Here is a 112,211-nt window from a genome sequence, read left to right on the forward strand (position 1 = left end):
CCGGTGAGCCGGCCCGATGCGGGTTCGAGCACGATGTTCCCGCGCTGCCGCAGGATCTCGACGTTGTGGACGGTGGCGGCGTGCAACCACATCTCGGTGTGCATCGCCGGCGCGAACATGACGGGACACCGTGCGGTCAGCAGGGTCGCGGTCAACAGGTCGTCGGCGCGGCCGGCGACGGCACGGGCCAGCAGGTCGGCCGTCGCCGGAGCGACGACGACCAGATCGGCCTCCTGGCCGATGCGGACGTGCGGAACCTCGTCGACGTCGGAGAACACCCCGGTGCGAACCGGCTGCCCCGACAATGCCTCGAACGTGGCGGCGCCGACGAAGCGAAGCGCCGACTCGGTGGGGACGACGCGGACGGAATGGCCGGCCTCGGCGAGCCGGCGGACCACCGTGCACGCCTTGTAGGCGGCAATGCCGCCCGCGACGCCTACGACGATCCGTTTCCGCTCGCTCATGTCCACTCTTCGCGCGGGAGGCTCATGGCCGGGCGGAGGGCTTAGCCCTCGCCCTCGGTGTGCTCGAGCAGGTCGCCGTGGATCTCGCGCATCGCGATCGACAGCGGCTTCTCCTGGAGGCCCGGCTCGACGAGGGGACCGACGTATTCGAGGATGCCGTCGCCCAGCTGGTTGTAGTAATCGTTGATCTGGCGCGCGCGCTTGGCGGCGTAGATCACCAGTGCGTACTTGCTCGACGCGCGGGACAGCAACTCGTCGATCGGCGGGTTGGTGATGCCCAGCGGGGTGTCGTAGGCGTTGGCGGCGTCGGAGTCGGTGCTCTCGACAGGGGTTGTCACGAAGTTGTCTCCTGGCGTTTTCGCTTGAGGGCTAGCTAACTGCTCAATGTGGTTACGCCGGATCCGGCGTCTTGCCCGTCAGCAAGGATACCAATTCTGAGCAGGCAAATTCCAATTGCCCGTTGACGACGACCACGTCGAAGTCATTCTGGGCAGCGAGTTCGTCGCGTGCGGTGGCGAGTCGGCGCTCCCTCACCTCGGGACTCTCGGTCCCGCGGCCCACCAATCGGGACTCCAGCGCCTCCCAACTCGGCGGGGCCAGGAACACCGTGGTCGCCTCTGGAAGGGCCGCCTTCACCGACCGTGCCCCGGCCAAGTCCACCTCGATGAGCACGGGGAATCCGGCTCGCGCGGCGGTCTTGACGGGCTCGGCAGGGGTCCCCGAGCGATGCAGACCACGGTGGATCTCGGCCCATTCGAGAAGGGCGCCGTCATCGATGAGCTGCTGAAAGTGCTCCGGGGTGACGAACGTGTAGTCGACACCGTCGACCTCACCGGGTCGGGGCGTCCTGGTGGTCGCCGAGACGCTGAAGTACAGGTCCGGAACGCGTTCACGCAGGCAACGCACCACGGTCGACTTGCCGACCGCGGAGGGACCGGACAGCACGACGATTCGATTCATCGCCACCGCCGCCCGGTCCCTCGCCGGCACTAATCTGCCGTGAAGTCGAACTTTTCCAGCAGGGCCTTGCGCTGACGATCGCCGAGGCCGCGCAGGCGGCGGGTCGGTGCGATCTCGAGTTCGGTCATGATCTCCTGCGCCTTGACCTTGCCAACCTTCGGCAACGCTTCCAGCAACGCGGAAACCTTCATCTTGCCCAAGACCTCATCGCTTTCAGCGTCCTTGAGGACCTGCTTGAGGTTGGTGCCGCCACGCTTGAGTCGATCCTTCAACTCAGCTCGCGCTCGACGTGCGGCAGCAGCCTTCTCCAACGCTGCCGCGCGCTGCTCGTCGGTCAACTGGGGAAGGGCCACGGGTTCCTCCGTCTCTCGCCATCTTCGTACTGGCCATCATTTACTTGTGTCTTGACTGGTAGGAGAACCAGCCAGCGACGACGACCGTACCCACGGGCGCTGACGAAAGCTAACCCCACCCCCCGGATTGTCGGGCCAAAAGCGCAGCGTGTAGGGCACTCGGTGCAAAACGGCCAAGCCGTCGACACGCCCATCGCAGATGGCGGTCGCCGTCGCGTTGTGCCTGTACAGCAGTGGTTTTGGGCGCCGGCGGCCGATCGGTGAGCCCGTCGGGGCGGTGACCGCCGGACCGAGGTGCCGCCGCGCAGCACCCAATTGATGAGAATTTCCCTGGTCATGATGTTTCGGGCGTGTCGGGTGCCTCCCGTGCCACGATCGCCAGATCCCGTCCGTCACTCCAGTGGCATCCGTCACGTATGCCACTCATACGGGAGAAAAAGCTGGCGCACAGCTCGCCTCCATAGCGTGCGACGGACGAGGCCTTTCCTCGCCGTTCACGCATCGAAGGGAAGCTGTCATGCACCTGAGACGAGTCACCGGAGCGTCCGCGGTCGCCCTCGGCGTGGGCCTGTGTGCCCTCACCGCCGGCGCGGGATCAGCGGCTGCACAACCTGGCGGTCCCGCGCCGTGCGGCCCTCAGGGCGCCACCTGTCAGGGACCAGGTGGTGGGCCGGGTGGCCCGCCTCGGCAGCAAGGCGACCGGGGCTGGCAAGGCGACCGGGGCGGACCTGGTGATCGAGGCGGACCCCAGTGGGGACCGCCACCGCCCGATCAGGCCTGGCGCGGTATCGATCAGGGCCGTTACGACCACCAGCCCTTCAACTACAACGACAACTGGGTCCAGCCCCTCTTCAACCCCGACTTCAACAACTGGGGCTTCTGGTTCCTCGGCATCTGGATCCCGCTGTGAGCTGATCCATTCCCCAAGCCCAAAGCGGTCGGTGGTGACCCACCGGCCGCTTCCGCGTTGACGAACGATTCACCTGCCCCGTAACCGTCTGTGAGCGAACCGGTTCCGTTTCGTTGCCGAACGCACAGCCAGCGCCCACTTCGGTCACATGGCCAACCCATCTGCCCCGCTTAGTGTTTCGTTTGTGAGGCGAACTCGCGCCTCACACACGATGAGTGGAGAGACACTGATGACCTTCAAGCGAGCCGCCTATGCGTCGACGCTGGCCGCAGGAGTCGGACTTGCCGGGTTGTTCGGCGTCGGCCTCGGCACGGCAGCAGCAGATCCAGGACAACAGTGCAACGCGCCGAACCAACCGCAGTGCGGACAGAATCAGCATCCGAACGGCAACGGCAACGGCAACGGGCCACGCAACAACAACGGACCGGGCAACGCACCCGTCAACTGGCAGGGCCGCGGCGTCGACCAGGGTCGTCAGGACCACCAGCCGTTCAACTGGAACGGCCAGCAGGTCACGCCGATGGCCGCCGGAAACGGTGCGGGCTGGGGCTTCTGGTTCCTGGGCATGTGGATCCCGCTGTAAGCCGACACCGGACGACGCGGCGGCGGGTCACCGGCACGGTGGCCCGCCGTGTGCGGTCGCGCTAGCCGGCCAGGTAGGCGACGGCGTCGCGCATGCGCTCCCCCGCTGCGCGCACGGCGGCGACGTCGGGACCGGCCCGCAACACCTCACGGGATACCGCCGGTAATAGCGTCCCCGCCGCCGCCCCGCCGAGACCGCGGAGGGCGTCGAGCCGACCGCCTTGCGCGCCCACACCGGGCAGGAGTACCGGCCCGCCGACGTCACTCAGGTCGGGCACGTCGGTGAGGGTGGCACCCACCACGACGCCGACCGAACCCGCTGCCGCAGATCGGTTCTCGTGCGCGACGTCATCGACGATCGACTGTGCGACCGTGCGACCGTCGGACTCGGCGAGTTGCACGCTGGCACCCTCTGGATTGGACGTGGCGGCCAGTACGAAGACTCCGCGGCCGTGCTCTGCTGCCGTGTCGAGCAGCGGCCGAAGCGAGCCGAACCCCAGGTAGGGCGACGCCGTCACGGCGTCGCAGGCCAGCGGCGAGTCACCCGCCCACGCCGCCGCATAGGCGGCCATCGTGGAACCGATGTCACCGCGCTTGGCATCGGCGAGCACCAGGACTCCGGCATCGCGCAGCTCGGCGATGGCCGTCTCCAGCACGGAGTACCCTGCCGCGCCATAACTCTCGAAGAAGGCCACCTGCGGTTTGACGACGGCGAAGCCGGCAAACGCCTCGACGCACACGTCGCAGAACGCACTGAGCCCGTCGACGTCGACCGGCAGCCCCCACGACGTCAGCAGTTCGGGGTGCGGATCGATGCCGAGACACAGTGGCCCACGGGCGGCCATCGCAGCCGCCAAGCGCGCCCCGAATCCGGTCACGTCGACGCGCCGAGCCTGCTGTGCAGCTCCTGCAGCGACATGACGCCGATATCACCGCGGATACCCGCCTCGATGCCCTGCACCGCGGCCGATGCCCCCTGCACCGTGGTGACGCACGGAATGTTCATCGCCACTGCCGCCGAACGGATCTCGTACCCGTCGATGCGGGGACCGGAGTTTCCGTAGGGCGTGTTGATCACCATGTCGACCTCACCGGCCCGGATGGCCTCGACAGCCGACATCGCCGGCCGGTCGGGGCTCGGTTCTTCGAAGTGCTTGCGCACCGTGTCGCAGGGGATCCCGTTGCGCCGCAACATCTCCGCGGTTCCCTCGGTGGCGAGCACGCGGAACCCCAGATCGGCGAGCCGTTTGACGGGGAACACCAGCGAGCGCTTGTCGCGGTTGGCCACCGAGACGAACACCGTTCCCTCGGCGGGCAGTGAGCCGTAGGCCGCGGTCTGGCTCTTCGCGAACGCCGTACCGAAGTCGCGGTCGATGCCCATCACCTCGCCCGTCGACTTCATCTCGGGTCCCAGCAGCGAATCGACCTGCGAGCCGTCCGCCTTGCGGAACCGGTTGAAGGGCAGGACCGCCTCCTTGACCGCGATCGGAGCGTTGGGCGAGACGCTGGCGCCGTCCCCCACCGCGGCGAGGATTCCCTCCTCGCGGAGTTCAGCGATCGTGGCGCCCAACATGATTCGTGCACATGCCTTCGCCAAGGGTACGGCGGTCGCCTTCGACACGAACGGCACGGTACGGCTGGCCCGCGGATTGGCCTCGAGAACGTAGAGCACGTCGTCCTTCAGCGCGTACTGGACGTTGAGCAAGCCGACCACGCCGATACCGTGAGCGATGGCCTCGGTGGCGTGGCGGACCGCCGCGATGTCCTGGCGACCCAGCGTCACCGGCGGTAGGGCGCATGCCGAGTCGCCCGAATGGATCCCGGCCTCCTCGATGTGCTCCATCACGCCGCCGATGTACACCTCCGCGCCATCGCACAGGGCGTCCACGTCGATCTCGATGGCATCCTCGAGGAAGCGGTCGACCAGCACGGGGTGCTCCGGCGAGAGCTGAGTGGCGCGAGTGATGTAGCCGCGCAGGGTCTCATCGTCGTAGACGATCTCCATACCGCGCCCGCCGAGGACGTAGGACGGCCGCACCAGCACCGGATAGCCGATGTCAGCGGCGATGTGCCTGGCCTGCTCGAAGCTCGTCGCCATGCCGAACCGCGGGGCGGGCAACCCGGCGTTGCGCAGCACCTCGCCGAACTCCCCGCGATCCTCGGCCAGATCGATCGCCTTCGGGCTGGTGCCGACGATCGGCACGCCGGCGTCGGCGAGACGCTGAGCCAGGCCGAGCGGGGTCTGTCCGCCCAGTTGGACGATCACCCCCACCACACCGGGACCGCCTTCACCGGAGGCGGATTCGGCGTAGTACACCTCGAGTACGTCCTCGAACGTCAACGGTTCGAAGTACAACCTATCGGCGGTGTCGTAGTCGGTCGACACCGTCTCGGGATTGCAGTTCACCATGACCGTCTCGAAGCCGACCTCACTGAGGGTGGTGGCGGCGTGCACGCAGCTGTAGTCGAACTCGATGCCCTGACCGATGCGGTTGGGTCCCGACCCGAGGATCAGCACCTTGGGCTTCTCGGTCTGGGGGGCGACCTCGGTCTCGGCCTCGGGATCGAACTCGTAGGTGCTGTAGTGATAGGGCGTCTTGGCCTCGAACTCCGCAGCGCAGGTGTCCACGGTCTTGTAGACGGGGTGGATCCCCAGCCGACGCCGCAGCGTCCGAACGCCTTCCTCGCCCGCCAGCTCGGGCCGCAGCGCCGCGATTTGGCGATCGGACAACCCGTTGTGCTTGGCGGTGCGCAGCAGGTCCTCGTCGAGAACGGGCGCACTGCGAAGGTCGGTCCACAGCGCCACCAAGCCGTTGATCTGGTCGACGAACCACGGGTCGACTCCGGAGGCCGCGGCCACCTGTTCGACGGTCGCGCCCTGCCGCAGCGCCTGCTCCATGTCGTACAGGCGGCCATCCGTCGGCGTCCTGAGCTTCGTCAACAGTTCGTCGACCGACAGGTCGGGATCCTCACCGGTCCAGAAGCCGCCGCGGCCCGGGTTCTCCAGCGATCGCATGACCTTGCCGAGTGCCTCGATGAAGTTGCGGCCCAACGACATCGCCTCGCCGACCGACTTCATCGTGGTGGTCAGCGTGGGGTCGGCGCCCGGAAACTTCTCGAACGCGAACCGCGGCGCCTTGACGACCACGTAGTCGAGCGTGGGCTCGAAACAGGCCGGGGTCTCCTTGGTGATGTCGTTGACGATCTCGTCGAGCGTGTAGCCGATCGCGAGCTTGGCGGCGATCTTGGCGATCGGGAACCCGGTGGCCTTCGACGCCAGGGCGCTGGAGCGCGAGACGCGGGGATTCATCTCGATGACGACGAGCCTGCCGTCGGCCGGGTCGACCGCGAATTGGATGTTGCAGCCGCCGGTGTCGACGCCGACCTCGCGCAGGATCGCGATGCCGAGGTCGCGCATCGTCTGGTACTCGCGGTCGGTCAGCGTCATCGCCGGTGCGACGGTGACCGAGTCACCCGTGTGCACGCCCATGGGGTCGAAGTTCTCGATCGAGCAGACCACCACCACGTTGTCGCGGTGGTCGCGCATGAGCTCGAGCTCGAATTCCTTCCACCCGAAGATGGATTCCTCGATCAGCACGTTGGCCGTCGGCGACGCGGCGAGACCGTCGCCGGCCATCCGCTCGACGTCCTCGACGCTGTACGCCATGCCGGAGCCGAGGCCGCCCATCGTGAAGGAGGGGCGAACGACGACGGGCAGGCCGAGCTCCTCGACGGTCTCGCGCACCTCCGCCATCGTGAAGCACACCCGTGACTTCGCCGACTCGCCGCCGACCTTGGCGACGATGTCCTTGAACTTCTGCCGGTCCTCACCGCGCTGGATGGCGTCGAAGTCCGCGCCGATCATCTCGACACCGTGACGGTCGAGGGCGCCGTTCTCGTAGAGCGCCACGGCCGTGTTGAGGGCCGTCTGGCCGCCAAGCGTGGCGAGCAGGGCGTCGATCTTGTTGCCGCGCTCAGCCTGCTGGATGATGACCTTCTCGACGAACGCGGCCGTGATGGGCTCGACGTAGGTGTTGTCGGCGTACTCGGGGTCGGTCATGATGGTCGCCGGATTCGAGTTGACCAGGCTGACCTGCAGGCCTTCGGCGCGCAGCACGCGGCAGGCCTGAGTGCCCGAGTAGTCGAACTCGCAGGCCTGGCCGATGACGATCGGCCCCGACCCAATCACCAGCACGTGCTTGAGATCTTCGCGACGTGGCATTAGCTCTCCCCCCTGCTCCCGCGAGCGTGCGTGTCTGCGGCCGACACGCCGCTCTTGAATCGGAGATCGCGCACGCTCGTTGCGGTCCCGAGGCGGCCGTCGAGATGACGACCGTGCGGATTCTCGGCCTCAATGCCGCGTGTCGCACCGCAGACACGCACGCTCGCGGAGGTGGGCATCAGGCTTCATCCCCGGCCATCAGATCGACGAATTGGTCGAACAGATACTCGGCGTCATGGGGTCCCGCCGCCGACTCGGGGTGATATTGCACCGAGAACGCCCTTCCTTCAAGCAGTTTGACGCCTTCGACGACGCCGTCGTTGGCGCAGGTGTGACTGACGATGGCTCGGCCGAATGGCGTGTCGAACTCCTCGCCCGCCTCGCCCTCGAGCGCGAATCCGTGGTTCTGCGCGGTGATCGCGACGCGGCCCGTGATGTGGTCGATGACCGGCACGTTGATGCCCCGGTGGCCGAAGGTCATCTTGTACGTCGAGCGGCCCAGCGCGCGGCCCAGGATCTGATTGCCGAAACAGATTCCCAGTAGCGGGATTCCCGCCTCCAGCACGTTGCGCGTCACCTCGACGACGTGGTCCGCGGTCGCCGGGTCGCCGGGGCCGTTGCTCAGGAACACCCCGTCCGGCTGCAGCGCGGTCAGCTGCTCGAAGGTGGTGTTCGACGGCACGACATGGGTCCGGATGCCTCGCCGGGCGAAGTTCCGCGGCGTGTTGGTCTTGATGCCCAGATCGATTGCCGCGACCGTGAAGCGTTGCGGTCCATCGGGTTCGACGACGTAGGCCGCGTCGGTGCTCACCTCGCCGGCGAGGTCGGCACCCAACATCGAGCGCTGGCTGCGCACCCGATTCAGCAGTTCGTCGGTATCGGCCAATGCGTCGCCGGAGAAGATGCCCGCCTTCATCGACCCGGCGGTGCGGAGGTGGCGGACGAGGGCGCGGGTGTCGATGCCCGCGATCCCGACGATGCCCTGCCGGACCAGTTCGTCGTCGAGGGTGCCGGTGGCGCGCCAGTTCGAGGCCCGCGGTGACGGGTCGCGCACGGCGTACCCGGCGACCCAGATCTTGTCGTCGCGGCTTTCGCCGTCCTCGCGGTTCCAGCCGGTGTTGCCGATCTGCGGGGCCGTCGCGACGACGATCTGGCCGTGGTAGCTCGGGTCGGTCAGGGTCTCCTGATAGCCCGACATCCCGGTGGAGAACACCGCCTCCCCCAGCGTCTGACCAACGGCGCCGAACGTGGTGCCGGTGAAGGACCGCCCGTCGTCGAGGACGAGAACCGCCTTTGCGCCACTCATGCAGCCTCCTCTACCCAGTTGTCGAGTTCGCGGCGGTCGTCGCCGCGGAACCCGGTGTCGATCTCGGTGCCTGACGGCAACTTCCAGCGGATCGCGAGGATGCCGTCGTGGGTCAATGCCTTCCCGGCGATGCCCCGCTCGCGGCGGATCGCGGTGATCGACTCGTCCGGAATCCAGATCGGTCCGGCACCCGTGCGCTGCACCATGATTCCCTCCGGATAGCGCGTCAACACCGCCTTGCTGCGGAAGCCGAGGTCCCCCACGGCGATGCGGTCCTGCCAGCTCGGAGCGATCGTGCTCCCGACGTACAACCCCTTGGTGGCGGGGACGATCGCAGGTCCCACGGTGTCGGGCAGCGGCGGCAGTGCGCCGATCATCTCCGCCTGTCGCTGAGCCCGGTGCAGCCAGCCCCGCATCATCTGCCGGATGAAGAACGCGATGAGCAGCGCCAGCAGCGCAGCGATGATCAGCAGGGCGATCAGGGTAGGGGTGTTCACGGCGCTGCTCCCCCAGCCGCTTCGCTCCCGCCCGCCGGTGGGCTCTTCCCGTCTCGCGCAGTCACTTTGCCGCGCAACAGGGTCAGCGTCACGACCCCGGGCAGGGTCATCGACTCGTACGGGGTGTTGTCCGACCGGCTGGCCAGGTCGGCTCCGCTCACCGTCCAGGTGGCGTCGGGGTCGACGACCGTCAGGTTGGCGGGCTCGCCCACCTCCAGCGGCCTACCCTGATCGGGAAGTCCGACGATGCTCGCGGGGGCCTCGCTCATCACCCGCGCGACGTCGCGCCACGTCATCGCACCCGGTTGCACCATGGTCTCGACGACGACGGAGAGCGCGGTCTGCAGCCCGAGCATGCCCGGCCGGGCGACCGCGAACTCGCACATCTTCTCGTGCTCGGCGTGCGGAGCGTGATCGGTGGCGACGCAGTCGATCACACCGTCGGCGAGGGCCTGCCGCAACGCCAGGGCGTCGGAGGCCTCGCGCAGCGGCGGGGTGACGCGGTTGCGACCGTCGTAGGACTCGAGTCGCGCGTCGTCGAGCAGCAGGTGATGCGGCGTCACCTCTGCAGTGATCGAAATGCCCTGCGCCTTGGCCCATCTCACCAACTCGACGGTGCCTGCGGTGGAGGCATGACAGATGTGGACGCGCGCTCCGGCGTCACGGGCGAGGATGGCGTCACGCGCGACGATCGACTCCTCGGCCGATCGCGGCCAGCCGGCCAACCCCAGCCGGGCCGCGTTGGGGCCCTCGTGGGCGACTGCGCCGACCGTCAGTCGCGGCTCCTCGGCGTGCTGGGCGATCAAGACGCCCAGGCCGCTAGCGTATTCCAACGCCCGCCGCATGATCAGCGGGTCGTGCACGCAGATGCCGTCGTCCGAGAACATCCGCACCCGGCCCACCCCGGCGGCCATCAGGCCCATCTCGGTGAGTTGAGCGCCCTTCAGACCCACGGTCACCGCACCAACCGGGTGCACGTCGACCAGGCCGACCTGCTGGCCGCGGTGCCAGACGTGGTCGGTGACGACGGGACTGTCGGCGACGGGGTCGGTATTGGCCATCGCGAACACCGCCGTGTAGCCACCCAGAGCTGCTGCCGCCGAACCCGTTTCGATGTCCTCGGCGTACTCCCGGCCCGGCTCGCGGAGATGGGTGTGCAGATCGACGAAGCCGGGCAGCAACACCTGGCCGCGGGCGTCGATCACCTCGGCGTCATCGGGAACGGCCAGATCGGATCCGAGCGCGGCGATCTGCCCGTCGTCGACCAGGACGTCGATGGGGTCACCCTCGCCGTAGCGCAGCACACCCCGAATGAGGACACTCATGCATTCACCTCTGAGCCAGCACCGACGAGAAGATGGAACAGCACCGCCATCCGGACGTGGACGCCATTGGAAACCTGTTGCAGAACCGCCGATTGCGGCGAATCAGCCACCGAGGACGCGATCTCCATGCCGCGCAGCATCGGCCCGGGGTGCAGTACCACCGCGTGGTCGGCGAGCTTCGCCGACCGCTTCTCCGACAGCCCGTAGAGCACCGAGTACTCCCGCGCCGACGGGAAGAAGCCGCCGTTCATCCGCTCGGCTTGCACGCGCAGCATGAGCACCGCGTCGGCGCCCGGCAGTTCGGCGTCGAGGTCATGAGTCACCGTGACCGGCCACGTCTCGACGCCCACGGGCAGCAGGGTGGGCGGCGCGACGAGCACCACCTCGGCGCCCAGGGTGGACAGCAGCAGCACATTGGAGCGCGCCACCCGGCTGTGCAGCACGTCGCCCACGATCACGACCCGCTTGCCCTCGATGGAGCCCAGCCGCTGACGGATGGTCAGCGCGTCGAGCAGCGCCTGCGTCGGATGCTCGTGGGTCCCGTCACCGGCGTTGATCACGCTGGGACCGGAGTCGTTGGCCTCACGCGTCCACTCCGCAAGCTGTTGTGCCGCACCCGAAGCCGGGTGCCGGATGATCAGCGCGTCGGCGCCGGCGGCGCGCAGGGTGAGCGCGGTGTCGCGCAGCGACTCGCCCTTGGCCACCGATGATCCCGACGAGCTGACGTTGATGACGTCGGCACTCATCCACTTGCCCGCGACCTCGAACGACACCCTGGTCCTGGTCGAGTTCTCGTAGAACATCGTGATGACCGTCCGCCCGCGCAGCGTCGGCAGCTTCTTGACCTCTCGGCCTAGGAGGGCCTTGCTGAACCGGTCGGCGTCGTCGAGGATCGCGGTGGCCTCGTCGCGGCTGAGGTCGGCCGCAGAGAGCAGGTGCCGGGTCATGGCAGTCTCCTCTTCGCGCAAGCGCTCATCATCGCACCGGCCCGCCGTGCGAGGCGATCAGCACGCCATCGCGGCCGTCGTCTTCGGTCAACAGCACCTTGATGTTGTCGTTGCGGGAGGTGGGCACGTTCTTGCCGACGTAGTCGGCGCGGAAGGGAAGCTCGCGGTGACCCCGATCGACGAGCGCCGCGAGTTGCACCGCGCGTGGGCGACCGACGTCCCGGAGCGCGTCGAGTGCGGCTCGTACGGTACGCCCGGAATAGAGCACGTCGTCGACGAGAACCACTACCGCGTCATCGATTCCACCCTCGGGGATCGAGGTGTCCTCGAGTGGACGCGGTGGCTTGAAGTTGAGGTCGTCGCGGTACAGAGTGACGTCGAGCGCCCCTGCGGAGACCGGGACCGAGGAGAACTCGGTGATGTTGAGCGCCAGGCGGGCGGCGAGCGTAACCCCGCGGGTCGGAATGCCGAGGAGGATCACGCGGGGCGCATCGACGGCGTCGAGGGCGGTCTTCTCGATGATCTGATGAGCGATGCGGGCGACGGTCCGGCTCACGTCGGCGGCGGACATCAATTCCCGGTCGGGGCTGGGTGCAGCCATATCAACCTGGACCTCCTTCTCCGCCTCTCGGGACGGATCGTTAAAGGACGTCGAACTTCCGCGGCAGCTTAGCACCCGGCGGAATCACCCGAGGCCCCCACTAGGCTGACCCGGTGAAACTCGACGACAACCAGGCGTCCATCCGCGACGCCATCGACGCCGGCTTGCTGGCGGGCGCCGTCACGATGGTGTGGCAGGCGGGCCGGGTGTTGCAGGTCAACGAACTCGGCCACCGTGACGTCCACGCGGGGCTACCGATGCAGCGCGACACCATCTTCCGGATCGCCTCGATGACCAAGCCGGTCACGGTCGCGGCGGCGATGTCGATGGTCGAGGAAGGCGCCTTCGCCCTCGGGGACTCCGTCGCGCAGTGGCTGCCCGAGCTCGCCGACGTCCGGGTGATGGCGGACCCGACGGGACCGCTCGAGACCACGGTGCCCCTGCGACGGCCGATCACGTTCGACGATCTGATGACCCACCGCAGCGGCCTGGCCTACGCGTTCTCGGTCGGGCCGCCCTTGGGCCGGGCGTACGGCACGCTGATGTTCCGACAGGACCAGGACCGCTGGCTCGCCGAACTCGCCCGGCTGCCGCTGGCCCACCAGCCCGGCGATCGGCTGACCTACAGCCACGCGACCGACGTGCTGGGGATCGCGCTGTCCCGGATCGCGGGCGAACCACTGGCCGACGTGCTAGCGACCCGCATCCTGGGACCTCTCGGCATGTCCGACACCGGTTTCAAGGTGAGCCACGAAGGGCGCCGACGAGCCGCCACGATGTACCAGCTCGACGAGACCGGCACCCTGCGGGACGACGTCATGAGCCCGGCGCCGGTGACCCTCCCGACGTTCTGCACCGGCGGGGCCGGCCTCTGGTCGACGGCCGACGACTACCTCGCGTTCGCCCGCATGCTGCTCGGCGAGGGTTCGGTGAATGGCGTCACGGTGCTCTCCGAGGAATCGGTGCGGCTGATGCGGACGGACAGACTGACCGACCAGCAGCGGACCCAACCGTTCCTGGGGATGCCGTTCTGGCGGAGCCGCGGCTTCGGCCTGAACCTGTCCGTCGTCACCGATGCCGCACAGTCGCGTCAGCTATACGGGCCGGGCGGAGTCGGCACGTTCAGTTGGCCCGGGGCGTACGGCACGTGGTGGCAGGCCGATCCCGCCGCGGATCTGATCATGCTGTACCTCATCCAGAACCTGCCCGATCTCAGCCCGGACGCTGCCGCCGCCGCGGTGGCCGGCAACACCTCACTGGCGAAGCTGCAGGCGGCGCAGCCGCGGTTCGTCCGCCGCACGTATCAGGCGCTGGAGTCGTAGCCTCAGCCGCCGAGTTCGGACACCTCGGCATCGAGGATCGCCGCCTGCCTGGCGACGTCGTCGTCGGCTAGGTCACTCCCGGCGCCGGTGCGCTCCAACAGCTCTACGCGTGAGATCACCTCCCACGCACCCCGATGCGCATCATCGTGGAGGGCACTGGGACCGACGACCTCGACCCGGCCCTCGATCAGCACCAGAATGGCGTCCTCGTCGGCGTCGAGCAGCTTGCGTACGTCATCACCTTGAATCGTCATGACCGGGGTGTTCCCTCCCCGAGCACCGCTAAGCAGCAGTTGGCCACCGCGTCCTGCTCGAGTACTGGGTCTGCGGACCGGGCCCCCGACGCCTTCGCGGAAATACGTGGGCGCACAACGGACGACGCACCCGGCGGGTGAACCTCACATCGACCGGGACAACACCCGGCCGAACTGCAGCAGCCGCTGCATTTGAGCCAGGCCGCCGTCGTCGACCGTCTTGGTGAACCGGAAGGACTCGCAGAACAGGTCGGTGTCGACCGCGGACTTCTGCCGTGTCCGCGTCAACAGCTGGGTGTACATCCGCAGGCGGACTTCGGCGAGCCTGCGGGTGCCGTCGTCGAGGACCTCGAACTCGGTGGTGAGGATGTGGTCGGTGATGGTCGACAGCAGAATGGTCCGCGCCGACGCGTTGAGCAGGCGCCGGGGCGCTTCATCTGCCTCGGTCAGCAGTTCGTCGTCCGCCCGCCACATGATGAGACGACGACCGTCGGTGAGCAGGATCTCCTGCCACACGGCCTCGCCCCAGGCGTCCTCGCTGGTGCCGCGGGACATGACGAACGACCTGATCGCGGAGAATTCGACCAGCGCCCGCAGTTGGTCGAGCGCCAGTTCCGGATCCCGCAGGTAGACCCTGGCGGCCTGGTCGAGTGTGCTGTAGGGCGCCCAATCCTGCGGTGCCGCCATCAGGCTCCCTCGGGGGTACTCCGGACGGCGGCCGCGGCGGCGCGGATCTGGGGGGTCACCAGCATCACCTGGCCGAGCACACCGTTGACGAACCCCGGCGAGTCGTCGGTGGACAGGCTCTTGGCCAACTCCACGGCCTCATCGACGGCCACCGGCTCGGGCACGTCGTCGGCGTGCAGCAGCTCCCACACCGCGACCCGAAGCACCGCCCGGTCGACGGCGGGGAGGCGTTCCAGCGTCCAGCCCTGCAGGTGAGCCGAGATCAGGTCGTCGATGTGCGCGGCGTGCTCGGTGACGCCTCGTGCGACGGTCACGGTGTACGGGTTCAGCGTCGACAGCTCGGAGTCGGTCTCCGCCAACGACGTTCGCCCGTCGGCAATCTCGGCGGGGGTCAGCCCGCGGGCCTCCGCCTCGAACAACAGGTCGACGGCACGTTTGCGGGCCTGGTGGCGGCCGCGGTCCCCGCGACGGTCACTCATCCCGTCGCTCCGCTGCGCTTCGCTCGCCCCGGCTCAGGCATTCACGCGACCGAGGTAACTGCCGTCGCGGGAGTCGACCTTGAGCTTGTCACCGGTGTTGATGAACAGCGGCACGTTGATCTGGGCGCCCGTCTCCATGGTGGCCGGCTTGGTGCCTGCGCTGGAGCGGTCGCCCTGCAGACCAGGGTCGGTGTGGGACACGATCAGTTCGACGGTCACCGGCAGTTCCAGGTACAGCGGTGCGCCCTCGCTGAAAGCGACCTGCACCGGCATGCCCTCGAGCAGGTAATTCGCGGCATCTCCGACCAGGGACTCCGGCAGCGGGTGCTGTTCGAAGTCCTGGGCGTCCATGAACACGAAGTCACTACCGTCGCGGTAGAGGTACGTGGTGTCGCGGCGGTCGACGGTCGCGGTCTCGACCTTCACGCCTGCGTTGTACGTCTTGTCCACGACCTTGCCGGACAGCACGTTCTTGAGCTTGGTGCGCACGAACGCCGGACCCTTGCCCGGTTTGACGTGCTGGAACTCGGTGATCTGCCACAGCTGGCCATCGATCTGCAGGACGAGCCCATTCTTGAAGTCGGCGGTCGATGCCACGGGGGTACTACTCCTAGCCTTCTAGAGAATCGCCAGTTCCTTGGGGAACCGGGTCAGCAACTCGGGTGTGGGTGCATCATCACTGCCCACGACCAGCGTGTCCTCGATGCGGACGCCGCCATGGCCGGGCAGATAGACGCCGGGCTCCACGGTCACCGCGGAGCCAGCAAGCAGTGTACCGGCGGACGATGCGCTGATTCCCGGTGCTTCGTGGATCTGCAGGCCGACGCCATGGCCGAGCCCGTGTCCGAAGTTCTCGGCGAAACCCGCGTCCGCGATGTGCTGTCGCGACACGCCGTCCACGCCGGACAGGGACACGCCCGGGGCGAGGGCCTCCCGCCCGAGCCGCTGGGCGGTGGACACCAGGTCGTAGACGTCGCGCTGCCACTGCGCGACGGGCGACAGCACGAACGTCCGGGTCATGTCGGAGTGATAGCCGGCGACGAGCGCACCGAAGTCGATCTTCACGAAGTCACCCGCAGCGAGCACGGCGTCGGTCGGCCGGTGGTGCGGGATGGCCGAGTTGGCCCCCGCGGCCACGATCGTCTCGAACGACACGCCATCGGCGCCGTGGTCGAGCATCCGCGACTCCAGGTCCCGGCCGACCTCCCGCTCCGTCCGACCCGGCCGCAGCCCACCGGCGGCGACCAGGTCCGCGAGCGCGGCATCTGCGGCCTCGCAGGCCAACCTCAGCAGGGCGACCTCACCGGCGTCCTTCACCTCCCGCAGGGCCTCGACGGCACCGGCGGCCCGCACCAGCTCGACGCCGTTCGCCTCCTTCATCAGAAGGGCGTGTCCGTCGACCGTCACTACGTGGCTCTCGAAACCCAGCCGCCGCACCCCGGTGCCGGCCGCCAGTGCCGCCAGATGGGGCGCGCAGGCCCGCTCGATGACGAGCTCCGCGTCCGGTGCCTGCTCCGCGGCCTGCGTCCGGTACCGGCCATCGGTCGCCAACACGGGCTTCTCGTCGTCGACCCGAATCAGCAACGCCGCGTTCGAACCGGTGAATCCAGCCAGATAACGCACGTTGACCAGGTCCGTTACCAGCATTGCATCCAAATCGGCGGCGGCCAGTCTGCGACGCACGCGAGCCCTGCGCTGGGAAATCGTCACAGCGCATGACGGTACTCGCTAGGGTGTGCCCTCATGAGTAAGTGGTTGCTGCGCGGACTGGTGTTCGCTGCGCTGATGGTCGTCGTCCGGCTGCTTCAGGGTGCCCTGATCAACATGATGGAAAGCCAGGCGCTGTACATCAGCATCCTGCTGGTTGCCGTGTTCGCGATCGCGGCCTTCATCTGGGGTGTGATCGACGGCCGCGCCGACGCGAACGCGAACCCCGACCCCGACCGTCGTAGCGACCTGGCGATGACGTGGCTGCTGGCCGGCCTGTTCGCCGGCATCGTCTCCGGCTTCGTCGCGTGGTTCATCTCGCTGTTCTACGAGAACCTCTATGCGCAGGGTCTGCTCAACGAGATCACGACGTTCGCCGCGTTCACGGCGCTGCTGATGTTCGTCTTCGCCATCGCCGGCGTGGCGCTGGGTCGCGGACTCGTCGACCGCAATGCTCCCCCGATCCAGCGGCGCAGCGATGGTGACCGGGCCGACACCGACGTCTTCGCGGCCGTGCACGACGACCGCGGCGACCGCGGCGACCGCGACGAGGGCGTGACGGTTCCGGCGTCGACGGCTGATGCCGGGTCCAGCACGACCACCGAAGCTCTCGAGACCAAGCCCGAGGAACGGCGCTAACCTTCCGTCCCCGGCGCACGGCTTAGACGCGGTCGGACCGCCCCGGGCGGTATCCGAACAGCCGGTCTGGGCTCTTCACCGCTATCGAGGTGGACACGTAGGAGGCGAACCCGAGCCACGCCAGGCGCGGTACGAGGGCCCACGCCGCGCGCCGATCCAGTGCGGCGGTGGCGCGGACGCTGTAAGTGGTCAGCGCGAACCCCGCCATCGTGTTGGCCGCAGCGAGGATCGGGCTGCGCAGACCGAAGAACATTCCGGCAAATGAACTGAAGAGCATCCAGTTGGCGGCCTCGACTTCCAGGGCACGGCGACGGCCGGGAGTCTCCTCCGGCAGGTTCGCGATCCGCAGGTTGCTCACCAGTGTGAGCGTGTTGTTCGCCGCCCACACGGGCGCGAAGACCCACCCCGGAGGTGCGCCGGGCGGGGTGCGCAGCGAGGCGTAGAAGTCTCCGTCTCCGTTGTAGCCCGCCGGAAGTGCGCTGGCGACGTTGGCCACCACTCCGACGGCGGCGGCGTGCCACCACCGGTAGCGCCTTGATTCCTTGGTGCGGACGTCGGTCATCCCAATCTCCTTCGTTACGGGGGTTCGAGCGGACGGAGGCCCGGCGTTGGTAAAACTAGCTCCGTTTCCGAGTGACTCCGTTTCGGATCAGCGTAGATCTAAGATGCGACTATGGCAACAGCCGATCCAGGGAGCCCGCACGATCCCATCGATGACGTCGAGCGCGCCGAACGCAGTCGTATGACGGCACAGGAAACCTCTTGGGCTCTTCGGGAATTCACCCGCGCGGCCGTCGACGTCGACTACCTCATCGCTCGGCGGCTGGATCTTCGACCGATGGACTACACCGCGCTCAATCACATCTTCGGCAATGCCGGGTCATTGAGCCCGCATCACGTGAGCGCCCGACTCGGAATCAGCACCGGATCGGCAAGCGAGCTGCTGGACCGACTCGAGCGGGCCGGGCACATCGAGAGGCATCGCAGCGCCGACGACCGCAGGCGGGTGACACTCGAGCCCACCCCATCGGCCGTCGAGAACGTGCTCTCCACACTTCAGCCGCTCATCGCCGCGCTGGACGATCTGGCGGAGGAATACACCCCGGCGGAACGCGAGGTCATCACCCAGTACCTACGGGGAGCGGTCGGTGTCCTGCGGCAGTACGAACGAGCAGGAGATACCTAGTGCCCGCTGCCCGCCAGGTAGCGCAGCGCCAGCAGATAGCCCTGGACGCCGAGACCGACGATCACGCCCGTAGCCACCCCGCTCAGATACGAGTGGTGCCGAAACTCCTCGCGCGTATGCACATTCGAGATGTGCACCTCGATCAGCGGCGCACTCAGCTCCGCGCACGCATCGCGTAGGGCCACCGACGTGTGGGTCAGCGCGCCGGCGTTGAGCACCACCGGCTCCTTCGCGTCGGCGGCCGCATGGACCCAGTCCAGCAGCTCGGCCTCGCTGTCGGTCTGCCGCACGACGACCGTCACCCCGAGCTCGCCGGCTTCACGTTCGATCATCGCAACGAGATCGTCGTGGGTAGTGCTGCCGTAGACCTCGGGTTGCCGCTTGCCGAGCCTGCCCAGGTTGGGGCCGTTGAAGACGTTGATGGTCATGGGCGGGTCCCGATCTCCGAGTAGGCGGCCGCGAGCAGCGCGGGATCCGGGCCCTCCAGTCTGGCCGGCTTGGCCAGACCCTCGAGGACCACGAAACGCAGCACGCCCGACCGAGTCTTCTTGTCGCCGGCCATGTACTCGAGCAGCTGTGGCAGTGCGTCGGCGTCGTAGGTCGTCGGAAGCCCGAGCGCGGTCAGCACGGTGTGGTGCCGGTCGGCCGTCGCGTCGTCGAGCCGCCCGGCCAGGCGGCCCAGTTCGGCGGCGAACGCCAGTCCCACCGACACCGCGGCACCGTGGCGCCACCGGTAGCGCTCCCGACGCTCGATCGCGTGCGCGAGAGTGTGCCCGTAGTTGAGGATCTCGCGCAATTGCGATTCCTTCTCGTCGGCGGCGACGACCTCGGCCTTGACGACGACCGCTCGCCGGATCAGCTCGGGGAGCACCGAACCAGCGGGATCGAGCGCCGCTTCGGGATCGGCCTCGATCAGGTCGAGGATCACCGGGTCGGCGATGAATCCGGCCTTGACGATCTCCGCCATTCCCGCCACGATCTCGTTGCGTGGCAACGACTCCAGGGTGGCCATGTCGACCAGCACCGCGAGCGGTTGGTGAAAGGCTCCGACGAGGTTCTTGCCCGCTTCGGTGTTGATGCCGGTCTTCCCACCCACCGCTGCGTCGACCATGCCCAGCAGAGTGGTGGGCACGTGCACGACGTCGACGCCACGCAACCACGTCGCGGCGGCGAACCCCGTCACGTCGCTGGCCGCTCCCCCGCCCAAGCTGACGAGGGCATCCTGGCGACCGATGCCGATGCGGCCCAACACATCCCAGATGAAGCCGACGACCGGCAACTCCTTGCCATCTTCGGCATCCGGGATCTCGACGCGATGAGCATCGATACCGCTGTCGGACAATCGCTTTCGGATTGCCTCGGCCGTCTCGTTCAAAACGGGCTGATGCAGGATGGCCACCTTGTGCCGTCCGTCGAGGACGCGGGCGAGATCATCGAGCAACCCGGTCCCGATGATCACCGGGTAGGGCCGGTCGACCAGCACGTCGACGGTCACGGGTTCAGTCATTGCGCGCTTCCGCTTGACGGGCCAGCGCCGCGGGACTCGGCGGCGCTTCGGTGGTGGGTGCCGGGTTGAGGACGGTGGGAAGCCGACGCCACGCGGGTCGACGGCGACGCCGGGCCTGCGGACGGTCGACGGGCGCGCTCTCCAGGCGTTGCACGATGTTGCGCACCACGACACCGGGATTGCGGCGATTGGTGTTGATCCGCACCGTCGCCACCTGCCGATACAGCGGGACGCGCTGCGTCATCAACTCGCGGAACCGCTCACCGGGATCGCCACCGGCCAGCAACGGCCGGGTGGCACCACCGGAGGTGCGTCGAATGCCTTCGGCAGCACTGATTTCCAGGTAGACGACGGTGTGGCCGACCAGTGCCTCACGGACCTCGGGCGTGGTGATGGCACCTCCGCCGAGTGACACGACACCATCGTGTTCGGCGAGGGCCGCCCGCACCACGTCGGCCTCGATCTGGCGGAACTGCGCCTCACCCTCGACGAAGATGTCGGCGATCGAACGCCCCGTGGTCTCGACGATCTTGGCGTCGGTGTCCAGCAGGGGGACGTCGAGGGCCTTGGCCAGGCGGCGCCCGATGGTGGACTTGCCCGATCCGGGCATGCCCACGAGCACTGCCTTGGGGGCCATCAGCCCGACGCCTGCGCAGGATCTCTGGCCGCGATCGAGGCCAGGTAGCCGTCCACGTTGGCCTTGGTCTCCGCGAGCGAGTCACCCCCGAACTTCTCGAGCGCGGCACGGGCGAGGACGAGTGCCACCATCGTCTCGACGACGACACCGGCCGCAGGCACCGCGCAGACGTCCGAGCGCTGGTGGATCGCGACGGCTTCCTCGCCGGTGGTCATGTCCACGGTGGCCAGCGCCCTGGGCACCGTGGAGATCGGCTTCATGGCGGCCCGCACTCGTAGGGACTGCCCGTTGGTCATGCCGCCTTCGAGCCCGCCTGCACGGTTGGTCGAGCGCATCACCCCACCGGGGCCGGGGTAGATCTCGTCGTGGGCGACGCTGCCGCGACGGCGCGCGGTCTCGAAGCCGTCCCCGATCTCGACGCCCTTGATGGCCTGAATGCCCATGACGGCAGCCGCCAACTGGCTGTCGAGCCGACTGTCGCCGCTGGTGAAGGAGCCCAGTCCGATGGGCAGGCCCTCGACGACGACCTCGACGATGCCGCCGAGCGTGTCGCCGTCCTTCTTGGCCGCCTCGATCTCGGCGATCATGGCCGCTTCGGCGTCGGAGTCGAAGGCGCGGACCGGGCTGTCGTCGATCGCGTCGAGATCCGCCGGGCGCGGCGTCGGGCCGTCATAGGGCTTGGACGCCCCGATGGAGATGACGTGCGATAACACCTCGACCCCGAGGGCCTGGCGCAGGAAGGCCTTGGCGATGGTGCCCGCGGCGACCCGCGCGGCGGTCTCACGGGCGCTGGCGCGCTCGAGGACGGGACGGGCGTCGTCGAAGCCGTACTTGAGCATGCCCGCATAGTCGGCATGCCCGGGCCGCGGCCGGGTCAGCGGTGCGTTCCGCGCACCGTCCAGCTCTACGGGGTCGACCGGGTCGGCCGCCATCACGGTTTCCCACTTGGGCCATTCGGAGTTGCCGATCTCGATGGCAATCGGACCACCCAGCGTCACGCCGTGACGCACCCCGGTCAACACGGTGACCGCATCGGCCTCGAACTTCATCCGGGCGCCTCGGCCGTAGCCCAGCCTGCGGCGCTTCAACTGCCCGGCGACGTCGTCGGTCGTGATCTCGAGTCCAGCGACCATGCCCTCGACCATCGCCACCAGGGCGCGGCCGTGGGATTCACCAGCTGTGGTCCATCGCAACACGCGTCCCATCTTCCCATGACGTCCCCGACCTGAGGTAATCCGTCACGCGAGGCTGCGCTGCAGCAGCAATGTGTCGCCGTAGCGCTCGTGCTTGTAGCCCACGCGCTGCAGGCGGCCGGCGTCGGTGAAACCGAAGCGGTGGTGCAACCCGACCGACGCGGGGTCACCCGAATCGGCGATCACGGCGATCACCTCGCGGATGCCCGCCGCGCCACAGGCGTCGAGGAGTGCGGCCAGCAGTTCCGACCCGCAGCCCCGGCCGACCGCCCAGGGTGCGACGTACACCGAATCCTCGACGGTGCGCGAGTACGCGGGCCTCGTCTTCCACGGCGCGCAGTAGGCATATCCGGCGATCGCGCCCTCCCGTTCGACGATGAGGAAGGGCAGCGCGACACCGGTGATCGCCTCGAAGCGCCGCCGCCACTCGTCGGCCTCCGGCGGTTCCGTCTCGAAGGTGGCGACGCTCGTCAGCACGTAGTGGGCGTAGATCTCGGCGATGGCGGCGAGGTCAGCGGGCGTTGTGGGACGTATCGGCATGGTCGGTGCTCCCTCCCGGTGTGACGGTAGGGCTATCCCGCCACCAGGGCGACCGCAGCGATCGCCGACACGCACATCGCCGGGCCGTGCGGCACCGCGCTCGCCCCGGTACCCCGCGCGCGGAGGCCGACGCCCAACAGCGCTGTCAGGAGCGGTGCCGTGATCGCCGCGAGCACCCACGCGTCCACCCCGTAGGCGCCGGTCAGCGCACCGATCCCGAGCGCCAACTTCACGTCGCCCGCACCCATCGCAGCCGGTGAGAGCAGATGGACGACGAGGTAGATCACGGTCAGGGCGGCCGCCCCCACCAGCGCTGCCTGCCCACGACCGGCGAGCGCCGCGACGGTGAGCACGACCACCGCGCCGGGCAATGTCAACGCATTTGGCAAGCGGCGCTGCCGCACGTCGTAGACGGTCAACGCCGTTAGCCACGTCAGCGCGCACGCGCCGGCGACCGCTTCCCCCACGGGGAAAGCCTAGGTCGCCGCCAGGGCGGCGATCATCGCCTCTTTCGGCGCGGGCCGGCCGGTGAACTGCTCGACCTGTGCGTACGCCTGATTCAGCAGCATCTGCAAACCGCTGATGACGCGACCCCCCGCGGCGGCGAAGGACTCCGCGAGCGGGGTGGGCCACGGGTCGTAGATCGCGTCGAGCAGCACCGGCGCGGCGGTGACGCTGTCTGCGTACCGCGCAGCCACGTCGGCCGGGATGGTGTTGACCACGACATCGACGTCGTGCAGCGGTGTGCCCAACTCCACCCAGCCGGTCGTGACACCGCACCGCTCCCCGAGCTCCAGCAGTGGGGCGACCTTCTCACGATTGCGGGCAACGATCGAGATGTCCTGTACCCCAAGCGCGGTGAGCCCGGCAATGGCCGCGGGGGCGGTCCCGCCGGAGCCCAGGACCGCTGCGTGTTCGACTTCGACTCCCCGTAGGGCGCCGGTCACCCCGTCGACGTCAGTGTTGTCGGCGCGCCAGCCGGTCGGCGTGTGCACCAGCGTGTTGGCCGATCCGAGCAGCTCAGCGCGGGGCGTCCGCTCGTCGGCGACCTCCAGCGCGACGAACTTGCCGGGCATCGTGACGGAGAGGCCGACCCACTCGGGACCCAAACTGCCCACCAGCGAAGGCAATTCGTGGGCGTTGCACAGGATGCGCTCGTAGGTCCAGTCCAGCCCGAGCGCGCGGTAGGCCGCCAGGTGCAACTGCGGTGACCGCGAGTGGTTGATCGGCGAACCCAGCACCGCCGCCTTGCGGCTCATCGTGCGCTATCGAGCACACCGTTGAGTCGGGCGAGCTCGATGTTGGCCAGGTGCTGCTGGTACTCGCGGGTGAACAGCGTCGTGCCCTGCATGTCGACGGTCACGAAGTACAACCAGTCTCCCGGCTCGGGATTCTCTGCGGCGGCGAGTGCAGGTTGGCCGGGCGAGCAGATCGGCGTCATCGGAAGCCCTTCGCGCACATAGGTATTCCAGGGCGTGCTCCGACCTCGATCGGCGTCGGTGGTGGCGACTTCCTGTCGGTCGAGCGAGTAGTTGACCGTCGAGTCGAACTCCAAACGCCGATGATCGGGCGCGACCAGCCGGTTGTAGATGACCCTGGCCACCTTCGCGAAGTCCTGCGGCTTCGACTCGCGCTGCACGAGCGAAGCCACCACCAGGATCTGATAGGGCGAGAGGTTCTCCGCGCTCCCGGCCTCGAGCAACCCGTCCTGCTCGTACTGTGCGGCGCTCTCGGAGACCAGGGTGGCGAGGATGTCCTGCGCGGGCGCCGACGGATCGACGTTCCAGGTGCCCGGCGCGATGAGACCTTCGAGGCGCCGGTGGTCCTCGCCAAGAGCCTTCACCGGATCGACCGCCCACGTGGGCACGGCAAGGGCTGCCAGATCGCCGGCGCCCGCCACATTCTCGAGGTCGTCGGCGGTGACGCCGCACTTCTGTTGATCGTCGAGGGTGACGCACGTGGCGTCGGCGACCAGCGAGAAGATGCCCTTCGTGACCGCCGCAGACTTGACGTCGGTGACGTCGTCTAGCTGGCGCCCCTCCGGGATCACCAGGCGGCCGACCCGGTTCTCGGGGTCGGCGAGCCGCGACACCGCGGTGGTCGCCGGTATCTCGGTGCGCACCTTGTAGAACCCGGGCTGAATCTCGGAGATCGCCTTGTTATCCGCCGCCGCGTCGACGAACGCCTGGGACGTGGCCACGACGCCACTGTCCTGCAGGGTCTTGCCGATGGCGGTCGTGGAGTCGCCGTTGCGGACCTGTACGACGACGTCGCTGACCCCGTCACCTTCGTAATCGCTGGGGGTGCTGCCGAACATCCCCTGCCACATCCGCGACCCCAGGAATAGGGCGCCGACGAGGACCACGACCAACGCAAGCACCGAGAAGACCGTGACGTTGCGACGCTTGCGGCGGTTGCGGTTCGCGCGCGCCCGTTCGGTGCGGCTCATCGTCCGGCGTGGCCGTCCGACCGCCTCGGGTTCGGTGCGTCCACGTGCCCAATCGTCAGCCATCGACCGCTCCGTCGTCCTCGGCCAGGGCGACTCGCCGCTGGTCCAGCCAGGTCTGCAGGATGCCGACGGCAGCCGCCTGGTCGATCATCGTCTTCTGTCCCTTCGCCCGGACACCTGCCTCGCGCAGGGACCGTTGAGCGGTCACCGTGGTGAGCCGCTCATCCGACATCCGCACGGGTACCGGTGTGATCTTGGTGGCCAGGGCATCGGCGACGGCGATCGCGTCGAGCGCCGAGGGTCCGGTCCGGTCGGCGAGGGTCCGTGGCAGTCCGACCACTACCTCGACGACTGCGAACTCGGCGGCGAGCTGAGCCAGCCGGCGGATGTGCTTGCCTGCGGCATTGCGCCGATCTCTCGCCACGGTCTCCACGGGGGTGGCCAGGATGCCGTCGGGATCGCTGGTGGCGACACCGATGCGGACGGTGCCGACGTCGACCCCTAGCCGACGACCACGTCCCGGGTCGTCACCGCCCGGCCGGTCCGGTTGACGGTCTACGGTCTCGGCCAATCGGGTCAACTCCGCGCGATCTCGGCGAGCAGCGCCGACAGCGCCGTCTCGATGTTCGACGCCCCGGCGCCCGAGCCCTGCGCGAGATCGGCCTTGCCGCCGCCGCGTCCGTTCACCGCGGCGCCCAGTACCTTGACGAGGTCGTTGGCATTGAAGCCCAGATCCTGCGCGGCGGGGTTGACCGCGACGACGTACGGCACGGCGTCACCCTCACCGTCAGCGATCAGAGCGACCACGCCGGGATCCGATCCGAGCCGGCCCTTGACGTCGCCGACCAGGCTGCGCAGATCGGCGGCCGAGATACCGCCGGCCATGCGCTGTGCCACGACTCGCACCTTACCCACGACCTCCGCGCCTGCGGCGGCGTTGGTGGCCGCAGCCCGCGCGTTGGCCAGCCTGGACCGGTCGAGTTCCTTCTCGGCGGCCTTGAGGCGTTCGACGAGGTTGGCCACCCGCGCGGGCACCTCGTCCGAGCGCACCTTCAGCGACGAGGCCAACCCGGCCATCAGTGCGCGTTCCTTGGCCAGGTACTTGAACGAGTCCAGTCCGACGTAGGCCTCGACGCGGCGCACGCCCGAGCCGACGGAGGACTCGCCCAGGATCGTCACCGGTCCGATCTGCGCCGAGTTGTGCACGTGGGTGCCGCCGCACAGTTCCAGCGAGAACGGCCCGCCGATCTCCACCAGCCGGACGTCCTCGGGGTAGGCCTCGCCGAAGAGTGCCATCGCACCCATGGCCTTCGCCCTCTCGAGTTTGGTGTAGAGGGTGTTCACCGCGTAGTCCGCCTCGACAGCCTCGTTGGTGACCACCTCGATCTGCTCGCGCTGCTCGTCGGTCAGAGCGCCCTGCCAGTTGAAGTCGAACCGGAGATACCCGGGTCGGTTCAACGATCCGGCCTGAACGGCGTTGGGCCCCAACACCTGTCGCAGGGCGGCATGCACCATGTGCGTACCGGAATGCCCCTGGGTCGCGCCGTGACGCCACTTCGGGTCGACGGCCGCGGTGACGGTGTCACCCTCGACGAACTCGCCGGACTCGACGTTGACGCGGTGCACGAACAGCGTCTTGGCGATCTTCTGCACGTCGGTGACGGCCGCCTTGGCGGCACCGCTGGATCCGGTACCCGTGATCTCGCCCACGTCGGCGATCTGACCACCGGATTCGGCGTACAGCGGGGTGCGGTCGAGCACCAGCTCGACGCGTTCCGCGCCCGCCCCGTCGTGTGCCACCACGGGTACTCGACGACCGTCGACGAAGATGCCGAGAATCGTTGCCTCAGAGCTCAATTCGTCGAAACCGGTGAACTCCGTTGGGCCGGTGTCCACCAGCTCCCGGTAGGCCGACAGATCAGCGTGGGCGTGCTTGCGCGCCGCGGCGTCGGCCTTGGCGCGCTGACGCTGCTCGGCCATCAGGCCGCGGAAGCCCTCCTCGTCGACGGTCAGACCGGTCTCGGCCGCCATCTCCAGGGTGAGTTCGATCGGGAAGCCGTAGGTGTCGTGCAGTGCGAACGCGTCGGTCCCCGACAACACCGAGACCCCGGATGCCTTGGTGGAGTTGGCCGCCGTCTCGAACAACCGCGACCCCGACGCCAGCGTACGGTTGAAGGCGGTCTCCTCGGCGACCGCGATGCGATTGATCCTGTCGAAGTCGGTGGCGAGCTCGGGGTACGAGGGCCCCATGGCGTCACGGACGCACGCCATCAGCTCGCCGACGATCGGGGTGTCGATGCCGAGCAGCTTGGCCGACCGGATGACGCGGCGCAGCAGGCGCCGCAGCACGTAACCGCGACCGTCGTTCCCCGGGGTCACTCCGTCGCCGATGATGATCGCCGCAGTGCGGCTGTGGTCGGCGATGATGCGGTAGCGGACGTCGCTGGCGTGGGTTCCGTGCTCCCCGTACGGGATCGGCGCAATGCCGGCGACCAGATCGATCACCGGGCGGACGAGATCCGTCTCGTAGACGTTGTCCACGTCCTGAAGGAGGCAGGCGACGCGCTCGACGCCCATGCCGGTGTCGATGTTCTTGCGGGGCAGCGGGCCCAGGATCTCGAAGTCGGACTTGCCGGTCCCCTCGCCCCGCTCGTTCTGCATGAAGACGAGGTTCCAGATCTCGATGTAGCGGTCCTCGTTGGCCTCGGGCCCGCCGTCGATGCCGTACTGCGGACCGCGGTCGTAGTAGATCTCCGACGACGGCCCGCACGGGCCGGGGATGCCCATCGACCAGTAGTTGTCGGCCATCCCGCGACGCTGAATGCGGTCCAGCGGTAGCCCGGCCACCTCCTGCCACAGCGATATGGCCTCGTCGTCGTCGAGATAGACCGTCGCCCAGATTCTTTCGGGATCGAAGCCGTAACCGCCCTGGTCCTGCGAGTTGGTCAGTAGCGTCCAGGCGAACTCGATGGCGCCCTTCTTGAAGTAGTCGCCGAAGGAGAAGTTGCCGGCCATCTGGAAGAACGTGTTGTGGCGGGTGGTGATGCCCACCTCGTCGATGTCGGGGGTGCGAATGCACTTCTGGACGCTCACCGCCCGGTCCCACGGCGGCCGCTGCTGCCCCAGGAAGTAGGGCACGAACTGCACCATGCCCGCGTTGACGAACAGCAGGTTGGGGTCATCCAGGATGACCGACGCACTGGGCACCTCGGTGTGGCCTGCGTTCACGTAGTGATCGAGGAAGCGCTTCCTGATCTCGTGTGTCTGCACGTGCTGCTGTCCTTAATCACTTGGTGTCTTGCCCGGTGCCGATTCTCGACCGCATCACACTACCGGCCCATCACGATCAACCTGGCAAGGGCGCGGCTCAGCCGGCGATGAAGCTGACCCGCACCGAGCGCCGCGAGTTGTCCCTGTTCAGGTCGACCAGAACGACACTCTGCCAGGTGCCGAGTAGCGGCTCACCCGCCTGCACCGGGATGGTCACCGACGGGGCAACGATCCCGGGCAGGACGTGATCGGCGCCGTGCCCGGGTGATCCGTGCGAGTGGCGGTAACGACCATCGCGCGGCAGGAGTCGCTCCAGCGCCTCGACCAAATCGTCATCCGATCCAGCGCCGGTCTCGAGGATGGCGACACCCGCCGTCGCGTGCGGCACGAAGACGTTGCACAACCCGTCGCCGCGGGAGGCGCAGAAGGTGCGGACCGCGTCGGTGAGATCCACGGTGCGGCGGCGGGAGGTGTCTACGTCGATCAGCTCGCTGTTCACAGGGATGAGGGTACGGCCCAGGGCAATTCACGCCGACGTTTACACCGCCGCCCCGGGGGTACTGCTGTTCCAGCTCAACGGCCGTCCCACCTCACGAAAGAGAACTTCAATGACACCCACTGGCATCATCACCGCGATCCTCATCGGCGTCGTCGTCGGCGTGCTCGGGCGCCTGATCCTCCCCGGCAAGCAGTCGATCGGGTTGCTCGTCACGATTCTCGTCGGCATCGTCTCCGCGCTGATCGGCACCTGGTTGGCGCGCCAACTCGGCATCCCCACCGCCACTAACGGCATCGACTGGATGGAGTTGCTGGTCCAGGTCATCGTCGCGGCCGTAGGCGTGGGGCTGGTCGCCAGTTTGATGGGCCGTCGCCGGACGGGCATCACCCGCCGCTAGTCCGCTCCGCGGAGCTGCCACCGGTCCATCACGGCGTTGCCGTCGGGTATCCCCCGGCGGCAACGTTGCGTTTCGGGGTCGTCCGGCGGCCCCGAACCGCGCCGCCGGGGGGTCAGCGCCTGCGACGCAGGATCGCCCGCAGCTTGTCGAGCCGTCCCGCGATCTCCCGTTCGACCCCGTGCGTCGTCGGCCGGTAGTAGTCGACGCCGACCAGCTCGTCGGGCGCATACTGTTGCGGCACAATGCCATCCGGGTCATCGTGGGGGTAGGAGTAGCCCTGCGCATTGCCCAGCGCCGCCGCCCCCGAATAGTGACCGTCGCGCAGGTGCGGCGGCACCAGCCCCGCCTTGCCCGCCTTGATGTCCGCCATCGCCGCCCCGAGCGCCGTCGTCACCGCGTTGGACTTCGGGGCCGTGGCCAGGTGCACCGTGGCGTGTGCGAGCGTGAGCTGCGCCTCGGGCATGCCGATCAGCTGCACGGTCTGCGCGGCGGCGACGGCAGTCTGCAGGGCCGTCGGGTCGGCCATCCCGACGTCCTCGCTCGCGAGGATGGTGAGCCGCCGCGCGATGAAGCGCGGATCCTCCCCCGCCGTCAGCATCCGCGCGAGGTAGTGCAGCGCCGCATCGACGTCGGACCCCCGCACCGACTTGATGAAGGCACTGACCACGTCGTAGTGCTGATCGCCGTCGCGGTCGTAGCGGACGGCGGCCTTGTCCAGCGACTGCTCGATGACCTCGACCGTCACGTGATCACCGGCCTCGGCGGCGACCTCCAGCGCGGTCAACGCGCGGCGGGCGTCCCCCGCGGCGAGCTGCACCAAGAGTTCGACGGCGTCGGCGTCGACCGAGACCGAGCCGTCGAGCCCGCGAGGATCGGCGATGGCCCGCTCGACGACCGCCCGCACCGCGTCCGCACCGAGCGGTTGCAGCTGCAGGATCAGCGAACGGGACAGCAGCGGCGCCACCACGGAGAAGGACGGGTTCTCGGTGGTCGCGGCCACCAGCAGCACCACGCGGTTCTCCACCGCGGCCAGCAGGGCATCCTGCTGGGTCTTGGAGAACCGGTGCACCTCGTCGATGAAGAGCACGGTCTGCTTGCCGTGTACCGCGGCCCGCCGCGCGACGTCGATCACGGCCCGGACGTCCTTGACCCCCGCCGACAGCGCCGACAATGCCTCGAACCGGCGTCCCGTCGCCTGCGAGATCAGCGACGCGAGTGTCGTCTTGCCGGTACCCGGAGGTCCGTAGAGGATGACCGACGCGGCGCCGGAACCGTCGACCAGACGCCGCAGCGGAGAACCGTCGCGCAGGAGATGATCCTGGCCGACCACCTCGCCGAGACCGGCCGGGCGCATCCGGACGGCCAGCGGGGACGAGGGTCCGCCACCGGGGATGCCCTCACCCTCGCCCGGTTCCGGGGCCACGTCGAACAGACCATCGGGCACGGGTCAGGCATACCACGGCAGGTCGTCACCGCCGAACGCGGCGAGTCCCTCAGTCGCGCAGCGTGCGGCCATCCGAATCCGGGACCCGGCCCAACAGAATCAGGATCGCGTCGACCAGCGGCCAGATTCCACAGGTCAACCACGACAGCAGCAGCATCGCGACCCCGAGACCGGTGTAGCCGAGGTAGAAGCGTCCGATCCCAAGGGTGCCGAGGAACAACTGCAACAGGCCCGCGACGAGCTTGCTCTTGTCCGACAGCGGCCTGCCGTAGGCGTCGACGCCGTACGGCCCCCCGGGGTACGGCGGTGGCGGATAGGCGCCGTACGGCGGAGGAGGTGCTCCGTAGGGGCCGGGAGTTGGGGGCGGCGCTGCGTCGTAACCCCCGATCGGCGGCGGCCATGCCGGATCCTGGCCAGGAGGCGGCGGGTAGGGCGGGTACGGCGGATCCGAGTCATCGGGCGGGGGTGGAGGAGGCGCTGACATGCCACGGATGATGTCCCATTACCGGGTCCGCGTCCACCGCTTCCGACGCGCCGGTCGGCGATTCAGGGAGCCGTGACGAAGTCGATCAGTTCCTCGACCCGGCCGATGAGCGCCGGCTCCAGGTCGGTCCAGTCCCGGACCGTGCTCCGGATGCGGCGCCATGCCGCGGCGATGTCGGCCTGGTCGGCGTGCGGCCACCCGAGTGCGTCGCAGATGCCGTGCTTCCACTCCATGCTGCGCGGGATGACGGGCCAGGCCGCCAGACCGAGCCGCCCTGGCTTCACGGCCTGCCAGACGTCGACGTAGGGGTGACCGACCACCAGCGTGTGCTCCCCACCGGGACCTCGTCGCACCGCCTCGGCGATGCGCGCCTCCTTGGACCCGGTGACCAGGTGGTCGACCAACACGCCGAGTCGGCGCTCGGGGCCCGGCGCGAAATCGCGCACGATCGCCGCGAGATCGTCGATACCACCCAGGTATTCGACGACGACGCCCTCCACGCGGAGGTCGGCGCCCCACACCTGCTCGACGAGTTCGGCGTCGTGCCGACCCTCGACGTAGATTCGGCTCGGCAGCGCCGTGCGAGCGCGAGCACCGGTGACGGCCACCGAACCCGACGCCGTCCGGGCCGGGCCCGCCGCCTTCGCCTTGGGTGGGGTGAGGATCACCGGTTTCCCGTCGACCAGATAGCCGGGGCCGACGGGGAACGGGCGGCGGTGGCCGTCGAAGTCCTCGAGTTCCATCCGGCCGTACTCGACGCGGACGATCGCGCCGACGTAGCCGGTCTCCACGTCCTCCACGACCAGACCGAGGTCGGCGGCCATCTCCGTCGATCGCACCCGCCGGGTGGCGTGTGGATTCTGGGCCAGGACGTCGGAGCCGTATCGATCGTTCACGACCGCGAGCCTAGGAACGATCGCTGCGCTCAGTCTGCCGCCGCGCCGAATCCGTGACCGATCAGTGACCGGCAGGCCAGCCGGACGTCGGCCACCGCCTGGCTGGCGTCCAGTTCGCCGCCGACGGTCCACGTCAACACGCCGAAGGTCACCTGCTCGACGAGTCGGGCGGTGCGAAGATGGCCCTCCGTCGGGTGCACCACCCCCGCCGTGGCCAGGATGAGGTCACGCATGGCGTGATCATCGGTGGCGCCGGCGTGTGCCCGCACCACCTGGGTGGACGTGATCATCGCGTGCGCGAGATGGCGGTGCTGCAAGAGATTTCGACACGCGCCCGCCATCAGATCGCCGACCGCCTCGGCGGGATCTGCGGTCGGCTGCACGGGCTTGGCGCGGTGGGCGAGGGCGGCGACCTGGGCGCCGAGCACCGCAGCGAAGACGTGGTACTTCGACGGGTAGTACCGGTAGAGGGTGCGTAGCGCCACCCCGGCCTCGCCGGCGATCTCCTGGGCGGCGATCCGGTCGATCTCCCTGGTCCGTCCGAGCCGGGTGGCGGCCAGCAGGATCGCGGTGCGGCGGGCCTCCTGATCGTCGGTCGACGGCAGTGCGGGAGATCGCCGCTGACCGATTCGCACCACTCCGCAAGTATCGGCACGACGTCCGGACACGCAGCACCTGTACCGGTGAGCGGGACGACGCAGCGGGCCAACGATTCGGTTTGCGACGATCACCGGATGCTCGACGCCACCAGATACGGCCCGTGGGCGGTGATCGCTGGCGGCTCCGAGGGGGTCGGGGCCGAATTCGCCCGGCTGGTCGCCGAATCCGGGATCAACCTCGTCCTGATCGCCCGCACACCGGGGCCGCTGGAGGTGACGGCGGAGGCATGCCGAACCCTCGGCGCCGAGGTGCGCACGCTGGCAACGGATCTCGTCGACCCCGCCGGCATCGAGCTGATCGCCGACGCGACCGCCGACCTCGACGTGGGCCTGTTGATCTTCAACGCGGGGGCGAACACCTGCAGCGAGGAATTCCTCGACGGCGATCTGGCCGCCTTCCACCGCGTCCTCGACCTCAATCTCGGGGCCATGATGGCGCTGGTCTCGCACTTCGGTCGCCCGATGCGTGACCGCCGACGCGGGGGCCTGCTGCTGGTGGGGTCGATGGCGGGCTACCTCGGGTCCGTCCGACATTCGGTGTACGGCGGGGTCAAGGCGTTCGGGCGTATCTTCGCCGAGAGCCTCTGGCTGGAGTTGCGCGAATACGACGTGCACGTCCTCGAATTGGTGCTCGGCGTCACCAGGACACCCGCGATGGAGCGGGTTGGCCTGAACTTCGACGTGCCGGGCCTGAAGGTGGCCGAGCCGGCCGACGTCGCCCGCGAGGGCCTCGAGCAGTTATCGCACGGCCCGGTCTTCGTTGCGGGCGGCAATGCCGGCGACGTCGCCCGCCGCAACGGGCCCGACCGCGCCGAGGTGGTCCTCGGCACCCATCGCTTCATGCAGAAGCTCATCGGTCCGCGCTAGCCGAGCGCCTGACGGATGCGAGCCGCCGCGTCGACGGCCAGCGGTAGATAGCGAGCTCCGGAGACGTTGTCGGGCAACACCATTCCGACCGACGCCCGCGCCCCGACGGCCGCCGCCACCGACGTCAGACCGGGTCCGTAGTCGCCAGCCCGCACCAGTCCCCCGGCGCGGCGCACGACGTAGAGATCGACTCCAGGGTCGGAGCGTTGCTCCTCCGGCGGCCGTGCAGCCAGGATCGCCAGCCCCAGCGCGACGCGCTCCGCGGGGATCCGCGAACCCACCCTCGTCGGCACCCGGTCCGCCGACACGCCACCCAGCTTGTCGAGGTGGACGACGTCGGCACCATCGATGACGCCGAGATGTACGACGGCGCCGGTGTTCACGTGCAGTCGGTGCAGAACCGGTGCGGCGGCCTCGCGCAGCCGCAGATCGGCTGCGTCGCCCGCGCCCCACGACATGGCTCTGGCACCCAGCCCGTAGCCATCATCGTTGTGGCTCAACCACTTCAACCTCACCAAGTGATCGAGGATGCGGTGCGTCGTCGATCGTGGCAGGTCGGCTCGGCGAGCGACCTGATCGAGGCTCAAACCCGTCGTGGCGTCGTCGAACACGTCGATGATCGAGGTCACCCGGTCGACCATGGTCATGTGGTGCGCTCCGCCATCGCCGAGAAGACATCGATGAGAATTGGTTCTACCTGCGTCGGACACGCTAACGGTCCCGGTGATCGGGACGCAAGCCCCGGGCCGGTCGGGCCCGCGGTACAACCCGGGCGTGCGAATCGGACTGTCGACCCCCGTGGTGATGCGACTACCGGGTACGGCGTCCCCGTGGGAACGCGACGCGGACATCGAGGACGTCGCCGGGATCGCGGCGGTGGCCGACGATCTCGGATTCGACTTCCTGACGTGCCCCGAGCACGTCATCATCCCCACCGACGTGGGCGCCCAACGGGGATCCACCTACTGGGACCCGTCCGTGACGCTGGGCTTCCTCGCCGCCCGCACGTCGCGCATCCGCTTGGTGACCGCCGTCCTCGTGCTCGGCTACCACCACCCGCTGGAGATCGCGAAGCGCTACGGCACCCTCGACCGCGTCAGCGGCGGCCGGGTGGTGCTCGGCGTCGGCGTGGGATCGCTGGCGGAGGAGTTCGCGCTCCTCGGCGCGGAGTGGGACGACCGGGGCCCGCGGGCCGATGACGCCGTTCGCGCCCTGCGGGCCTCGCTGTCCACCACGACACCGGTGTACGAGGGCCGGTACTACCGCTATGACTCGGTGATCGTCGACCCGTGTGCGGTCCAGTCCCGCGTGCCGATCTGGGTGGGTGGCAGGACCGGTCGCTCGCTGCGGCGGGCGGCCACCCTCGCCGAGGGCTGGATGCCGTTCGGCCTTGGCTCCGCCGAGCTGGCCAAGATGCTTGCCACCGTTGACCTTCCGGAGGCGTTCGACGTGGTGCTGGCGTGCGGACCCCTCGATCCGCGCGGCGCGCCGGACGATACGCGCCGTCGACTGGAGGCCCTGCGCGACCTCGGGGCGACCGCCGCGACCTGCGCGCTCGCGGCGGACTCCGCCGACCACTACTGCGAGCAGCTCGGGGCGCTCCGCGCACTCGCCGACGACATCGAGGGGTGACATGGTGATCGAAGACCAGCTGGCGGATCTCGCGGCCCGGCTGAGCCGCATCGAGGACGAACGGGCCATCGAGAGGATGATCGCGTCCTACGGCCCGCTGGTCGACGCTGGCGAGGCCGACGCCACCGCCGAACTGTGGGCCGTCGACGGCACCTACGACGTCGAGGGCTGGCCGATGCGAAGCCGAGACGACGTCGCGGCAATGGTCCGGTCGGAGGCGCACCAGGGCCTCATCGCGCGGGGCTGTTGCCACTTCCTGGGCCCCGCCGTGGTCAGCGTCGACGGGGACGACGCGGTGGCGGTGTGCGAGTCGGCGCTGTTGGTCAAGGGCGCCAAGGGCTTCGCCGTCTACCGCGCGGGCGCCAACCACTTCCGGCTGCAGCGCAGGGACGGTCGCTGGCAGATCGTGCACCGCACCACCCGCGCACTCGACGGCGGGACCGACGCGCGCAGGCTGCTGTCGTCGGGCGTCATGGGTGATGACGCCCTGTGAGCGGGCAGCTGGCGGGCCGGATCGCGTTGATCACGGGTGCGGGGGCCGGCATAGGGGCGGGCATCGCGCGGCGCTTCGCCGACGAGGGCGCCCTGGTGGTCGTGGCCGAATTCGACGAGGATTCGGGCCGGGCCGTGGCCGCCGAGGTCGGTGGATTGTTCGTCCGGACGGACGTAGCCGAGCGTGCCGACGTCGAATCAGCCGTCGCCGCAGCGGTTTCGGCGTACGGGTCCATCGACGTGCTGGTGAACAACGCCTGGGGTGGCGGATCGATCGGCCGGGTCGAGGCCAAGACCGACGGGCAACTGGCCGGTGGCATCGCCGTGGGGTACTACGGGCCGTTCTGGGCGATGCGTGCCGCGTTCGCCCACATGAAGGCGAACGGCTGGGGTCGCGTCGTGAACATGTGCAGCCTCAACGGCGTCAACGCCCACATGGGTTCACTGGAGTACAACGCCGCCAAGGAGGCGCTGCGCGCACTGACGCGCACGGCCGCCAGGGAGTGGGCCCCGACCGGGGTGACCGTCAACGCGATGTGCCCGGCCGCCAAGAGTCGCGCGTTCCTGCGCGCCATCGCCGACTACCCCGAACTGGAGACCCTGGCCGACGCGGCGAACCCGATGGGGCGCATGGGCGATCCGTACGACGACATCGCTCCGGTGGCCGTGTTCCTGGCCTCCGAGGGGGCGCGCTACCTGACCGGCAACACGCTCTTCGTGGACGGCGGCGGCCACATCAACGGCGTCGCGTGGGCACCCGACCTCGACGCAGGCTCCTAGGCGAGTTTCGTCTCGATGTCGTAGAGGACCGCCGACCCGTCGACCTTGGTGATCTTCAGGTGCGCGATGTAATCGCCGTCGGGTCCGGTGAAGGTGCAGTCGAACTCCACGCCGACCTTCGCGTCGGTGCCGGACGGGCACTTCACGTCGTTGGGGGTGAATTCGGTATTCTGCGAGACGAAGTCGGTGACCGACTGCTGCGCACTATCGGCGTCGATCACCTTGCCGCAGCCGGCGAGGCCCAGCACCGCAACACCGACGAGGAGAGCGGTCCCGAAGCGGACACCGCGCGTTCGCATCATGCGCGTGATGGTGCTCTAAGGATCGCCGCAGGTCAAGACCATCGCCAGAATTCGATCTTGACCTGGAGCGCTACCCGTTCGGCACAGCGGTGCGGGTTCGCGCGCCGCTAGCCCGTTGCGCCCGCGGCAGCGGCGAGCTTGGCCGGGTCCGACGTCACCTCGTCGATGACGGTGTGGATGAACCGCATCTTCTCCAGCACCCTCGGCTGGAGAACGAACGGATACAGATCGTCGCGTCCCATGGACCGGTTCACCATGTTCAGCGCCCACGACAGCGGAAGCCACAGGTCGATGATCGCGTCGAATCCACTGGGCCCCAGGTTCCGTCGCTCGAAGGTCGCCGATGCGGGCGCGAAGCTGAAGGCGGCGGCGGTGTCGAGGGTGTCGCGGATGTGCAGATAATGCGCGAACGTCTCCGCCCAATCCTCGGCGGGATGCATTGTGGCGTAGGACGATACGTAGTTGCGCACCCACCCGGGTGGGGCACCCTCGCTGTAGTGCCGGTTCAGCGCCGCCTGATAGTCGGCCTCGGCGTTGCCGAACAGTTCGCGCGCCTCCTGTTGATACTCCGACGCGGTGCCGACCAGACGGTAGTAGTAGTAGTGCCCGATCTCGTGGCGGAAGTGCCCGAGCAGCGTGCGGTACGGCTCGTCCATGGAGATGCGCAGCTGCTCCCGGTGCACGTCATCACCCTCGGCGAGGTCCAGGGTGATGACGCCGTTCTCGTGGCCGGTGAACACCTTCTCGAACTCACTGGACAACAAATCGAACGCGAGACCATAGTTGGGGTCCTCGTCGCGCCCGACGATGGGCAGCTTCAGGTCGACCAGCTCCACGATCAAGCGCCGCTTCGCCTTCTCGGCGACGGCGAAGGCCGCCATGGCTGGCTTGTCGGCATTGCTGGGGCGCATGCGGGTCAGCGCGCACGACGTACACAGCTGCGGCACCGGCGCCACCCGAACCAGCCAGTTACACTCGGCGGCATGGAGATTGGCGCACAGCCGAAATTCGCTGGCGTCGACGGCCCCGCCGTGCACGCTCTCGGAACCGGACGCGATCACCAGGAAGGACATCTCGTCGAGGGAGAAGCCCAGCCGGCTCCTGCACGACAGGCACACCGAGTTCTCGAACGCCAGATGCTGGCCGCAGTTCGGACAGATGAAGTCACGCACGGAGGGCTCCGCGGTTCAATGGCGCCACGTCGACGGACACGTCGATCTTGCTGCTCTCCGAGTCGGTGTAGATGATGCCGCGCAACGGAGGGACGTCGACGTAGTCGCGGCCGAAACCTACCACCACGTAACGCTCGTCGACCATCTGGTCGTTGGTCGGGTCGAAGCCCAGCCACTGGTCTTGCGGTGTCCACACCGAAGCCCAGGCATGTGTGGCATCGATCCCGACCATGCGTTCCCTTCCAGGAGGAGGGTCCGTCGCAAGGTAGCCCGAGACATAGCTGGCGGCGAGACCGTTGGTGCGCAGGCAAGCGATCGCGAGCCGAGCGAAGTCCTGACATACCCCCTCACCCGCCGATAAAACCTCCGCGACCCGGGTGGACACCGTCGTGGAGCCCGACCGATACGTGAAGTCCTGGTGGATCCTGTGATTCAGATCTCGGAGCACCTCGACCAGCGGTCGCCCCGGCGGGAAACTCGGTGCGGCATACGCGCGGACGGCATCGGTGATCTCCGGTTGCTGGAGGTCGAGGGTGAACTCGACCGCCAGGGCGCCATCGGTCCCGACGGGACGGGCGATCTCCCACGGCGCGACGGCCGATCCGCTCGCATACAGGCCCGCGGGCGCAGGATCGACTTCGACGATCGAGTGGCTGGTGATGGTCAGGGCCCGATGCGGTTGCGTGACATGGAAGTACGAGCTGATGTTGCCGTAGCCGTCACGACTCGTCGATCGGTCGGCCGCCTCGGGTTCGATCATCAGCTCGTGCGACAGGCAGCGTTGCCGGGTGGAGTCGCGCGGGGTGAGGAAGCCACGGCCGTAGGAGCTGGTGACGTCGTCGGAGTAGTGGTACATCGTGCGGTGCGTCACCTCGTACGCTCGACCGCCGGACGGGTCACCCCACTCGTCTCTCCCCGATGTCACGGCAGCCGCCTCCGTTCGTCGGGTCCCCACAGCGGTTGCATCCCGCCCGGCAGCGACAGATGGGTCACGGTGATCAGCCGCGACAGCTCACGCAGATCGGTGTGGATGCCGGTCAGCAAGCCGTCCAGTTCGGCGCGCTTACCGTCGTCGATCTCCTCGAGGTCGGCGGGATCGAGGCGACGCAAACGGGCGGCGACCTCGTCGATGAGACGCTCCGGGCGGGTCGCACCCGATGACGACGGGAGGGCCTTGAGGTTCGATCGCAGCCGCTCGAACTGATAGGTCAGCGAGCGCGGGTTCTCCTCGTCGAACAGCACCAGGTCCGCCACCGCGCCCACGCTCACCTTGCCGAGGGTGCGCCTGCGGTAGCTCACCGACGATTCGCATGCCACCAGGATGGACTCGGTGATGGTGGCCTCGGCGCCGGGACTGCGGACCGTGGTGAGCGTCGCGCGCATCAACGCCGCCAGCCAGACCCCCCGCTCGATCCGTTTGCCGATGTCCATCATCGTCCAGCCGACGTCGCGCACCATCGACTCCGCCGCGACGCCGGACAGCGCGAGCATCCCGGCGAGGGTCGCGCTGTGGGCGGACGCGAGGTAACTCTCCCCCTCGGTGTGGGACTCCGGTGGCGTCGCCGACGGTCGCGTGACCGCGCGGTCGACCGCGGCGAGCACCATCCAGGTGTCATTCGACATCTGGTCGCGCACTGCGCGTGCCGCCAGCCCGAGTCGTTCGACGGACTGGGCCAGCGACCCGGCGCGACGGCGGTCCGCCGTCAGAGCCCACAGCGTGGTCGGCGCGATCGCGATCATCTCGGGGTCATCGCCGGAGGCCCCGGTGTCGGTCCCCGTGATGCGGCCGAGGGCGGCGAGCAGCACGGGCACGCATTCGCTTCCCGGCACGTCCTGGCGATAACGGAATTCGTGGTAGCGCTCCCGTGTCACGTTGAGCAGCCTGGCCATGTTCTCCGCGCGTTCGGAGTAGCGGCCGAGCCAGAAGAGATCGGACAACACGCGCGGCGAGCTGATCGCCACGGTCGGGCTCGGCGTGATCGCGGGCAACTCCACCGACGGCACGCGTGTCCGCTCGGCTGTGGCACGGTCGGGTGTACGGACCCAGATGTCCTTGGCGGCAACGGTATTCATCCGATAGGCGGCGCTCCCCGGAGCCAGGAGGTAGCCGAGACCGCCGACCATCGGTGCGTATCCGCCACGCTGCGCCACGGTGAACAGCCGCATCCCCGTGTTGCCGGGTGACATGCTGCCCGACGCGTGATCGGTGGGCGCCGAGGAGAACTGCGGGAGTTCCTGACCGACCCACTGCCACGGGTTGGCGCCGATTCGCGCCGCCAACTCGTCGCTCTCGGCGCTCGACAGCGACGGGCCGACGATCGGCTCCCCGCCCGTCACGGGCCGGATGAGCAGTGACCGCAGATGGCTCAGCAGATGCGACCTCTCGACATCGATGCCACCCCAGTACATCGGCGCGGTATTCAGTTGCGGTCGCTCCCCGAGCAACAGCTCCGCGAGCTGCGGCAGGAAGCGTTGCAGCCCAGCGCTTTCCAGGATGCCACTGCCGAGGGTGTTGACGACGGTGACGGCGCCACGGCGCAACACCTCGACGAGCCCGACGACCCCGAGCCGCGAATCCGCCCGCAGGTCGAGGGGGTCGGCGTAGGCCGCGTCCACCCGGCGCAACACGACGTCGACGCGTTTCAGCGTGCCGAGTGACCGCATCCACAGCTTGCCGTCGCGCACCACCAGGTCGGCACTCTCCACCAACGGGAAACCGAGGACGCTCGCCAGGTAGGCCTGGTCGAAGGCGGTCTCCGAGTGGATGCCCGGGCTGAGCACCACGACGACGGGTTCCTCCGCGGATTCGGGTGCGGCGTCGATGAGCGCCAGGCGCAGCGCCTGCGCCCAGGGTGACGCAGGCCGGGGGCTGATGCGTTCGTACAGATCGGGGAACGCGTGCGCGACTACCCGCCGATCAGCCAGCGCGTAGCCCGCCCCCGACGGCGCCTGCGTCCAGTCGGCGTTGACCAGGAAGTCCCCCGCCCCGTCACGGCTGACGTCGACCCCGTGCAGGAACAGCTGGTGGCGTCCCGGCACCGCGATACCGCGGGCGGCCCGCAGGTAACCGGGGTGCGCAAACACCAACTGTGGCGGAAGCACACCGCTGGTGATGCAGCGACGCGCGCCGTACAGGTCGGTCAGGACGGCGTCGAGCACGCGGGAGCGTTGCACCAGACCGGCTTCGAGGGTGTCCCAGTCCGCCGACGAGACGAGCAGCGGCAGCGCGTCGAGGTGCCACGGGCCCGGAACCTGAGTGCCGTCACCATTGGTGACCGCGTCGGCGCTGAAGCTGCTCGCCTCACCGCCGCGCTGCTGGCCACCGGGATGGTCCACCTGGACGAACGTGATGCCGTCGTTCTCGACCAGGCCGCGCACCGTCGCACGCAGCCGCTCGAGGCCGACGAGTCCGCGCTCCTCCACGCATTCGGCGAGTTCCCGCCACGCCGGGCGGACGTTGCCCGCCGCGTCGACGAACTCGTCGTACCCGCGGCCGGGCCCGTCGCGGACGTCGAACAGCGACTCCTGCGCGCGCACCGCGCGGTATCGCGACACGAGGTCATGGACGCCGGCTCCACCCTCGAAGCCGACGCCGTCGACGACCGGACTGGGCTCCGGTGGGCCGCTGGTGCGGAGAACCATCAGCGCAGAACGGTACGCACCCGGCGGAGGTCCACGATGCCCGGCGCGCCCACGTCGGTGGATTGCCGGGCTTGCTTCTCCCGGATCACGGACATGTCGACCCGGCCGGGAGTGAATCCGGTGGCCTCGAAGCGCCTGCCACGCCGAGACTCCGCCTCGACGGCGTTGACGGGTGGGTTGTCGTAGCTGCGGCCGCCGGGGTGGCTGACGTGATAGGTGCAGCCACCGCGCGAGGTGCCGGTTGCGGTGTCGATGAGCTCGAACCGGAGCGGGGTGTCGACAGTGATGCTGGGATGAAGTGCACTCGGTGGCTGCCAGGCGCGGAACCGAACACCGCCCACCTGGACGTCGGAGTTGCTGGTGGCTAGCAGCGGAATCGGGTGGCCGTTGGCGGTGACGACGTACCGGTGCCGGTCGGCCCCGATCAGGCGCACCTGAAGGCGTTCCACCGACGAGTCGACGTAGCGGGCCGTGCCGCCCGCCGTGGACTCCTCGCCGAGGACGTTCCACGGTTCGATCGCTCCCCGCAGCTCGATCTCCACCCCGTCGAACACCGCGGTGCCGACGCGGGGGAAGCGGAACTCGGTGAAGGGGTCGAGCCAGCTGGTGTCGAAGTCGACGCCGTGGGCTCGAAGGTCGGCGGCCACGTCGGCGATGTCTTGGATGATGAAGTGCGGCAACAGGTAACGGCCGTGGAGGTTGGCACCGTGCCGAATCAGCGGCGCACGCAGCGGCTGATCCCAGAACCAGGTGACCAGCGACCGCACCAGCAGCGACTGCACCATCGCCATCTGGAAGTGCGGTGGCATCTCGAAGCCCCGCAACTCCAACAGGCCCAGCCGTCCGCGCGCACTGTCGGGGCTGTAGAGCTTGTCGATGCAGAACTCGGCGCGGTGGGTGTTGCCGGTGATGTCGGTGAGGAGGTGACGGAGGGCCCGGTCGGTGACCCACGGAACGGAGCTTGCGGAGTGACCATCTGACGGAACGGAGCTTGCGGAGTGACCATCTGACGGAACGGAGCTTGCGGAGTGACCATCTGACGGAACGGAGCTTGCGGAGTGACCATCTGACGCTTCGACGTCCTCCGAACCGCTTGTCAGGCGGTCGATCTCGGCGAAGGCGATCTCGAGTTCGTACAGCGCCTCCGAGCGCCCCTCGTCGACGCGCGGCGCCTGGGAGGTCGTGCCGATGAAGCGTCCGGAGAACAGGTACGACAGCGCCGGATGCCGCTGCCAGTAGGTCAGCATCGACACCAGCAGGTCCGGCCTGCGCAACATCGGCGATTCGGCCGGGGTGATGCCGCCGAGGGTGATGTGGTTCCCGCCGCCGGTACCGCCGTGGGTGCCGTCGACGTCGAAGGACTCCGTCGACAGCCGGGCGAGTCGGGCTTGTTCGTACAGCGTTTCGAGTTGTTCGCGTTGGGCGGCGAAGGTCGTCGTCGGTGCGACGTTGACCTCGATGACACCGGGGTCCGGGGTGACCGACATCGATGTCAGGCGGGCATCCGGGGGCGGGCCGTACCCCTCGATCACCAGCGGGCAGTCGACCTTCGCGGCAGCGGCCTCGAGGCGCGCGACGATGTCGACGAAGTGCTCCAGCTCCTCGGTCGGCGGCAGGAACACGTACAGCACGCCGTCGCGGACCTCGCCGACCATGGCGGTGATGGGCGCACCGTCGGCTTCCTCGACCTCGGCGTCCTCGGGTTCGACGTCGTCGAGCAGGGCGCCCCGCGGTGCGAGCGGATCCGCGTCACCAGAGGCGCGCGGCGGGACCCAGCTGATCGCATCGAGCGGTAAGCGCAGCCCGGCCGGTGAATCACCGCCGAGCAGCACGATCCGACCGCGACGGAATCGCCAGTCGGCACTGGCCCAGCCGCCGTCGTCCTCGCGACGGTGCAGCGGCAGGACGTAGGCGCGCGGCTCGGTGACCGATTCGTCGAGCCGAGCCAAGAGGGTGGCCCTGGCCTCCAGGTTGTCGACCTCGAGGTCATCGGCTTCGGCCACTACCTCCCCCGCGGGCTGGCGCACTGCCGCGGCCAACCGGCTGAGCGGGTCCTCGTAGGCAGACCGCACCTGTGAGGCAGGTAGCCCCAGTCCGGCGGCGACGGCGCCGAGCACGTGAAGACCCGAGTCGGGCGCGACGGGGTCCGGACGCGGGTCGGCCCACGGGTCTGCCAGCAGATGGCCGTTCTCCCACAGCGGCTGTCCGTCAGACCTCCAGTGCAGGCCAATCTGCCAGCGCGGCAACGGTTCTCCGGGATACCATTTGCCCTGGTTGCGCTGTACCAGCCCCTGTGGCGCCCAGACGTCCTTGAGCCGGGCGGCCAGCGCCGAGGCGCGTTCGCGTTTGTGCGGTCCGTCGGCGTCGGTCGTCCACTCGGGATCCACCTGATTGTCGATCGACACGAACGTCGGCTCGCCGCCCATGGTCAACCGGACGTCACCGGCCGCCATCCGCGCGTCGACGGCAGCGCCCAGTTCGACGATCGAATCCCACGCCGCGGGCGTGTAGGGCAGCGTGACGCGCGGATCCTCGTGCACCCGGGTCACGATGTTGGAGAAGTCGAGCGTCGTCGCACAGGGCTCGGTCGCACCGGTGATCGGCGCCGCCGATGCCGGATGCGGCGTCGCCGACAGCGGTATGTGGCCCTCGCCGGCGAACAGCGCCGAGGTGGGGTCGAGGCCGATCCAGCCCGCCCCGGGGATGTACACCTCGGTCCAGGCGTGCAGGTCGGTGAAGTCGGCGACGGGTCCCGACGGCCCGTCCAGCGCCTTCACGTCCGACGTCAACTGCACGAGGTAGCCGGAGACGAAGCGCGCGGCCAGGCCCAGCTCGCGCAGCGCCGACACCAGCAGCCAGGCCGAGTCCCGACAGGAGCCGATGGCGGTCCGCAGGGTGTGGTCCGGGGTCTGCACACCGGGTTCCATCCGCACGCTATAGCCGACGTCGGCGTTGATCGCGCCGTTGAGCGCCACCAGGAAGTCGATGGTGCGCGTGCCGGGACGGACGATGAAGTTGCGGACCCAGTCGGTGGTCAGCTCACCGGGACCGGAGCCCTCGCCGTCCTCGTCGACCGGCCGCAGGTACGGCTTGAGGTCTTCCAGCAGCGCCTTCGGGTATTCGAAGGGCCATGTCTCCGCGAACTCCTCGATGAAGAAGTCGAATGGGTTGATGACCTTCAGATCGGCGATCAGGCCGACCGTGATGGTGAGCTCGCGCGTGCGGGTGGGAAACACCAGCCGCGCCATGAAGTTTCCGAACGCGTCCTGCTGCCAGTTGACGAAGTGGTCCGCGGGCTCGACCTGCAGCGAATAGGCCTCGATCGGGGTACGCGAGTGCGGTGCCGGACGCAGCCGGACGACGTGGGGATAGACCTGTACGAGCCGGTCGAACGTGTAACTGGTGCGATGCTCCAGCGCCACCTTGATGCCCATAGGCGTTGATCCCACCACACCCGGCCGGGGGGTGCACCGTCGGCGGCCGCCGAGTCAGGTCTTGGTGACCCGCGAAAGCGCCCTCGGCTCGCGCCACGGCGAGGCACTCGGTGAGATACGCGCGGCCCAGGCGGGCGACGTCTTCACGGCGGAACACCCCGGAGCGTCGGCCGGTCAGCACCATGAGTCCCGCGACTGCGTTGGTCAGCAGCTTGCGCCACGCATCGTCGACGAAGTCGGGGTGGCACTCCACGGCCAACGACGGACCACCCAGCACCTCGGCGAGGCGGCGGGCGGCCTGGTCGTCGGGCAGGGTCAGCCGCACCGGGGTGCGCAGCCGCACCCAGCCCTCCGATTGCGCCGTCGCGGAGAACCACACCGCACAGGGCACCACGGTCGAGGCGGGGCAATACCTGCCGACGCGTTCGGTCTGTTCGACACCGTTCTGCAGGACGCACACCACGGTGTTCTCGTCGCACAACCGGTCCAGCCAGACGGCCGCCGCCGCCGTTTGGGTGTCCTTCACCGCGAGGAGCACCACGTCGACCGGGTCGACGATTCGTGTCGGGTCCACGAGCACGGGGTCGCGGAGTGTGATCGACCGGCCGTCGAGGATTCCGTCGTCGGGTCTGAGCTCAAGCGACTCGCGGGGTGTGCGGCCGCACACCACGACGTGCCGGCCCGCCGCGTGGAGCAGGGCCGCGAGGGTGGTGCCGATCGCACCGGGACCGACGACGGCGATGGAGGTACTCACCAAGGCCAAGGTAGTGGTCGAAACCCCACCACTAGACTGTTGCCGTCTCGTCTAGGCCATTCCCAGGGAGTTTTCGTGTTGCGCAGTCATGCCGCCGGTTCGTTGCGATCCACCGACGCCGGTCAGACGGTGACACTTGCGGGTTGGGTGGCACGGCGGCGCGACCACGGCGGCGTCATCTTCATCGATCTGCGGGATGCGTCCGGTGGGCAGGAGGGCGTGGCGCAGGTCGTCTTCCGAGACGCCGGCGTCCTTGAGCAGGCCCACCGGCTGCGCGCCGAATTCTGCGTCACCGTCGAGGGCATCGTCGAGACCCGACCCGAGGGCAACGCCAACGCCGACATCCCCACCGGCGACATCGAAGTCAACGCGACGGCGCTGACGGTGCTGAGCGAGAGTGCGCCGCTGCCGTTCCAGCTCGACGAGACCCCCGGTGAGGAAGCCAGGCTCAAGTACCGCTACCTGGACCTGCGACGCGAAGGCCCGGGTCACGCACTTCGCTTGCGCTCCAAGGTGAACGCCGCCGCCCGTGGCGTGCTGGCCGCACACGACTTCATCGAGATCGAGACGCCGACGTTGACGCGGTCGACGCCGGAGGGGGCCCGCGACTTCCTGGTGCCCGCCCGCCTGCAGCCGGGGTCGTTCTACGCGCTGCCGCAGAGCCCGCAGCTGTTCAAGCAGCTGCTGATGGTGGCAGGCATGGAGCGGTACTACCAGATCGCGCGCTGTTATCGCGACGAGGACTTCCGCGCCGACCGTCAGCCTGAGTTCACCCAACTCGACATGGAGATGAGCTTCGTCGACCCCGACGACGTCATGGCAGTGTCCGAGGAGGTCCTGGTGGCGCTGTGGGCGCTGATCGGCTACGAGCTGCCGACGCCGATCCCACGCATCACCTACACCGACGCGATGCGACGGTTCGGCTCCGACAAGCCCGATTTGCGGTTTGGTCTCGAGTTGGTCGACTGCACGGAGTACTTCTCCGACACCACCTTTCGGGTGTTCCAGGCGCCGCACGTCGGCGCCGTGGTCATGCCGGGCGGAGCGTCGCAGCCGCGACGGACCCTCGACGGCTGGCAGGAGTTCGCGAAGCAGCGCGGGCACAAGGGTCTGGCGTACGTGCTGCTCGCCGAGGACGGCACGCTCGGTGGGCCGGTCGCCAAGAATCTGACCGACGCCGAGCGCGACGGCCTGGCCGCCCACGTCGGCGCCCAGCCGGGGGACTGCATCTTCTTCGCGGCAGGTCCGCTGAAGGCGGCTCGAGCCTTGGTCGGCGCCACCCGCATCGAGATCGCCAAACGGCTGGACATGATCGACCCCGACGCGTGGGCGTTCACCTGGGTGGTCGACTGGCCGTTGTTCGAAGCCGCCGACGACGCCACCGCGTCCGGCGACGTCGCGGTCGGTTCGGGAGCGTGGACGGCGGTGCACCATGCGTTCACCGCACCTAAGCCCCAGTCCGAGGCGACGTTCGACACCGAACCCGGCACCGCGCTCGCCAACGCCTACGACATCGTGTGCAACGGTAACGAGATCGGCGGCGGTTCGATCCGCATCCACCGGCGTGACGTCCAGGAGCGGGTGTTCGCGATGATGGGCATCGACCACGCCGAGGCGCAGGACAAGTTCGGATTCTTGTTGGACGCGTTCACCTTTGGCGCACCGCCGCACGGTGGCATCGCCTTCGGCTGGGACCGCATCACCGCGCTGCTGGCCGACGTGGACTCCATTCGCGAGGTGATCGCCTTCCCGAAGTCCGGCGGCGGTGTGGATCCGCTGACCGACGCGCCTGCTCCCATCACCCCGCAACAGCGCAAGGAGTCCGGCATCGACGCCAAGCCAAGGGCCGCCGACTAGCGTCTGCGGGGGCTGGGCGTCCCAGGACTCAGCAGATCGGCCGCGCACTCGGATGAAGTCGAACATCGCGGCCGCATCGTCCACGGCAGGTCCGTCCTGGGCCGGCCACCCGTCTGGCCGCGCCGGAATATCGGGACTCGACCGCGACTTGGGACGTACATGACAGACATCGACAAGGCCAAACTCGTAGGCGATACCAACGCGCTCGAGGACTTCAATCGCGGTGTCGTGGAGGAATTCCGCGCCAACGGCGGCAAGGTCGGCGGTCCCTTCGCGGGTGGCGACCTACTGCTACTGCACACGACCGGTGCCAAGTCGGGTACGCCGCGGCTGTCGCCACTGAGCTACCTGACGGTCGACGACAGGATGCTGATCGTCGGGTCGTATGCGGGTGCACCAAAGGACCCGGCGTGGGTGCACAACCTGCGCGCCAACCCGCGGGCACGCATCGAGGTGGGTACCGAGGCCTACGACGTCGACGTTCGCGAACTGCCCGACGACGAACGCGACGCGACCTATCCGCGGATCATTGAGCTCGCGCCGGTGTTCGCCGAATATCAGACGAACACCGCGCGCGCGATCCCGCTCTTCGAGTTGACGAGGGCCTAAACCCCCTTCGCGATTTCGGCGCGCCGATCTGCGCTCGTCACCGCGGACCAGCGCCGAAATCTTGCGATGTGGGTTAGTTCCGTCCGGGGCTGCCTGGGTTGCCCTGGGGCCCAGCATTATCGCCGGGCATCGAGTCTCCTGTCGGGGGCGAGGGCGTCCGCACGGTGGTCTGCGCTGCCGAGTTTCCGCCGCTGACGGTCTGGCTTGGGCCGCTCGACTGGCTTCCCGTCGTGGGTGCGTCACTCGCCGGCGCCTGCGCTGGCGGCGACGTGGCCGTCGTCGAGGGCGCGGTCGATGAGGGGAGCGAACTCACGGAGGGCGGCGAGGTGACGGGGGAGGTGCTCGACGGGGTGGAGGTGCTCGAGCTGGGATCGGCGCTCTGGTCGCTGCTGCCGCAACCCGACAGCAGGACGATCGAGGCGGCGGCGGACGACAGGGTCAGTAGACCGACACGGCCAAGACGTTGAAAGTGGTTCACGTTCCGTAAATATCCACGACACCTCCCGACAAACCCCCGGTCGTCTGCACGTCACGGAAGCGTCAGCGCTTGGTCACCACCCGTCGCGATTCCGGCGCGGAAACGTTCGCTCAGCGAACGTAAGCGCGCCGAAATCGCTTGGTGGGCTGGGTCACAACCGTTCGATGATGGTGGCGTTGGCCATACCGCCGCCCTCACACATGGTCTGCAGGGCGTAGCGCCCGTCGCGCTGTTGCAGGGCATTGACCATCGTCGTCATGATGCGGGCACCGCTGGCGCCCAAGGGATGACCGATCGCGATGGCGCCCCCGTTGACGTTGGTCTTGGCGAGATCCCCACCGGTGTCCCGCGCCCATGCAAGGACGACGGGCGCGAACGCCTCGTTCACCTCGAACAGGTCGATGTCGGCCAGCGTCAGGCCCGCGCGCGACAACACCTTCTCCGTCGCCGGGATGACACCCGTCAGCATGTACAGCGGATCGGAGCCGACCACCGTCATGGTGTGGATGCGGGCCAACGGGCGCAGTCCCAGCCTGCGGGCCGCCGCGCCGCTGGTGATCATCACCGCAGCGCTACCGTCGGACAGCGGCGAGGAGTTGCCCGGCGTTATCTCCCAGCTGATCTGGGGGAAGCGGGCCGCGTACGCCTCGTTGAAGAACGCGGGCCGCAGGCCGGCGAGCGTCTCGACCGTCGTCCCGGGACGGATGATCTCATCGCTCGACAACCCGGCGATCGGGGCCAGCTCGTCGACGAAGAGGCCGTCCTTGGTGGCCTTGGCCGCCTTCTCGTGGCTGCTCGCCGAGAACTCGTCGAGTTCGGCGCGGGAGAAGCCCCACTTCGCCGCGATCAGCTCGGCGCTGATGCCCTGCGGCACCAGGCCTTCGGCGTAGCGCCGGGCCATACCCCGGCCGAAGGGGTCGCTGCCGGGCAGGACGCTGCTGCCCATCGGTACCCGCGACATGGATTCGACGCCCGCCGCGATGACGACGTCGTATGAGCCCGCCAACACACCCTGGGCGGCGAAACTGATTGCCTGCTGGCTGCTTCCGCACTGGCGGTCGACGGTGGTGCCGGGCACGCTCACGGGGAACCCCGCGCCCAGCAGGGCATTGCGGGCGATGTTCACGGACTGGTCGCCCACCTGCGTGACGGCACCGGCGATGACGTCGTCGACCAATGCCGGGTCGACCCCGGTGCGTCCGACGATCTCGCGGAGGCTGTGCGCCAGCAGGTCGGCAGGTAGCACGTCGTGTAGCGCTCCATTGGCCTTGCCCTTGCCGACGGGCGTACGTACGGCGCCGACGATGACGGCGTCGCGATCCGAGAATTCAGCCATAGTGTTCTCCTCGATGACTCGTCGCTGAGTACTGCTCTCTATACTTAGATGTAACACCTAGGTCTAGTCCCAACAACCCAGCCAGGGAGTGATGTGCATGACAGTCCTCAGGGGACCGCTAGCGGACCGCGACTCCTGGTCGGCGGCGGGCCACTGCCCGGTCGAGAAGACCATGGGGCTGGTGGGCACCAGGTCGGCGATGCTGATCATGCGCGAGGCGTACTACGGGACCACTCGCTTCGACGACTTCTCCCGTCGCGTCGGGATCACGAAGGCGGCCACCTCGGCCCGGCTGTCCGAACTCGTGGAGGCCGGACTCCTCGCCAAGCAACCGTATCGGGAAGCTGGCCAGCGCAGCCGCGACGAATACGTGCTGACCGAACAGGGAACGGCGTTCATGCCCGTCGTCTGGGCCATGTTCGACTGGGGGAAGGCCTATTTCGCCGACGTCCCGCTGCGCCTGGAGCACCTCGGCTGCGGTGCGGAGGCGGTCGTGAAAGTGCGCTGCACCGACGGCCACGACGTGCCGCCCGAGGAACTCGCGCTACGGGTGCGTTGACCGACGACTGCCACTCGGCGTCAGGTGAGCTGCTCGCGGAACTTGCGCGCCTGACCCATCAGCTCCGATACCCGCGAGCGCTCCGCCCGGTTCTCGAACACCCCGCCCTCCTTGAAGTACGTGCCGACGATCGCGCCGTCGGCGATCGCGAGCTGCTCGGCCACGTTCTCGGCGCGCACCCCGGTGTTCACGAACACCGGGACCGCACCCGCGGCAGACTTCACCACACGCAGCGCCTCGGCGTCGGTCGGCGCGCCGGCCGTCGCTCCTGACACGCAGATCGCATCGGGCAGCGTGGCGAACACGGTCGTGCGGGTGATGGCCGCTAGATCCCGCGCCGCGAGATAGGTCGCAGATTCGGGAACGACGTTGAAGAACAGCTTGACGTTGGCGCCTCCGACGCGTGCACGATGGCGCGCCACTTCGCCGATGTTGGTGTTCCACAGACCGAAATCGCTGGCGTACACGCCGGTGAAGATCTCCCGGACGAATTGGGCGCCGGTCGCGACGGCCAGGTCGATCGACGCCTGTCCGTCCCACAGCACGTTCACGCCGTAGGGCACCTCGAAGACGGGCAGCAGCTCACCGATGATCCTGGCCATCGTGATCGCGGTGATCGGTTCGGTCTTCGTCAGGTACGGCAGGCTGAACTCGTTGGAGACCATCACGCCGTCCACGCCACCGGCCTGCAGTTCGTCGAGTTCCTCGCGCGCACGCGCCACGACGGCGGCGATACCGCCGGCGCTGTCGTAGCCGGGATCTCCGGGCAGGGCGGAGAGGTGAAGCATGGCGATGACGGGCTTCGTCGTGTGGAAGACCTCGTCGAGCCAAGTGGTGGTCACGTGTGTGCCTTTCTCGATAGTGTTGTCGTGCAGAGCATGTGGGCGATCAATCCATGTAGGCGCCGCCGTTGACGGCCAAGGCCTCCCCGGTGATGAACCGGGCATCGGGGGAGACTAGGAACGCGACCGAGCGGGCCACGTCCTCGGGTTGTTCGAGTCGACGCAGTGGCGTGTCCTGGACCATCATGGTGCGGACACCCTCGGTCGTGATGCCACGCAGCGTGGCTTCCCACTCCAATTCCCTTGACTGCATGGGCGTCTCGACATAACCGGGACATACGCAGTTCACCGTGATGCCGTGCTCGCCGAGTTCGTAGGCCATCGCCTGGGTCAGACCGACGACCCCGAATTTCGACGCCACGTAGTCGGCGAGGAAGGGCACCCGGCCCTGCTTGCCCGCCATCGACGCGGTGTTGACGATTGCGCCCGCGGTGCCGCTGCGCACCATCGCCCGGGCCGCAGCCTGACCGCACACGAAGACGCCCTTGAGGTTGACGTCCATCGTCTGGTCGTAGCGTGCGATGGGCGCCTCGAGGAAGCTGTGCATGAACGAGATGCCGGCATTGCTGACCCAGGCGTCCAGTCCGAGGCGATCGGTCACGTCCAGGGAGACCGTCGACGCGTCCTCCGGCGAGCTGACGTTCAGCACCGCTGACTCGTGGCGGACGCCGTCGCCCGCCGGTAGCGCCTCCGCGACCGCCTGCGCGGCGGCCCCGTCGATGTCGGTCACCACGACCTGCCACGACCGTTCGGCGAGCGTCGTCGCGATGGCACGGCCGATTCCGGACCCTGCGCCGGTGACTACGACTGTCTTCGTCATGCGTGTACCTGGCCTTCACTCGTCGGGTGCTGGTGGGTGCCGACGCTGCGTCGGCCGGTCTGTGGGTCGAAGACGTGCGCGGCGCCCGGTCGTGTCGACAGGCTCACCGCCGCGCCTTCGGTGATGCCGGACATCCGTGCGGATTCGACGACGCTGGTCAACTCGGCGCCGCGGGCGTCGATGGTGACGATCGCCCGCGGGCCCAGCAGCTCTACGAGCTTCACCGTCGCCTCGGCTCCATCGGTGGCGGTGGGGATCAGGTCGTCGGGTCGGATGCCCAGCGTGACGGCGCCGCGTGCGTCAGCGCGTTCGGTGGTCAGCACGAATCCGTTTGCGAGAGTGAATGATCCGTCGGCCAAGTCGCCGTCGAGGATGTTCATCTTGGGGCTGCCCACGAACGAGGCGACGAACGTGTCGACCGGTGCGTCGTACACCTCCAACGGGGTGCCCACCTGCGCCGCGCGACCGTCACGCATCACCACCATCCGGTCCGAGAGGGTCATCGCCTCCTCCTGATCGTGGGTGACGTACAGGCAGGTGATGCCCAGGCGGCGCTGAATCTGCAGCAGTTCGGTGCGCGTCTCCACCCGCAGCTTCGCGTCGAGATTGCTCAGGGGTTCGTCGAACAGGAAGACCGACGGCTCGCGGATGATCGCCCGGCCGATCGCGACCCGCTGCTGCTGGCCGCCGCTGAGATCCTTCGGTTTGCGCGCCAACAACTTCGAGAGATCCAGTGACTCGGCCACCGCCGCGGCCCGCTCCAACGCCTCCGCGCGCGGGACCTTCGCGGCCCGTAGCGGAAAGGCGATGTTCTCCCGCACCGTGAGATGCGGGTACAGAGCGTAGTTCTGGAACACCATGGCCACGTCCCGGTCGCGCGGCTGCAGATGGGTCACGTCACGGTCACCGATGGTGATGGTGCCCGAGGTGACGGACTCGAGGCCGGCGAGCATCCGCAGCGACGTCGACTTACCGCACCCCGACGGCCCGACGAGGACGGTGAACGACCCGTCGGGCAGCTCGAGGCTGAGGTCGGTGACCACGGGAATCGGCCCGTAGGACTTGGTGACGTGTGCGAACCGAACGGTTGCCATGACTGGGATTGCCTACCTTCTAGAACTTCACCGCGCCACCGCTGATCCCCTGCACCAGCTTGCGCTGGATGAAGAAACTCGCGATGACGACGGGAACGACGGCGATCAGGATGGCGGCGCTCATGGAGCCGATCTGCACGCCGCGGAACGTGTTGAAGCCGGCGATGGCCACCGGGAGGATGGCCGCCTTGCCGGGGGCCAGGATCAGCCCATAGAAGAGGTCGTTCCACGACAGAGTGAAACCGAAGATGGCCGCCGCCCCCATGCCGGGGAAGACCTGCGGCAGGACGACGAGCCGGAAGGCCTGCCATCGGGTGAACCCGTCGACCTGAGCCTGCTCCTCCAGCGACCGGGGGACGGCCTCGAAGAACCCGATCAGGAACCAGGTCACCACGGGCAGAACGAAACTCAGGTGCGCGAAGATCACCGGGATCAACGTGTCGTTGAGGCGCAGGGCGTAGGCCATCGTCAAGAAGGGAAACACCAGGACGGCCGGCGGGAGGACCTGTGCGGCGAGCATCCCGAAGCGGGTGGCGGTGCCACCGGCCCGGAAGCGGGCGATGGCATAGGCGCCCATGCTGCCGACCACCACGCTGATGCCAACGGTGATGAGCGCCACCATGGCACTGCGGCCCGCGGCTTCGAGAATCCCCGACGCCAGCACGTTGCGCCACGCCGTCAGCGTGGGCGTGAACGAGATCAGGAACGGATCGTTCAACTGCTCCGGGTTCTTCAGGCTCGCCAGCGCTATCCACGCTACCGGGAACAGCACCGAGATCCCCGCTGCCCACAGCAGAGCCACGCGGCAGATGGTCAGTGCCCTCGAATCGGCCAGTGAGCCCGTCATGACTGCTTGGCCCTCTCCATCCGGCGGAACGCGATGACGATGATCGTCAGCACGACCAGGAGCACCACGAAGGCCATGGACGAGGCGGACCCGAGGCGGAAGAACTGAATTCCGGTCTGGTACACGAAGTACTGCAGGGTCTGCGTCTCGGTGCCCGGTCCACCGCGGGTCGTTGCGAAGACGTACTCGAACACCTTCATGGCGTCGAGGCAGCGAAGCAGGATCGCCACGACGAGCACCGGCGCCAACAACGGCAGCGTCACCCTTCGCAGCACGTACCAGCCGCCGGCACCGTCGACCCTGGCCGCTTCGAGTGGCTCCTTGGGGATGGACTCGAGTCCGGCGAGCAGCAGCAGCACCATGAACGGCGTCCACTGCCACACGTCGATGAAGGCGAGGGTGAACAGGGCGCGGCCCGGACCGAAGAAGTCGTAGTCGAGGCCGACCGCGTGCAGCAGATGCGGTATCGCGCCGATCTGGTCGTTGAGGAGGAACCGGAAGATCAACCCCACGGCGATCGGGGTGATGAACATCGGCGCCAAGAGCATGGAACGCGTGAGATCGCTTGCCCAGCGCTGCTTTTGCAGGGCGAGCGCCAGTGCCAGGCCGATGAGGAGTTCCAGCCCGACCGCCACGCCGACGAAGATCGCCGTGGTGCCGAACGACTGCCAGAACGCCGCGTCCTGCACGGTGGCGACGTAGTTGTCCGCGCCGACCAGCCTGGGCGCACCGCGGCTGGTCAGTTTGTAGTCGGTGACGCTCAGATAGAACGCGTAACCGAGGGGGAAACCGACCACCCCGACGAAGAGTGCGACGAGGGGGGCGACCATTCCGTGCTTGAACGTCATGATCGGCATCGCTCCTTTCGCGGGGTGGTCGGTTTCCATGTGGGCTAGCCCCGGGGGGACGGGCTAGCCCTGGATCTTCTCGGCGGCGGCCTGCGCGGCGGCCAGGGCGTCGTCGACGCTCTTGGTCCCGGCGACGGCCTCGTTGAGCTCGGTGCCGACGGCCTGGATCATCTCCTCACCGCTGGGACCCTGGCTCAGCGGCGCCGCGTTGCCGAGCATCTGCTCGACCGTCTTGTAGTAGTCGGCGCCGAGCGGGCCGTTCAGGACCGCTGGATCCTGCAGCGTGCTCTGCCGGATGGCGGCGCCACCCTTCTCGGTGCGCTGTATGTCGTGCACCTTGCTGGTGAGCCATGACGTGAACGCCCAGGCGGCATCCGACGCACCCGAGTTCGTCGGGATGGCCCAGCTCCACGAGCCCAGGACCTGCTTGCCGCCGGGGATGGCCGCCAACTTGAACTTGCCCGCCGACGGACCCGAACCGGGCTCGTTGAGGGCGGGCAGGTTCCAGTTGTAGCTGATCATCGACGCGGCCTGATCGCTGGACACCGACCGGAACGCCTCGTCGAAGGCCCAGTTCAGACTGTTCGGCGGGGCTGCGGTCTTGTAGGTGTCGATGTAGGCGTTGAGGGCCTGCTTGGCCTGCGGGGTGTTGAGCGTGGGCTTGCCGTCGGCGTCGTAGATCGAACCGCCGGCGGCGAACAGCCAGTTGCCCCACTCCTCGAAGATCTTGTAGCCCCGCTGCGGCTGCATCGCGATACCCGCGCGGTCACCGACCTTGAGTGCCTTCGAGGTGCTCACCAACTCGTCGAGGGTGGTGGGCACGGGCAGCTTGGCCTCGGCCAGGTCGTCGGTGTTGTAGAGGTAGCCGAGCGCGTAGTTGTAGAACGGCACGCCGTAGCGCACGCCGTCGACGGTGGTGATCTCGGTGAGCGGCTTGAAGAAGTCCGCGGCGTCGTAGTCGGGCGTGCCGTCGATCCGAGAATCCAACGGCTGCAGGAAGTTCGCCTTGGCGAAGTCCACCATCCACGGGTTGTCGACGATGATCAGGTCGTAGGTGGGCGACGAGGACTGAAAGGAGGACACCAGCTTGTCGCGCATCTGGTCGTAGGTCAGCGTCTCGATGTCGACCTTGACGTTCGGGTACTCCTTGTTGAATTCCGGCACCATCTCCTTGACGACGTCGGTGTCGGGCACGTTCTCCATGAGGATGCGCACGGTGCCGGAGACGTCCTTGCCGACCTCGCCGGTGCCCGTCGACTGGGCTTGCTCGGGGCCACCGCTGCCGGCGCAGCCGCTGAGGATCAAGGCCAGCGCGGCCAAGATCGCGATGGCGGGAGCGCCGAGGATCGACCGCTTCCGTCGTGGCTCGATACGGGTGTTTCGCTTCAATCTCATTGCGACACAGTTCCTTTCACTTTGCGGATTCTTCTCGACTACTTCGTGCCATCGCATGCGATATCGGCGTCACCGCCGTTCCCAGGTCGCGCCAGTTGCGGTAGGCGTCGTCGTAGGCCGCTCGCCGCGTCGGGTCGGGGACCACCGGCGGATCGAGCGCGACGTAGCGGGCGGCGTCAGACCAGTCGTCCAGCGCGCCGACGCCGATCGCGGCGATCACCGCCGCACCGAGAGAGGCGCCGGGATGTCCACGGACGGGACGCATCTCGATGCCGAGGACGTCGGCGTGGATCTGCTTCCACAAGGTGGACTTCGACCCGCCGTTGGTGATCATCACCCGGGTCGGGCGGATGCCGATGTCGGTGAAGACGTCGACGTGGTGCCGGAATCCGAACGCGATGGCCTCCAAGACCGACCGGTACAGATCGGCGCGGGTGTGACCGAGATGCATCCCGGCGAACACCCCCCGCAGATCGGGATCGTGCAGCGGGCTCTTCTCGCCGAGGAAGTAGGGCAAGCACAGCACTTCGGCCGGGGACGACGACGCGGCTTCGGCGTCGAGGTCGGTGAGCGCGACACCACCGATCAGTGACTGGAACCAGCGGATCAGGCTGCCGCTGGTGGCCATGCAGCCGTTCGGCAGCCAGTGCCCGGGGACCGGATGGGCGTCGAGGTACAGCCGCTCGTCGACAACCCGGGTGTCACTGGCGACCAAGATGTCGCCTGCGCCACCGAGTTTGACCAGTGCGTCGCCGGGGGCGTTCACCCCCGCCGCGAAGGCCGACAGGACGTGGTCGGCGCCACCGACGATCAGCGCCGTGCCTGCCGGTAAGCCGGTCGACTCCGCTGCGGCACGGCTCACTTCGCCGACCCGCGTGCCCGGGCGGTGAACGGGGGCGAGGGTGGTGGGGTCCAGACCCGCCGCGTCGAGGACTGGACGGGCGACCTCCCCGTCGATGGTGAACAACCCCGACTCCAGCGCCCAGTTCTGTTCGACGTGAACGTCGGCGCCGAGCGCGATCAGCACCCAGTCGTAGGAGCCGACGTAATGCGCCGTCCGGTCGTAGACGGCGGGTTCGTGGGTGCGCAACCAGGCCGTGGTCGGCGCGACCGACTGCTGGGTCAGCGCCGAACCCGTCATCGTGACGAGGTCGACCCCCGCCAGCGCGAGGGCCAGTTCGGTGACCTCGCGGTGGGCCCTGGCGTCATTCTGCAGGATCGCGTGCCGTAGTGGTCGACCTTCGTCGTCGATCGGCACGACGGCGGGCACCATACCCGACACTGCCACGGCGGCCACGGACTCGCCATGAATACCGCTGGTGCGCAGTACTTCTCGAATCGACTCGACCACGTTCCCGTGCCATTGAGTGGTGTCGGCCTCGGCGAAGCCGGGGTGGGGGGAGTGCAGCGTCGTCTCGCGGGCCGCCTGGGCGACGATGCCGCGATCGGTGTCGAACAGCACGGTCTTGGTCCCCGTGGTGCCGATGTCGATCCCGATGGTGTGGGTCACAGGGATTCCGCCTCGCCCACGGAGTCGGCGCCCGCGACGCAGATGACGTCGACACCCGCCGCGCGCGCGGCGACCAGGGCGGGGTCCGCCGGGTCGCCGTCGGTGATCAGGACGTGAATCTCGGCGAGCGAGGCGATGCTGGTGAACGTGACCCGGCCGAGCTTGCTGCGATCGGCGGCCACGATCACCCGATCGGCGCGCCGGCTCGCCGCACGCTTCACCCGGCTGTCGGCCTGGTGGTAGTCCGAGATGCCCCGATTGCCGTCGATGCCGGCCACGCCCATGACGAACGTGTCGCAGTTGTACTGGGCCAGGGTGTCCTCGGCCGCGGGGCCGATCAGGCTGAGCTCACCGGGACGCAGCTCGCCGCCGGTGAGCACGACGGTGGTGTCCGCCTCGTCGATCAGCTCCAGCGCGGCGAGCACGCTCGGGGTGAGGACGGTGAGGCCCAGTCGGCGTCCGCGCAACGACTGCGCGACCGCGAGAGCGGTGCTCCCCGAATCGAGGATCAGCGTCTCGCCGGGACCGATCAGGTCTGCCACCGCGTCGGCGATGTGGCGCTTCTCCTCAGCGGCGTCGGCGACCCGGGTCTCGAACGACGGCTCGTGGTCCTTGCCCTTCATGGCGATGGCGCCGCCGACCACACGTCGGACCACGCCGAGCCGCTCCAGCGCCTCCATGTCGCGCCGAATGGTCATCTCGGAGACGTCGAACTCGGCGGCCAACTCGGCATAGCCGACTTCCCGCTCCACGCGGACACGTTCCTCGATGCGATCTCGACGGCCCTTGGCGTCCACGGTCAGCGACAGCCATTCTGTGGAAAATTCACAGCAGCCGCCTTTGAATGCTGGAGATATGGGATGCCTGCGTCATCGTCGTGTGAATTTACAACAGGTTCGTGTGGAGTGCCCACATTTAGCGACACATTCTTCATCGGTTCTTCTCACGCTGCGGCGCACGGGTTAACGTGCGCCCGTGCTGCACTTGCGGGTCATTGCGCCCGAAGACCTCCGTGATGAGGTGCTCGACATTCTGCGGGGAGAGGTCGGTGTGGCGAATCTGCTGCTTCACTCCGGCGCGGCGTTGGACCCCGTCGGCGACGAGATCACCGCCGACGTCGCCCGTGAATGCGCGAACGCGCTCATCAAGCAGTTGAAGGCACTCGACGTGCAGCATCGGGGTGCGATCACACTCGAGGTGCTCGACACCGTCCTGTCGACGCGGGCGCACCGCGCCGAGGATGCCGCGGCGGGGGATCCGGCCGACGCTCTGCTGTGGGACGAGCTGATCAGCCGCACCCGCGAGGAGTCGACGCTGTCCGTCACGTTCGTCATGTTCCTGACCCTGGCCTGTTTGATCGCCGCCATCGGGGTCGTGACGGATTCCACGGTGACCGTGGTCGGCGCGATGGTTCTCGGACCCGAATTCGGTCCGCTCGCCGCGATAGCGGTGGCGATCGTGCAGAGGCGCTGGGACCTGGCCCGGCGCGCACTCTTGGCCCTCGTCGTGGGCTTTCCCGTCGCGATGGCCATCACGGCGCTGGGCACCCTTGGTGGTGAGACCGTTGGCTGGATCAGCCTCGACACCGTGCGACATCTCACCGAGGTGGACTTCATCTTCCAGGTCGGGCCCGTGTCGCTGGCCGTCGCGCTGTTGGCCGGCGCGGCAGGCATGTTGTCGCTCGTCTCCGCCAAGTCCGCCGCGCTCGTCGGCGTCTTCATCTCGGTCACCACGGTGCCGGCGGCCGGCTTCGCAGTCGTGGCGGCGATCCTCGGAGATTGGGACGTCGCCGCCAAGTCGGCCATCCAGCTGGTCGTCAACCTGGTTGGCATCGTGATCGCCGGGGTTCTCGTGCTCGTCTTGCGCCCCAGGGGCACCCTGCTCACCTCGACGACGCCGTCGTCGACGAGACCATCGCGTTGTTCGCGGGCCTCCCCGAAGACCTGACGACGTCGATCCTGACGGACCGCGAACAAGGCAGACCACTGGAATGGGACGTCCGCAACGGTGTGGTGGCCCGCAAGGGTGCCGAGCACGGGTTGGCCACGCCGATCAGCGACCTGGTGGTGCCGCTACTCGCGGCGGCCAGCGACGGCCCAGGCTGATCCCCTCCGAGTAGACACTTAGCCCTAAGGTGTCTACTCATGAGCAAGACCTACCCGTGCGAACGGGTCGACCTCGGCTTCATCGACGCCGCGCCGTTCCGGTTCGTCAGCACGGTCGACCTGACGATCACCCCGGAGCAGCTCTTCGAGGTCCTCGGTGACGCCGAGTCATGGCCGCAGTGGGCGACCGTGATCACCAACGTGACCTGGACCAGCCCCGAGCCGCGCGGAATCGGCACGACGCGCACGGTGGACATGCGCGGCGGCATCACCGGCGCCGAGGAGTTCTTGGCCTGGGAACCCTACTCACACATGGCATTTCGCTTCAACGAGAGCACGTCCAACGCGATCGCGGCGTTCGCGGAGGACTACCGGGTGGTCGAGACGGCACAGGGTTGTCACCTCACCTGGGTGATGGCGATGAAGCCCGCCGGACTGGCCGGCAGACTCGGAATTCAGCTGGGCCGGCCGGTCATGGGTTGGCTGTTTCAACGCTTCCTGCACAACCTCGATCGGTACTCCAGGGAACGGTTCAGTACAGCCCCTCCCAGGCCGACCGCCTGACCGCGTCGGGGTCGGCGACGGTGTCGTCGCGCGTCGACCTGATGACCCGGGTGCGGCGTGACGCCGCGTCGTACCGGGGCCAGTCGTCGTCGAGGCCGTCGGTCGCGAAGGCCAGCCAGGTCCGCTGCATGCGCCTGCCGACGGCCGGCTGCACCCGCCTTCCCAGTGGATGGACCTTGCGGCCGAGGTAGGAGCCGTAACTGTGCTGAACGTGCACGATCTCGCTGCCGTGGGTGGCACCGAGGCCGAGCAGGCGCAGACTCCAGGCGGCGTGGTCGAAGCGGTAGACGTAGGTCGGCGCGTGCGACGAGTAGGCATCGGCGAACGCCCATGTGGGAGCTCCGAACATCGTGTCGGACCCGAACGCGATGAGCGCCCGGCGACGCGGATAGTCGGGATATGCCGCCAAGATGCGGTCCTTCGCGTCGGGCGCCGTGCGCGCGAAGTAGGAGTCGACGATCGGTGGCGTCGTCGGCAACATCGGCGGCTTGCCCCACGCGAACATGGACGCCTCGTGGCTATTGGTGCCGACGATCAGCGGAATCGGGGACACCTCGCCATCCCGCGCGGCGGTGATCGGATGCTTGGGCAGGGAGTCGACCCCGTGGGTCAGGCCGTACGCCAGTACCGGGGTGTGCGCGGCGCTCTCGGCCTGTAGCCGACCCGCGGCACGTCGAAGACTGCGCTGCGGCAGCGACTTCACCTCATCGAGTCCGACGCCGAGCCGTTCGACGAACGTCCGGGCCTGCCGCGCGCGGGTCTCCCGGTCGGCGATCAGCGGCAGCGCCGGACTCTGCGCGATCGCCCGGCTGAACAACCCGTCGGCCAGCGGACTTGCCAACAGCGCCAAGACCGACGTGGCGCCCGCCGACTCGCCAAAGACGGTGACCTCCCCGGGGTCCCCACCGAAGGCGGAGATGTTCTCCCGCACCCACTGTAGGGCCGCCACCTGATCGCGCAAGGCGAGGTTGTCGTCGAAACCGGGGCCGAGGTCGCTGAGTTCGAAGCCGCCGAACACCCCGAGCCGGTAGGTCACGTTGACGACGACGACGTTGCCGTTCGCAGCCAGCCTGCTGCCGTTGTACAGCTGAAGTTGACCAGCCCCGTAGACGAAGGCGCCGCCCGGCAACCACACCATCACGGGCAGGCACGCCCGAGGGTCGGGCGTCCAGACGGTGAGGGTCAGACACGCTTCGTCGCGGATCTTCGGGTCGTCCCGTCCGCCACCGACGAACGACCGTCCCTGAGGTGGCAACGGCCCGTGCTCGACGGCATCGCGAATCCCGCTCCAGGGCACGGGTGGGGCGGGCGCCCGAAAACGCCGTTCACCGAGTGGTTGCTCGGCGTAGGCGATCCCGCGCCAGACGTTCACCCCACCTTCGACGGCGCCTCGCAGCACCCCTTGAGCCGTGTGCGCGACAGTCGAATCTTCCACGGTTTCGCGCTGGGTGGCCACGCAAGAATCCTAGTGTGGGAAGCTGAACCGGCTGGTGCGAAGCCATCGGCGCGGTCGACGGACGAGGTGATGAATGACCTTCAACGAAGGTATGCGGATCGACACGAGCACCACGTCGAGCAGCGGCGGCGGAGGCGGCGGCGGCGGCCGGGGCATCGCAGTCGGCGGCGGCATCGGAGGCCTTCTGATCGTCGTGGTCGCCCTGTTCCTCGGCGTCGATCCGGGAACCGTGCTCCCACAGGGCGGTGCCGGCCAATACGACCCCCAGGGCGTCGAGGCGCCGGGGTTCGACCTGAGCCAGTGCAAGACGGGTGAGGACGCCAACAACATCGTCGAGTGCCGCGTCGTCGCGACCGGCAACTCGGTCGACGGAGTGTGGTCGCAGTTGATGCCCGGCTACACGCGACCCAAGATTCGGCTCTTCAGCAACCAGGTCCAGACCGCCTGCGGCCCGGCGACCACCGACGTCGGCCCGTTCTACTGCCCGGGTGACAAGACCGCCTACTTCGACACGTCGTTCTTTCAGGTTCTCGTCGACCAGTTCGGCTCCAGCGGTGGCCCTCTCGCGCAGGAGTACGTCGTCGCGCACGAGTTCGGCCATCACGTGCAGGACCTGCAGGGCACCCTGGGCCGGGCGCAGCAGGGGCCGGAAGGAGCCGAGGGCAACTCGGTGCGGACCGAGTTGCAGGCCGACTGCTACGGCGGGGTATGGGCGCACTACGCGGCGATCACCAAGCAGGAGGGCACCGACGTCACGTTCCTGCAGCCGTTGACCGACAAGGACATTCAGGACGCGTTGTCCGCTGCGTCGTCGGTCGGCGATGACCGCATCCAGCAGTCCTCGACGGGCCGGGTCAATCCGGAATCGTGGACGCACGGCTCCTCGGCCGCCCGCCAGTACTGGTTCACCGAGGGTTACCGCACCGGCGACCCGAACAAGTGCGACACCTTCTCCGCCCAGGACCTGCACGAGTAATGGCGTCGGGGAACGACGGCCGGGAAGCCGCGGCGGTCACTCCGGACACGAAGGACTGGACCTGGGTGCTCGCGGAGCGCTGCCCGGACTGTGGCTATGACGCCTCGGCGCTGTCCCACACCGAGGTCGCAGCGCTCATCAGACGCGATGCCGACGACTGGACCGGGAGACTTGCCGCACCGTCGGTCGGCGTACGGCCGGAGCCGGGCGTGTGGTCGGTCCTCGAATACGGTTGCCACGTCCGAGACGTGCACCGGATCTTCGCCCATCGCGTGCGGCTGATGCTCGACGAAGACGCCCCCCGGTTCCCCAACTGGGACCAGGACGAGACCGCGCTGACCGACGACTATCCCTCGCAGGACCCCGTCACGGTCAGCGACGACCTGCGGGAGGCGGCGGCCGACGTCGCCGCAACATACGACTCCGTACCGACCGACGCGTGGTCGCGACGTGGATTACGCAGCAACGGAAGCGAATTCACTGTCGAATCGATCGCCTTGTATCACCTGCACGACGTCGTCCACCACGCCTGGGACGTCAGGCCGCGCTAGCGCCCATTGACCACGTTGAACACATTTCGCTAATGTGTTCAAATGCGCGACGGAGTGGTCACGACCCGCCCCGTTTCTCCTGCCCTGCTTGTTGCGACCACCGAGACGCTGAGGCGACTGGGTCCTCGACAGTTCAGCCTCACCGCCGTCGCCGAGGCCGCCGGCGTGTCGCGCGGCACGGTGCACAACGCGCTCGGCAGCCGTGACCACGCCATTACGGTCGCCCTGGACCATCTCGCGTCGGCGTTCGTCGAGACCATGGCAGCCGAGGTCGACAAGGAGGACATGCTCGTCGACCAGGTCGCGGCGGCCGCGGTGCTCATCTGCGCACGCCGACAGCGGTCCGGCGTCGCCGCCCTCCGCGGCATCGACGAGAGCCTTCTCCTTCTCCTGCTTCGTAACATCGGTGACGACCTCGCGAGCCGAGCCGTCGACATGTGGAAGCCGCTGGTGAAGGCGGCGCGGAGCAGCGGCGAGGTCGGGCCGGCGGTCGATGTCGGGAAGGCCGCCGAGTGGATCGTGCGAATTCTGTTCAGCTTCGAGCTGCTGCCGCCGATGACCGTCAACCTCGACAGCCGCCGAGCAGTCCGGCGTTTCGTCGCCGACCACGTCGTGGCCGGCTTGACCGGAGGGCAGGAGCGCAGCGACCGGGGAATCCAGCACGGAGGGCAGGAGCGCAGCGACCGGGGAATTCAACACGGAGGGCAGGAGCGCAGCGACCGGGGAATTCAACACGGAGGGCAGGAGCGCAGCGACCGGGGAATACAGCACGGAGGTACTCCATGATCGAGCCCGACATCGAGGTCGCCATCATCGGCGCAGGGCCCGGCGGCATCGCGGCGGCGCATCTGCTGCAACGCAAGGGCATCGACGACTTCGTCATCATCGAGCGAGGTGACGACTTCGGCGGCACCTGGCGGGACAACCACTACCCCGGCCTGGCCGTCGACATCCCCACGCTGTGGTACCAGTTCTCCTTCGCGCCGAACCCCGACTGGACGCGCCTCTTCGCGCCCGGCCCCGAAATCCACGCCTACCTGCGGGACACCGCGGCGAAGCTCGATCTCCATCCCCACCTGCGCACCGGGTCCGAGGTCCTCCGCCAGCAGTGGGACGACGACGCGGCCCTGTGGCGCCTGGACATTCGAGATCAGCCGCCGCTGACGGCACGCTTCGTGATCAGCTCGGTGGGCGGCTACGTCAACGCCAAGGACACCGTCGACCTCGACGGCGTCGAGGACTTCGCGGGCACGATCCTGCGACCGAACGCCTGGGACGACTCCTACGACGCCCGCGGCAAGCGGATCGCCGTGATCGGCACCGGATCCAGCGGTGTGCAGATCACGGCCGCACTGTCTGCCGAGGCAGCCAATCTCGATGTCTATCAACGGACTCCGGCCTGGGTGCTGCCGAAGGTCGACTTCGACATCCCACCCGCGATGCGCCGTGCCCTGCGGGTGCCCGGCGTGGTCGCTGCCGTCAACTCCGCAGGCAGAGCCCTGATGGACGTCGCGATGGTCGCCCCCATCGTGCACGTGTTCTCGCGGCTTCCGGACCGACTGCTCGTGCGCCTCATGCCCTGGTATGACGCGTACTGCCGCACGCTGTACCGGTTGCTTCTACGCGCCACCGTCCGCGACCCTCAGACCCGCCGGGCGCTCGTACCCCGCTACGGCATCATGGCCAAGAGACCCGTCATCTCGAGTGCATTCCTGACCGCGCTGAACGACTCGACCACCCACCTGATCACCACACCCATCGAACGCGTCACCCACGACGGCATCCGGACCGCCGACGGCGTCGAGCACCCAGCCGACCTCCTGGTGTTGGCGACGGGTTACGAGCTGTGGACCGACCCCGAGACGTACCGCACCGGAACCGTATTGGGCACAGACGGTTTCGACCTCGCCGAGTACTACCGAACCCACGGTCTGCGTGCCTACGCCGGAACGTCACACCCCCGCCTGCCCAATCGCTGGGAGATCGTCGGGCCGCTCGGCTTCGTCGGCTTCGCCTGGCCGGACTTCGTCGAGACCATTGCCGCCCACGCCGTACGCATCATCGACGAGACCCGACGTAGCGGCAGCCGGGTAGCCGCGGTCAGCCAAGAGGCGTTCGACCGGTGGAACACGATGATGGAACGCCGGGGCAAGACGGCCCGGCTGTACTTCACCGCGTGCAACCCCACCCTGAACACGTACTTCGTGAACTCGCAGCGCGACACCGTCTACCACCGCCCGCAGACCATCTCCGCCTCGAGACGTTTCGCCCGCCGGTCACCGCTGACCGATTACGCGCTGAGTCGGCGCGCCTCGCCCTCGAGCGAGATCCCGCTACCAAAGGAGCAACCTGCATGACCGACACCAACCAACCGCTGGCAGGCAGGGTGGCCTACGTGACGGGCGCTGCACGCGGTCAAGGACGTTCCCACTGCGTGCGATTGGCGCGCGCCGGAGCGGACATCATCGCCATCGACGCGTGCGGTCCCGTCGCCACGAGCAACGGGTATGCGCCCGCGACGCCGGAGGATCTCGCCGAGACCGTCGGCCTCGTCGAGGGCGAGGGCCGCAAGATCACGGCCGAGGAGATCGACGTCCGTGACGCCGAGGGGCAGCGGCGGGTCGTCGCCGACGGCATCGCCCAGTTCGGCCGCCTCGACATCGTGGTCGCCAATGCCGGCGTGCTGAATTGGGGCCGGCTGTGGGAGATCTCGGCACAACAGTGGCAGGAGACCCTCGACACCAACCTGACCGGCGTCTTCAACACCATCAAGGCGACGGTGCCCGCAATGATCGAGGCCGGAAACGGCGGATCGATCATCAACATCAGTTCCGCGGCCGGCATCAAGGCCGTCCCGGGATGTGGGCACTACTGCGCGTCGAAGTTCGGCGTCACCGCCCTGACCAACTCGCTGGCAGTCGAGTTGGGCGAGTTCGGGATTCGCGTCAACTCCGTGCACCCCTACGGTACGGATACCCCCATGGGGAACGACGTCTCGATGTACGAGATGTTCGCCGCCCACCCGAACTTCATCCACAGCTACTCCCCCGGCGCTCTGCCGACCGACACGTTGGCGGCGCCGGACCTCATCTCCGACATCGTCGTCTGGCTCGCGAGCGACGCGTCGTCGTTGGTGACGGCGGCGCAGATTCCGGCCGACAAGGGCTATTTGAAGATCTAGAGCCGGGATTGCTCGGCGATCGACGTGTCGGTGGTGCGCAACGGCCGGATCAGCGCATCCTGCGTGAACGACGCCAACAGTTGGCCTTCCTCGGTGTGCACGGTGCCGCGGACGTAGGACATCCCCGCGCCGACCTGGGTGCTCTCGTGGCCGTAGAGAATCCACCCACCCCACGTGACCGGTTCGTGGAAGCTCACCGAGATGGTCATCGGCGCCGTGGACACCGTGAGGTGCGACTGCGCCGTACCGATCCCCTCGTGTGCGCGCATCGTCGTCGAAATGCCAAGGTGGCCGGTGAAGTACGCAATCAACGCCTTGGCCAGCTCATCGCGGTCGGGGATCGGATCGTAGTGCAACCACGCGTGCAGTTCGGGCGGTCCGACCTCGTCTGGACTGTTGACGTCGACGACCCCGACGAGCCGCACCTGGCGTCCGCCCATCGGCATCTCGCAGGTATTCGCCTCGGCGGGTGCGGCCACGTCGGGCTTGGGCAGGTGGTGCCGAATGACGTCGGCGGACGGCACGTCGGCCAGTACCGTCACCGTGAGGCACCGCTTGCCGTTCTGCGACGCCGAGATCACCGCGGTCGCCGTGGTCCGGCCCTCGGCTACGACGTCGATGGTCAGCTCCACCGGCGGCCCCACCACGACGGCCCGGGCAAACACCGCATACGCCGATCGCACCGACTTCTCGGGAAATCGCTTGCCCGCAGCGACGATTGCCTGAGCCAGCACCTGCGTGCCCTCGACCACCTGACGCTCGTCGACGCCCGCGATACCGGTTCGACCGAGGAAGCGGTCCGCACCGTCTGGTTCCACGTCGAACAGGTCGAGCAAGCCCTGGACCGTCCACGCGTCCTGTTCTGAATCAATCGACATGTCTCTACTCCTTGGCGGTGAATCGGGTTGTGTGCCTTGCAATGACGTTCTCGGCGAAGTCAGCGAGCGTGGGCGGCGGAGCGAAGTCGGCGAACCAGACATAGAAGCGCTCGACACCCTGGGTCGACAAACCGCCGAAGTGCTCGACGAGTTCGCGTGCGTCACCGCACACCAGACCGCTGCCGAGGTGACCAAAGCGACGCGTGCTCAACGCCGTGACGGCGTCACGATCGGCGCCCGCGCCGACGAAGCCGACCATCTGCTGGATGGATACGCCGACGTCGCCGACGGTCGGTAGCAGGGCGGGCAGCCGGTCCAGTTGGTGTGACGGCACGTTCCACCAGTCGGCGTACGTGCGCACCAGCTCCATGGTCTTCTTCCCGGTGCCGCCCAGCACCAAGGGAATTGGCCGTTGCGGTCGCGGTTCCTGGATGACGCCGTCGGGGTCGCCGGCACCCCAGTACTGACGGATCAGGGCCAGGCTGCGGTCCAACCGTGCGACGCGGGCGGGCGGGTCGTCCCCGTCGTCCAGGCCGAACCTGTCGAATTCCCGAGGCCAAGAACCCCAGCCGAGTCCGAGCTCGAAGCGATTCCCGGAGGCCGCCGCCAGCGTCACCGCCTCCTTGGCCAGCACGGCGGGGTGGCGGAAGGCGTCGCAGAGCACCAGATGCCCGATCCGCAGCCGTTCGGTATGCGCGGCGATCCAGGTCGCGACGGGCATCGCGGCCCAGATCCCCTGGTGTGCGGCGCCGGGCGGCTCGAGGTGGTCGATCAACGCGACACCGTCGAATCCGGCGGTTTCGGCGGCGCGCGCTCGCTCGACGATATCGGGCAGATCGAGCCGCACCTGGGGCAGGAAGAGGAACCATTCGGCCATCGGTGCGTCACCTTAGCGGCAAGCGCACCGTCGCCTCTACCGAAACGGTAACGTCATTCTCGTGGCGAAGGCGACTGACGGTCCGACGGCGGGCGCAGCCAAGGCGGGTCCGGTCGACGAGGAGTCCCGGGCCAACCGGTTCATGCGGTCCGCCCTGTCGATCCTCGGCGAGACCGGGCGCACCGACTTCACCGTGCTCGAGGTGGTCGAACGTTCCAAGACCTCACTGAGGTCCTTCTACCAGCACTTCTCCACCAAGGATGAGCTGTTGCTGGCGTTGGTCGACCGGATCATGAGCGAGGCGACGCTGCATTGGCGGGCCGAGACCGAGGCGGTGGCCGCCCCGGAGGCGTTCCGGTTGTTGATCGCCAGGATCAGCGCGCCGGCGGAATCCAGCACGCAGGACAGCATCAACCGCGGCCTGACGTACTACAACGACCACCTCGCCGAGACGATGCCCCGCGAGTACGCCAGGGTGCTCTCACCCGTGAACGTGCTCATCAAGGAGATCATCGAGCGCGGGATGGCCGAGGGGGCCTTCGATCCGCACCTCGACGTCGACCCGACGGCGACGCTCATCATGCAGACGGCGCTCGGCGCGATGCGACTGCGCGTGCTCGGCGCCGAACTCAACGACTCCCCGCTGGCGGGTGAGCACATCTACGAGTTCTGCCTCCGGGCCCTCAAGGCCTGACACAGCGTCTGAACTGCACCGTCGCCGCTGCTAGCTCGCTCCCGACCGCCTGTTCACTCGTCGTCGCCAAAGTGGTAACGTCATTACCACTTCCGACATACCAGCTTCTAGGAGACGGATATGCCCTCTCGCACCCTGTCGTATCCGGTGTTCGACGCCGACAACCACTTCTACGAGCCCAAGGAAGCGCTGACGCAATTTCTGCCCGATCATCGCAAGGGCGTCATCGACTACATCGACGTCCGCGGCCGCACCAAGATCATGGTGCGCAACGTGGTCAGCGACTACATCCCCAACCCGACGTTCGAGGTGGTCGCCCGGCCGGGCGCGCAGGAGGACTACTTCAAGCACGGAAGCGGCGGCAAGACCTACCGCGAGGTGATGGGCAAGCCGATGAAGGCCATCCCCGCGTTCCGCGACCCCGCCGCACGCCTCGAGGTGCTCGACGGTCTCGGGCTCGACTACACGCTGATGTTCCCGACGCTGGCCAGCCTCGTCGAGGAGCGGCTGAAGGACGACCCCGATCTCATCCTCGACATCGTGCACGCGCTCAACGAGTGGATGTACGAGACCTGGCAGTTCAACTACGCCGACCGCATCTTCTCCACCCCGGTCATCAATCTGGGCAATGTCGACCGGGCGCTGGAAGAGCTCGAGTGGTGTCTCGAACGCGGGGCCAAGACCGTCCTGGTGCGGCCGGCGCCGGTGCCCGGCTACCGTGGCAGCCGATCCATGGGGATGCCCGAGTTCGACCCGTTCTGGCAGGCCTGCGTCAAGGCCGGCATCCCGGTGTCGATGCACGCGTCGGACAGCGGTTACTCCTCGTACCTCAACGACTGGGAGCCTGGCGACGAGTTCAAGCCGTTCGCTCCGACGTCGTTCCGGATGGTGGCCATGGGCAAGCGCCCCATCGAGGACACCATGGCCGCGCTGGTGTGCCACGGCGCACTGACCCGCAACCCCGATCTGCGCATCCTGTCGGTCGAGAACGGCGCCTCCTGGGTGCCGTATCTGTTCTACCAATTCGCCGACGTCTTCAAGAAGATGCCGGATGCGTTCCCGGAGAACCCGATCGACGCGTTCAAGCGCTGCGTGTACGTGGCGCCGTTCTGGGAGGACGACTTCAAGAAGATGGCCGACCTGTGCGGTATCGACCGCATCATCTTCGGCTCGGACTGGCCGCATCCCGAGGGTCTCTCGGATCCGATCAGCCTGGTCGACGACCTCGTCGGCCACGGCCTCGACGAGGACGGTGTGCGAAAGGTGATGGGCGCCAACATGATCGACCTGTTCAAGGTTCCGAACGAGATCGTCCACCGGCCCGACGTGCCCGCCCTCGTCCTTGCCTGACCACACGCCTAGTCAGGGAGCGAACCGCCCATGACCGATGTTGCATCCCCAGAGCGACTGCTGTTCGCCTCGACCGCGCGGGCCTTTCTCGACAAGGAGGCATCGATCGGCCGGGTACGCGAATTGCATGCTGCCGGAACGCCCTTCGAGCCGGACTGGTGGCAGCGTGCTGCCGAACTCGGCTGGGCCAGCCTGCTGGTGCCGGAAGCACTGGGCGGCGGGAGCGTCTCCGGCGACGGCGTCGCCGATCTCGCATTGATCGCCGAACAGCTCGGCACGACGGTGGCGCCGGGACCGCTGCACCCGGTCAACGTCGTGTTGGCAGGCCTGGTGGACGCCGAGAACGCCGAGACCCATGCCGCCACCATCGAAGCCCTCGTCGCAGGTGAGCTCGTCGCGTCGTGGGCCGTCTACGAACCGGGGCGGCCCTGGGCGCCCGAGGTCACCACGGTCACCGCCACACCCACCGCATCGGGGTACCGCCTCGACGGGGTGAAGGATCGGGTGGAGGCGGGCGCCGAGTGCGGACTGCTCCTCGTCGTCGCCGAATGTGAGGGTGCGGTACGGCAATTCCTCGTCCCGGCCGACTCCACCGGTGTGACCGTGACGTCGCAAAAGTCCATCGACCTCGTGAAGCGTTACGCCAGAATCGAATTCGACGGCGTCGAGGTCGGGGCGGACGCGCACGTCGGATCTGCAGAACAGACCGCGGTGCTCATCGCCCGGCAGACCCAGATCGCCCAGCTCCTCCAGTGCGCCGAGGTGGTCGGCATCCTCGACACGGTGCTCGCCTTCACCATCCAATGGGCGATGGACCGGTACTCGTTCGGGCGGCCGCTGGCGTCGTACCAGGCGCTCAAGCATCGCTTCGCCGACATGAAGATCTGGCTCGAATCCTGTCGGGCCACGACCAGGGCCGCGGTCACCGCCGTGTCGACCCGTGCGCCCGACGCCGACATCGCGGTCAGCGTCGCCAAGTCCTACGTCGGCGAACACGCCGCCCCGATGCTGCAGCACTGCGTGCAACTGCACGGAGGCATCGGCGTCACGTGGGAGCACGATCTTCACCTGTACCTCCGACGGGCGACGCTGTACCGCGCCATGTTCGGAACGCCCGAGGAACACAATCTCCGCGTCTACGAATTGGAGTCGGCCTCGTGACCGAGACGACGTCGGTGCGCGCCGACGCAGAAGAGGGTGCGGTCGAAACCGTCGCCGAGTTCGCGGCGCGGGCGCGGGCCTGGCTCGCCGAGAACATGCCGCGCGTCGATCCAGCCCACCCACCGGAGATGGACCGTGGCGCCGACGGGCCCTGGTTGCGGGCTCGCGAACTCCAGAAGACTCTTCACGGTGGCGGTTTCGCGGGGATCTGCTTCCCGCGCGAGTACGGCGGCCTGGGTCTCCCGTACGCCTACCAGAAGGCTTTCGACACCGAATCCCGCGACTACGAGTTGCCGCTGATCCTCAGCACGCCGACGTTCACCATCTGCGCGGCGACGATTCTCGACACCGGCTCCGAAGATCAGAAGCGGCAGCACATCGCGGGTGCCATCCGCGGTGACGAGGTCCTCGTCCAGCTGCTGTCCGAGCCCAGCGGCGGCTCCGACCTGGCCGGCGTCATCACCCGGGCCGACCGCCGCGGCGACAAGTGGATCGTCAACGGTGCCAAGACATGGAGTACCAGCGCCTTCGCCGCGGACTACGGCCTGCTCCTCGCCCGCACCAACTGGGACGTTCCGAAACACGAGGGCCTCACCATGTTCCTGGTGCCGATCAAGAGTCCGGGCATCACGATGCGGCGAATCCTGCAGGTCGACGGGGGCAACGAATTCTGCGAAGAGTTCTTCGACGACCTGGAACTGGATGACGATGCCGTCGTCGGCGCGGTCGACGACGGCTGGGCCGTCGCGTCGCGGCAGATGTACCACGAGCGGCGTGCGGTCGGCGGCGGCTCGGAGTTCTCCAGCGGGATCGGTGCCGAGGGCGAAACAGACCAGGAGATCGACTATCCCGCGCTGCTCGAGGCGACCGGTCAGAGTGACGACCAACGGGTCCGCGAGATGGCCGGGCGGGCATTGGTGCGCCGTGCCGTACAGGAGCAACTCATCGACCACGTCTACCACGGCGTGCTCGACGGTTCACTGCCCGCGGCCGCGGGGTCCATCATCCGGATCTCCCATGCCGAGACCGTGCAGTTCGAGATCGATACCGCGCTCGCCATCGTCGGCACTGCCGGCGTCGTCGACGACGAGTCCGGTTCATCCCGGTACGGCATCCGCTTCCTGTCACGTCAAACCGCGTCTCTGGGCGGCGGCACGAACGAGATCGCGCGCAACATCATCGGCGAACGGGTTCTGGGCTTTCCCCGCGAGTTCGCCGCCGATCGCGGCGTGCCCTTCAACCAGGTGAAGCGGAGACGCGACTGACAGCGTCAGAACAGGGTCGGCTGTGGCGCCGTCACGACGGGCGGTGGTGACGCGGGCCCCAGCCGGAAGGACCGGTGGTCACCCGTCAACCCGTGCTTGACGAGCAGCGGCGCCGCGCGCTCGCGCAGCATGTCGCGATAGCTCTCCGGCAAGTAGGCGCCCCGGCTGAACAGCTGCCGGTACGGTTCCGCCAGCTCGGGATGCGACCGCGCCAGCCAACCCATGAACCAGCCCCGCGTCGAACCGCGCAGGTGCAGCCCGAAGACGGTCGCACTCCTGGCACCCGCCGCGGCGATCTGCGCCAATAGTTCATCGAGGTGCTCGACGGAGTCGGTCAGCAGGGGCAGTACGGGGGCCACCATCACGTGACAATTGAGCCCGGCCGCGGTGATCGCCCGGATCAGCTCGAGCCGAGCTCGGGGCGTCGGCGTACCGGGCTCCACGTCGGCGTGCAGGACCGGGTCGGCCACGGCCAACGACACCGCCACGCTGACGTCGACGGCGCGAGCGGCATCGACGATGTGGGGCAGATCGCGACGCAGTAGCGTGCCCTTGGTCAAGATCGAGAACGGCGTTCCCGAATTCGCCAGCGCCGCAATGATTCCGGGCATCAACGCGTACCGACCCTCGGCCCGTTGATAGGGGTCGGTATTGGTACCGAGGGCTACCGTCTGGCGGGTCCACGACCGGCGCGCCAACTCCCTCCGCAGCACCTCGACGACGTTGGTCTTGACGACCACCTGGGTGTCGAAGTCCCGACCGACGTCGAAGTCGAGGTATTCATGCGTCGGACGCGCGAAGCAGTACCGGCACGCGTGACTGCAGCCGCGATAGCCGTTGACGGTGTACTGGAAGGGCAGCTTCGACGCGTTGGGCACCTTGTTCAGGGCCGACTTGCACGAGACTTCGTGAAACGTGATGCCCTCGAACTGCGGCGTCTGCACCGAGCGCACCAATCCGATGCGCTGCAGACCGGGCAGCGCCCCATCGTCGACACCGATCGCCTGGCCGTCCCATCGCACAACTCATGCGAACATACGTTCGAACCAAAGTCAATCCGGGAAAATGGCAATCTTTAGTGAGATCAGATCGGGATTGTGCAGTAGACTTCCCCACGGGTGTAAGACACATCCGTTCCTGATGAAAGAAGTAAAAAGGTATGGCACAGGGAACTGTGAAATGGTTCAACAGCGAAAAGGGCTTCGGCTTTATCGCCCCCGACGACGGCTCCCCGGATGTCTTCGTCCATTATTCTGAGATCCAAGGCGGCGGCTACCGCTCGCTGGAAGAGGCTCAGAGGGTTCAGTTCGATGTCGGACAAGGTGCGAAGGGCCCCCAGGCCACCGGAGTTACCGCGATCTAAGAACTTCACGATCTGTGGGCTGGCAAGGTGCAAACCTTGCCAGCCCATAGTTCGTTCCGGGCCGGAACTGGGTCAGATCAGCGACACGATGAGGACGTTGACCAGCGTTCCGGCCAGGATCGACCACACCGCATTACGCCGCCACACGTGCAGGCCGACCGTCGCCGTCAGCGCCGCCAGCGTGGCCCAGATCGACACCGCCTCCAGATGCGGAACGTCGCGCAGCGTGTAGACGGCGAGCATGATCATGATCCCGACCGGCATGTGCAGACTGAGATAGCGCACGACGACCGACCGCCGCATGGGCGCCAGGACGGCGAACGGCAACGCACGCAGCGCCCACGTGATGGCCGCGCTGACGATCACCATCGCCGCAGTGTGCGTCGGGTCAACCACGAGCTTCCCGACGTCGTTCGACGGCGAGGCGAGTGAGCAGAATCGCCGCGTAGGCGGTGAACGCCCACAACAGCATTCGATCCGGAACCAACAGCGCCGCCACCACCGCGCAACCGATCCCGCTCAGCGCCGGCAGGCGTTCGGGTCGGTCCCGATAGGCGTCGATCGCCAGTACGACGAACAGCGCCGTGAGCGCAAACTCGAGCCCCTGCACCCGCTCGATGGGCAGCGCGGTACCGACGGCTGCTCCCACCGTGGCCCCCGTTACCCATGCCACCTGAAAGATGAACTGCATCAACAGGATCGAGCGTGAACTCCAGCTGCGGGGTTCAGTGGCGGTGACCGCATAGGCTTCATCGGTCAGCGCATAGGTGCTGTACGCCTTGGCGAGGGCGCCGTCGACCCGATCGAGCGGAAACGACAACGCATAGAACACGTGGCGCAGATTGACGATGAAGGTGGTCGCTGCCACCAGCCCGAGGGGAGCCGCCGCGGTGGCGAGACCTACCAGCAGGAACTCCAGCGAGCCGGCATAGACGACCGCCGTGAACACCGTTGCCCACCACCACGCGAGCCCCGCGTGGACGACGACCAATCCGAATGCCAAACCGAGGGAGAACAATCCGAGGCCGACGGGCACCACGACTGCGGGCACTCGGCGGCCTCGCTCCACGACGAGTAAGCCTAGACGCCGATGATCCTCACCACTGCGAGAGCTGGCACCACGGGCTGTAGGGATTGTCCTGCTGGACGGCGACCTGACCGTCGACGGCGATCTCGCAGTGCGCGCCCGGCGCACCGACGGTCCCACGGGTGGTGCTGCTGACCGTCAGGATCGCCCACTGGGGATCATCCAGCGTGGTGCTGAACGTCCAGGGCTGACCCGGCGCCAGGGACACCCGGTCCCGCTTCGCGAAGGCGTAGGCATCGGCGTTGTAAGCCGCCTTGTTCGGCGGTTGAGCCGTCAGGTAGAAGAGCTCGAAGTCGTACGGCGCGTTGGTCGTCACCGTGTAGGTGACCTGGTGTCCAGCTGGCGTCGGCGGCGCGGTCGGCTCCGCGGTCGCCGTCGCCTGGCCAGCCAGCCCTGCGGCTGCCACCAGTGACACGACCCCGAAGGCCGCACCGATCTTGCTCGTAGCGTTTCGCATGATCGTCACATCGCCGCACGGTACCGGATCGTTACATTGCGCCCCACCCGTCGCGCCCCCCACCCCTCGCGCCCCCACCCCTCGCGCCCCCACCCCTCGCGCGAGAGTGCGTGTCTGCGGCCGACACGCCGTTGCCTTTCGGGAGTTCGCGCACGCTCGCGCTGTCTCTATAGCTCGAGAAGCACGGTCACGGGGCCGTCGTTGACGAGTTCGACGGCCATGTCAGCGCCGAACACCCCCGTCTCGACACGGGCGCCGAGGTGGCGCAACGCCTCGCCGAAGGCCGTCACCAGCGGTTCGGCGACGCTCCGTGGCGCGGCAGCGTTCCACGACGGCCGTCTGCCCTTCACCGTGTTGGCGTAGAGCGTGAACTGACTGACGACCAGCACCGGGGCACCCACGTCAGCGGCCGACCGCTCGTCGTCGAGGATCCTCAGCTGCCAGAGTTTCTCGGCCATTCGGCGGACGGTGTCCTCGTCGTCGTCGTGAGTCACGCCGACGAGCGCCAGAAGACCCTGGCCATCGGGACGGATCTCGCCGACCACCGCACCGTCCACCACCACCCGGGCCGACGTCACCCGTTGCACAAGAACCCGCACGCCCGCAGATGTTGCCACGTCCCCGGCAACCGTGAGCGTGCGCTGAGTGCTAGATCGCAGCGGCGTGTTGCGTGCAGACGCGCACGCTCGCGCGTGGGGGCTAAGCGAGGCGGGCGAGGACGTCGGCCACCACGGCATCGACGGCGACGTCGACCTGTTCCCCCGTCCCGAGGTCCTTCACACCGACGGTGCCCGCCTCGACCTCGCCGTCACCGGCAACCAGGGCGAACCGCGCGCCGGACCGATCGGCCCCACGCATGGCGCCCTTGAGCCCACGATCCCCGTAGGCGAGGTCGACCCGAATCCCGGCCGCGCGTAGTGCGCCGGCCAGCTTCGCCAACCCCAACTTGGCCGCGCCACCGAGCGGGACGCAGTAGACCTCGACGCGGGAGGTCTCCCCGGCCGTCTTGCCCTCGGCCGCCAGCGCCAACACTGTGCGGTCGACGCCGAGCCCGAACCCAATACCCGAAAGATTTTGTCCACCAAGTTGTTTCATCAGTCCGTCGTATCGGCCACCGCCGCCGATGCCCGATTGCGCGCCGAGTCCGTCGTGGACGAACTCGAAGGTGGTCTTGGTGTAGTAGTCCAACCCGCGCACCATGCGCGGGTTGATCACGTACGGCACCCCGAGCGCATCCAGGTGGGTCAACACGGTGTCGAAGTGCTGCTTGGCCGCATCCGAGAGATGGTCCAGCATCAGCGGTGCGGCGGCCGTCATCTCGCGCACGTGCGGGCGCTTGTCGTCGAGCACGCGCAGCGGGTTGATCTCCGCGCGACGGCGGGTGTCCTCGTCGAGGTCCAGACCGAAGAGGAACTCCTGCAACAACTCCCGATACTGCGGGCGGCAGGTGTCGTCACCGAGTGAGGTGATCTCCAAGCGGAAGCCGGTCAAGCCCAGCGAGCGGAAACCCGCGTCGGCAATGGCGATCACCTCGGCGTCCAACGCGGGATCGTCCACCCCGATCGCCTCGACGCCGACCTGCTGCAGCTGACGGTACCGGCCGGCCTGCGGACGCTCGTAGCGGAAGAACGGACCCGAGTAGCGCAGCTTTACCGGCAGCTGCCCGCGGTCCAGACCGTGTTCGATGACCGCCCGCATGACGCCGGCGGTGCCCTCCGGCCGCAGCGTCACCGACCGGTCGCCGCGATCGGCGAAGGTGTACATCTCCTTGCTGACGACGTCGGTCGACTCGCCGACGCCGCGCGCGAACAACGCCGTGTCCTCGAAGATCGGCAGTTCGACATGGCCATAGCCGGCGCGGGAGGCCGCATCCAGCAGCCCCTCGCGGACCGCGACGAACTGCGCGGACTCCGGCGGCAGATAATCCGGGACGCCCTTGGGCGCCTGAAAGTCACTCACACGCTGCACATTTCAATCACAGTCCTTCGAGAAACGGGTTGGTGCGACGCTCCGCACCGATCGTGGACTTCGGGCCATGACCAGGTAGTACCACGGTGGCGTCGTCGAGCACCAACAGCTTCGAGACGATCGAGGTGAGGAGGTCGCGCCCGCTTCCGCCCCACAGGTCGGTGCGGCCGATGGACTGCTTGAACAAGGTGTCGCCGGTGAACGCCAGCTCCGACGGACCCTGCGTCACCCGGAACACCACCGACCCCCGGGTATGCCCTGGCGTGTGGTCGACGGTCACGGTCATGCCGCCCAACTCGATCTTGTCGCCGTCCCGGTCCAACTCGACCACCTGGCGGGGTTCGCGAAACATCGTGGACAACGCGAGCTGCGCTAGCCGCGGCCCGTAATTCTTGATCGGATCGGTGAGCATCACCCGGTCCTCGGGGTGGATGAACGCCGGGCACCCGTAGGTGTCGGCGACCTTCTGCGCCGACCAGACGTGGTCGATGTGGCCGTGGGTCAGGAGGACGGCGGCCGGAGTGAGCCGGTTCTCGTCGAGGATCCGGCGCAGCTGCGCCATCGCGCGCTGGCCCGGATCGACGACGATGGCGTCGGCGCCCTGCCCGGGAGCCAACACGTAGCAGTTGCACTGCAACATGCCGGCCGGAAACCCCGTGATGATCACGTCGACCAGTTTCCCATCCACGCCGCGCGTGGGTCGCGGCACCTCATCTCAGCCATTACTGGCACACTCGGTGCCGATCGACGAAAACGAGGAGGACCACGCGGTGCCGACCAACGAACAACGGCGAGAGACAGCCAAGCGCAAACTGGAACGCCAGCTCGAACGCCGGGCCGCTCAGGAGCGCAGACGTCGTCTCTTCACCATCATCGGTTCCGTGGCGGGTGTGCTGCTGGTCATCGGGGCCGTCGTCGCCACCGTGATCCTCACTAGCAAGAGTCCGGACAACAACGCGTCCGCCGACACCGACACCCCCACCTCGACGACCGACGCGGCCCCGACCCCTCCACCGCCAGGCGGCGCCGGCCTGCCACCCTTCGTCGCCCCCGCCGGCCTCGGTGCCGACTGCCAGTACCCGGCCGCCCCGGGTGAACCCGCCAGCAAGAAGAACAACCCACCCCGCACGGGCAAGGTGCCGACCGATCCCGCCCAGATCAGCGCCAGCATGACCACGTCACAGGGCAACATCGGGCTGCAGCTCGACAACGCCAAGGCGCCGTGCACGGTCAACAGCTTCGCCAGCCTGGCACAGCAGGGCTACTTCAACGACACCCCCTGCCACCGCCTGACGACGTCGCCGGGCCTGTCGGTGCTGCAGTGCGGCGACCCGACCGGCCAGGGCACCGGCGGACCGGGCTACGGCTTCGTCAACGAGTACCCGAGCAACCAGTACCAGCCCGACGACCCAGCACTCCAGTCGCCCGTGGTGTACCCGCGCGGCACGCTGGCGATGGCGAACACCGGCGCGCCCGGCTCCAACGGCAGCCAGTTCTTCCTGGTGTTCAAGGATTCGCAGCTGCCACCGAACTACACCGCGTTCGGCACGATCGATGCGACGGGTCTGGCGACCCTGGACAAGATCGCAGCGGGCGGGGTCGTTCCCGGTGACCGCGGACCGGACGACGGAGCCCCCAAGACGCCCGTCCAGATCAAGTCGCTCCAGCTGGACTGACGTCGGACCGGCGCGCACTCCGTGACCATTCCGCCTCCGCCCTACGGGGAGTATCCGGATCCGCCCACCGATCCCGGGGTCGGACCGCCGGGCTACTACGGCTATCCGGGCTACCCGCCGTACCCGCCGCCCCCGCCCGCGCGCACCAATGGTCTGGCAGTCGCGTCGCTGGTGTGTGCGTTCCTGTTCTTCCCGCTCGGCATCGTGTTTGGCCACGTGTCGCTGTCGCAGATCAAGCGAACCCGCGAGGGTGGTCACGGACTGGCCGTCGCCGGTCTGGTGATCAGCTACGTGGCCGCCGTGCTGACGGTCATCGCCGTGGTCGCCACCGTCGTCTTCGCCGCGGCCATCGTCCGCATCGCCGAGGACTTGCCGGGGCGCTATCCCACGACGGGCACACCCGGCGCCCCGGGCTCGCCGCTGCCCGCGCCGCCGCTGCCACCGTTCAAACCGTCGGCCACACTGGGCGCCAACTGCCAGTATCCCGCCACGACCGAGAAGGCCAGCAAACCCGTCAACCCGCCCCGCACGGGCCGCGTCCCGACCACGCCGGCGATCGTCGACGCCACGGTCGTCACCAACGAGGGCGCGATCGGCCTGCGCCTCGACAACGGCCAGTCACCCTGCACGGTCAACAACTTCGTCAGCCTGGCCCAGCAGGGGTTCTTCGACGACACCCCATGCCACCGGTTGACCACGTCCACGACGCTCGGGGTGCTGCAATGCGGCGACCCCACGGGTGAGGGCACCGGCGGACCCGGTTACCGATTCCCCAACGAGTATCCGACCAACCAGTACCGCCTCGCCGACCCGGCACTCCAGACGCCGGTGACCTATCCCAGGGGCACGCTGGCGATGGCGAACGTGGGCCAAGGAACGAATGGAAGCCAGTTCTTCGTGGTCTACGCCGATTCGCAGCTGCCGCCGACGTACGCGGTCTTCGGCACCGTCGACGAGACGGGCCTGGCGGTCGTCGACCGGATCGCCGCCGGCGGGGTCGAGGACGGCAGCGAGGACGGGCAGCCGGCGTCCCCCATCACGATCACGTCGGTCCGGCTCGACTAGGAGCCCACGCGCGCCGTCGCCTCCCGGTTCGCACTGTCGACGATCGAATCCAAGAGCCCCGGTACGGCGGCGTCGACCTCGTCGGCCCGCAACCGCTGGTGGGTCTGCCCGTCGATCACCAGGCGCTCGGTAATGCCGGCTTCTCGCAGGGTCTTGAAGTGGTGTGTGGCCGTGGACTTGTTGATCCCGTCGTACAGCTGGGCGCACGCCATGGGTACACCGGTATTGCGAAGCCGCCGAACCATTTCCAGGCGGACGGGGTCGGCCAAGGCGACCAGCAGCTGCTGTACGCCGGCGACCGGGCCCGTCGGGAACGTACCCTCGTCGGATCCCGGCGTCATCGCGGTCGTGTTCTGCGTCACGACCGGTTTGATGCTCATCTAACCGAGCGTACTCTCGGACGAGGTTCGACGACGGTCGAACCGGACAGTGCGAGGAGGGTCGTGACAGCGATCGCAGCCGACCGGCTGATCGGCGAAACCCAGCGCGGGGCCTACACGCTGTTGCTGGTTCTGAGCGGAGTTGCACTGGGCGTATCGGGCCTCCCCGCACCGCTCTACGGAATGTACGAGGAGCAGTGGAACCTGTCCCCGCTGGCCACGACGGTGGTCTTCGCCGTCTACGCCGTGGCGGCCCTCGGCGCGGTGCTGGTGTCCGGCAAGATCTCCGACGTCGTCGGACGCAAACCGGTTCTGCTCGGCGCGCTGGTGGCGATGATCGTCGGACTCGGCGTGTTCCTGATCGCCGACAGCATGGCGATGCTGGTGGTTGCCCGCATGATTCACGGCGCCGCCGTCGGTTCGATCGTCGTGGCGGGCGCTGCGGCGCTTCTCGACCTGCGTCCCCACCACGGCGTGCGGTCGGGCCAGCTCAGCGGCGTGAGCTTCAACATCGGGATGACCGTCGCGATCATCGGCTCGGCGTTGCTGGCGCAGTACGCGCCGCACCCGATGCGCACGCCGTATGCGATCGTCGCCGTCATCTGCGTCCTCCTCGGCATCGGCCTGGTCGCCCTTCGCGAGCCACACGTGTCGCGCACCCGCGGACCGATCCGCATCGCCAAGCCTGCCGTTCCCGCCGCGATCCGCGGTGACTTCTGGTTCGCCGCGCTCGGCGTGACCGCGTCGTGGTCGGTGCTCGGCGTGCTGCTGTCGCTCTACCCGTCGCTGGCCGCCCAGCAGACGCACGTCCACAACCTGGTGTTCGGCGGCGCCGTCGTGGGGACGACGGCGTTCTCGGCCGCGATGGCCCAACTGTTCTCGACGCGGGTGCCTGCGCGGCGCTCGGCCATCGTCGGCGATGTCGGCATGGCACTGGCCCTGGTGCTCACGGTGCCGGTATTGGCAACGCACAGTTGGCCTTTGGTGCTCGTCGCCGCCGCGGTACTCGGCGCGGCGTTCGGCTTGGGATTCGGCGGGTCACTGCGCCACCTGTCACACGTCGTCCCCTCGGACCGGCGTGGTGAGACGATGTCGGCCTTCTACCTGATCGCGTACACCGCCATGGCCGTGCCCACCATCATCGCCGGCTGGGCCGCCACGCGCTGGCCGCTGGGGTCGGTCTTCCCGTGGTTCGCCTACGCGGTGGCGGTCGCCTGCTTGATCGCGGCCGGCGTCGGCGCGATCACCACCCGCGCCAAATCCGCCTGATCCCCCGCCGCGAGCGTGCGCAGAATGCGAATTCTGCGCGGCGTGTCGCCCGCAGACACGCACGCTCGCGCAGGGGCACGGGGACTACGCCGCGGACGTCACCCGGTAGACGTCGTACACGCCTTCGACATTGCGCACGACGTTGAGCACATGGCCCAGATGCTTGGGGTCACCCATCTCGAAGGTGAACCGGCTGATCGCCACGCGATCGTTGGACGTCGCCACCGATGCGGACAGGATGTTGACCTTCTCGTCGGCCAGCACGCGCGTGACGTCGGACAGCAGTCGGTGCCGATCGAGCGCCTCGACCTGAATGGCGACGAGGAAGACCGACGACGGGGACGGCGCCCACTTGACGTCGATGATGCGCTCCGACTGCTCTTGCAGCGACGTCGCATTGGTGCAGTCGGTGCGGTGCACGCTGACCCCACCGCCACGCGTGACGAAGCCCATGATGTTGTCCCCGGGCACCGGCGTGCAGCACTTGGCCAGTTTGGTCAGCACACCCGGCGCACCGGGTACCGCGACCCCGACGTCGTCACTGGTGCGCTGGCGCACCGGCATGGTCGCGGGTGTCGACCGCTCGGCGATCTCGTTCTCGGCCTCGTCGTCCCCGCCGAGCTGGGCGACCAACCGTTGCACGACGTGACGCGCCGAGACGTGACCCTCACCGATCGCGGTGTACAGCGACGACACGTCGACGTAGCGCAGCTCGCGCGCCAACGCGGCCATCGACTCGCCATTCATCACGCGCTGCAACGGAAGTCCGCCACGGCGGACCTCGCGGGCGATCGAGTCCTTACCCGACTCGAGGGCTTCCTCGCGTCGTTCCTTGGCGAACCACTGCCGGATCTTGGCCTTGGCCCGCGGCGACACCACGAAGGTCTGCCAGTCCCGTGACGGCCCGGCATTCAACGCCTTCGAGGTGAAGACCTCGACCACTTCGCCGTTCTCGAGTTTGCGTTCCAGCGCCACCAGTCGGCCGTTGACGCGAGCCCCGATGCAACGGTGGCCGACCTCGGTGTGCACGGCATAGGCGAAGTCCACCGGGCACGAACCCGTCGGCAGCGTGATGACGTCACCCTTGGGCGTGAAGACGAAGATCTCCTGCACGGCGAGGTCGTAGCGCAGCGACTCGAGGAACTCGCCGGGGTCCGCCGCTTCCCGCTGCCAGTCGAGGAGCTGCCGCATCCACGCCATGTCGTCGATCTCGGCGGCGGCGTTGTTTGCCGGAACACCGTTGCGGCCCTTGGCTTCCTTGTACCGCCAGTGCGCAGCGATGCCGTACTCGGCGGTGCGGTGCATGTCGCTGGTGCGGATCTGCACTTCCAGCGGCTTGCCCTCCGGACCGACGACGGTCGTGTGCAGTGACTGGTAAACCCCGTATCGCGGCTGGGCGATGTAGTCCTTGAACCGGCCCGCCATCGGCTGCCACAGCGAGTGCACCGCGCCGACGGCGGCGTAGCAGTCCCTGATCTCGTCGCACAGGATGCGCACGCCGACCAGGTCGTGGATCTCGTCGAAGTCGCGGCCCTTGACGATCATCTTCTGGTAGATCGACCAGTAGTGCTTGGGCCTACCCTCGACGGTCGCATTGATCTTCGACGACGTGACGGTGTTGGCGATCTCGGTGCGCACCTTGGCCAGGTAGGTGTCCCGCGACGGCGCGCGGTCGGCCACCAGCCGGACGATCTCCTCGTACTTCTTCGGATGGAGGATGGCGAACGACAAGTCTTCCAGCTCCCACTTGACCGTCGCCATGCCCAGCCGATGGGCAAGGGGGGCAATGACTTCCAGCGTCTCGCGGGCCTTGCGCGCCTGCTTCTCCGGGGGCAGGAAGCGCATCGTGCGCATGTTGTGCAACCGGTCGGCGACCTTGATGACCAGCACCCGGGGATCGCGCGCCATCGCGATGATCATCTTGCGGATCGTCTCGCCCTCGGCGGCGTTGCCCAGCACGACCTTGTCGAGCTTGGTGACACCGTCCACCAGGTGGCCGACCTCGACGCCGAAGTCCGCGGTGAGCGCCTCCAACGTGTAGCCGGTGTCCTCCACCGTGTCGTGCAGGAGCGCGGCGACGAGCGTCGTGGTGTCCATGCCGAGCTCGGCGAGGATGTTGGCCACCGCCAGCGGATGGGTGATGTAAGGGTCACCGGACCGGCGCAGCTGGTCGGCGTGGCGCAGCTCGGCCACCTCGTAGGCACGCTGCAGGATGGCGAGGTCGGCCTTCGGATAGACCTCCCGGTGGACCGCCACCAACGGTTCGAGGACGGGGTTCACCGCACTGCGCTGAGACGTCATCCGCCGCGCGAGCCGGGCCCGCACCCGCCTGGATGCGCTGGACGGGGTCTTGGTGTTCTCAGGAGCCACCGCGTCGGGGGTGATCACCGGCATCGGCTGCGTCTGCGTCAACGCCTGATCATCCGCCACCCGTGCTCACCTCCTGACCCGCCTGCGCACACTCAGGTTGAGGATATCCCTCAGACGACGTACAAGCTGGTGACCGCCAAGTCCGACACCTTCGACCGCCCGTTCAAAGCGGCCAACTCCAGCACGACCGCGGTGGCCGCGACCCTCGCACCGCCGGTCCTGAGCAATTTGGCCGCCGCCGCCAACGTTCCACCGGTGGCCAGCACGTCGTCGATCAGCAGAACGCTCAACCCGCGGAGGTCCATTCCGTCGGCCGGAATCTCCAGCGTCGCCGTGCCGTACTCGAGCGAATAAGTCTCACCGTGCACGGGGGGCGGCAGCTTGCCGCCCTTGCGCACGGCCAGCACACCCGTGCCGAGCCGTGTCGCCACCGCTGCCCCCAGCAGGAAGCCGCGTGCGTCGATACCCGCCACGAGGTCGACGTCCTCGGCCACGGACGCCAGGGCATCGGTCACGACGGCGAGCCCGCGCGAATCGGCGAGCACCGGGGTGAGGTCCTTGAACTGGACGCCGGGCTCGGGGAAGTCCGGCACCTCGCGCATCAGCGAACGGATGACCGCCGCCACGTCTACCAGACCCGGGTCACTGCTCTCCCGCCCACCGCTCATCGGTTCAGCGCCCATCGGTCCATGTTCCATCCTGCCCCCCAGCGCGTCGGATTGCTGCTCACCGCAGTCATCTTCGTCGACACCAGCAGAGTGCGCTGCTGGCGGTAGAGCGGAAGGGTGGGCATGTCGACCCACAGTACGGGTGCGCCCTCACCCAACAACCGGGCCAGCTCCTTCGGGTCTGCCGTGACCGCCAGCGCTCCGATCACACCGTCGACCTGTTCGTTGGCGTAGCCCGACAGATTGTTCCCGTTGCCGCTGAACAGGTCGTAGGCGTCCATCGCGGACGATCCCGTCGAGCCACTGCCCGCCGCCCCTCCCGTGCTTGCCAGGAGTGCGTCGATCTGATTGTCGCGCAACGTCTGCGGGCCGACGGCGTCTGACGACGCGTCCTGAACCGTGATGCCCGCCGGCTCGCAGGCCCGGGCGATCGCGCCCACGGTCGCGGCCAGGCGTGGGTTCGGGCTCTGGTAGCCGATGCGGACGGTCAGCGGACTTCCTCCGAGGGCGTCGCGCGCCGCCACGGGGTTCGACGCGCTGAACTGGCCGCCCTCGGTGACGCTCTCGGCGGCCGTGATCGAGTCCTCGGCAGTGGGGTTCAGCCGGCTGTTCGCGATCGGCGTCCCCGCGTTGCGCGCGATCTGATCCCGGGGCGTGCAGAGCGCCACGGCCCGTCGCGCCGCCGGATTCAGCAGCGGTCCGCCGGGCGCGAAGATCAGCTGCTCGATGCCGGCCGACGGGCTGTCGGACTGGGCGTATCCGTCGGGAAGGGTCAGGGTGCCCGCCGAGCCCGCCGCGACGTCGACGACGTCGTACTCGCCGGCGTTCACGCGGTCCTGAACGTCGGCGCCGCGCGGCCACACCGTGATCTGGCCGGTCACTGGTTTCGGGCCCCACCACTTGTCGTTCGCGACCAACACGACCGTGCCGTCCTCGCCGACCGAGCTCAGTTTGTACGGGCCCGACGACGGAAACCTCTTCAGATCCAGGTCCGGCGTCAGATTCCACGTAGAGTTCCACAGCTGCGCGATACGGGCGATCGTCGGGAGATCCCGCGCCTGCAGAGCCGTGGTGACCGCCCCGTCGCCGGCACCGAGTTCATCGGCGATCACGTGCGACGGCATCAGCGTCGTCGCGGCGAACAACTGACCGAAGTCGACGAAGCCGCGATCCTGGGCGAACGTCACGCGGGCCTTCTTCTGCCCCGGTGCGCAGTCGACGCCGGCCACGTCGCCGTAGCCCGCCCGGCTGGCCGCGTCGAAACCGAGGAACCGGCCCGACTGCGCGGCCCACGCGAGCACCATGTCGTCACAGGTGACCGGCTTGCCGTCCGAATACACGGCGGCATCGCTGATCTGATAGTCCAGCACCAGCGGCGCGCGGCCGACCACGGCGATGGTGCCGAAGTCGCGGTCGCCGACGACCTGTCCCTCGGGGCCGTGGTAGTTGAACCCCGTCAACACCCTGGCGAAGGCCTGTGGACCGGCTGAGGCCGCGCCCACCACGGTGTTGGTGTTGTAGGTGACCAGCGTTCCGTCGATGGCGTAGTGGATTTCGTCTGCAGGTCCACTCGCGCACGCCGACAGGCCGAGAACACCAACGAGAGAGATCACTGCCGCGAGGCTGGCGAACCGCCGGGGTCGGGCAATCATCAAGGCTTACCGCCTGGTGTTCCGCTTACCCGACGGCCTACCGGTGGGACGGACCGGCCTCGCGCCTGGCGCCGGCTTGTCGGGGGCCGGGGTAGCCGCGACCGACACCGTCTCGCGCGCGGCGACCGTCTCGTCCACCGAGTCGATCGCGGTGTCCGAGGCCTTCGCCGACGAAGCCTTGCGCCGGTTGTTGACGCGACGGGTGTGGTTGCGCACCAGGTCGGTGCGTTCCCGCATGGCGACCAGCAAGGGTGTGGCGAAGAAGATCGACGAGTACGTGCCGACGATCACGCCGACGAGCTGGACCAGGGCCAGATCCTGCAACGTGCCCACCCCGAGCAGCCACACGGCGACCACGATCAGCGCGATGATCGGCAGCACCGAGATCAGGCTGGTGTTGATCGATCGCATGAACGTCTGGTTGATCGCCAGGTTGGCCTGTTCGGCGAACGTCCTGCGGGTGGTGTGCTCGAACCCGTGGACGTTCTCCTCGACCTTGTCGAACACGATGACGGTGTCGTAGAGCGAGAAGCCCAGAATCGTCAGCAGACCGATCACCGTGGCAGGGGTGACCTCGAACCCGACGAGCGAGTAGACACCCGCGGTCGTCACCAGATCGAAGACCAGCGCGGCCAGTGCCGCCGCGGCCATGTACCGCTCGTACCGGATGGCGATGTACGCCGACACCAGGACCAGGAAGACCACCAGCGCGATGAGCGCCTTCTTGGTGATCTGACCACCCCACGTCTCCGACACCGCCGAATCGCTGACCGCCGCCTTGCTCGGCTGACCGTCGGCACCCTTGGGCTGGAAGGTGTCGAACAACGCCGTCCGCAGCTTCTCGGTGTCGGGATTGCTCAACGTCTCGGCACGGATCTGGATGGTCGCCGAGCCGCCGTTGCCGACCTGGACCACCGATTCGGGGGCCCTGCCGAGCGTCTGGGAGAACACGTCCTCCACCTGCTGGGTGGTCACTTGACCCTGTACACCCGACGCGGGCAGGGACACCTTGGTGCCGCCCTCGAAGTCGATGCCAAAGGTGAAGCCGCGCAACAGGATACTGGCCAATGCGATCAGCATGATGGCCCCGCTGACGCCGAACCACAGCTTGCGCCTGCCGACGACGTCGAAGGCACCGGTACCCGTGTAGAGCCGGACGAAGAAGCCGTGCCGTGGGGCCTCGGCGCTCGAGGCGCCCAGCTCCGCGGCTGCCGACGTGTCGTCGAGCTCGACCGCGTCGCTGCCGCCGGTCACGTCGGTGACCTGCGTGGTGTCGACGTCCTCGGACTCGTGCTTGGCCATGGCCCTACCTCCCTACCGCTGACGACGCGGCGGCTCGGCGTTCGCGGGCGATCTGCTGCACCGCACCGAGCCCGTTGAATGCCGGCTTGGACAACAGCGCCGACTTGGACGACAGGTACACCAGCGGCCACGTCACCAGGAACACGACGACGACGTCGAGGACGGTGGTCAGACCCAAGGTGAACGCAAAGCCCTTCACCTGGCCGATGGCCAGGACGTAGAGCACCGCGGCGGCCAGGAAGCTGACCGCGTTTCCGGACAGAATCGTCTTTCGGGCCCTGGCCCAGCCTCGCGGCACGGCCGACCGGAACGAGCGTCCCTCGCGGATCTCGTCCTTGATGCGTTCGAAGAACACCACGAACGAGTCGGCGGTGGTGCCGATGCCGATGATCAGACCCGCGATGCCCGCCAGGTCGAGCGTGTAGCCGATGTACCTGCCGAGCAGCACCAGGATGGCGTAGACCATCGCGCCGGAGGCCACCAGCGACAACGCCGTCAGCAGGCCGAGCACGCGGTAGTACAGCAGTGAGTACAGCAGCACCAGCGCCAAACCGATCGCGCCGGCGATGAGCCCGGCTCGAAGCGACGTCAAACCCAGTGTGGCCGAGACCGTTTCGGCCTCTGAGGACTCGAATGACAGCGGCAGCGAGCCGTACTTCAGGACGTTGGCGAGCTCACGGCCCGAGTCCTGGGTGAAGTTACCGGTGATCTGCGTGCGACCGCCGGGGATGGCCTCGTTGATCTGCGGGGCGCTGACCACCTGCGAGTCGAGGGTGAACGCGGTCTGCGTGCCGACGTTGGCAGCGGTGTAGTTCGCCCAGATGTCGGCGCCCTCACTCTTGAACTGCAGGTCGACGACGTACTCACCGCGCTGCTGGTCCAGACCCGAGGACGCGCTCTCGATCTGTTCACCGCTGATGATCGACTTGTCGAGCAGATACACCTGCTGGTGATCCTGAGAGCAGGTCACCAGCGGGAGGTTCGGGTCGTCGTTGCCGGCGAGCACGTCCTCGTCGTTGCAACGGGTCGCCTGGAACTGCAAGGCAAGCAATTGGATCTGCTGATCGTCGCTCTGCCGCAGGGCCTTCTCGTCGGAGATGCGTTGCGCCAGATCGGCCCGCGGATTGGGCGGTGCGGGTGCCTGGGACGTAGGCGCCTGTCCCGGTGCGGGCGATGGTGCGGGCGACGGTGCGGGCCCGGGGGTCGGAGCAGGTTCCTCGGGGTACGGCCGCGGCTGGGGAGCCGGTGCGGGGGCCTCGGGAGCCGGCACCGGTTGACCGGCGTTGGGCGGCGAGATCGGCGCATCGGGCTCAGCGGGTGAGATGAGCGGCGGCAGGCCAGGCAGCCCGGGTGGCGCACCCGGTACTCCGGGAGGTGCACCCGGGGCTCCTGGCACACCGCCAGCGGGCGCTTGACCGGCAGGCGGTTGCGCGCCCGCCGCTGGGATCGCATGGATCACCGGGCGGATGTAGAGCCGCGCCGTCTGCCCCAGGTTGCGAGCCTCGCTGCCGTCGTTGCCGGGCACGGTGATGACGAGGTTGTCGCCGTCGACGACGACCTCCGAGCCGGACACCCCGAGGCCGTCGACGCGGGAACTGATGATCTCCTGCGCCTGGGCCAGGGATTCACGCGTCGGAGGCGATCCGTCCGGGGTGCGGGCGGTCAGGGTGACCCGCGTACCGCCCTGCAGGTCGATGCCCAGCTTGGGCTTGAGCTGCTTGTCTCCGGTCAGGAACACCAGCAGGTAGACCCCGATGAGCAAAACCAGAAAAAGCGTCAGGTAGCGGTAGGGATGCACCGGCGCCGAAGGCGATGCCACGTTCTTGGTTCTCCTCAGATTGGTACGTCAACCCGCAAAGAGTACGTGGTTGCGCTGTGTGCTCAGCCGTCAGTCTTTGGTGAGTCGATCCGGGTCGGACCGCACCTCGGTCCCGGCGGTCGGCCGGTCGAGTTCCTGCGCCGTCGAACCCTCGATGGCGTCATCGTCGTCGTCCTCGTACTCGTCGTCCTCGAACTCGTCGTCGTCGTCGTCGTCGGCGACCGTCTTCTCCTTGATGGCCAACTTCAACATCGTCACGACGACACCAGGAGCGATCTCGATGTCGACCTTGGAGTCCGTGACGTCGGTGATGGTGCCGAAGAGCCCCGCGGTGGTCATGACCTCGTCGCCGACGACCAGCGAGTCGTGCAGGTTGATCGTGGCCTGCATGGCCTTCTTCTGGCGTCGCGACGCGAAGAACATGAACGCGCCCATGACGACGAGCAGTGGTACGAAGATGGCGAGATCCATGTCAGCTCCGACTTTCGTATAGGTGTTTCGGTCATGGCTCCCCGGCACGGATGCGGTCACACGGGGGCCTCGTCTGCCGACCAGTGTGCCATCACCGCGACGCGCCGCCGACCGGCCCTAGCGTGAAGCCGCCACCTCCGACGACCCGAACTGGCTGGTCGCGCCCCTATAGCACCGGGTTCAGCCGTTCGCCAAGTCGGCGTCAGCGGCTCGGCGCGACCGAATGCGTCGGAGAAGTCGCCCCGTAGCGTCGCGATCCACCGTCAGATCCGCCCGTACCGATGTTTTCGGTCGCGTCGTCGGCGGCAAAGACTAGGCTTCAGGAGGACGCGACGCCGTCCTCTCCCCAGGCCTGTCCCCGGCCACGCCCCCTTCGCAGGAGTCATGACGTGAGCACCATCGAACTCAGCAGCATCGAACAGAGCCGCCACCTCGCGACGGCGATCCCCGGCCCCAAGTCGTCCGCGCTCATCGAGCGCAAGGCCGGGGCGGTCGCCCGCGGTGTCGGCAACACGATGCAGGTATACGCAGCGCGCGCAGGCGGCGGCATCGTCGAGGACGTCGACGGCAACCGCCTCATCGACCTCGGGTCCGGCATCGCCGTGACCACGATCGGCAACGCCTCGCCCCGGGTGGTCGAGGCCGTCGCCGCCCAAGCTGCGCTGTTTACCCACACCTGTTTCATGGTCACCCCCTATGAGGGGTACGTCGCCGTGTGCGAGCACCTGAACCGGCTGACCCCCGTGGCGGGTGACAAGCGGTCGGCGCTGTTCAACTCGGGCTCCGAGGCGGTGGAGAACGCCGTCAAGATCGCGCGCACCTACACGGGAAAGCAAGCGGTCGTCGCGTTCGACCACGCCTATCACGGCCGCACCAACCTCACGATGGCACTGACCGCCAAGTCGATGCCCTACAAGCACGGTTTCGGGCCGTTCGCCCCCGAGGTCTACCGCGCGCCCATGTCCTACCCATTCCGCGACGCCGAGTTCGGAAAGGAACTCGCCACCGACGGAGAGCTGGCGGCCAAGCGCGCGCTGAGCGTCATCGACAAGCAGGTGGGTGCCGCCAACCTGGCTGCCATCATCATCGAACCGGTCCAGGGCGAGGGCGGGTTCATCGTCCCCGCCGAGGGCTTCCTGCCGACCCTGCTCGACTGGTGCCGGAAGAACGACGTCGTGTTCATCGCCGACGAGGTGCAGTCCGGCTTCGCGCGGACCGGGGCGATGTTCGCGTGCGAGCACGACGGCATCGAACCCGACTTGATCGTCACCGCCAAGGGCATCGCCGACGGACTTCCGCTAGCGGGCGTGACCGGCCGCGCGGAGATCATGGACGCTCCCCACGTCGGCGGCCTCGGCGGCACGTACGGCGGGAACCCGATCGCCTGCGCGGCCGCACTGGCGACGATCGAAACCATCGAGGCCGACGGCATGGTGGCCAGGGCCCGTGAGATCGAGACGTTCATGAAGCACCGGCTGGGCCGGATGCAGGCCGATGACGATCGCATCGGTGACGTCCGGGGTCGCGGCGCGATGATCGCCGTCGAGCTCGTCAAGCCGGGCACGCTCGAGCCCGACGCCGAACTGACCAAGGCACTGTGTGCGGGCGCCCACGCCGCGGGCGTAATCGTGCTGTCCTGCGGCACCTTTGGGAACGTGCTCCGCTTCCTCCCGCCGCTGACGATCAGCGACGAGTTGCTCGAGGAAGGCCTGGACGTTCTCGCGCTCGTGCTCAAGGACCTCTGACGAGCGTATTGACGAGCTAGCGACCGACCACGGTCGTCGTGTCGCGGCGTCCTCGCAGCCGGTCGCGCCAGGACCGTCGCGGCGCGTCCGTGCTCCTCGGGTGGACGCCGACCGGGTCCGCGACCGCAGACCCGGTGGCGGGCGTGGTGAGCGTGTCGGGATCGGTGACGGTGTCCGCACGGGCGTCGCGTTCCGTCAGGACCGTGCGCTGGGCGTAGTCGACGTCGCGCACGCTGCGCACCGACAGCCGGCCAAGAGCCATGGCGCCGAGGAACACGAGCAACGCGCCAAGCCCGTGAAAGTAGGTGAGCTCGAGCCAGGCCGCCTTGGTCTCGGTCTCGGCGACCGGCCGACCGATTTCCCCGATGGTCAGCGTGGTGGCCATGACGCGGCCGATGACGAACCAGGCGCCTGAGGCGACGCTGAGCCAGCCGCCGAGCATCGCCGTCGGCCGGTTCTGGGACCGGACCAGCAGCAGGCCGCCGACGACGGCGACGACGCCGGGCAGGACCTCGAGCCAACCCCGCGTGGCGCTCCACGCCGCACCCTGAGCCGGGTCGTAGGCGAAGTCGAAACCGGGTCCCAGGAACGGCACGAGGGCGCCCCACAGTCCCAGGAGGATCACTAGGAACCCGCTCGCCGCGCCACGACTGCGCGGAATGCGTAGCCTTCCACCCCTCGAACGTTCGCCCGAAACGGCCTGAGTCATGTTTCCTCCTCGATTTGGGCGTGGGGTACCCACTTGGAGGTGGGTTTAACTTTGCGGTCGAATGGCGATGTGACAGAAGTCAGCCCTCGTGGACGCCACTCGCGTACGCCGTTCCTTGCTGCCGTTCGGCGCCGAGAGGTAGTCGCCAGCGACGCCATCGGCAACCCTCGGCCGTACAGCCGAGCGCGCGCGTGGAGACCTCGCTAAAGCTGACGACAGTTGTCACGCCGGGTAAATCGGTCGCATCGACGTTTCTTGGAGAAAAGAATCGCGGACCTACGGCAAACGGCCCAAGCGTTCTGTAGTCTCCTCCAGAGACACTCGTCACTCGAGCCGAGACCTCGCTCTGATGGCATCGCAGACTAACGGCAGAGGCAGATGCACGTGGACTGGATTCGTCACTGGTGGCGACGGCCCGATCACTATGAGTGGCTGTCCGCATATCTCGACGTCCGCAATCTTCGTCGCGTCGCCCAGTACTCGATGGCGGCCACGGTTGCCGCGCTGGGACTGGTACCGGTCCTGATGCTCTTCACACCGGCCGGCCCGCAGACCCCGGTGGGACGAGCCATCTCGGTGACGATCTTCGGGTTCTGCACCGTGATGGCGTCGATGTGGGCCAGGAAGTGGCCGACCCGTGATCAGTCGGCGGCATTCGTCGTGGTCGCCAACATCTCGATCGCTGCGACGTGCCTCGTCGACGGATGGCCTGGGATGGGAATCCAGTTCTGCACCGCCTTCGCCGCCCTCGCCGGTTACGTGGCGTTCTTCCACAGCAGCAAGTACGTGGCGTTGACGTTGACGACGGCGGCGGGGACGGCATTGGGATTCGCGGTGCAGACGGCGATGGCAGGGGATCTACCGCTTGCCCTGAGCCGCCTGCTGGTATTGATCGTCACCGTTCTCGCGGTGCCGTTCTGCGTGCACGTACTCGTGCACACCCTCGGGATCGACGCCCTCAAGTCGGATATCGACCCGCTGACCGACCTGCCCAACCGGCGGGCGTTCCAACGATCCGTTCGCGTGCTGGCGGCCGAGGCTAGTCGGGACGGCACGGGCCACTTCACGATCGTGATGATCGATCTGGACGACTTCAAGCGCGTCAACGACACCGGGGGGCACGCAGCGGGCGATCAGACGCTGGTCGAGGTGGGCGCCATCCTTCGCCGCATCCGGCGGGGAGACTCCGTGGTCGCGCGAATCGGTGGGGAAGAGTTCGTGATCGCGCTCTCGGGTGATCGGAGAGCGGCCATCGGACTGGCCGAGCGGATACTCCGTGAGATCTCCCAGACCCCGTCCCGGGTGACGGCCAGCATCGGTGTCGCGAGTGCATCGCTCTTCCGGGTCGTCGCACGCGAAATCCCTTCCCAGGTAGATCAATTGCTCGAATCGGCAGACCGCGCGATGTACCGGGCCAAGCGTTCGGGTGGTGACCGCGTGCACGTCGTGGGCCACCCCAGCGAGTCCTACGTCGAGAAGCCGATGGCGAGCAACACCACCGCCACCAACGGCAGGACACCCTGGATCACCGCCGAGCGTGCCTTCGCCGGAGCGGACGCCAACAGCACCACCGCGGCGGCCAGCATGGATCCGACACCGGCGAACAGCAGTGCGGCACCCACGCGAGTACCGTCCGAAATCGTGAACGCCAGTCCCACTACCGTGACCACTGCCAAGAAGAGGTTGTAGAAGCCCTGGTTGAACGCCAGCAGCTTGGTGGTCTCGGCCTCCTCCGGCGTCGTGCCGAAGGTGGCCCTGGTGCGCGGCGAGGTCCACCGAAACGACTCGAGCACCCAGATGTACACGTGCAGCGCAGCGGCCAAGGCCGCGAAAACCAGTCCAGCAGTGATCATTTCACGCCTCCCATAGTGGCTACTCGAACATGCGCTGCTGTCCGAGACCCGTCATACCGCTCGGCGGCGTCATGCCAAGGTGCGTCCACGCCTGAGCGGTGGCCACCCGGCCGCGCGGGGTACGAGCGATCATGCCGGCGCGCACCAGGAAGGGCTCGCATACCTCTTCGACGGTCGTGGCCTCTTCGCCGACGGCGACCGCGAGCGTCGACACCCCGACCGGACCGCCGCCGAAGCTACGGGTGAGCGCCGAGAGCACCGCGCGGTCGAGACGGTCGAGCCCTAGCTCGTCGACGTCGTAGACCGCCAGCGCCGCCTTCGCGATGTCCAGGGTGACGATGCCGTCGGCCCGCACCTCGGCGTAGTCGCGGACACGGCGCAGGAGGCGGTTGGCGATACGGGGCGTCCCACGCGAGCGCCGGGCGATCTCGACGGCGGCCTCCACCCCGACGTCGATGCCGAGGATGCCCGCCGAGCGGGCCAGCACGCGTTCGAGTTCGGCGGGTTCGTAGAAGTCCATGTGGGCGGTGAACCCGAAGCGGTCGCGGAGAGGTCCCGTCAGGGCGCCGGATCGGGTCGTCGCACCAACCAGCGTGAACGGAGCGACCTCGAGGGGTATCGAAGTAGCACCGGGCCCCTTACCGACGACGACGTCGACGCGGAAGTCCTCCATGGCGAGGTACAGCATCTCCTCGGCGGGGCGGGCGATGCGGTGGATCTCGTCGATGAACAGCACATCGTGCTCGACCAGGTTGGACAGCATGGCGGCGAGATCGCCGGCGCGCTCCAGGGCGGGACCGGACGTGAGCCGCAGCGACGTGCCGAGTTCGGCGGCGATGATCATGGCCAAGGACGTCTTGCCGAGGCCTGGCGGGCCGGACAACAGGATGTGATCGGGCGTGCCGCCGCGGTTCTTGGCTCCTTCAAGCACCAGCTGGAGTTGTTCGCGCACCCGGGGTTGGCCGATGAATTCGTTCAGCGAGCGGGGACGCAGGCTGGCGTCCACGTCACCCTCGCCCACCGTCAGTGCCGCCGACACCTCACGGTCGGAGGTGTCTTCGTGATCGTCTTCGTCGAACCTCCCCACGCGCTACTTCTTCCCCAGCATCGACAGCGCGGCCCGCAGCGCACTCGACGTCGTCGCCTCGGCGTCCTCCGCGAGGACCCGGTCTGTGGCCTCCTCGGCCTGCTTGATCGCAAACCCAAGCCCGACAAGGGCTTCCACGACCAGGCCCCGCACCGCGTGCCCGCCGAACGCCCCGCCGGCGCCGGCGGACGTCACCGTCCCGATCTTGTCCCGTAGCTCGAGCACCAGGCGCTCGGCACCACGCTTGCCGATGCCCGGCACGCGGGTCAGCGCGGTGACGTCACCGTCGGCCAGCGCCTGCCGCAACGTCGGGGCGTCGTAGACGGCGAGGGTGGCCAACCCGATCTTCGGCCCGACGCCGGAGACCGAGAGCAGCGTGATGAACAGATCGCGCGATTCGGAGTCGGCGAATCCGTACAACGTCATGGAGTCCTCGCGGACGATCATCGCGGTGATCAGCCGAGCCTCCGTGCCGCGCCGCAGCGTCGCCAGCGTGGTCGGCGTCGTCATGACCTTGTAGCCCACGCCGGCAGCCTCGATGACGGCGTGGTCGAGGGCGATGTCGAGCACTTCCCCGCGCACCGAGGCAATCACGTCGCCGCCTTCAGCTTGGCCTTGTACTTGCGGCGTTGCTCGGCGGCCATCGCCTCGGCCTCGGCCAACCGCGCGATCATCGGCGCCCGCCAACAGTGGCAGATGGCCAGGGCCAGGGCGTCCGCGGCATCGGCGGGCGTCGGTTTGGTCTGCAGGGCAAGGATTCTGGTGACCATCTCGGTGACCTGAGCCTTGTCGGCGCGACCGTTGCCCGTCACGGCAGCCTTCACCTCGCTGGGGGTGTGGAAGTGCACGTCGATGTCACGCCTCGCCGCGGCGAGGGCGATGACGCCGCCCGCCTGCGCGGTGCCCATCGCGGTGTTGGCGTTCTGGTTGGCGAACACCCGCTCGATGGCGAGCACGTCGGGACAGTGGGTGTCCAGCCAGTGCTCGACGGCGTCGCTGATGGTGAGCAACCGCTTCTGCAGCGGTTGATCCGACGGGGTCCGCACGACGTCGACGTCCAGCGCGATCACCTGCCGACCGCGGCCGCTCTCGATGACCGAGAGCCCACACCGCGTCAGCCCAGGGTCGACGCCCATCACCCGCACTGCGACTCCCTACCCACGAACGCTCCCGACTCCCGAACAGCTGTTCGATACCTTATCGGCGCTCGGCGATGTCGCGCGGTAGGGACACGCCCACCGTGATCTAGCACCAGGGACCTAGCCGCCGCGGTTGATGAGCGCCAACAACAGCTTGGGAGCCACCCGCGCCCCGATCTGCGAGACACGTCCAAGCCCGATCGGGATCTCGTCCCTTCCTGCATCCAGGCCCCGCATGGCCCGGTCGAGGAAGCCTTCCAGGGACATCGCCATGGGGGGCGTCGATGGCATGTCGCGGTGCAGTGGCGTGTCGACGACCGGGGGGATGATCTCTACGACCTGGACTGTCGATCCGGCCAGTTGCCGTCGCAGGCTCACTGTGAAGGAGTGCACCGCGGCCTTCGTCGCGGAGTAGACGGGGGCCGATGCGTAGGGGACGAACCCCAGACCAGAGCCGACGTGGACCACGCGCGAGCGAGGAGCCCGACGTAGCAGCGGAAGTGCCGCTGCGGTGACGTTGATGAGCCCTGTGAAGTTGGTGGCGATCTCGGAGGCGATGTCCGCGGGTCCGGGCGGCTCGGCGGCCGTGAAGTCGAGCCGCCGCTGGATCCCCGCGTTGTTGACGAGGGTGCTCAGATGTGGGGTTTCCGCCGCCACGTCCGCCAGCCCTCGGGCGACGGACTCGGGGTCGGCGACGTCCATCACGACCACCGACATCCCGGAATGTCGAGCCGCCACGGACTCCAGCCGTGCCCGGTCCCTGCCCGAGATGATGACCTGGGCTCCCCGCGCATGAAATCGCGCGGCGATACCCGCGCCGATTCCCGAGCTGGCTCCGGTGACGAGGACGACCCCGTCGACTACGCGCTGTGCCACTTCGTCGACCTCCTGTCAGGATCACCGTTCAGGCCAGGGGGATCGCCAAGCGTTAACTTGGATGGGTGACCGTCCTCAACTCTCCCATTCCGCGGTTCCATCTCGCCATACCCGTCGACGACCTCGACGTGGCACGCCACTTCTACGGCACCGTTCTCGGACTGCCGCAGGGCCGCAGCGCCGAATCGTGGGTCGACTGGAATCTGCACGGACATCAGGTCGTCACCCATCTGGCGCCTGGCCGAGCCGCGCCCGCGCACAATCTCGTGGACGGCCACGACGTCCCGGTGCCGCACTTCGGCCTGTTGCTCGACGTCGACGAGTTTCACCGGCTCGCCGAGCGGCTGCGCGGTAGCGGCGCCGCGTTCGTCATCGAGCCGTACCTTCGCTTCGCGGGGCAGGCAGGTGAGCAGTGGACCATGTTTCTCCTCGATCCAGCTGGGAATGCCTTGGAGTTCAAGGCGTTCGCCGATGATTCCCAGGTGTTCGCCACCGACGAAGGGAAATGATGCGCGTAGTCATCGCAGGTGGGCACGGCAAGATCGCGCTCGCGCTGGAGAAGATGCTCGCCGATCGCGGCGACTCGGTAGCAGGCCTGATCCGCAACGCCGACCAGAGTGAGGATCTGCGGAGCGCTGGCGCCGAGGCGATCGTCGTGGACCTGGAGAATTCGTCGGTCGACGAGCTGGCCGCCCTGCTGCAGAACGCCGACGCAGTGGTGTTCGCCGCGGGCGCCGGCCCCGGCAGCGGGATCGAGCGCAAGACCACCGTCGATCGCGACGCCGCCATCCTGCTGGCCGATGCCGCCGAAGCCGCGGGCGTCGGTCGCTATCTGATGGTGTCGGCGATGGGGGCCGACAGCCAGCCGGCGGACAACACCGGCGACCCGGTCTTCGCCGCGTATCTCACCGCCAAGGCCGCCGCCGACGAGGCGGTCCGCGGTAGGCCGGCGCTCAACGCCACCATCGTGCGGCCCGGTGCTCTCACCGACGACGCCGGCACCGGCCGGGTCCGGGTGGCCGCCTCGACCGGGCGGGGAAGCATCCCGAGGGCGGACGTGGCGGCAATGCTGGTCGCGCTCCTCGACGCCCCGAGTACCAGCGGGGTGACGTTCGAGCTCATCTCCGGTGACGCCTCGATCGAGGAGGCCATGTCGGTGCTGAGCGGCTAGCGGTCAGTCCTCGTCGAGTTGCGCCGCGACCTCGTCGGAGATCTCGACGTTGGTCCAGACGTCCTGCACGTCGTCGCTGTCCTCCAGCGCGTCGACGAGCTTGAGCACCTTGCGGGCGCCCTCGACGTCGACCGGCACCGAGACGGACGGTTGGAAGCTGGCCTCCGCCGATTCGTAGTCGATGCCCGCATCCTGCAGTGCGGAGCGGACGGCGACCAGGTCGGTGGGCTCGGAGATGACCTCGAAGCTGTCACCGAGATCGTTGACGTCCTCCGCGCCCGCCTCCAGCACGGCGGTGAGCACGTCGTCCTCGGTCAGGCCGTTCTTCTCCAGCATGACCACGCCCTTGCGGCTGAACAGGTAGGACACCGAACCCGGGTCGGCCATGTTCCCGCCGTTGCGCGTCATCGCGATGCGCACCTCGCTGGCGGCGCGGTTGCGGTTGTCGGTGAGGCACTCGATCAGCACCGCCACGCCGTTCGGTCCGTAGCCCTCGTAGGTGATGGGCTGCCAGTCGGCGCCGCCCGCCTCCTCGCCACCGCCACGCTTGCGGGCGCGTTCGATGTTGTCGTTGGGGACCGACGTCTTCTTGGCCTTTTGGATGGCGTCGTACAGCGTCGGGTTGCCCGACGGGTCACCACCGCCGGTCCTGGCCGCCACCTCGATGTTCTTGATCAGCCGCGCGAATTCCTTGCCGCGGCGCGCGTCCTTGACGGCCTTCTGATGCTTGGTGGTGGCCCACTTGGAATGGCCGCTCATGCAGGTACTACTCGCTTTCGGTCAACTGCGAAGTGTGATCGTCCAGTCTACGTCGTCGCGTTTCGGGGGCGTCTCGCTAGAGGGAGTCGACGAACAGCCGGTGCACGCGACGATCGCCGGTCATCTCCGGATGGAACGCCGTCGCCATCGTCTTGCCCTGCCGCACGGCGACGGGATGCCCGCCGGCTCTGGCCAACACCTCGACCGACGGCCCGATTCGCTCGACCCACGGCGCTCGGATGAACACCGCGTGCACGGAACCCGACAGCCCTTCGAAGGGGATGTCTTCCTCGAACGAATCAACTTGTCTGCCAAAGGCATTGCGCCGCACGGTGATGTCGAGCCCGCCCAAGGGCAACGCCTCGCGGCCGGGCACGCCGGCATCGGTGATCTCGGTCGCCAACAGGATCATGCCCGCGCACGACCCGTAGGCCGGCATCCCGTCGACCAGTCGCGCACGCAACGGCTCGAGCAGTTCGAACTCGCGCAGCAGCTTGCTCATCGTCGTCGATTCGCCGCCCGGTATCACCAGGGCGTCCACCGATTCCAGCTCGGCCCGTCGCCGCACGGTGACCGCGTCGGCACCGGCCTCGGTCAGCGCCGCCAGGTGTTCGCGCGTATCCCCCTGCAGGGCGAGGACCCCGACTCGCACCGTCACGTGGCGGGCAGGGTGAAGTCGCGCGTGTAGCGGGTGAGACCCTCCTGCATCACCGACGCCACCATCTCGCCGTACTGGTTGAAGAGCTTGCCCTCGGTCAGCGCGCGGCCGCCACATGCCGACGGGGACGCCTGGTCGTACAACAGCCACTCGTCTGCGCGGAACGGACGCATGAACCACATGGCGTGATCCAGCGACGCCACCATCAGGTGCATGCGCTCGTCGGGGTGGTTGACCTGTGCCGAACCCAGCAGTGTGAGATCGCTGAGGTAGGCCAACGCGCAGATGTGCAGCACCGGGTCGTCGGGCAGCGGATCGGTGTGACGGAACCACACCTGCTGCTGAGAAGCCTTGCCGGGCAACACCGTCACCTGCTCGCGCGGGACGATGCGAACATCCCATTCGGCGAACTGCGCGAACCCGGCATCGTCGAACGCACCGCCCGAACGGAACCCCGGCAGATCGTCGGGAGGCGGCGCCGCGGGCATCGCGTCCTGGTGTTCGATACCGCTCTGATCGGTCTGGAACGACGCCGACATCGAGAAGATCGTCTCGCCGTGTTGCACCGCGTTGACCCGCCGGGTGGCGAAGGAGCCACCGTCGCGGAGCCGTTCCACCAGATACACCGTCGGCGCCCTCGCGTCACCGGGACGCAGGAAGTATCCGTGCAGCGAGTGCACCTGGTAGCGCGGGTCGACCGTGCGCACCGCGGACACCAGCGACTGGCCGGCCACGTGCCCGCCGAAGGTGCGCTGCAGGAAACCGGACTCCGGGCTGAAGACACCACCGCGGTAGATGTTGACCTCGAGCTGCTCGAGATCGAGAATTTCTTCGATCGACACCGCCGAAGTATCTACCAGCCGCGCTCGGCGAGCCGATGCGGCTGTGCGATCTCCTCCACGTTGATGCCCACCATGGCCTCACCCAATCCGCGCGAAACCTTCGCCAGCACGTCGGGGTCGTCGTAGAAGGTGGTGGCCTTGACGATCGCCGCGCCACGCTCCTCGGGGTTGCCCGACTTGAAGATGCCCGATCCCACGAAGACACCCTCGGCGCCGAGCTGCATCATCATCGCGGCGTCGGCCGGCGTGGCGATACCGCCCGCCGTGAACAGCGTCACGGGCAGCTTGCCTGCGCGCGCCACCTCCACCACGAGATCGTAGGGCGCCTGCAATTCCTTTGCGGCGACGTACAACTCGTCCTCCGACAGCGAGGTCAGCCGACGAATCTCGCCACCGATCTTGCGCATGTGGGTGGTCGCGTTGGAGACGTCGCCGGTGCCCGCCTCACCCTTGGAGCGGATCATCGCAGCGCCCTCACTGATGCGACGCAGTGCCTCGCCCAGGTTGGTGGCACCGCAGACGAACGGCACGGTGAACTTCCACTTGTCGATGTGGTTGGCGTAGTCCGCCGGCGTCAGCACCTCGGACTCGTCGACGTAGTCGACGCCCAGGCTCTGCAGGATCTGCGCCTCGACGAAGTGACCGATGCGTGCCTTGGCCATCACCGGGATCGTGACCGCCGAGATGATGCCCTCGATCATGTCGGGGTCGCTCATCCGCGAGACGCCGCCTTGGGCGCGGATGTCGGCGGGCACCCGCTCAAGGGCCATCACCGCAACCGCACCGGCACTCTCGGCGATGCGGGCCTGTTCGGGCGTAACGACGTCCATGATGACGCCGCCCTTGAGCATCTCGGCCATTCCGCGCTTGACGCGGGCGGTGCCCTTCTGCGTGGGGTCAACGGATTGCACGGCTATCTCCTTCAAATCAGTACTGAATCAGTCTAGTGGCCGAGCCAAGTCGGTTTGAATCCGCAGTTCTTACGGCCAACTATCGGATTGATTGCAGCTCTCGTACCCGCCCAGCGGACTCGGGGGCGGTCCATGCGCTGGCCTCGGCGAGCAGTTCGCCGAGCTGGAGCGGGTACACCGTCTCACCGCCCTCGACCAGTGCCGCGATGGTGCCTTCGTCGCACCAACGATGTCCGTGGATGGTGCGGTTCTCCAGCGGGGTGAACCCGGCCGTCGACGGTTCGAACCGCACGGTCCGGTAGATGAAGAACATCTCTTCGCTGCGGATCACGGCGCCGTTGAAGTCGAAGACAGCGTCGCGCTTCCACACCGGTCCGACGAGATCGGCCTTACTGACGCGCAGACCGGTCTCCTCCGCCAGCTCGCGGACGGCCGCGTCGGGCAGCGTCTCGCCCGGCTCGACGGCGCCCCCCACGGTGAACCACCACCTCGGCGCGGTCTCGCTCGCAGGATCCGAGCCACAGAACAGCAAGACGTGCCCGAGTTCGTCGAGCAGGATGATGCGGGCGGAGGTGCGCTTGTAGACCTGCTGACCGACGGCGCGTTGAGCGGCCCGCTCGGCGATCTCGAAATAACTTGGCATGGGCGCGGTTCCGCCGAGGTGCAGCCAGCGCACCAGGGGCCGCTCACGCAGGGCAAGGGTGTCGCGCACGGCGTCGTTGTGAAAGCGGCGACCCAGCAGCACGCGCGCCTCGGCATCCGCCATCTCGGCGACCAGGGCCACCGGTAGCGATGCGGGATCCACCCCGGCGAGCGCGGTCGACAGCTCGTTCTCGGCGGCCTCGCGCGTTGCCCGCGGAGCCCGCTCGGCGGCGTCGGCCAAGGCGGCCAGTCGCCGTCCCGCGGCGCCGTTGCCGTAGGCATCGGTGGCCACCGCGCGCGCGACGACGGCGCGCCGGGCGAGGATGCCGTCCAGGGCCTGCCAGGACAGGTCGTATCGGACGTGCAGCCGGTCCAGTCGATGCGCCGTCTGGAACGCCCAGATCCCACCGATCACCAACACCAAGGCCAGCAGGACCAGCCCGATGACCACGAACCACGTGATCATGCGATCTCTCCTGCGGCTTCACGCGCCGACCTCTTGGCCTTGCTCAGCGACCGTCGAGTGGACACCGCCGGCCTAGTGGCCGTCGTGCCCTCGACCCGGACTTTGGCGCCCGCGCTCGCGACCGTCTCGTACACGCGGAGGATCTCCCGGGCGACCACCGACCAGTCGTACTTGCGCACGGCCCGACTCGCTGCCTCGGCGTACCGCTGGCGGGCCGCGTCGTCACCGAGCAGTTCGATCAGCGCCGTCGCCAGCGCAGCCGAGTCGTCGACGGGCACCAACCGGCCCGCGGAACCGTCTTCGAGCACCCGGCGGAAGGCATCGAGGTCGCTGGCCACCACGGCCGTCCCCGCCGCCATCGCCTCGACGAGGACGATGCCGAAGCTCTCTCCGCCGGTGTTGGGCGCGCAGTACACGTCGGCACTGGCCATCGCCGATGCCTTCGCCGCGTCGTCGACCAGACCGAGGAAGCGCAGATGTCCGGCCAGGTGGCCCGCCTCCGAGGTCAACTCCTCCTCGTCACCGCGCCCGACGACGAGCACCTCGACGTCGGGAAAGGACTCGACCAGGGCGGGTAGCGCGCCGAGGAGTACGGCCATCCCCTTGCGCGGTTCGTCGTAGCGGCCCAGGAACAGCACCGACCTGCCCGGCCGGGGATAACCGTCCAGAACGGGGGCCGACGCGAACGACTCGACGTCGACGCCGTTGGGGATCTCGACGGCGTCGGAGCCCAGCGCTTCCATCTGCCATCGTCTGGCCAGGTCGGAGACGGCGATCCGGCCAACGATCTTCTCGTGCCAAGGCCGCAGGATGCCCTGAAACACACTGAGCGTCAACGACTTCGTGGTCGACGTATGGAATGTCGCGACGATCGGCCCCTCGGCGATCATCAGTGCCAGCATCGACAGGCTCGGCGCATTCGGCTCGTGGATGTGCAGGACGTCGAAGTCACCGTCGACGAGCCACCTCTTCACCATGCGATGAGTGGCGGGGCCGAACCGCAGCCGCGCCACCGATCCGTTGTAAGGAATCGGGATCGCCTTGCCGCCGGAGACGACGTAGTCGGGCAGCTTCGCCCCCGGTGACGACGGCGCCAAGACGCTGACCTCGTGCCCGTAGCTGCGAATCACCTCGGCGAGTTGCAGAACGTGTGCCTGAACACCGCCCGGCACGTCGAACGAGTAGGGGCACACCATCCCGATCCGCATCAGGGCTCCTCGACCCCGGCGAGCCTGGCGCGCCGTTCGTCGGACAGGTCGGCGATCCATTGCGGCTGCAGCATGTGCCAGTCGGCGGGGTGGGCCGCGATGTTGGCACCGAACCGATCGGCGAGCGCCTGCGTGATCGCGGTGACGTCGCCCGAGGAGGTATCGAGAGCGGCGCCGATGTCGGTGACCGCGACGTCGGGTTCGTAATAGGAGTGCACGGGCAGCAGCACGGCCCCGGTCGCGAGTGCCAACTTGGCGGGCCCGGCGGGCAGCATCGTCGCCTCGCCGAAGAGTTCGACCCCCACGCCGGATCTGGTCAGATCACGGTCGGACATCAGACAGACCAGACCGTTGCCGCGGAGCCGCTCGGCCAGGATCTCGAACGGTGGCCGCGAACCGCCGGTCAGAGGAACCACCTCGAAGCCCAGGCTCTCGCGATAGTCCAGGAACCGCTTGTACAACGACTCGGGCTTGAGCCGTTCGGCAACCGTGGCGAAGCGACCATGGGTGTTGGTCAGCCACACCCCGGCCATGTCCCAGTTGCCACTGTGCGGCAGGGCGAGGACCACGCCGCGCCCCTTGTCGAGGCCCGCCGCCACGTGCTGACCGCCCAGCGCGGCCTCGTCGAGGCGACGGGCGAGCAGGTGGTGATCCATCGACGGCAACCGAAACGCCTCCCGCCAATAGCGCGCGTAGGACGCCAGCGAAGCACGGATCAGCTCTTCCGGGACGTCAGCCGGTGCGACACCGACCACCCTCGCGAGGTTCTTCCGCAGCTGTTCGGGGCCACCGCCGCGCGACGCGTACCGCGCGCCCGCGTCGAAGGCGTTGCGAGCGGCGAATTCTGGCATTGCGCGCACCACGCGCCAACCCGCCGCGTAGCCGAGGTCGGACAGTTGGTCACCAAGGGGTACCCGCACCCCGCGCGCGCTCGGCAAGCCCGCCGGGAATCTTCCCGCCAACCCGCCCCCATGGGGCGTGCTCACGGCTCGCTCGCTTCCTCTTCGGAATCGGTGGGCGGCTGCGGTGTGGTCTTCAGCGGATCGGTCGCGCCGGGCGAGGTGCGCACGGAGTGCAGCCGCTGGCCCAGCGTGACGAGGCTGGCCACCGCCAGTACCCACATGGCGACGTGCAACAGCCACGGCACGTGCAGGAACGACACCCCGGACAGGCCCGCTCCGAGCAGCACGATGATCAGGCGCTCGGGACGTTCGATGAACCCGCCGTCACCCTTGAGCCCGTTGGCCTCGGCCCTGGCCTTGACGTAGGAGATCACCTGAGAGGTGACCAGCGAGATCATCGTCGCGACCGCGAGTGAGGCGTTGTGCGCCCCGAAGGCCGCCCACCACAGCAGGCCACAGAAGACGGCCCCGTCGGCGAGGCGGTCGCACGTGGCGTCCAACACGCCGCCGAAGGGAGTGCTGAAACCGCGTTCGCGCGCCATCGCGCCGTCGAGCATGTCCGCGAGCACGAAGACCGCCACGGCGAAGGCGCCCCACCACAATTGTCCGATCGGAAACAGCGTGAGCGCCGCGATGATGCTGCCTGCGGTTCCGATGATGGTGATGCTGTCCGGGGTGAGGCCCATCCGCAGCGAGGCCTTCGCCACCGGTCGGCTGAGCTTCGCGTACGCCGCCCTGGTCAACAGGTAGAAGTCGCTCACGTCTGCGCCGCCCACTGGTCTGCCAGCAGCTTGCGGGTGTCGCGCAACAGCTGTGGGATCACCTTGGAGTCGCCGATGATCGTGATGAAGTTGGCGTCGCCGCCCCATCGCGGCACGACGTGCATGTGCAGGTGTTCGGCGAGGCTCCCGCCCGCCGAGTGCCCGAGGTTGAGCCCGACGTTGAAACCGTGCGGCCGCGAGACGGTCTTCATCACGCGAATCGCCTTCTGCGTGAAGGTCATCAGCTCGGCGCTCTCCGCGTCGGTGAGGTCTTCGAGTTCGGACACCCTGCGGTACGGGACCACCATCAGATGCCCGGGGTTGTACGGGTACAGGTTCAGCACCGCGTAGACGAGTTCGCCACGCGCGACGACGAGGCCGTCCTCGTCGGACATGGCCGGGATGTCGCTGAACGGCTCCGATGAGGCCGCCGACCCACCCCCCACCTTGGACTCGGCGATGTAGTTCATCCGGTGGGGCGTCCACAGCCGCTGCAGGTGGTCGGGTTCGCCGATCCCGCGGTCGGTGATCGTGTTCTCCGGATCCACGGTTACACCGTCACTGATTCCGCTGTGGGAGCTGCATTCTCGCGTCGAGCGATCCAGTCCACGATGGTGGCGACGGCTTTCTCGCGCGGCACTCCGTTGATCTGGGTCCGGTCACCGAACCGGAAGCTCACGGCTCCGGCCTCCACGTCGCGGTCCCCCGCGAGCAGCATGAACGGCACCTTCTGGTTGGTCTGATTGACGATCTTCTTCGCCATCCGATCGTCGCTGGCGTCGACCTCTACCCGGACGCCATGCGTCTTCAGTTGCGCGGCAACGTCTTCGAGGTACTCGACGTGCGCATCGGCGACGGGGATGCCGACCACCTGGACCGGCGCCAGCCAGGCGGGGAAAGCCCCTGCGTAATGCTCGGTGAGCACCCCGAAGAACCGTTCGATCGAGCCGAAGAGCGCGCGGTGGATCAGCACCGGCCGCTGCCGGCTGCCGTCGGCTGCGGTGTACTCCAGCTCGAAACGCTCGGGCATGTTGAAGTCCAGCTGGATGGTCGACATCTGCCAGGTCCGCCCTAGCGCGTCCTTGACCTGCACCGAGATCTTCGGTCCGTAGAACGCCGCGCCGCCAGGGTCGGGCACCAGGTCCAAGCCGGATGCCTCGGCCACCTCGCGCAAGGTCTCCGTGGCCTCGTCCCACACGTCATCGGCGCCGACGTACTTGTCGGGATCCTTCGTGGACAGCTCCAGATAATATTCGTCGAGCCCGTAGTCGGCGAGCAGGTCGAGCACGAACCGCAGCAGCGAGCTGAGCTCGTCGCGCAGCTGCTCCCGGGTGGCGTAGATGTGGGCGTCGTCCTGGGTCATGCCCCGCACCCGGGTCAGCCCGTGCACGACGCCGGACTTCTCGTACCGGTAGACCGACCCAAATTCGAAGAGCCGCAACGGAAGTTCGCGGTAGGACCGCCCGCGCGCCCGATAGATCAGGTGGTGCATCGGGCAGTTCATTGGCTTGAGGTAGTAATTCTGCCCCGGCTTGCGCACGGTGCCGTCGTCGTCGTACTCGGCGTCGATGTGCATCGGTGGGAACATGCCGTCGGCGTACCACTCGAGGTGGCCCGACGTGATGTACAGATGTTCCTTGGTGATGTGCGGGGTGTTGACGAACTCGTAGCCCGCCTGCTCGTGCTTGCGACGGGAGTAGTCCTCGAGCTCTCGCCGGATGATGCCGCCCTTGGGGTGGAAGACGGGCAGTCCGGAGCCCAGTTCGTCGGGGAAGCTGAACAGGTCCAGTTCGACACCGAGCTTCCGGTGGTCGCGGCGCTGCGCCTCCTCGATCAATTCGAGGTGACGGTCCAATGCTTCCTGGGACTCCCACGCCGTCCCGTACACGCGTTGCAGGCTGGCGTTCTTCTGGTCGCCCCGCCAGTACGCCGCCGAACTGCGCGTCAGCTTGAACGCCGGGATGTACCGGGTGGTGGGGATGTGCGGACCCCGGCAGAGGTCACCCCAGATGCGTTCGCGGGTACGGGGATTGAGGTTGTCGTAGGCCGTCAGCTCGTCATTGGAACCGGGGGGGCCGACCTCCATGACGTCCGGATCCCCGGACTTGTCGTCGACGAGTTCCAGCTTGTACGGCTCGCTGGCGAGTTCCTCCCGGGCCGCGTCCTTGGACTCGTACACGCGACGGTCGAACAGTTGCCCGTCCTTGACGATCTGGCGCATGCGCTTCTCCAGCGCGGCCAGGTCCTCGGGCGTGAAGGCGCGGGGCACGTCGAAGTCGTAGTAGAAACCGTCCGTGATGGGCGGGCCGATGCCCAGCTTGGCTTCCGGGAACAGGCCCTGCACCGCCTGCGCGAGGACGTGCGCCGCCGAGTGGCGGATGACGCTGCGGCCGTCCTCGGTGTTGGCCGCGACGGGCGTCACCTCGACGTCGGCGGCCGGGGTCCAGGACAGGTCGCGCAGTCGGCCGTCGGCTTCCCGCACCACGACGATCGCGTCGGGTTCGCCCCGGCCCGGGAGTCCGGCGTCGCGAATGGCCGCACCCGCGGTGGTCCCGGCAGCGACCCGGATCGGGGCTGCTGGGGCGAGGCTGGCGGCGGCGGTCATCGGGGGGGTCTCCTCATCGGGGGGTGGGTGGGCGAACGGTCGAGGATGGCGGGTGCGCGGAACGCGACCATGGTATCGGTGCTGGTGTTCACGAACCCAGGCCGATGGGACTCTTCAACCAGGGCTGCTCGACACCGATCAGGCCCGCGGCGAAGCTGAGCGCCCCCAGCAACCACAGAGTCGCCGCGACCACCGCGGCGGTCAGCATGAAGCCGAGGACCTTCACCCACAGGCCCTGCGCCTTGAACCACTCCATGAACCGGTCGTAGCGCTGCCGCGTGTACTTGAGGAGTCGGTGCGCCCACTCGAACTCGGTTGCCAGGATCGCCAGGCCGACGAAGACGATGGCCCATCCCGGACCCGGGTAGGGAATTGCCAGGATGCCGAGACCGAGCACGGCCAGGCCGACGACACCGACGACGATGCGATAGGTGAGGTCCGCCGTTCGTCGTTCCCGCAGTCGGTCGCGCCATCGCGCCCATCGGCGCTTGGTATCGGCGAACTTGCTCATGGCTGCCCCGGTAGCAGCTTGAGGAACAGCGCCTCGGCCTCACACAGCACGTCGTCCCCGTCGAGCAGTCGCCCGCCGACGAAGATCTTGCGGCCCTCGATGCGCACGATGCCCGCGTCCATCCTCAACTCCTTGTCGATCGGAACGATCTTGCGATAGTCGACGTGCAGGAACGCGGTCCGCTGCCGACGGCTCTCGCTCAGTTTGAACGCCGTGAACCCCAACAGCGAATCGAACAACAGCGCCAACGCACCGCCGTGCACTGCGCCGTTTCGGCCCAGGTGGAACCGGCGGAAGCGCGCCGTCCCGCTGACCCGGCCGTCCTCGGTGACCGTCAGATCCACCGGGACCTGCATGATGTTGCCCCGGTTCGGCAGATCCATCCGCCGACCCGACGGCGAGTGCCATTCGTCGGCGTCGTGCGGAGCGAGCAGCCGATTCACGTCCTCGATCAAGTCGGCCGCTCGGGTGACGACGTCGTCGGGTGCGTCGGCGCTACGCGTCAGGTCCTGCAGGCTGCGCACGGCCTCGACGAACCTGCCGTAGTCAGGACCGCCTCTGGTCGTCGGAACCGGCGGGTTGAATCCGCCGCCGGACTGCGGTTCGGGGTCGGTGGCCACTGGACCACCGTATTGCCTGAGCGGTTGCCGACAGCCGTCGGTCCCGTGGCCGGACGTCTAACCGTCGGCGCTCCGCAACGCCTCGAACTCCTCGTCGGAGAGGGTGACTTCGGCCGCGGAGACATTCTCGTCGAGGTGCGCGACGCTCGACGTGCCGGGGATCGGCAGCATCACCGGAGACCGCTTGAGCAACCAGGCCACCGCCAGTTGAGACGGCTTGACGTGATGCTGCTCGGCGATCCGATGCAGGGGTCCACCGTCGGCGACGAGCGGTCCCGAGCCAAGCGGCGCCCACGGAATGAAGCCGATCCCCTGTGCCTCACACGCTTCGAGCAGGGGTTCGGCTTTGCGTTCGGCCATGTTGTAGCGATTCTGCACCGAGGCGATGGGCGTGACCTGCTGTGCAGCCGCCAACTCGTCCACGGTGATCTCGGACAGCCCGATGTGGCGGATCTTGCCCTCGCTCTGCAACGCCGCGAGCTCGCCAACCTGGTCTTCGGCGGGGAACTTCGGGTCGATGCGATGCAGCTGGAACAGGTCGATGCGGTCGGTGCCCAGCCGGCGCAGACTCATCTCGACCTCTTGGCGCAGGTAAGCCGGGAACCCGAGCGGTGTCCACTGATCCACTCCGGTGCGGAGGAGCCCGGCCTTGGTGGCGATGACGAGGTCGTCCCGGTACGGATGCAGGGCCTCGCGAATGAGTTCCTCGGCCACGTACGGCCCGTAGGAGTTCGCGGTGTCGAAGAAGTCGATGCCGAGTTCGACGGCGCGACGTAGGACGCGAATCGCTTCGTCGTGGTCCTTCGGCGGGCCCCAGATGCCCTCGCCGGTCAGCCGCATGGTGCCGAAGCCGAGCCGGTGGACCGTCAGATCGCCGCCGAGTGTGAACGTTCCGGAGGCGCGAGCTATGGGTTCGGTGGTCACGGTGCCGACGTTACGCCGGGACTGGCATGGTGGATCGGTGAGATTGAGCGACCTCGCCGGACTCTCGTTGACCTATGCCGAGATCGGCGCGACGGCCGGGCCATTGCCGGACGGCTACCACCATCAGCACGCGTCGGCGGTGATCGGCCACGGCCGAGCACGTTTCGAGGCGGCCGCGGCGGAGGTCATGCGATGGGGCATGCTCCGCGGCGCCGGAGTGCGCGTCGAGGCGACGACCGAGGTGGCGGAGGTGGGTTCGGAGGTGATCGTGGGGCTCGGCCCGCTGCGGGCGCCGTGCCGCGTCGTGTACGTCGTCGACGAACCACACCGGCGCGGCTTCGCCTACGGCACCCTGCCGGGGCATGCCGAGAGCGGTGAGGAACTGTTTGCCGTCCGCTACGACCCCGAGGACGAAGCCGTCCACGCCGAGATCAGCGCGTTCTCGCGGCACGGCACCTGGTGGAGCAAGCTGGCAGGACCGTTCACCTCGCTCGCTCAGCGCGTGGTGAGCCGGCGCTACCTGCGGGCGCTGTAGTCGGCGGGGGTCGAGTCGTCGCCGGACGTCCCTGCTGAGGCCACCGATTTGCGCAGCCAGTCGAGGACCGGCGGGGCGACGTCGCCGATCGCCGATTCGGCGATGATCCAGTGCGGCTTGCCCGGATGCACCTGGTGCTCGGCACCGTAGCGTTTGGCGATTCGCCGCGAGACCCACGACGGCACGTTCTGGTCCGCTCCACCGCTGACGCACAGCACCGGGCAGGTGACCTCGGCGGCGTTGACTCGGGTGGCCGCGGTACCCATCGAGATCTGGCGGAACACTCTTCCGGAGTCACGAACCAGACGCGGGATCACCGCCTCCTGCTCCACCACCGGCAGCGTGTTGAGCGGGACCGCGCGCATCGTCTTCGCCGACGGTAGGAATGGTTTGCCTGCAACGATTTTCGACATCAGCGGCAGCAGATGCGGACTCGACCGCAGCCGAGGCCATGACACACCCGGAGGAACCGGAGCCAGCAGTACCGCGGCCCGAGGGTTGCGCGCGGCGGCGATCTTCTGAGCCAACAACCCACCGAGGCTGTGGCCAATCACGATCGCCGACTGGCCGATTCGGTCGTAAGCGTCGAGCGCGACGGCGAAGCATTCGTCGATGCCGGTATGCGCGAGCACGGCATCGTCGGCCGGGTCGCGGCCGGGCAGTACCGGTGCGTGCACGGCGTAGCCCTCGGCTTCGAGGAGCCGCGTCCAGGGTGTCAGAAGCGAAGGGCTTCCGAATAGGCCGTGCAGGAACAGGATTGGTGGCACGGTTCTGGTCGTGGGTTCGCTGTCCATGACCACGAGTGTTCCCCGTTCCCGGCGCGAGGTCGATTACCTCGGGGGTAGTCGGGACGCGCCAAACGGCGAGCGTGGATTCACGCCCTCGCTAACTACCCTCGTCGAAGACCGGCGGTGGTTGGGGTTGGAAGGGTTGGTACCACCACCAGTCGGCGCGTTCGCCGGTCGGTCCGCGACACGGTGCGACCCGTGGTGGGGG

General features: G+C 68.1%; 118 protein-coding genes and 3 pseudogenes (2 of these 121 running past the window's edge). 35 read left to right on the plus strand and 86 right to left on the minus strand.

Annotated elements, in window-relative coordinates; all coding sequences use genetic code 11:
* The 4 genes in view from coaBC to mihF are tightly spaced (at most 52 nt apart) and all read right to left on the minus strand, a layout consistent with a single transcriptional unit that may run on beyond the window.
* Positions 1-464 carry the start of a bifunctional phosphopantothenoylcysteine decarboxylase/phosphopantothenate--cysteine ligase CoaBC gene (gene coaBC / locus QUE68_RS16105; RefSeq protein WP_284227086.1) on the minus strand. It extends 793 nt beyond the left edge of the window, so only the first 464 of its 1,257 coding nucleotides appear in the window; it begins with the start codon at positions 462-464; its stop codon lies off the left edge, out of view.
* A gap of 41 nt (positions 465-505) precedes the next feature.
* Positions 506-802 (minus strand): DNA-directed RNA polymerase subunit omega, encoded by a 297-nt coding sequence (gene rpoZ, locus QUE68_RS16110; protein ID WP_140696413.1) that lies wholly within the window; start codon positions 800-802, stop codon positions 506-508.
* A 52-nt stretch (positions 803-854) separates the two neighbouring features.
* Positions 855-1,424, minus strand: a complete 570-nt coding sequence (gmk, locus tag QUE68_RS16115) for a guanylate kinase (RefSeq protein WP_284227087.1) — start codon at positions 1,422-1,424, stop codon at positions 855-857.
* Between the two features lie 29 nt (positions 1,425-1,453).
* Entirely contained in the window at positions 1,454-1,777 is a 324-nt protein-coding gene (mihF, locus tag QUE68_RS16120; RefSeq protein WP_057165041.1) for an integration host factor, actinobacterial type, read from the minus strand.
* A gap of 517 nt (positions 1,778-2,294) precedes the next feature.
* On the opposite strand from mihF, the gene QUE68_RS16125 reads away from it, so the two are divergent.
* Together QUE68_RS16125 and QUE68_RS16130 are read left to right on the plus strand one after the other, a co-directional pair.
* Positions 2,295-2,687, plus strand: coding sequence for a hypothetical protein (locus QUE68_RS16125; RefSeq protein WP_284235811.1), 393 nt, complete (start codon positions 2,295-2,297; stop codon positions 2,685-2,687).
* 229 nt (positions 2,688-2,916) lie between these two features.
* Positions 2,917-3,270 (plus strand): hypothetical protein, encoded by a 354-nt coding sequence (locus QUE68_RS16130; protein ID WP_284227094.1) that lies wholly within the window; start codon positions 2,917-2,919, stop codon positions 3,268-3,270.
* A 61-nt stretch (positions 3,271-3,331) separates the two neighbouring features.
* On the opposite strand, the gene pyrF is transcribed toward QUE68_RS16130, so the two are convergent.
* The 7 genes from pyrF to pyrR all read right to left on the minus strand — a co-directional run bounded on the left by pyrF (position 3,332) and on the right by pyrR (position 12,167).
* A complete protein-coding gene (gene pyrF, locus QUE68_RS16135) occupies positions 3,332-4,147 on the minus strand; it encodes an orotidine-5'-phosphate decarboxylase (RefSeq protein WP_284235810.1) in 816 nt (271 codons plus the stop codon).
* Positions 4,144-7,491 carry a carbamoyl-phosphate synthase large subunit gene (gene carB / locus QUE68_RS16140; protein WP_284235809.1) on the minus strand — a complete coding sequence of 1,116 codons (3,348 nt, stop codon included), beginning with the start codon at positions 7,489-7,491 and terminating at the stop codon, positions 4,144-4,146. Before carB ends, pyrF begins: the two co-directional genes overlap by 4 nt.
* Positions 7,492-7,669: 178 nt before the next feature.
* Complete coding sequence (gene carA, locus QUE68_RS16145) at positions 7,670-8,797, minus strand: glutamine-hydrolyzing carbamoyl-phosphate synthase small subunit (protein WP_284227097.1); 1,128 nt, start codon at positions 8,795-8,797, stop codon at positions 7,670-7,672.
* Positions 8,794-9,294: a PH-like domain-containing protein gene (locus tag QUE68_RS16150; protein ID WP_284227098.1), complete on the minus strand. Its 501-nt coding sequence runs from the start codon at positions 9,292-9,294 to the stop codon at positions 8,794-8,796. Before QUE68_RS16150 ends, carA begins: the two co-directional genes overlap by 4 nt.
* Positions 9,291-10,619, minus strand: a complete 1,329-nt coding sequence (locus tag QUE68_RS16155; RefSeq protein ID WP_284227099.1) for a dihydroorotase — start codon at positions 10,617-10,619, stop codon at positions 9,291-9,293. Before QUE68_RS16155 ends, QUE68_RS16150 begins: the two co-directional genes overlap by 4 nt.
* Positions 10,616-11,566: an aspartate carbamoyltransferase catalytic subunit gene (locus QUE68_RS16160; protein WP_284227100.1), complete on the minus strand. Its 951-nt coding sequence runs from the start codon at positions 11,564-11,566 to the stop codon at positions 10,616-10,618. Before QUE68_RS16160 ends, QUE68_RS16155 begins: the two co-directional genes overlap by 4 nt.
* Before the next feature lie 28 nt (positions 11,567-11,594).
* The gene (gene pyrR, locus QUE68_RS16165; RefSeq protein ID WP_284227101.1) at positions 11,595-12,167 is read right to left on the minus strand and encodes a bifunctional pyr operon transcriptional regulator/uracil phosphoribosyltransferase PyrR; all 573 of its coding nucleotides are present in this window, start codon (positions 12,165-12,167) and stop codon (positions 11,595-11,597) included.
* A 113-nt stretch (positions 12,168-12,280) separates the two neighbouring features.
* On the opposite strand from pyrR, the gene QUE68_RS16170 reads away from it, so the two are divergent.
* On the plus strand, positions 12,281-13,489 hold the full coding sequence (locus tag QUE68_RS16170; RefSeq protein ID WP_284235808.1) for a serine hydrolase domain-containing protein: 1,209 nt from the start codon (positions 12,281-12,283) through the stop codon (positions 13,487-13,489).
* Between the two features lie 2 nt (positions 13,490-13,491).
* On the opposite strand, the gene QUE68_RS16175 is transcribed toward QUE68_RS16170, so the two are convergent.
* From QUE68_RS16175 to QUE68_RS16195, 5 genes are all read right to left on the minus strand, one after another.
* Positions 13,492-13,743, minus strand: a complete 252-nt coding sequence (locus QUE68_RS16175; RefSeq protein WP_284227103.1) for a hypothetical protein — start codon at positions 13,741-13,743, stop codon at positions 13,492-13,494.
* A 144-nt stretch (positions 13,744-13,887) separates the two neighbouring features.
* Positions 13,888-14,430 carry a hypothetical protein gene (locus QUE68_RS16180; RefSeq protein WP_284235807.1) on the minus strand — a complete coding sequence of 181 codons (543 nt, stop codon included), beginning with the start codon at positions 14,428-14,430 and terminating at the stop codon, positions 13,888-13,890.
* Positions 14,430-14,909 (minus strand): transcription antitermination factor NusB, encoded by a 480-nt coding sequence (gene nusB, locus QUE68_RS16185; RefSeq protein WP_284227105.1) that lies wholly within the window; start codon positions 14,907-14,909, stop codon positions 14,430-14,432. The genes QUE68_RS16180 and nusB overlap by 1 nt, the downstream gene beginning before the upstream one ends.
* 33 nt (positions 14,910-14,942) lie before the next feature.
* Positions 14,943-15,506 carry an elongation factor P gene (gene efp / locus QUE68_RS16190; protein WP_284227106.1) on the minus strand — a complete coding sequence of 188 codons (564 nt, stop codon included), beginning with the start codon at positions 15,504-15,506 and terminating at the stop codon, positions 14,943-14,945.
* Positions 15,507-15,527: 21 nt separating this feature from the next.
* On the minus strand, positions 15,528-16,619 hold the full coding sequence (locus QUE68_RS16195) for an aminopeptidase P family protein (RefSeq protein WP_284235806.1): 1,092 nt from the start codon (positions 16,617-16,619) through the stop codon (positions 15,528-15,530).
* A gap of 33 nt (positions 16,620-16,652) precedes the next feature.
* Between QUE68_RS16195 and QUE68_RS16200 the strand changes: the two genes are divergently transcribed.
* Positions 16,653-17,255: a B-4DMT family transporter gene (locus QUE68_RS16200; protein WP_284227109.1), complete on the plus strand. Its 603-nt coding sequence runs from the start codon at positions 16,653-16,655 to the stop codon at positions 17,253-17,255.
* 22 nt (positions 17,256-17,277) lie between these two features.
* Here the strand turns inward: QUE68_RS16200 and QUE68_RS16205 are convergent, their stop codons facing one another.
* Positions 17,278-17,817, minus strand: a complete 540-nt coding sequence (locus QUE68_RS16205) for a TspO/MBR family protein (RefSeq protein WP_284235805.1) — start codon at positions 17,815-17,817, stop codon at positions 17,278-17,280.
* Positions 17,818-17,928: 111 nt separating this feature from the next.
* Here QUE68_RS16205 and QUE68_RS16210 point away from each other — a divergent pair, with 111 nt between their 5' ends.
* Positions 17,929-18,441, plus strand: coding sequence for a MarR family winged helix-turn-helix transcriptional regulator (locus QUE68_RS16210; protein ID WP_284235804.1), 513 nt, complete (start codon positions 17,929-17,931; stop codon positions 18,439-18,441).
* On the opposite strand, the gene aroQ is transcribed toward QUE68_RS16210, so the two are convergent.
* The 11 genes from aroQ to QUE68_RS16265 form a co-directional block, all read right to left on the minus strand.
* Complete coding sequence (aroQ, locus tag QUE68_RS16215) at positions 18,438-18,869, minus strand: type II 3-dehydroquinate dehydratase (RefSeq protein ID WP_284227114.1); 432 nt, start codon at positions 18,867-18,869, stop codon at positions 18,438-18,440. The genes QUE68_RS16210 and aroQ overlap by 4 nt on opposite strands.
* Positions 18,866-19,948, minus strand: coding sequence for a 3-dehydroquinate synthase (gene aroB, locus QUE68_RS16220; RefSeq protein ID WP_284235803.1), 1,083 nt, complete (start codon positions 19,946-19,948; stop codon positions 18,866-18,868). Before aroB ends, aroQ begins: the two co-directional genes overlap by 4 nt.
* Positions 19,941-20,585: a shikimate kinase gene (locus QUE68_RS16225; protein ID WP_284227116.1), complete on the minus strand. Its 645-nt coding sequence runs from the start codon at positions 20,583-20,585 to the stop codon at positions 19,941-19,943. Before QUE68_RS16225 ends, aroB begins: the two co-directional genes overlap by 8 nt.
* A complete protein-coding gene (gene aroC, locus QUE68_RS16230; RefSeq protein ID WP_284227117.1) occupies positions 20,585-21,781 on the minus strand; it encodes a chorismate synthase in 1,197 nt (398 codons plus the stop codon). The genes QUE68_RS16225 and aroC overlap by 1 nt, the downstream gene beginning before the upstream one ends.
* 42 nt (positions 21,782-21,823) lie before the next feature.
* Positions 21,824-22,318: a GNAT family N-acetyltransferase gene (locus QUE68_RS16235; RefSeq protein WP_284235802.1), complete on the minus strand. Its 495-nt coding sequence runs from the start codon at positions 22,316-22,318 to the stop codon at positions 21,824-21,826.
* Between the two features lie 32 nt (positions 22,319-22,350).
* Entirely contained in the window at positions 22,351-22,785 is a 435-nt protein-coding gene (locus QUE68_RS16240; protein ID WP_284227119.1) for a prepilin peptidase, read from the minus strand.
* A gap of 9 nt (positions 22,786-22,794) precedes the next feature.
* A complete protein-coding gene (locus QUE68_RS16245) occupies positions 22,795-23,577 on the minus strand; it encodes a shikimate dehydrogenase (RefSeq protein WP_284227120.1) in 783 nt (260 codons plus the stop codon).
* Complete coding sequence (locus QUE68_RS16250) at positions 23,574-24,830, minus strand: endolytic transglycosylase MltG (RefSeq protein ID WP_284227122.1); 1,257 nt, start codon at positions 24,828-24,830, stop codon at positions 23,574-23,576. The genes QUE68_RS16245 and QUE68_RS16250 overlap by 4 nt, the downstream gene beginning before the upstream one ends.
* Positions 24,823-25,338: a Holliday junction resolvase RuvX gene (gene ruvX, locus QUE68_RS16255; protein WP_284227124.1), complete on the minus strand. Its 516-nt coding sequence runs from the start codon at positions 25,336-25,338 to the stop codon at positions 24,823-24,825. Before ruvX ends, QUE68_RS16250 begins: the two co-directional genes overlap by 8 nt.
* 5 nt (positions 25,339-25,343) lie before the next feature.
* Positions 25,344-28,037, minus strand: a complete 2,694-nt coding sequence (gene alaS / locus QUE68_RS16260) for an alanine--tRNA ligase (protein WP_284227125.1) — start codon at positions 28,035-28,037, stop codon at positions 25,344-25,346.
* A gap of 97 nt (positions 28,038-28,134) precedes the next feature.
* Positions 28,135-28,524, minus strand: a complete 390-nt coding sequence (locus tag QUE68_RS16265; RefSeq protein ID WP_455013474.1) for a secondary thiamine-phosphate synthase enzyme YjbQ — start codon at positions 28,522-28,524, stop codon at positions 28,135-28,137.
* 121 nt (positions 28,525-28,645) lie between these two features.
* Between QUE68_RS16265 and QUE68_RS16270 the strand changes: the two genes are divergently transcribed.
* Positions 28,646-28,933, plus strand: a complete 288-nt coding sequence (locus QUE68_RS16270; protein ID WP_284227127.1) for a GlsB/YeaQ/YmgE family stress response membrane protein — start codon at positions 28,646-28,648, stop codon at positions 28,931-28,933.
* A 112-nt stretch (positions 28,934-29,045) separates the two neighbouring features.
* Here QUE68_RS16270 and QUE68_RS16275 read toward each other — a convergent pair whose 3' ends face one another.
* The 4 genes from QUE68_RS16275 to QUE68_RS16290 form a co-directional block, all read right to left on the minus strand.
* Complete coding sequence (locus QUE68_RS16275; protein ID WP_286274134.1) at positions 29,046-30,377, minus strand: replication-associated recombination protein A; 1,332 nt, start codon at positions 30,375-30,377, stop codon at positions 29,046-29,048.
* Positions 30,378-30,426: 49 nt separating this feature from the next.
* On the minus strand, positions 30,427-30,861 hold the full coding sequence (locus QUE68_RS16280) for a TM2 domain-containing protein (RefSeq protein ID WP_284227129.1): 435 nt from the start codon (positions 30,859-30,861) through the stop codon (positions 30,427-30,429).
* Between the two features lie 62 nt (positions 30,862-30,923).
* Positions 30,924-31,757: a DUF3097 domain-containing protein gene (locus QUE68_RS16285; protein WP_286274135.1), complete on the minus strand. Its 834-nt coding sequence runs from the start codon at positions 31,755-31,757 to the stop codon at positions 30,924-30,926.
* A 29-nt stretch (positions 31,758-31,786) separates the two neighbouring features.
* Positions 31,787-32,395 (minus strand): TetR family transcriptional regulator, encoded by a 609-nt coding sequence (locus QUE68_RS16290; protein ID WP_286274136.1) that lies wholly within the window; start codon positions 32,393-32,395, stop codon positions 31,787-31,789.
* Between the two features lie 96 nt (positions 32,396-32,491).
* On the opposite strand from QUE68_RS16290, the gene QUE68_RS16295 reads away from it, so the two are divergent.
* A complete protein-coding gene (locus tag QUE68_RS16295; RefSeq protein ID WP_286274137.1) occupies positions 32,492-33,283 on the plus strand; it encodes an SDR family NAD(P)-dependent oxidoreductase in 792 nt (263 codons plus the stop codon).
* Here QUE68_RS16295 and QUE68_RS16300 read toward each other — a convergent pair.
* Complete coding sequence (locus tag QUE68_RS16300) at positions 33,280-33,930, minus strand: IclR family transcriptional regulator (protein WP_286274138.1); 651 nt, start codon at positions 33,928-33,930, stop codon at positions 33,280-33,282. The genes QUE68_RS16295 and QUE68_RS16300 overlap by 4 nt on opposite strands.
* A 127-nt stretch (positions 33,931-34,057) precedes the next feature.
* On the opposite strand from QUE68_RS16300, the gene QUE68_RS16305 reads away from it, so the two are divergent.
* The 3 genes from QUE68_RS16305 to QUE68_RS16315 are packed head-to-tail and all read left to right on the plus strand — an operon-like array spanning position 34,058 to position 36,187.
* Complete coding sequence (locus QUE68_RS16305) at positions 34,058-34,915, plus strand: TIGR03619 family F420-dependent LLM class oxidoreductase (RefSeq protein WP_286274139.1); 858 nt, start codon at positions 34,058-34,060, stop codon at positions 34,913-34,915.
* A 1-nt stretch (position 34,916) separates the two neighbouring features.
* Positions 34,917-35,408: a nuclear transport factor 2 family protein gene (locus QUE68_RS16310; protein ID WP_454786269.1), complete on the plus strand. Its 492-nt coding sequence runs from the start codon at positions 34,917-34,919 to the stop codon at positions 35,406-35,408.
* Complete coding sequence (locus QUE68_RS16315) at positions 35,405-36,187, plus strand: SDR family NAD(P)-dependent oxidoreductase (protein WP_286274140.1); 783 nt, start codon at positions 35,405-35,407, stop codon at positions 36,185-36,187. The genes QUE68_RS16310 and QUE68_RS16315 overlap by 4 nt, the downstream gene beginning before the upstream one ends.
* Here QUE68_RS16315 and QUE68_RS16320 read toward each other — a convergent pair.
* The 6 genes and pseudogenes from QUE68_RS16320 to QUE68_RS29510 all read right to left on the minus strand — a co-directional run.
* On the minus strand, positions 36,184-36,489 hold the full coding sequence (locus tag QUE68_RS16320; RefSeq protein WP_284227136.1) for a DUF4333 domain-containing protein: 306 nt from the start codon (positions 36,487-36,489) through the stop codon (positions 36,184-36,186). The genes QUE68_RS16315 and QUE68_RS16320 overlap by 4 nt on opposite strands.
* 107 nt (positions 36,490-36,596) lie before the next feature.
* Positions 36,597-37,661, minus strand: a complete 1,065-nt coding sequence (locus tag QUE68_RS16325) for a zinc-binding metallopeptidase family protein (protein WP_284227137.1) — start codon at positions 37,659-37,661, stop codon at positions 36,597-36,599.
* Positions 37,654-38,517, minus strand: a complete 864-nt coding sequence (locus tag QUE68_RS16330; RefSeq protein ID WP_286275844.1) for a transglutaminase family protein — start codon at positions 38,515-38,517, stop codon at positions 37,654-37,656. The genes QUE68_RS16325 and QUE68_RS16330 overlap by 8 nt, the downstream gene beginning before the upstream one ends.
* Positions 38,518-38,582: 65 nt before the next feature.
* On the minus strand, positions 38,583-41,303 hold the full coding sequence (locus QUE68_RS16335; RefSeq protein WP_286274141.1) for a circularly permuted type 2 ATP-grasp protein: 2,721 nt from the start codon (positions 41,301-41,303) through the stop codon (positions 38,583-38,585).
* A complete protein-coding gene (locus tag QUE68_RS16340) occupies positions 41,303-44,737 on the minus strand; it encodes a transglutaminase family protein (protein ID WP_286274142.1) in 3,435 nt (1,144 codons plus the stop codon). The genes QUE68_RS16335 and QUE68_RS16340 overlap by 1 nt, the downstream gene beginning before the upstream one ends.
* Positions 44,738-45,104: 367 nt before the next feature.
* A pseudogene (locus tag QUE68_RS29510) lies at positions 45,105-45,491 on the minus strand (2-dehydropantoate 2-reductase N-terminal domain-containing protein); the annotation flags it as partial.
* 75 nt (positions 45,492-45,566) lie between these two features.
* Here QUE68_RS29510 and aspS point away from each other — a divergent pair.
* The 3 genes from aspS to QUE68_RS16360 all read left to right on the plus strand — a co-directional run bounded on the left by aspS (position 45,567) and on the right by QUE68_RS16360 (position 48,424).
* A complete protein-coding gene (gene aspS / locus QUE68_RS16350; RefSeq protein ID WP_284235792.1) occupies positions 45,567-47,348 on the plus strand; it encodes an aspartate--tRNA ligase in 1,782 nt (593 codons plus the stop codon).
* 159 nt (positions 47,349-47,507) lie between these two features.
* The gene (locus QUE68_RS16355; protein WP_284235793.1) at positions 47,508-47,957 is read left to right on the plus strand and encodes a nitroreductase family deazaflavin-dependent oxidoreductase; all 450 of its coding nucleotides are present in this window, start codon (positions 47,508-47,510) and stop codon (positions 47,955-47,957) included.
* A 164-nt stretch (positions 47,958-48,121) separates the two neighbouring features.
* Positions 48,122-48,424 carry a hypothetical protein gene (locus tag QUE68_RS16360; RefSeq protein WP_284235794.1) on the plus strand — a complete coding sequence of 101 codons (303 nt, stop codon included), beginning with the start codon at positions 48,122-48,124 and terminating at the stop codon, positions 48,422-48,424.
* 162 nt (positions 48,425-48,586) lie between these two features.
* On the opposite strand, the gene QUE68_RS16365 is transcribed toward QUE68_RS16360, so the two are convergent.
* Complete coding sequence (locus QUE68_RS16365; RefSeq protein WP_284235795.1) at positions 48,587-49,771, minus strand: thiolase family protein; 1,185 nt, start codon at positions 49,769-49,771, stop codon at positions 48,587-48,589.
* A 97-nt stretch (positions 49,772-49,868) separates the two neighbouring features.
* On the opposite strand from QUE68_RS16365, the gene QUE68_RS16370 reads away from it, so the two are divergent.
* A complete protein-coding gene (locus tag QUE68_RS16370) occupies positions 49,869-50,330 on the plus strand; it encodes a winged helix-turn-helix transcriptional regulator (protein WP_284235796.1) in 462 nt (153 codons plus the stop codon).
* Between the two features lie 20 nt (positions 50,331-50,350).
* Here QUE68_RS16370 and QUE68_RS16375 read toward each other — a convergent pair whose 3' ends face one another.
* The 8 genes from QUE68_RS16375 to QUE68_RS16410 all read right to left on the minus strand — a co-directional run bounded on the left by QUE68_RS16375 (position 50,351) and on the right by QUE68_RS16410 (position 58,489).
* Complete coding sequence (locus QUE68_RS16375) at positions 50,351-51,172, minus strand: BtpA/SgcQ family protein (RefSeq protein ID WP_284227148.1); 822 nt, start codon at positions 51,170-51,172, stop codon at positions 50,351-50,353.
* A 46-nt stretch (positions 51,173-51,218) separates the two neighbouring features.
* The gene (locus QUE68_RS16380; protein ID WP_284235797.1) at positions 51,219-51,992 is read right to left on the minus strand and encodes an SDR family NAD(P)-dependent oxidoreductase; all 774 of its coding nucleotides are present in this window, start codon (positions 51,990-51,992) and stop codon (positions 51,219-51,221) included.
* The gene (locus tag QUE68_RS16385; protein WP_284235798.1) at positions 51,989-53,086 is read right to left on the minus strand and encodes an ABC transporter ATP-binding protein; all 1,098 of its coding nucleotides are present in this window, start codon (positions 53,084-53,086) and stop codon (positions 51,989-51,991) included. Before QUE68_RS16385 ends, QUE68_RS16380 begins: the two co-directional genes overlap by 4 nt.
* A 19-nt stretch (positions 53,087-53,105) precedes the next feature.
* Positions 53,106-53,933 (minus strand): carbohydrate ABC transporter permease, encoded by an 828-nt coding sequence (locus QUE68_RS16390; protein WP_284235799.1) that lies wholly within the window; start codon positions 53,931-53,933, stop codon positions 53,106-53,108.
* Positions 53,930-54,781: a carbohydrate ABC transporter permease gene (locus QUE68_RS16395; RefSeq protein ID WP_284227144.1), complete on the minus strand. Its 852-nt coding sequence runs from the start codon at positions 54,779-54,781 to the stop codon at positions 53,930-53,932. The genes QUE68_RS16390 and QUE68_RS16395 overlap by 4 nt, the downstream gene beginning before the upstream one ends.
* Before the next feature lie 63 nt (positions 54,782-54,844).
* Entirely contained in the window at positions 54,845-56,176 is a 1,332-nt protein-coding gene (locus QUE68_RS16400) for an ABC transporter substrate-binding protein (protein WP_284235800.1), read from the minus strand.
* 16 nt (positions 56,177-56,192) lie between these two features.
* On the minus strand, positions 56,193-57,686 hold the full coding sequence (locus QUE68_RS16405; RefSeq protein ID WP_284227142.1) for an FGGY-family carbohydrate kinase: 1,494 nt from the start codon (positions 57,684-57,686) through the stop codon (positions 56,193-56,195).
* On the minus strand, positions 57,683-58,489 hold the full coding sequence (locus tag QUE68_RS16410; protein WP_454786529.1) for a DeoR/GlpR family DNA-binding transcription regulator: 807 nt from the start codon (positions 58,487-58,489) through the stop codon (positions 57,683-57,685). Before QUE68_RS16410 ends, QUE68_RS16405 begins: the two co-directional genes overlap by 4 nt.
* A 217-nt stretch (positions 58,490-58,706) precedes the next feature.
* On the opposite strand from QUE68_RS16410, the gene QUE68_RS16415 reads away from it, so the two are divergent.
* From QUE68_RS16415 to QUE68_RS16425, 3 genes are read left to right on the plus strand one after another with little or no spacing between them, the layout of a single operon-like run.
* On the plus strand, positions 58,707-59,633 hold the full coding sequence (locus QUE68_RS16415) for a DUF389 domain-containing protein (RefSeq protein WP_455013477.1): 927 nt from the start codon (positions 58,707-58,709) through the stop codon (positions 59,631-59,633).
* A complete protein-coding gene (locus QUE68_RS16420; RefSeq protein WP_455012172.1) occupies positions 59,606-59,791 on the plus strand; it encodes a ketopantoate reductase C-terminal domain-containing protein in 186 nt (61 codons plus the stop codon). The genes QUE68_RS16415 and QUE68_RS16420 overlap by 28 nt, the downstream gene beginning before the upstream one ends.
* Before the next feature lie 39 nt (positions 59,792-59,830).
* A complete protein-coding gene (locus tag QUE68_RS16425; protein WP_284235790.1) occupies positions 59,831-60,355 on the plus strand; it encodes an SRPBCC family protein in 525 nt (174 codons plus the stop codon).
* Here the strand turns inward: QUE68_RS16425 and QUE68_RS16430 are convergent.
* Positions 60,324-61,811, minus strand: a complete 1,488-nt coding sequence (locus QUE68_RS16430; protein ID WP_284235788.1) for a carboxylesterase/lipase family protein — start codon at positions 61,809-61,811, stop codon at positions 60,324-60,326. The two genes, QUE68_RS16425 and QUE68_RS16430, sit on opposite strands and share 32 nt — an antisense overlap.
* A gap of 73 nt (positions 61,812-61,884) precedes the next feature.
* Between QUE68_RS16430 and ypfJ the strand changes: the two genes are divergently transcribed.
* From ypfJ to QUE68_RS16455, 5 genes are read left to right on the plus strand one after another with little or no spacing between them, the layout of a single operon-like run.
* Positions 61,885-62,787, plus strand: a complete 903-nt coding sequence (gene ypfJ / locus QUE68_RS16435; RefSeq protein ID WP_284227159.1) for a KPN_02809 family neutral zinc metallopeptidase — start codon at positions 61,885-61,887, stop codon at positions 62,785-62,787.
* Positions 62,787-63,338, plus strand: a complete 552-nt coding sequence (locus QUE68_RS16440; RefSeq protein WP_284235787.1) for a DinB family protein — start codon at positions 62,787-62,789, stop codon at positions 63,336-63,338. The genes ypfJ and QUE68_RS16440 overlap by 1 nt, the downstream gene beginning before the upstream one ends.
* Positions 63,339-63,380: 42 nt before the next feature.
* Entirely contained in the window at positions 63,381-64,124 is a 744-nt protein-coding gene (locus QUE68_RS16445; protein ID WP_284235786.1) for a TetR/AcrR family transcriptional regulator, read from the plus strand.
* A complete protein-coding gene (locus QUE68_RS16450) occupies positions 64,121-65,695 on the plus strand; it encodes a flavin-containing monooxygenase (protein WP_284227163.1) in 1,575 nt (524 codons plus the stop codon). Before QUE68_RS16445 ends, QUE68_RS16450 begins: the two co-directional genes overlap by 4 nt.
* The gene (locus tag QUE68_RS16455) at positions 65,692-66,519 is read left to right on the plus strand and encodes a mycofactocin-coupled SDR family oxidoreductase (RefSeq protein ID WP_284227165.1); all 828 of its coding nucleotides are present in this window, start codon (positions 65,692-65,694) and stop codon (positions 66,517-66,519) included. The genes QUE68_RS16450 and QUE68_RS16455 overlap by 4 nt, the downstream gene beginning before the upstream one ends.
* Here QUE68_RS16455 and QUE68_RS16460 read toward each other — a convergent pair.
* Together QUE68_RS16460 and QUE68_RS16465 are read right to left on the minus strand one after the other, a co-directional pair.
* Positions 66,516-67,397 (minus strand): acyl-CoA thioesterase, encoded by an 882-nt coding sequence (locus tag QUE68_RS16460; protein WP_284227167.1) that lies wholly within the window; start codon positions 67,395-67,397, stop codon positions 66,516-66,518. The two genes, QUE68_RS16455 and QUE68_RS16460, sit on opposite strands and share 4 nt — an antisense overlap.
* A 4-nt stretch (positions 67,398-67,401) precedes the next feature.
* Entirely contained in the window at positions 67,402-68,274 is an 873-nt protein-coding gene (locus QUE68_RS16465) for an LLM class flavin-dependent oxidoreductase (protein WP_284227168.1), read from the minus strand.
* A 61-nt stretch (positions 68,275-68,335) separates the two neighbouring features.
* On the opposite strand from QUE68_RS16465, the gene QUE68_RS16470 reads away from it, so the two are divergent.
* The 4 genes from QUE68_RS16470 to QUE68_RS16485 all read left to right on the plus strand — a co-directional run bounded on the left by QUE68_RS16470 (position 68,336) and on the right by QUE68_RS16485 (position 72,744).
* Positions 68,336-68,968, plus strand: a complete 633-nt coding sequence (locus tag QUE68_RS16470) for a TetR/AcrR family transcriptional regulator (RefSeq protein ID WP_284227169.1) — start codon at positions 68,336-68,338, stop codon at positions 68,966-68,968.
* 120 nt (positions 68,969-69,088) lie between these two features.
* Positions 69,089-70,318 (plus strand): amidohydrolase family protein, encoded by a 1,230-nt coding sequence (locus QUE68_RS16475; RefSeq protein ID WP_286274144.1) that lies wholly within the window; start codon positions 69,089-69,091, stop codon positions 70,316-70,318.
* Positions 70,319-70,348: 30 nt separating this feature from the next.
* Entirely contained in the window at positions 70,349-71,479 is a 1,131-nt protein-coding gene (locus QUE68_RS16480; RefSeq protein ID WP_286274145.1) for an acyl-CoA dehydrogenase family protein, read from the plus strand.
* 95 nt (positions 71,480-71,574) lie between these two features.
* On the plus strand, positions 71,575-72,744 hold the full coding sequence (locus tag QUE68_RS16485; RefSeq protein ID WP_286275845.1) for an acyl-CoA dehydrogenase family protein: 1,170 nt from the start codon (positions 71,575-71,577) through the stop codon (positions 72,742-72,744).
* A gap of 5 nt (positions 72,745-72,749) precedes the next feature.
* Here QUE68_RS16485 and QUE68_RS16490 read toward each other — a convergent pair whose 3' ends face one another.
* Entirely contained in the window at positions 72,750-73,766 is a 1,017-nt protein-coding gene (locus QUE68_RS16490; RefSeq protein WP_284227173.1) for an Rv2578c family radical SAM protein, read from the minus strand.
* 137 nt (positions 73,767-73,903) lie between these two features.
* On the opposite strand from QUE68_RS16490, the gene QUE68_RS16495 reads away from it, so the two are divergent.
* The gene (locus tag QUE68_RS16495) at positions 73,904-74,107 is read left to right on the plus strand and encodes a cold-shock protein (protein ID WP_056548397.1); all 204 of its coding nucleotides are present in this window, start codon (positions 73,904-73,906) and stop codon (positions 74,105-74,107) included.
* Positions 74,108-74,179: 72 nt separating this feature from the next.
* Here QUE68_RS16495 and QUE68_RS16500 read toward each other — a convergent pair whose 3' ends face one another.
* From QUE68_RS16500 to QUE68_RS16525, 6 genes are all read right to left on the minus strand, one after another.
* The gene (locus QUE68_RS16500) at positions 74,180-74,476 is read right to left on the minus strand and encodes a branched-chain amino acid transporter permease (RefSeq protein WP_286274147.1); all 297 of its coding nucleotides are present in this window, start codon (positions 74,474-74,476) and stop codon (positions 74,180-74,182) included.
* A gap of 19 nt (positions 74,477-74,495) precedes the next feature.
* Entirely contained in the window at positions 74,496-75,158 is a 663-nt protein-coding gene (locus QUE68_RS16505; RefSeq protein ID WP_286274148.1) for an AzlC family ABC transporter permease, read from the minus strand.
* Between the two features lie 46 nt (positions 75,159-75,204).
* Positions 75,205-75,651, minus strand: coding sequence for a hypothetical protein (locus tag QUE68_RS16510; protein ID WP_284236215.1), 447 nt, complete (start codon positions 75,649-75,651; stop codon positions 75,205-75,207).
* Between the two features lie 167 nt (positions 75,652-75,818).
* Positions 75,819-76,250 (minus strand): D-aminoacyl-tRNA deacylase, encoded by a 432-nt coding sequence (gene dtd / locus QUE68_RS16515; RefSeq protein ID WP_284236214.1) that lies wholly within the window; start codon positions 76,248-76,250, stop codon positions 75,819-75,821.
* Positions 76,251-76,350: 100 nt separating this feature from the next.
* On the minus strand, positions 76,351-77,610 hold the full coding sequence (hisS, locus tag QUE68_RS16520; RefSeq protein ID WP_454786502.1) for a histidine--tRNA ligase: 1,260 nt from the start codon (positions 77,608-77,610) through the stop codon (positions 76,351-76,353).
* Positions 77,611-77,626: 16 nt separating this feature from the next.
* Complete coding sequence (locus QUE68_RS16525) at positions 77,627-78,286, minus strand: MBL fold metallo-hydrolase (RefSeq protein ID WP_284227182.1); 660 nt, start codon at positions 78,284-78,286, stop codon at positions 77,627-77,629.
* Positions 78,287-78,389: 103 nt separating this feature from the next.
* Here QUE68_RS16525 and QUE68_RS16530 point away from each other — a divergent pair, with 103 nt between their 5' ends.
* Both QUE68_RS16530 and QUE68_RS16535 read left to right on the plus strand, forming a co-directional pair.
* On the plus strand, positions 78,390-79,295 hold the full coding sequence (locus QUE68_RS16530) for a peptidylprolyl isomerase (RefSeq protein WP_284230993.1): 906 nt from the start codon (positions 78,390-78,392) through the stop codon (positions 79,293-79,295).
* Between the two features lie 21 nt (positions 79,296-79,316).
* Complete coding sequence (locus tag QUE68_RS16535; RefSeq protein WP_284235782.1) at positions 79,317-80,360, plus strand: peptidylprolyl isomerase; 1,044 nt, start codon at positions 79,317-79,319, stop codon at positions 80,358-80,360.
* On the opposite strand, the gene QUE68_RS16540 is transcribed toward QUE68_RS16535, so the two are convergent.
* Complete coding sequence (locus QUE68_RS16540; RefSeq protein ID WP_284230994.1) at positions 80,357-80,701, minus strand: ArsR/SmtB family transcription factor; 345 nt, start codon at positions 80,699-80,701, stop codon at positions 80,357-80,359. The genes QUE68_RS16535 and QUE68_RS16540 overlap by 4 nt on opposite strands.
* Positions 80,702-80,803: 102 nt before the next feature.
* Here QUE68_RS16540 and QUE68_RS16545 point away from each other — a divergent pair, with 102 nt between their 5' ends.
* A complete protein-coding gene (locus QUE68_RS16545) occupies positions 80,804-82,009 on the plus strand; it encodes an MFS transporter (RefSeq protein ID WP_284227184.1) in 1,206 nt (401 codons plus the stop codon).
* An 84-nt stretch (positions 82,010-82,093) separates the two neighbouring features.
* On the opposite strand, the gene QUE68_RS16550 is transcribed toward QUE68_RS16545, so the two are convergent.
* The 6 genes from QUE68_RS16550 to yajC all read right to left on the minus strand — a co-directional run bounded on the left by QUE68_RS16550 (position 82,094) and on the right by yajC (position 90,291).
* Positions 82,094-84,403: a RelA/SpoT family protein gene (locus QUE68_RS16550; RefSeq protein WP_284230996.1), complete on the minus strand. Its 2,310-nt coding sequence runs from the start codon at positions 84,401-84,403 to the stop codon at positions 82,094-82,096.
* 86 nt (positions 84,404-84,489) lie between these two features.
* Positions 84,490-85,047, minus strand: coding sequence for an adenine phosphoribosyltransferase (locus QUE68_RS16555; RefSeq protein ID WP_454786371.1), 558 nt, complete (start codon positions 85,045-85,047; stop codon positions 84,490-84,492).
* The gene (locus tag QUE68_RS16560; RefSeq protein WP_286274149.1) at positions 85,044-86,699 is read right to left on the minus strand and encodes an ABC transporter substrate-binding protein; all 1,656 of its coding nucleotides are present in this window, start codon (positions 86,697-86,699) and stop codon (positions 85,044-85,046) included. The genes QUE68_RS16555 and QUE68_RS16560 overlap by 4 nt, the downstream gene beginning before the upstream one ends.
* 6 nt (positions 86,700-86,705) lie before the next feature.
* On the minus strand, positions 86,706-88,001 hold the full coding sequence (gene secF / locus QUE68_RS16565; RefSeq protein ID WP_284235781.1) for a protein translocase subunit SecF: 1,296 nt from the start codon (positions 87,999-88,001) through the stop codon (positions 86,706-86,708).
* A 4-nt stretch (positions 88,002-88,005) separates the two neighbouring features.
* On the minus strand, positions 88,006-89,820 hold the full coding sequence (secD, locus tag QUE68_RS16570) for a protein translocase subunit SecD (protein ID WP_284235780.1): 1,815 nt from the start codon (positions 89,818-89,820) through the stop codon (positions 88,006-88,008).
* Positions 89,821-89,889: 69 nt separating this feature from the next.
* On the minus strand, positions 89,890-90,291 hold the full coding sequence (gene yajC / locus QUE68_RS16575; protein ID WP_284235779.1) for a preprotein translocase subunit YajC: 402 nt from the start codon (positions 90,289-90,291) through the stop codon (positions 89,890-89,892).
* A 389-nt stretch (positions 90,292-90,680) separates the two neighbouring features.
* On the opposite strand from yajC, the gene gabT reads away from it, so the two are divergent.
* On the plus strand, positions 90,681-92,036 hold the full coding sequence (gene gabT, locus QUE68_RS16580) for a 4-aminobutyrate--2-oxoglutarate transaminase (protein WP_284227189.1): 1,356 nt from the start codon (positions 90,681-90,683) through the stop codon (positions 92,034-92,036).
* A 16-nt stretch (positions 92,037-92,052) separates the two neighbouring features.
* Here the strand turns inward: gabT and QUE68_RS16585 are convergent, their stop codons facing one another.
* Positions 92,053-92,745: a hypothetical protein gene (locus QUE68_RS16585; RefSeq protein WP_284227190.1), complete on the minus strand. Its 693-nt coding sequence runs from the start codon at positions 92,743-92,745 to the stop codon at positions 92,053-92,055.
* Between the two features lie 846 nt (positions 92,746-93,591).
* Here QUE68_RS16585 and QUE68_RS16590 point away from each other — a divergent pair.
* Positions 93,592-94,131: pseudogene (locus QUE68_RS16590) on the plus strand (GGDEF domain-containing protein); the annotation flags it as partial.
* 80 nt (positions 94,132-94,211) lie between these two features.
* Here QUE68_RS16590 and QUE68_RS16595 read toward each other — a convergent pair.
* From QUE68_RS16595 to QUE68_RS16615, 5 genes are all read right to left on the minus strand, one after another.
* The gene (locus QUE68_RS16595; protein ID WP_284227191.1) at positions 94,212-94,598 is read right to left on the minus strand and encodes a DUF1304 domain-containing protein; all 387 of its coding nucleotides are present in this window, start codon (positions 94,596-94,598) and stop codon (positions 94,212-94,214) included.
* Positions 94,599-94,617: 19 nt separating this feature from the next.
* Entirely contained in the window at positions 94,618-95,685 is a 1,068-nt protein-coding gene (gene ruvB / locus QUE68_RS16600; RefSeq protein WP_284227193.1) for a Holliday junction branch migration DNA helicase RuvB, read from the minus strand.
* A gap of 3 nt (positions 95,686-95,688) precedes the next feature.
* Positions 95,689-96,279 carry a Holliday junction branch migration protein RuvA gene (ruvA, locus tag QUE68_RS16605; RefSeq protein WP_284227194.1) on the minus strand — a complete coding sequence of 197 codons (591 nt, stop codon included), beginning with the start codon at positions 96,277-96,279 and terminating at the stop codon, positions 95,689-95,691.
* A complete protein-coding gene (ruvC, locus tag QUE68_RS16610; RefSeq protein WP_284227195.1) occupies positions 96,276-96,830 on the minus strand; it encodes a crossover junction endodeoxyribonuclease RuvC in 555 nt (184 codons plus the stop codon). Before ruvC ends, ruvA begins: the two co-directional genes overlap by 4 nt.
* Before the next feature lie 114 nt (positions 96,831-96,944).
* Entirely contained in the window at positions 96,945-97,700 is a 756-nt protein-coding gene (locus QUE68_RS16615) for an SDR family oxidoreductase (protein ID WP_284235778.1), read from the minus strand.
* Positions 97,701-97,765: 65 nt separating this feature from the next.
* Here QUE68_RS16615 and QUE68_RS16620 point away from each other — a divergent pair, with 65 nt between their 5' ends.
* Together QUE68_RS16620 and QUE68_RS16625 are read left to right on the plus strand one after the other, a co-directional pair.
* The gene (locus QUE68_RS16620; RefSeq protein ID WP_284235777.1) at positions 97,766-98,209 is read left to right on the plus strand and encodes a VOC family protein; all 444 of its coding nucleotides are present in this window, start codon (positions 97,766-97,768) and stop codon (positions 98,207-98,209) included.
* Positions 98,209-98,871 carry an NAD(P)H-binding protein gene (locus QUE68_RS16625; protein ID WP_284227198.1) on the plus strand — a complete coding sequence of 221 codons (663 nt, stop codon included), beginning with the start codon at positions 98,209-98,211 and terminating at the stop codon, positions 98,869-98,871. The genes QUE68_RS16620 and QUE68_RS16625 overlap by 1 nt, the downstream gene beginning before the upstream one ends.
* 3 nt (positions 98,872-98,874) lie before the next feature.
* On the opposite strand, the gene QUE68_RS16630 is transcribed toward QUE68_RS16625, so the two are convergent.
* From QUE68_RS16630 to QUE68_RS16690, 13 genes are all read right to left on the minus strand, one after another.
* On the minus strand, positions 98,875-99,630 hold the full coding sequence (locus QUE68_RS16630) for a YebC/PmpR family DNA-binding transcriptional regulator (RefSeq protein WP_284227199.1): 756 nt from the start codon (positions 99,628-99,630) through the stop codon (positions 98,875-98,877).
* Positions 99,631-99,706: 76 nt separating this feature from the next.
* Complete coding sequence (gene pdxT, locus QUE68_RS16635; RefSeq protein WP_284235776.1) at positions 99,707-100,288, minus strand: pyridoxal 5'-phosphate synthase glutaminase subunit PdxT; 582 nt, start codon at positions 100,286-100,288, stop codon at positions 99,707-99,709.
* Positions 100,285-101,130: an acyl-CoA thioesterase II gene (tesB, locus tag QUE68_RS16640; RefSeq protein ID WP_284227203.1), complete on the minus strand. Its 846-nt coding sequence runs from the start codon at positions 101,128-101,130 to the stop codon at positions 100,285-100,287. The genes pdxT and tesB overlap by 4 nt, the downstream gene beginning before the upstream one ends.
* 11 nt (positions 101,131-101,141) lie before the next feature.
* On the minus strand, positions 101,142-101,990 hold the full coding sequence (gene pdxS / locus QUE68_RS16645; RefSeq protein WP_286275846.1) for a pyridoxal 5'-phosphate synthase lyase subunit PdxS: 849 nt from the start codon (positions 101,988-101,990) through the stop codon (positions 101,142-101,144).
* Positions 101,991-102,120: 130 nt separating this feature from the next.
* Complete coding sequence (locus tag QUE68_RS16650; RefSeq protein ID WP_286274150.1) at positions 102,121-103,149, minus strand: NUDIX hydrolase; 1,029 nt, start codon at positions 103,147-103,149, stop codon at positions 102,121-102,123.
* Positions 103,146-104,357 (minus strand): glycosyltransferase family 4 protein, encoded by a 1,212-nt coding sequence (locus QUE68_RS16655; RefSeq protein ID WP_286274151.1) that lies wholly within the window; start codon positions 104,355-104,357, stop codon positions 103,146-103,148. The genes QUE68_RS16650 and QUE68_RS16655 overlap by 4 nt, the downstream gene beginning before the upstream one ends.
* Entirely contained in the window at positions 104,357-105,295 is a 939-nt protein-coding gene (locus QUE68_RS16660) for a phosphatidylinositol mannoside acyltransferase (RefSeq protein WP_286275848.1), read from the minus strand. Before QUE68_RS16660 ends, QUE68_RS16655 begins: the two co-directional genes overlap by 1 nt.
* 44 nt (positions 105,296-105,339) lie before the next feature.
* Positions 105,340-106,020, minus strand: coding sequence for a phosphatidylinositol phosphate synthase (gene pgsA / locus QUE68_RS16665; RefSeq protein ID WP_284227209.1), 681 nt, complete (start codon positions 106,018-106,020; stop codon positions 105,340-105,342).
* Positions 106,017-106,568: an HIT family protein gene (locus QUE68_RS16670; protein WP_284227210.1), complete on the minus strand. Its 552-nt coding sequence runs from the start codon at positions 106,566-106,568 to the stop codon at positions 106,017-106,019. The genes pgsA and QUE68_RS16670 overlap by 4 nt, the downstream gene beginning before the upstream one ends.
* A gap of 2 nt (positions 106,569-106,570) precedes the next feature.
* Entirely contained in the window at positions 106,571-108,625 is a 2,055-nt protein-coding gene (gene thrS / locus QUE68_RS16675) for a threonine--tRNA ligase (RefSeq protein ID WP_284227212.1), read from the minus strand.
* A gap of 88 nt (positions 108,626-108,713) precedes the next feature.
* Complete coding sequence (locus QUE68_RS16680; protein WP_284227213.1) at positions 108,714-109,136, minus strand: TIGR02611 family protein; 423 nt, start codon at positions 109,134-109,136, stop codon at positions 108,714-108,716.
* Positions 109,133-109,756, minus strand: coding sequence for a PaaI family thioesterase (locus tag QUE68_RS16685; RefSeq protein ID WP_284227214.1), 624 nt, complete (start codon positions 109,754-109,756; stop codon positions 109,133-109,135). Before QUE68_RS16685 ends, QUE68_RS16680 begins: the two co-directional genes overlap by 4 nt.
* A gap of 57 nt (positions 109,757-109,813) precedes the next feature.
* The gene (locus tag QUE68_RS16690) at positions 109,814-110,680 is read right to left on the minus strand and encodes an aldo/keto reductase (RefSeq protein ID WP_284235775.1); all 867 of its coding nucleotides are present in this window, start codon (positions 110,678-110,680) and stop codon (positions 109,814-109,816) included.
* Positions 110,681-110,717: 37 nt separating this feature from the next.
* On the opposite strand from QUE68_RS16690, the gene QUE68_RS16695 reads away from it, so the two are divergent.
* Complete coding sequence (locus QUE68_RS16695) at positions 110,718-111,215, plus strand: DUF1990 domain-containing protein (protein ID WP_284227217.1); 498 nt, start codon at positions 110,718-110,720, stop codon at positions 111,213-111,215.
* On the opposite strand, the gene QUE68_RS16700 is transcribed toward QUE68_RS16695, so the two are convergent.
* The gene (locus QUE68_RS16700; RefSeq protein ID WP_284227218.1) at positions 111,197-112,009 is read right to left on the minus strand and encodes an alpha/beta hydrolase; all 813 of its coding nucleotides are present in this window, start codon (positions 112,007-112,009) and stop codon (positions 111,197-111,199) included. The genes QUE68_RS16695 and QUE68_RS16700 overlap by 19 nt on opposite strands.
* A gap of 91 nt (positions 112,010-112,100) precedes the next feature.
* Positions 112,101-112,211: pseudogene (locus QUE68_RS16705) on the minus strand (hypothetical protein); its annotated part runs 150 nt beyond the window's last position; the annotation flags it as partial.

Source organism: Mycolicibacterium sp. TUM20985 (assembly GCF_030295745.1).
GTDB lineage: Bacteria > Actinomycetota > Actinomycetes > Mycobacteriales > Mycobacteriaceae > Mycobacterium.

Bases quoted from the DNA above. Each gene is read 5' to 3' on its own strand.
- gmk (WP_284227087.1), bottom strand. From the start codon at position 1,424: ATGAATCGAATCGTCGTGCTGTCCGGTCCCTCCGCGGTCGGCAAGTCG.
- QUE68_RS16125 (WP_284235811.1), top strand. From the start codon at position 2,295: ATGCACCTGAGACGAGTCACCGGAGCGTCCGCGGTCGCCCTCGGCGTG.
- QUE68_RS16130 (WP_284227094.1), top strand. From the start codon at position 2,917: ATGACCTTCAAGCGAGCCGCCTATGCGTCGACGCTGGCCGCAGGAGTC.
- carB (WP_284235809.1), bottom strand. From the start codon at position 7,491: ATGCCACGTCGCGAAGATCTCAAGCACGTGCTGGTGATTGGGTCGGGG.
- carA (WP_284227097.1), bottom strand. From the start codon at position 8,797: ATGAGTGGCGCAAAGGCGGTTCTCGTCCTCGACGACGGGCGGTCCTTC.
- QUE68_RS16155 (WP_284227099.1), bottom strand. From the start codon at position 10,619: ATGAGTGTCCTCATTCGGGGTGTGCTGCGCTACGGCGAGGGTGACCCC.
- QUE68_RS16160 (WP_284227100.1), bottom strand. From the start codon at position 11,566: ATGACCCGGCACCTGCTCTCTGCGGCCGACCTCAGCCGCGACGAGGCC.
- pyrR (WP_284227101.1), bottom strand. From the start codon at position 12,167: ATGGCTGCACCCAGCCCCGACCGGGAATTGATGTCCGCCGCCGACGTG.
- QUE68_RS16175 (WP_284227103.1), bottom strand. From the start codon at position 13,743: ATGACGATTCAAGGTGATGACGTACGCAAGCTGCTCGACGCCGACGAG.
- QUE68_RS16180 (WP_284235807.1), bottom strand. From the start codon at position 14,430: ATGGCGGCACCGCAGGATTGGGCGCCCTACAGCACACTCGACCAGGCC.
- nusB (WP_284227105.1), bottom strand. From the start codon at position 14,909: ATGAGTGACCGTCGCGGGGACCGCGGCCGCCACCAGGCCCGCAAACGT.
- QUE68_RS16200 (WP_284227109.1), top strand. From the start codon at position 16,653: ATGAGTAAGTGGTTGCTGCGCGGACTGGTGTTCGCTGCGCTGATGGTC.
- QUE68_RS16205 (WP_284235805.1), bottom strand. From the start codon at position 17,817: ATGACCGACGTCCGCACCAAGGAATCAAGGCGCTACCGGTGGTGGCAC.
- QUE68_RS16210 (WP_284235804.1), top strand. From the start codon at position 17,929: ATGGCAACAGCCGATCCAGGGAGCCCGCACGATCCCATCGATGACGTC.
- aroQ (WP_284227114.1), bottom strand. From the start codon at position 18,869: ATGACCATCAACGTCTTCAACGGCCCCAACCTGGGCAGGCTCGGCAAG.
- aroB (WP_284235803.1), bottom strand. From the start codon at position 19,948: ATGACTGAACCCGTGACCGTCGACGTGCTGGTCGACCGGCCCTACCCG.
- QUE68_RS16225 (WP_284227116.1), bottom strand. From the start codon at position 20,585: ATGGCCCCCAAGGCAGTGCTCGTGGGCATGCCCGGATCGGGCAAGTCC.
- QUE68_RS16235 (WP_284235802.1), bottom strand. From the start codon at position 22,318: ATGCCGATACGTCCCACAACGCCCGCTGACCTCGCCGCCATCGCCGAG.
- QUE68_RS16245 (WP_284227120.1), bottom strand. From the start codon at position 23,577: ATGAGCCGCAAGGCGGCGGTGCTGGGTTCGCCGATCAACCACTCGCGG.
- QUE68_RS16250 (WP_284227122.1), bottom strand. From the start codon at position 24,830: ATGGCTGACGATTGGGCACGTGGACGCACCGAACCCGAGGCGGTCGGA.
- QUE68_RS16270 (WP_284227127.1), top strand. From the start codon at position 28,646: ATGACACCCACTGGCATCATCACCGCGATCCTCATCGGCGTCGTCGTC.
- QUE68_RS16280 (WP_284227129.1), bottom strand. From the start codon at position 30,861: ATGTCAGCGCCTCCTCCACCCCCGCCCGATGACTCGGATCCGCCGTAC.
- QUE68_RS16295 (WP_286274137.1), top strand. From the start codon at position 32,492: ATGCTCGACGCCACCAGATACGGCCCGTGGGCGGTGATCGCTGGCGGC.
- QUE68_RS16300 (WP_286274138.1), bottom strand. From the start codon at position 33,930: ATGACCATGGTCGACCGGGTGACCTCGATCATCGACGTGTTCGACGAC.
- QUE68_RS16310 (WP_454786269.1), top strand. From the start codon at position 34,917: ATGGTGATCGAAGACCAGCTGGCGGATCTCGCGGCCCGGCTGAGCCGC.
- QUE68_RS16320 (WP_284227136.1), bottom strand. From the start codon at position 36,489: ATGATGCGAACGCGCGGTGTCCGCTTCGGGACCGCTCTCCTCGTCGGT.
- QUE68_RS16330 (WP_286275844.1), bottom strand. From the start codon at position 38,517: ATGTACCACTACTCCGACGACGTCACCAGCTCCTACGGCCGTGGCTTC.
- QUE68_RS16335 (WP_286274141.1), bottom strand. From the start codon at position 41,303: ATGGTTCTCCGCACCAGCGGCCCACCGGAGCCCAGTCCGGTCGTCGAC.
- QUE68_RS16340 (WP_286274142.1), bottom strand. From the start codon at position 44,737: ATGGGCATCAAGGTGGCGCTGGAGCATCGCACCAGTTACACGTTCGAC.
- QUE68_RS16355 (WP_284235793.1), top strand. From the start codon at position 47,508: ATGACAGACATCGACAAGGCCAAACTCGTAGGCGATACCAACGCGCTC.
- QUE68_RS16365 (WP_284235795.1), bottom strand. From the start codon at position 49,771: ATGGCTGAATTCTCGGATCGCGACGCCGTCATCGTCGGCGCCGTACGT.
- QUE68_RS16370 (WP_284235796.1), top strand. From the start codon at position 49,869: ATGACAGTCCTCAGGGGACCGCTAGCGGACCGCGACTCCTGGTCGGCG.
- QUE68_RS16380 (WP_284235797.1), bottom strand. From the start codon at position 51,992: ATGACGAAGACAGTCGTAGTCACCGGCGCAGGGTCCGGAATCGGCCGT.
- QUE68_RS16385 (WP_284235798.1), bottom strand. From the start codon at position 53,086: ATGGCAACCGTTCGGTTCGCACACGTCACCAAGTCCTACGGGCCGATT.
- QUE68_RS16390 (WP_284235799.1), bottom strand. From the start codon at position 53,933: ATGACGGGCTCACTGGCCGATTCGAGGGCACTGACCATCTGCCGCGTG.
- QUE68_RS16395 (WP_284227144.1), bottom strand. From the start codon at position 54,781: ATGACGTTCAAGCACGGAATGGTCGCCCCCCTCGTCGCACTCTTCGTC.
- QUE68_RS16400 (WP_284235800.1), bottom strand. From the start codon at position 56,176: ATGAGATTGAAGCGAAACACCCGTATCGAGCCACGACGGAAGCGGTCG.
- QUE68_RS16425 (WP_284235790.1), top strand. From the start codon at position 59,831: ATGAGCAAGACCTACCCGTGCGAACGGGTCGACCTCGGCTTCATCGAC.
- ypfJ (WP_284227159.1), top strand. From the start codon at position 61,885: ATGACCTTCAACGAAGGTATGCGGATCGACACGAGCACCACGTCGAGC.
- QUE68_RS16440 (WP_284235787.1), top strand. From the start codon at position 62,787: ATGGCGTCGGGGAACGACGGCCGGGAAGCCGCGGCGGTCACTCCGGAC.
- QUE68_RS16445 (WP_284235786.1), top strand. From the start codon at position 63,381: ATGCGCGACGGAGTGGTCACGACCCGCCCCGTTTCTCCTGCCCTGCTT.
- QUE68_RS16450 (WP_284227163.1), top strand. From the start codon at position 64,121: ATGATCGAGCCCGACATCGAGGTCGCCATCATCGGCGCAGGGCCCGGC.
- QUE68_RS16455 (WP_284227165.1), top strand. From the start codon at position 65,692: ATGACCGACACCAACCAACCGCTGGCAGGCAGGGTGGCCTACGTGACG.
- QUE68_RS16460 (WP_284227167.1), bottom strand. From the start codon at position 67,397: ATGTCGATTGATTCAGAACAGGACGCGTGGACGGTCCAGGGCTTGCTC.
- QUE68_RS16465 (WP_284227168.1), bottom strand. From the start codon at position 68,274: ATGGCCGAATGGTTCCTCTTCCTGCCCCAGGTGCGGCTCGATCTGCCC.
- QUE68_RS16475 (WP_286274144.1), top strand. From the start codon at position 69,089: ATGCCCTCTCGCACCCTGTCGTATCCGGTGTTCGACGCCGACAACCAC.
- QUE68_RS16480 (WP_286274145.1), top strand. From the start codon at position 70,349: ATGACCGATGTTGCATCCCCAGAGCGACTGCTGTTCGCCTCGACCGCG.
- QUE68_RS16485 (WP_286275845.1), top strand. From the start codon at position 71,575: ATGCCGCGCGTCGATCCAGCCCACCCACCGGAGATGGACCGTGGCGCC.
- QUE68_RS16495 (WP_056548397.1), top strand. From the start codon at position 73,904: ATGGCACAGGGAACTGTGAAATGGTTCAACAGCGAAAAGGGCTTCGGC.
- QUE68_RS16500 (WP_286274147.1), bottom strand. From the start codon at position 74,476: ATGGTGATCGTCAGCGCGGCCATCACGTGGGCGCTGCGTGCGTTGCCG.
- QUE68_RS16510 (WP_284236215.1), bottom strand. From the start codon at position 75,651: ATGCGAAACGCTACGAGCAAGATCGGTGCGGCCTTCGGGGTCGTGTCA.
- QUE68_RS16540 (WP_284230994.1), bottom strand. From the start codon at position 80,701: ATGACGCCGGGATCCGACGAGGGTACGTTCCCGACGGGCCCGGTCGCC.
- QUE68_RS16550 (WP_284230996.1), bottom strand. From the start codon at position 84,403: ATGCCGGTGATCACCCCCGACGCGGTGGCTCCTGAGAACACCAAGACC.
- QUE68_RS16555 (WP_454786371.1), bottom strand. From the start codon at position 85,047: ATGAGCGGTGGGCGGGAGAGCAGTGACCCGGGTCTGGTAGACGTGGCG.
- QUE68_RS16560 (WP_286274149.1), bottom strand. From the start codon at position 86,699: ATGATTGCCCGACCCCGGCGGTTCGCCAGCCTCGCGGCAGTGATCTCT.
- secF (WP_284235781.1), bottom strand. From the start codon at position 88,001: ATGGCCAAGCACGAGTCCGAGGACGTCGACACCACGCAGGTCACCGAC.
- yajC (WP_284235779.1), bottom strand. From the start codon at position 90,291: ATGGATCTCGCCATCTTCGTACCACTGCTCGTCGTCATGGGCGCGTTC.
- QUE68_RS16585 (WP_284227190.1), bottom strand. From the start codon at position 92,745: ATGACTCAGGCCGTTTCGGGCGAACGTTCGAGGGGTGGAAGGCTACGC.
- QUE68_RS16595 (WP_284227191.1), bottom strand. From the start codon at position 94,598: ATGATCACTGCTGGACTGGTTTTCGCGGCCTTGGCCGCTGCGCTGCAC.
- QUE68_RS16625 (WP_284227198.1), top strand. From the start codon at position 98,209: ATGCGCGTAGTCATCGCAGGTGGGCACGGCAAGATCGCGCTCGCGCTG.
- QUE68_RS16630 (WP_284227199.1), bottom strand. From the start codon at position 99,630: ATGAGCGGCCATTCCAAGTGGGCCACCACCAAGCATCAGAAGGCCGTC.
- pdxS (WP_286275846.1), bottom strand. From the start codon at position 101,990: ATGGCCGAGATGCTCAAGGGCGGCGTCATCATGGACGTCGTTACGCCC.
- QUE68_RS16650 (WP_286274150.1), bottom strand. From the start codon at position 103,149: ATGATCACGTGGTTCGTGGTCATCGGGCTGGTCCTGCTGGCCTTGGTG.
- QUE68_RS16655 (WP_286274151.1), bottom strand. From the start codon at position 104,357: ATGCGGATCGGGATGGTGTGCCCCTACTCGTTCGACGTGCCGGGCGGT.
- thrS (WP_284227212.1), bottom strand. From the start codon at position 108,625: ATGACCGCCGCCGCCAGCCTCGCCCCAGCAGCCCCGATCCGGGTCGCT.
- QUE68_RS16680 (WP_284227213.1), bottom strand. From the start codon at position 109,136: ATGAGCAAGTTCGCCGATACCAAGCGCCGATGGGCGCGATGGCGCGAC.
- QUE68_RS16700 (WP_284227218.1), bottom strand. From the start codon at position 112,009: ATGGACAGCGAACCCACGACCAGAACCGTGCCACCAATCCTGTTCCTG.